Source organism: Acidobacteriota bacterium, assembly GCA_028874215.1.
Taxonomy (GTDB): Bacteria; Acidobacteriota; UBA6911; order RPQK01; family JAJDTT01; genus JAJDTT01.
The window spans coordinates 1-115,343 of sequence record JAPPLF010000100.1 but is presented as its reverse complement, the minus strand read 5'-3'; the positions used below and the strand labels follow the sequence as shown (position 1 = coordinate 115,343).

96 protein-coding genes, 1 tRNA gene and 2 pseudogenes (1 of these 99 running past the window's edge) are annotated in these 115,343 nt (G+C 63.6%); 50 read left to right on the top strand and 49 right to left on the bottom strand.

Annotated elements, in window-relative coordinates; all coding sequences use genetic code 11:
- From OXT71_20460 to OXT71_20430, 7 genes are all read right to left on the bottom strand, one after another.
- Positions 1 to 1,144 carry the 5' portion of a M28 family peptidase gene (locus OXT71_20460; protein MDE2928763.1) on the bottom strand. The gene continues 632 nt to the left of window position 1, outside the view, so the window shows 1,144 of its 1,776 coding nt (coding positions 1–1,144); the start codon lies at positions 1,142 to 1,144; its stop codon lies off the left edge, out of view.
- A complete protein-coding gene (locus OXT71_20455) occupies positions 1,141 to 2,202 on the bottom strand; it encodes a hypothetical protein (GenBank protein MDE2928762.1) in 1,062 nt (353 codons plus the stop codon). Before OXT71_20455 ends, OXT71_20460 begins: the two co-directional genes overlap by 4 nt.
- A complete protein-coding gene (locus tag OXT71_20450; protein MDE2928761.1) occupies positions 2,199 to 4,280 on the bottom strand; it encodes a M1 family metallopeptidase in 2,082 nt (693 codons plus the stop codon). The genes OXT71_20455 and OXT71_20450 overlap by 4 nt, the downstream gene beginning before the upstream one ends.
- A 46-nt stretch (positions 4,281 to 4,326) precedes the next feature.
- Complete coding sequence (locus tag OXT71_20445; protein ID MDE2928760.1) at positions 4,327 to 4,968, bottom strand: LON peptidase substrate-binding domain-containing protein; 642 nt, start codon at positions 4,966 to 4,968, stop codon at positions 4,327 to 4,329.
- A 64-nt stretch (positions 4,969 to 5,032) separates the two neighbouring features.
- Complete coding sequence (gene acnA, locus OXT71_20440) at positions 5,033 to 7,738, bottom strand: aconitate hydratase AcnA (GenBank protein ID MDE2928759.1); 2,706 nt, start codon at positions 7,736 to 7,738, stop codon at positions 5,033 to 5,035.
- A gap of 102 nt (positions 7,739 to 7,840) precedes the next feature.
- Positions 7,841 to 9,274, bottom strand: a complete 1,434-nt coding sequence (gene lpdA / locus OXT71_20435; protein MDE2928758.1) for a dihydrolipoyl dehydrogenase — start codon at positions 9,272 to 9,274, stop codon at positions 7,841 to 7,843.
- Entirely contained in the window at positions 9,265 to 9,720 is a 456-nt protein-coding gene (locus OXT71_20430; GenBank protein ID MDE2928757.1) for a pyridoxamine 5'-phosphate oxidase family protein, read from the bottom strand. The genes lpdA and OXT71_20430 overlap by 10 nt, the downstream gene beginning before the upstream one ends.
- Before the next feature lie 93 nt (positions 9,721 to 9,813).
- Between OXT71_20430 and OXT71_20425 the strand changes: the two genes are divergently transcribed.
- From OXT71_20425 to OXT71_20410, 4 genes are all read left to right on the top strand, one after another.
- Positions 9,814 to 9,890: transfer RNA gene (locus tag OXT71_20425), tRNA-Ile, on the top strand.
- Positions 9,891 to 10,025: 135 nt separating this feature from the next.
- The gene (locus tag OXT71_20420) at positions 10,026 to 11,921 is read left to right on the top strand and encodes a metallophosphoesterase (protein MDE2928756.1); all 1,896 of its coding nucleotides are present in this window, start codon (positions 10,026 to 10,028) and stop codon (positions 11,919 to 11,921) included.
- Between the two features lie 23 nt (positions 11,922 to 11,944).
- Complete coding sequence (locus OXT71_20415) at positions 11,945 to 13,309, top strand: membrane dipeptidase (GenBank protein ID MDE2928755.1); 1,365 nt, start codon at positions 11,945 to 11,947, stop codon at positions 13,307 to 13,309.
- 97 nt (positions 13,310 to 13,406) lie between these two features.
- Positions 13,407 to 13,667 carry a hypothetical protein gene (locus OXT71_20410; GenBank protein ID MDE2928754.1) on the top strand — a complete coding sequence of 87 codons (261 nt, stop codon included), beginning with the start codon at positions 13,407 to 13,409 and terminating at the stop codon, positions 13,665 to 13,667.
- Between the two features lie 64 nt (positions 13,668 to 13,731).
- Here OXT71_20410 and OXT71_20405 read toward each other — a convergent pair whose 3' ends face one another.
- Genes OXT71_20405 through OXT71_20395 form a run of 3 tightly spaced genes read right to left on the bottom strand, consistent with a single transcriptional unit; the run spans position 13,732 to position 15,793 of the window.
- Positions 13,732 to 14,220 (bottom strand): GNAT family N-acetyltransferase, encoded by a 489-nt coding sequence (locus OXT71_20405; protein ID MDE2928753.1) that lies wholly within the window; start codon positions 14,218 to 14,220, stop codon positions 13,732 to 13,734.
- Positions 14,221 to 14,255: 35 nt separating this feature from the next.
- Positions 14,256 to 15,008 (bottom strand): MBL fold metallo-hydrolase, encoded by a 753-nt coding sequence (locus OXT71_20400; protein MDE2928752.1) that lies wholly within the window; start codon positions 15,006 to 15,008, stop codon positions 14,256 to 14,258.
- Positions 15,008 to 15,793 carry an aldolase/citrate lyase family protein gene (locus OXT71_20395; GenBank protein MDE2928751.1) on the bottom strand — a complete coding sequence of 262 codons (786 nt, stop codon included), beginning with the start codon at positions 15,791 to 15,793 and terminating at the stop codon, positions 15,008 to 15,010. The genes OXT71_20400 and OXT71_20395 overlap by 1 nt, the downstream gene beginning before the upstream one ends.
- A gap of 221 nt (positions 15,794 to 16,014) precedes the next feature.
- Between OXT71_20395 and OXT71_20390 the strand changes: the two genes are divergently transcribed.
- From OXT71_20390 to OXT71_20370, 5 genes are all read left to right on the top strand, one after another.
- Positions 16,015 to 16,467, top strand: coding sequence for an SRPBCC family protein (locus tag OXT71_20390; GenBank protein ID MDE2928750.1), 453 nt, complete (start codon positions 16,015 to 16,017; stop codon positions 16,465 to 16,467).
- 243 nt (positions 16,468 to 16,710) lie between these two features.
- Entirely contained in the window at positions 16,711 to 18,456 is a 1,746-nt protein-coding gene (locus OXT71_20385; GenBank protein MDE2928749.1) for a putative DNA binding domain-containing protein, read from the top strand.
- A gap of 130 nt (positions 18,457 to 18,586) precedes the next feature.
- Positions 18,587 to 19,780, top strand: coding sequence for a sialidase family protein (locus OXT71_20380; GenBank protein MDE2928748.1), 1,194 nt, complete (start codon positions 18,587 to 18,589; stop codon positions 19,778 to 19,780).
- A 163-nt stretch (positions 19,781 to 19,943) separates the two neighbouring features.
- A complete protein-coding gene (locus tag OXT71_20375) occupies positions 19,944 to 20,444 on the top strand; it encodes a GNAT family N-acetyltransferase (GenBank protein MDE2928747.1) in 501 nt (166 codons plus the stop codon).
- The gene (locus tag OXT71_20370) at positions 20,441 to 20,656 is read left to right on the top strand and encodes a hypothetical protein (GenBank protein ID MDE2928746.1); all 216 of its coding nucleotides are present in this window, start codon (positions 20,441 to 20,443) and stop codon (positions 20,654 to 20,656) included. Before OXT71_20375 ends, OXT71_20370 begins: the two co-directional genes overlap by 4 nt.
- A gap of 180 nt (positions 20,657 to 20,836) precedes the next feature.
- Here the strand turns inward: OXT71_20370 and OXT71_20365 are convergent, their stop codons facing one another.
- The 7 genes from OXT71_20365 to OXT71_20335 form a co-directional block, all read right to left on the bottom strand.
- On the bottom strand, positions 20,837 to 21,808 hold the full coding sequence (locus tag OXT71_20365; protein ID MDE2928745.1) for a hypothetical protein: 972 nt from the start codon (positions 21,806 to 21,808) through the stop codon (positions 20,837 to 20,839).
- Between the two features lie 361 nt (positions 21,809 to 22,169).
- Positions 22,170 to 22,583, bottom strand: a complete 414-nt coding sequence (locus OXT71_20360) for a hypothetical protein (GenBank protein ID MDE2928744.1) — start codon at positions 22,581 to 22,583, stop codon at positions 22,170 to 22,172.
- A gap of 101 nt (positions 22,584 to 22,684) precedes the next feature.
- Positions 22,685 to 23,287 (bottom strand): nitroreductase family protein, encoded by a 603-nt coding sequence (locus OXT71_20355; protein MDE2928743.1) that lies wholly within the window; start codon positions 23,285 to 23,287, stop codon positions 22,685 to 22,687.
- 101 nt (positions 23,288 to 23,388) lie between these two features.
- Positions 23,389 to 24,381, bottom strand: coding sequence for a hypothetical protein (locus OXT71_20350; GenBank protein MDE2928742.1), 993 nt, complete (start codon positions 24,379 to 24,381; stop codon positions 23,389 to 23,391).
- 137 nt (positions 24,382 to 24,518) lie between these two features.
- Positions 24,519 to 26,948, bottom strand: coding sequence for a hypothetical protein (locus OXT71_20345; GenBank protein MDE2928741.1), 2,430 nt, complete (start codon positions 26,946 to 26,948; stop codon positions 24,519 to 24,521).
- A 51-nt stretch (positions 26,949 to 26,999) separates the two neighbouring features.
- Entirely contained in the window at positions 27,000 to 28,010 is a 1,011-nt protein-coding gene (locus OXT71_20340) for a hypothetical protein (GenBank protein ID MDE2928740.1), read from the bottom strand.
- Between the two features lie 69 nt (positions 28,011 to 28,079).
- On the bottom strand, positions 28,080 to 28,838 hold the full coding sequence (locus OXT71_20335; protein MDE2928739.1) for an SDR family oxidoreductase: 759 nt from the start codon (positions 28,836 to 28,838) through the stop codon (positions 28,080 to 28,082).
- 194 nt (positions 28,839 to 29,032) lie between these two features.
- Between OXT71_20335 and OXT71_20330 the strand changes: the two genes are divergently transcribed.
- The 8 genes from OXT71_20330 to OXT71_20295 all read left to right on the top strand — a co-directional run bounded on the left by OXT71_20330 (position 29,033) and on the right by OXT71_20295 (position 36,728).
- Positions 29,033 to 30,619 (top strand): alkaline phosphatase D family protein, encoded by a 1,587-nt coding sequence (locus OXT71_20330; protein MDE2928738.1) that lies wholly within the window; start codon positions 29,033 to 29,035, stop codon positions 30,617 to 30,619.
- On the top strand, positions 30,620 to 32,209 hold the full coding sequence (locus tag OXT71_20325; protein MDE2928737.1) for an alkaline phosphatase D family protein: 1,590 nt from the start codon (positions 30,620 to 30,622) through the stop codon (positions 32,207 to 32,209).
- Between the two features lie 159 nt (positions 32,210 to 32,368).
- Positions 32,369 to 33,409, top strand: coding sequence for a D-cysteine desulfhydrase family protein (locus OXT71_20320; protein ID MDE2928736.1), 1,041 nt, complete (start codon positions 32,369 to 32,371; stop codon positions 33,407 to 33,409).
- Positions 33,410 to 33,411: 2 nt separating this feature from the next.
- On the top strand, positions 33,412 to 33,810 hold the full coding sequence (gene hisI, locus OXT71_20315; GenBank protein MDE2928735.1) for a phosphoribosyl-AMP cyclohydrolase: 399 nt from the start codon (positions 33,412 to 33,414) through the stop codon (positions 33,808 to 33,810).
- The gene (gene hisG, locus OXT71_20310) at positions 33,807 to 34,685 is read left to right on the top strand and encodes an ATP phosphoribosyltransferase (GenBank protein MDE2928734.1); all 879 of its coding nucleotides are present in this window, start codon (positions 33,807 to 33,809) and stop codon (positions 34,683 to 34,685) included. The genes hisI and hisG overlap by 4 nt, the downstream gene beginning before the upstream one ends.
- Positions 34,685 to 35,461 (top strand): SDR family NAD(P)-dependent oxidoreductase, encoded by a 777-nt coding sequence (locus tag OXT71_20305; protein MDE2928733.1) that lies wholly within the window; start codon positions 34,685 to 34,687, stop codon positions 35,459 to 35,461. Before hisG ends, OXT71_20305 begins: the two co-directional genes overlap by 1 nt.
- A gap of 10 nt (positions 35,462 to 35,471) precedes the next feature.
- Positions 35,472 to 35,864, top strand: a complete 393-nt coding sequence (locus OXT71_20300; GenBank protein MDE2928732.1) for a carboxymuconolactone decarboxylase family protein — start codon at positions 35,472 to 35,474, stop codon at positions 35,862 to 35,864.
- 186 nt (positions 35,865 to 36,050) lie between these two features.
- Positions 36,051 to 36,728 (top strand): hypothetical protein, encoded by a 678-nt coding sequence (locus OXT71_20295; protein MDE2928731.1) that lies wholly within the window; start codon positions 36,051 to 36,053, stop codon positions 36,726 to 36,728.
- A gap of 23 nt (positions 36,729 to 36,751) precedes the next feature.
- Here OXT71_20295 and OXT71_20290 read toward each other — a convergent pair whose 3' ends face one another.
- Positions 36,752 to 38,362, bottom strand: a complete 1,611-nt coding sequence (locus tag OXT71_20290; GenBank protein ID MDE2928730.1) for a hypothetical protein — start codon at positions 38,360 to 38,362, stop codon at positions 36,752 to 36,754.
- Positions 38,363 to 39,211 (bottom strand): class I SAM-dependent methyltransferase, encoded by an 849-nt coding sequence (locus OXT71_20285; GenBank protein MDE2928729.1) that lies wholly within the window; start codon positions 39,209 to 39,211, stop codon positions 38,363 to 38,365.
- A 283-nt stretch (positions 39,212 to 39,494) separates the two neighbouring features.
- Here OXT71_20285 and OXT71_20280 point away from each other — a divergent pair, with 283 nt between their 5' ends.
- Positions 39,495 to 42,050: a sulfatase-like hydrolase/transferase gene (locus OXT71_20280; protein MDE2928728.1), complete on the top strand. Its 2,556-nt coding sequence runs from the start codon at positions 39,495 to 39,497 to the stop codon at positions 42,048 to 42,050.
- Between the two features lie 81 nt (positions 42,051 to 42,131).
- On the opposite strand, the gene OXT71_20275 is transcribed toward OXT71_20280, so the two are convergent.
- Positions 42,132 to 42,887 (bottom strand): LytTR family DNA-binding domain-containing protein, encoded by a 756-nt coding sequence (locus OXT71_20275; GenBank protein ID MDE2928727.1) that lies wholly within the window; start codon positions 42,885 to 42,887, stop codon positions 42,132 to 42,134.
- A gap of 136 nt (positions 42,888 to 43,023) precedes the next feature.
- On the opposite strand from OXT71_20275, the gene OXT71_20270 reads away from it, so the two are divergent.
- Positions 43,024 to 44,910, top strand: a complete 1,887-nt coding sequence (locus OXT71_20270) for a histidine kinase (GenBank protein MDE2928726.1) — start codon at positions 43,024 to 43,026, stop codon at positions 44,908 to 44,910.
- Positions 44,911 to 44,929: 19 nt separating this feature from the next.
- On the opposite strand, the gene OXT71_20265 is transcribed toward OXT71_20270, so the two are convergent.
- Positions 44,930 to 46,615 (bottom strand): GMC family oxidoreductase, encoded by a 1,686-nt coding sequence (locus OXT71_20265; GenBank protein MDE2928725.1) that lies wholly within the window; start codon positions 46,613 to 46,615, stop codon positions 44,930 to 44,932.
- A 16-nt stretch (positions 46,616 to 46,631) separates the two neighbouring features.
- Positions 46,632 to 47,234, bottom strand: coding sequence for a gluconate 2-dehydrogenase subunit 3 family protein (locus OXT71_20260; protein ID MDE2928724.1), 603 nt, complete (start codon positions 47,232 to 47,234; stop codon positions 46,632 to 46,634).
- A gap of 173 nt (positions 47,235 to 47,407) precedes the next feature.
- Between OXT71_20260 and OXT71_20255 the strand changes: the two genes are divergently transcribed.
- From OXT71_20255 to OXT71_20245, 3 genes are all read left to right on the top strand, one after another.
- Positions 47,408 to 48,433: a zinc-binding dehydrogenase gene (locus tag OXT71_20255; GenBank protein MDE2928723.1), complete on the top strand. Its 1,026-nt coding sequence runs from the start codon at positions 47,408 to 47,410 to the stop codon at positions 48,431 to 48,433.
- A gap of 125 nt (positions 48,434 to 48,558) precedes the next feature.
- Positions 48,559 to 49,341: a glucose 1-dehydrogenase gene (locus tag OXT71_20250; protein ID MDE2928722.1), complete on the top strand. Its 783-nt coding sequence runs from the start codon at positions 48,559 to 48,561 to the stop codon at positions 49,339 to 49,341.
- A gap of 70 nt (positions 49,342 to 49,411) precedes the next feature.
- The gene (locus OXT71_20245) at positions 49,412 to 50,908 is read left to right on the top strand and encodes a hypothetical protein (protein MDE2928721.1); all 1,497 of its coding nucleotides are present in this window, start codon (positions 49,412 to 49,414) and stop codon (positions 50,906 to 50,908) included.
- Between the two features lie 2 nt (positions 50,909 to 50,910).
- Here OXT71_20245 and OXT71_20240 read toward each other — a convergent pair whose 3' ends face one another.
- On the bottom strand, positions 50,911 to 51,897 hold the full coding sequence (locus tag OXT71_20240) for a cache domain-containing protein (protein MDE2928720.1): 987 nt from the start codon (positions 51,895 to 51,897) through the stop codon (positions 50,911 to 50,913).
- 43 nt (positions 51,898 to 51,940) lie between these two features.
- Entirely contained in the window at positions 51,941 to 52,918 is a 978-nt protein-coding gene (locus tag OXT71_20235) for a cache domain-containing protein (GenBank protein MDE2928719.1), read from the bottom strand.
- A gap of 350 nt (positions 52,919 to 53,268) precedes the next feature.
- Between OXT71_20235 and OXT71_20230 the strand changes: the two genes are divergently transcribed.
- Entirely contained in the window at positions 53,269 to 54,060 is a 792-nt protein-coding gene (locus OXT71_20230; protein MDE2928718.1) for a DUF2848 family protein, read from the top strand.
- 2 nt (positions 54,061 to 54,062) lie between these two features.
- Positions 54,063 to 54,425 carry a 2Fe-2S iron-sulfur cluster-binding protein gene (locus OXT71_20225; protein ID MDE2928717.1) on the top strand — a complete coding sequence of 121 codons (363 nt, stop codon included), beginning with the start codon at positions 54,063 to 54,065 and terminating at the stop codon, positions 54,423 to 54,425.
- Positions 54,426 to 54,467: 42 nt separating this feature from the next.
- On the opposite strand, the gene OXT71_20220 is transcribed toward OXT71_20225, so the two are convergent.
- The 12 genes and pseudogenes from OXT71_20220 to msrA all read right to left on the bottom strand — a co-directional run bounded on the left by OXT71_20220 (position 54,468) and on the right by msrA (position 69,924).
- Positions 54,468 to 55,484: a C-terminal binding protein gene (locus OXT71_20220; protein MDE2928716.1), complete on the bottom strand. Its 1,017-nt coding sequence runs from the start codon at positions 55,482 to 55,484 to the stop codon at positions 54,468 to 54,470.
- 25 nt (positions 55,485 to 55,509) lie between these two features.
- Complete coding sequence (locus OXT71_20215) at positions 55,510 to 57,396, bottom strand: SMP-30/gluconolactonase/LRE family protein (GenBank protein ID MDE2928715.1); 1,887 nt, start codon at positions 57,394 to 57,396, stop codon at positions 55,510 to 55,512.
- A 39-nt stretch (positions 57,397 to 57,435) separates the two neighbouring features.
- On the bottom strand, positions 57,436 to 58,599 hold the full coding sequence (locus OXT71_20210; protein MDE2928714.1) for a sialidase family protein: 1,164 nt from the start codon (positions 58,597 to 58,599) through the stop codon (positions 57,436 to 57,438).
- Positions 58,600 to 58,707: 108 nt separating this feature from the next.
- Positions 58,708 to 59,451, bottom strand: coding sequence for a SprT family zinc-dependent metalloprotease (locus tag OXT71_20205; GenBank protein MDE2928713.1), 744 nt, complete (start codon positions 59,449 to 59,451; stop codon positions 58,708 to 58,710).
- Entirely contained in the window at positions 59,441 to 62,593 is a 3,153-nt protein-coding gene (locus OXT71_20200; protein ID MDE2928712.1) for a type I restriction endonuclease subunit R, read from the bottom strand. Before OXT71_20200 ends, OXT71_20205 begins: the two co-directional genes overlap by 11 nt.
- A complete protein-coding gene (locus OXT71_20195; GenBank protein ID MDE2928711.1) occupies positions 62,590 to 62,898 on the bottom strand; it encodes a hypothetical protein in 309 nt (102 codons plus the stop codon). The genes OXT71_20200 and OXT71_20195 overlap by 4 nt, the downstream gene beginning before the upstream one ends.
- Positions 62,888 to 64,156 (bottom strand): restriction endonuclease subunit S, encoded by a 1,269-nt coding sequence (locus OXT71_20190; GenBank protein ID MDE2928710.1) that lies wholly within the window; start codon positions 64,154 to 64,156, stop codon positions 62,888 to 62,890. Before OXT71_20190 ends, OXT71_20195 begins: the two co-directional genes overlap by 11 nt.
- A gap of 6 nt (positions 64,157 to 64,162) precedes the next feature.
- Positions 64,163 to 65,344 carry a PDDEXK nuclease domain-containing protein gene (locus OXT71_20185; GenBank protein ID MDE2928709.1) on the bottom strand — a complete coding sequence of 394 codons (1,182 nt, stop codon included), beginning with the start codon at positions 65,342 to 65,344 and terminating at the stop codon, positions 64,163 to 64,165.
- Positions 65,341 to 67,791 (bottom strand): annotated as a pseudogene (locus tag OXT71_20180) (N-6 DNA methylase). Before OXT71_20180 ends, OXT71_20185 begins: the two are co-directional and overlap by 4 nt.
- Before the next feature lie 7 nt (positions 67,792 to 67,798).
- A complete protein-coding gene (locus OXT71_20175; protein MDE2928708.1) occupies positions 67,799 to 67,963 on the bottom strand; it encodes a hypothetical protein in 165 nt (54 codons plus the stop codon).
- Positions 67,964 to 68,139: 176 nt separating this feature from the next.
- Entirely contained in the window at positions 68,140 to 69,321 is a 1,182-nt protein-coding gene (locus tag OXT71_20170) for an RtcB family protein (protein ID MDE2928707.1), read from the bottom strand.
- 57 nt (positions 69,322 to 69,378) lie between these two features.
- Positions 69,379 to 69,924, bottom strand: a pseudogene (msrA, locus tag OXT71_20165) (peptide-methionine (S)-S-oxide reductase MsrA).
- Between the two features lie 283 nt (positions 69,925 to 70,207).
- Between msrA and OXT71_20160 the strand changes: the two are divergent.
- Positions 70,208 to 71,197, top strand: a complete 990-nt coding sequence (locus OXT71_20160) for a pyridoxal-phosphate dependent enzyme (GenBank protein MDE2928706.1) — start codon at positions 70,208 to 70,210, stop codon at positions 71,195 to 71,197.
- Positions 71,198 to 71,199: 2 nt separating this feature from the next.
- On the opposite strand, the gene OXT71_20155 is transcribed toward OXT71_20160, so the two are convergent.
- Positions 71,200 to 72,177 carry a fumarylacetoacetate hydrolase family protein gene (locus OXT71_20155; protein ID MDE2928705.1) on the bottom strand — a complete coding sequence of 326 codons (978 nt, stop codon included), beginning with the start codon at positions 72,175 to 72,177 and terminating at the stop codon, positions 71,200 to 71,202.
- A gap of 591 nt (positions 72,178 to 72,768) precedes the next feature.
- Between OXT71_20155 and OXT71_20150 the strand changes: the two genes are divergently transcribed.
- From OXT71_20150 to OXT71_20140, 3 genes are all read left to right on the top strand, one after another.
- Positions 72,769 to 74,529 carry a hypothetical protein gene (locus tag OXT71_20150; GenBank protein ID MDE2928704.1) on the top strand — a complete coding sequence of 587 codons (1,761 nt, stop codon included), beginning with the start codon at positions 72,769 to 72,771 and terminating at the stop codon, positions 74,527 to 74,529.
- Positions 74,516 to 75,952: an SLC13 family permease gene (locus OXT71_20145; protein ID MDE2928703.1), complete on the top strand. Its 1,437-nt coding sequence runs from the start codon at positions 74,516 to 74,518 to the stop codon at positions 75,950 to 75,952. Before OXT71_20150 ends, OXT71_20145 begins: the two co-directional genes overlap by 14 nt.
- 201 nt (positions 75,953 to 76,153) lie before the next feature.
- The gene (locus tag OXT71_20140) at positions 76,154 to 76,783 is read left to right on the top strand and encodes a hypothetical protein (protein ID MDE2928702.1); all 630 of its coding nucleotides are present in this window, start codon (positions 76,154 to 76,156) and stop codon (positions 76,781 to 76,783) included.
- A 150-nt stretch (positions 76,784 to 76,933) separates the two neighbouring features.
- On the opposite strand, the gene OXT71_20135 is transcribed toward OXT71_20140, so the two are convergent.
- Positions 76,934 to 77,248 (bottom strand): zf-HC2 domain-containing protein, encoded by a 315-nt coding sequence (locus tag OXT71_20135; protein ID MDE2928701.1) that lies wholly within the window; start codon positions 77,246 to 77,248, stop codon positions 76,934 to 76,936.
- The gene (locus OXT71_20130; GenBank protein ID MDE2928700.1) at positions 77,245 to 77,841 is read right to left on the bottom strand and encodes an RNA polymerase sigma factor; all 597 of its coding nucleotides are present in this window, start codon (positions 77,839 to 77,841) and stop codon (positions 77,245 to 77,247) included. The genes OXT71_20135 and OXT71_20130 overlap by 4 nt, the downstream gene beginning before the upstream one ends.
- A gap of 74 nt (positions 77,842 to 77,915) precedes the next feature.
- On the opposite strand from OXT71_20130, the gene OXT71_20125 reads away from it, so the two are divergent.
- The 7 genes from OXT71_20125 (at position 77,916) to OXT71_20095 (ending at position 85,814) form a co-directional block, all read left to right on the top strand.
- Entirely contained in the window at positions 77,916 to 80,621 is a 2,706-nt protein-coding gene (locus tag OXT71_20125; GenBank protein MDE2928699.1) for an insulinase family protein, read from the top strand.
- Positions 80,622 to 80,656: 35 nt separating this feature from the next.
- Positions 80,657 to 81,736, top strand: coding sequence for a bifunctional phosphoglucose/phosphomannose isomerase (locus OXT71_20120; GenBank protein MDE2928698.1), 1,080 nt, complete (start codon positions 80,657 to 80,659; stop codon positions 81,734 to 81,736).
- Positions 81,737 to 81,753: 17 nt separating this feature from the next.
- Positions 81,754 to 83,118: a phosphomannomutase/phosphoglucomutase gene (locus tag OXT71_20115; protein ID MDE2928697.1), complete on the top strand. Its 1,365-nt coding sequence runs from the start codon at positions 81,754 to 81,756 to the stop codon at positions 83,116 to 83,118.
- Complete coding sequence (gene dapF / locus OXT71_20110) at positions 83,099 to 83,995, top strand: diaminopimelate epimerase (protein ID MDE2928696.1); 897 nt, start codon at positions 83,099 to 83,101, stop codon at positions 83,993 to 83,995. The genes OXT71_20115 and dapF overlap by 20 nt, the downstream gene beginning before the upstream one ends.
- On the top strand, positions 83,982 to 85,118 hold the full coding sequence (locus tag OXT71_20105; GenBank protein MDE2928695.1) for a M20 family metallopeptidase: 1,137 nt from the start codon (positions 83,982 to 83,984) through the stop codon (positions 85,116 to 85,118). Before dapF ends, OXT71_20105 begins: the two co-directional genes overlap by 14 nt.
- A gap of 232 nt (positions 85,119 to 85,350) precedes the next feature.
- Positions 85,351 to 85,602 (top strand): hypothetical protein, encoded by a 252-nt coding sequence (locus tag OXT71_20100; protein ID MDE2928694.1) that lies wholly within the window; start codon positions 85,351 to 85,353, stop codon positions 85,600 to 85,602.
- Positions 85,599 to 85,814: a DUF2283 domain-containing protein gene (locus OXT71_20095; GenBank protein MDE2928693.1), complete on the top strand. Its 216-nt coding sequence runs from the start codon at positions 85,599 to 85,601 to the stop codon at positions 85,812 to 85,814. Before OXT71_20100 ends, OXT71_20095 begins: the two co-directional genes overlap by 4 nt.
- A gap of 229 nt (positions 85,815 to 86,043) precedes the next feature.
- On the opposite strand, the gene OXT71_20090 is transcribed toward OXT71_20095, so the two are convergent.
- Positions 86,044 to 87,225: an ATP-binding protein gene (locus OXT71_20090; GenBank protein ID MDE2928692.1), complete on the bottom strand. Its 1,182-nt coding sequence runs from the start codon at positions 87,223 to 87,225 to the stop codon at positions 86,044 to 86,046.
- Positions 87,226 to 87,455: 230 nt separating this feature from the next.
- Between OXT71_20090 and OXT71_20085 the strand changes: the two genes are divergently transcribed.
- Both OXT71_20085 and OXT71_20080 read left to right on the top strand, forming a co-directional pair.
- Positions 87,456 to 88,562 (top strand): amidohydrolase family protein, encoded by a 1,107-nt coding sequence (locus OXT71_20085; protein ID MDE2928691.1) that lies wholly within the window; start codon positions 87,456 to 87,458, stop codon positions 88,560 to 88,562.
- A 36-nt stretch (positions 88,563 to 88,598) separates the two neighbouring features.
- Positions 88,599 to 89,324 (top strand): TIGR02206 family membrane protein, encoded by a 726-nt coding sequence (locus OXT71_20080; GenBank protein MDE2928690.1) that lies wholly within the window; start codon positions 88,599 to 88,601, stop codon positions 89,322 to 89,324.
- A gap of 72 nt (positions 89,325 to 89,396) precedes the next feature.
- Here the strand turns inward: OXT71_20080 and OXT71_20075 are convergent, their stop codons facing one another.
- The 3 genes from OXT71_20075 to OXT71_20065 form a co-directional block, all read right to left on the bottom strand.
- Positions 89,397 to 90,821, bottom strand: coding sequence for an aldehyde dehydrogenase family protein (locus OXT71_20075; protein ID MDE2928689.1), 1,425 nt, complete (start codon positions 90,819 to 90,821; stop codon positions 89,397 to 89,399).
- Between the two features lie 79 nt (positions 90,822 to 90,900).
- A complete protein-coding gene (locus OXT71_20070) occupies positions 90,901 to 91,998 on the bottom strand; it encodes a hypothetical protein (protein MDE2928688.1) in 1,098 nt (365 codons plus the stop codon).
- Positions 91,999 to 92,063: 65 nt separating this feature from the next.
- The gene (locus OXT71_20065; GenBank protein MDE2928687.1) at positions 92,064 to 93,653 is read right to left on the bottom strand and encodes a thiamine pyrophosphate-binding protein; all 1,590 of its coding nucleotides are present in this window, start codon (positions 93,651 to 93,653) and stop codon (positions 92,064 to 92,066) included.
- Positions 93,654 to 93,718: 65 nt separating this feature from the next.
- Here OXT71_20065 and OXT71_20060 point away from each other — a divergent pair, with 65 nt between their 5' ends.
- From OXT71_20060 to OXT71_20035, 6 genes are read left to right on the top strand one after another with little or no spacing between them, the layout of a single operon-like run.
- Complete coding sequence (locus OXT71_20060; protein MDE2928686.1) at positions 93,719 to 94,141, top strand: cupin domain-containing protein; 423 nt, start codon at positions 93,719 to 93,721, stop codon at positions 94,139 to 94,141.
- 41 nt (positions 94,142 to 94,182) lie between these two features.
- Positions 94,183 to 95,421 (top strand): PQQ-like beta-propeller repeat protein, encoded by a 1,239-nt coding sequence (locus OXT71_20055; GenBank protein MDE2928685.1) that lies wholly within the window; start codon positions 94,183 to 94,185, stop codon positions 95,419 to 95,421.
- Position 95,422: 1 nt separating this feature from the next.
- Positions 95,423 to 96,904, top strand: a complete 1,482-nt coding sequence (locus OXT71_20050; protein MDE2928684.1) for an Nramp family divalent metal transporter — start codon at positions 95,423 to 95,425, stop codon at positions 96,902 to 96,904.
- Positions 96,905 to 97,981 (top strand): mandelate racemase/muconate lactonizing enzyme family protein, encoded by a 1,077-nt coding sequence (locus OXT71_20045; GenBank protein MDE2928683.1) that lies wholly within the window; start codon positions 96,905 to 96,907, stop codon positions 97,979 to 97,981.
- Positions 97,982 to 98,019: 38 nt separating this feature from the next.
- Positions 98,020 to 99,084 carry an Ldh family oxidoreductase gene (locus OXT71_20040; GenBank protein ID MDE2928682.1) on the top strand — a complete coding sequence of 355 codons (1,065 nt, stop codon included), beginning with the start codon at positions 98,020 to 98,022 and terminating at the stop codon, positions 99,082 to 99,084.
- Entirely contained in the window at positions 99,081 to 99,893 is an 813-nt protein-coding gene (locus OXT71_20035) for a phytanoyl-CoA dioxygenase family protein (protein MDE2928681.1), read from the top strand. Before OXT71_20040 ends, OXT71_20035 begins: the two co-directional genes overlap by 4 nt.
- Before the next feature lie 218 nt (positions 99,894 to 100,111).
- Here OXT71_20035 and OXT71_20030 read toward each other — a convergent pair whose 3' ends face one another.
- From OXT71_20030 to OXT71_20020, 3 genes are read right to left on the bottom strand one after another with little or no spacing between them, the layout of a single operon-like run.
- Positions 100,112 to 100,405 carry a HigA family addiction module antitoxin gene (locus tag OXT71_20030; GenBank protein MDE2928680.1) on the bottom strand — a complete coding sequence of 98 codons (294 nt, stop codon included), beginning with the start codon at positions 100,403 to 100,405 and terminating at the stop codon, positions 100,112 to 100,114.
- Positions 100,406 to 100,439: 34 nt separating this feature from the next.
- Entirely contained in the window at positions 100,440 to 101,852 is a 1,413-nt protein-coding gene (locus tag OXT71_20025) for an amino acid permease (protein ID MDE2928679.1), read from the bottom strand.
- A 4-nt stretch (positions 101,853 to 101,856) separates the two neighbouring features.
- Positions 101,857 to 102,906: a carbon-nitrogen hydrolase family protein gene (locus tag OXT71_20020; GenBank protein MDE2928678.1), complete on the bottom strand. Its 1,050-nt coding sequence runs from the start codon at positions 102,904 to 102,906 to the stop codon at positions 101,857 to 101,859.
- A 122-nt stretch (positions 102,907 to 103,028) separates the two neighbouring features.
- Here OXT71_20020 and OXT71_20015 point away from each other — a divergent pair, with 122 nt between their 5' ends.
- From OXT71_20015 to OXT71_20005, 3 genes are all read left to right on the top strand, one after another.
- Positions 103,029 to 103,856, top strand: coding sequence for a creatininase family protein (locus tag OXT71_20015; GenBank protein ID MDE2928677.1), 828 nt, complete (start codon positions 103,029 to 103,031; stop codon positions 103,854 to 103,856).
- 70 nt (positions 103,857 to 103,926) lie between these two features.
- Positions 103,927 to 104,559: a hypothetical protein gene (locus OXT71_20010; protein MDE2928676.1), complete on the top strand. Its 633-nt coding sequence runs from the start codon at positions 103,927 to 103,929 to the stop codon at positions 104,557 to 104,559.
- Positions 104,514 to 105,380 (top strand): hypothetical protein, encoded by an 867-nt coding sequence (locus OXT71_20005; GenBank protein ID MDE2928675.1) that lies wholly within the window; start codon positions 104,514 to 104,516, stop codon positions 105,378 to 105,380. Before OXT71_20010 ends, OXT71_20005 begins: the two co-directional genes overlap by 46 nt.
- A gap of 5 nt (positions 105,381 to 105,385) precedes the next feature.
- On the opposite strand, the gene lon is transcribed toward OXT71_20005, so the two are convergent.
- The gene (gene lon, locus OXT71_20000; GenBank protein MDE2928674.1) at positions 105,386 to 107,815 is read right to left on the bottom strand and encodes an endopeptidase La; all 2,430 of its coding nucleotides are present in this window, start codon (positions 107,813 to 107,815) and stop codon (positions 105,386 to 105,388) included.
- 214 nt (positions 107,816 to 108,029) lie between these two features.
- Between lon and OXT71_19995 the strand changes: the two genes are divergently transcribed.
- The 4 genes from OXT71_19995 (at position 108,030) to OXT71_19980 (ending at position 113,520) form a co-directional block, all read left to right on the top strand.
- Positions 108,030 to 108,722, top strand: coding sequence for a zinc metallopeptidase (locus tag OXT71_19995; GenBank protein ID MDE2928673.1), 693 nt, complete (start codon positions 108,030 to 108,032; stop codon positions 108,720 to 108,722).
- Between the two features lie 28 nt (positions 108,723 to 108,750).
- Positions 108,751 to 109,308 carry an isochorismatase family protein gene (locus OXT71_19990; GenBank protein ID MDE2928672.1) on the top strand — a complete coding sequence of 186 codons (558 nt, stop codon included), beginning with the start codon at positions 108,751 to 108,753 and terminating at the stop codon, positions 109,306 to 109,308.
- 64 nt (positions 109,309 to 109,372) lie between these two features.
- Positions 109,373 to 112,075, top strand: coding sequence for a UxaA family hydrolase (locus tag OXT71_19985; GenBank protein ID MDE2928671.1), 2,703 nt, complete (start codon positions 109,373 to 109,375; stop codon positions 112,073 to 112,075).
- 125 nt (positions 112,076 to 112,200) lie between these two features.
- The gene (locus OXT71_19980) at positions 112,201 to 113,520 is read left to right on the top strand and encodes an ArgE/DapE family deacylase (protein MDE2928670.1); all 1,320 of its coding nucleotides are present in this window, start codon (positions 112,201 to 112,203) and stop codon (positions 113,518 to 113,520) included.
- Between the two features lie 108 nt (positions 113,521 to 113,628).
- Here OXT71_19980 and OXT71_19975 read toward each other — a convergent pair whose 3' ends face one another.
- Positions 113,629 to 114,774: a transposase gene (locus OXT71_19975; protein ID MDE2928669.1), complete on the bottom strand. Its 1,146-nt coding sequence runs from the start codon at positions 114,772 to 114,774 to the stop codon at positions 113,629 to 113,631.
- 242 nt (positions 114,775 to 115,016) lie between these two features.
- A partial coding sequence (locus OXT71_19970; protein MDE2928668.1) for a transposase occupies positions 115,017 to 115,343 on the bottom strand: 327 nt, incomplete at its 5' end.

Sequence of the window (115,343 nt, the reverse complement as noted above, 5' to 3'; positions counted from 1 at the left end):
TCACCATGGCCACGGTTCGTTCCAGCGGCAAAGGCGGATGCTGCACGTAGTGGCGGGAGCCCAGGAGTCCCAGTTCCTCGGCTGCAAATGCGGCGAAAACGATGGTGCGGCCGGGCCGGGCCGCCGACAGGTCGCGGGCGAGCACCAGTAGCGCGGCCACCCCGGAAGCATTGTCGTCCGCCCCATTGTGGATCTGACCCAGGTGCTGTTCCGCCAGGGAGGATTCGTCCCCGAAACCCAGGTGGTCGTAGTGAGCGCCGATCACCACCGCTTCCTCCGATTCGCCGGGTACGACGCCAACGACGTTCTTTACCCGGTGACGGACCGGCACCACGTCCACATCCAGGCGGATGGAAATCCCGTCCATGGGGAACGAATAGGGGGTGAGGTGATGGTGGATCCAGCGGTCGATTTCCGACGGGTCCCGTCCAGCCTCCCGGAGCAGGCGCTCGCCCACACGTCCGGTCAGGCGAACGGTGGGGATGCCCATGTTGGCCACCTTCTCGAGTTGCGTGGCCTGCCGGGAGCGTTGCTTCGGATGATTGAATCGATCGGGAATCAGGATCAGCCCCGCGGCGCCGCGGCTTCTGGCGTTGAGCGCCTTGTGGGTCACCGTCGAATAAGACGTCAGGTTCTTGCCGTGAAACGGGCTGGAGGCCAATCGTTCCTGGGGTTCGTGCTCGAACGCCACGATCACTTTGCCTCGAACGTCCCAGTCGCCGTAGTCGTCGTACTCGGGTTCGTCCGCCGTGATTCCGAAACCGGCGAAGAAGAGCTCTCCGGAGACGGTTGGATACGGACCGTAGGTCAGCAGTTGGTACTCAGGGCCGATTGAGAGCTCTCGAGCGTTCTCGGGCCCCCGGATCTCCAGTCGGTTGTTTGGACCCAGGTCCTGACCCGTGGTGATGGTAAAGGGCTGAAAGTACGTGCCGTCGGACCCGGCCGGCTCCACGCCGATCCGCCGGAGTTCCATCGCCACGTAGCGCGCCGCCAGCTCCATGCCGGGCGACCCGTTGCCCCGGCCCTCCAACTCGTCGGAGGCAAGATAGCGCAGGTGCTCCAGGAGCCGTCCTTCGTCCCGGGCGCCGGCGGTGCCGGTGAGCAAGACGAGAACGAGGAGAGACCATCGGAGCCGCCTGGTCATGCCGATTCCTCCGGTTTTGCTGATGGGGGTGCGGGGGACGGGGACGTCGCCTGCTCCGTGGGGGACAGGAAAGTTCCCCCTCCTGGTCCACCTCCCAGAGGGTCCCGGTCGCGGAACCAGGGGTCCCGGCTCATGACGAACTGGATCTGGGCGCCGAAGCCCAGGAGCTTGAGGGCCATTCTGCCCAGCATGTAGATCTGCTGCACCACGAACGCCACCAGGATTCCTCCCCAGGAATGGCCGTCAACCAACGTGTCGACGCCCAGGTAGAGCCCGGCCCAGACCAGGGTGAAACAGACCAGGAGCAGATAGAGTCCGGTGGCGCCCAGGAAATGACTCGCGCAGAATCGGGCGGCGGCCAACACGGCCAGCAGGATGCTGGTGCGGTCTTCCAGGACGACCTTGATTCGAGCGTAGTCGAGAACCAGGTCCAGTAACAGAATCAGGACGAGGACCAGGAGATAGCGGGCCAGGCTGAGGTAGAAACCTGTGACCTCGGTCGCAGCGGCGTCGGAATACGAGTCGACCCACCCGTCCACCGGGATCAGCAACTGCCTCAGGCACCAGTAGAGAAGAAGCGCCAGCACGCTCAGCCTGAGGAACCGGCCGAAGAAATCGGCTCCGTTGCGGAGGAAAGCCCGCGTGCTGCCTCCGCCGGGGTGCAGGCGAAGTGAGCTGACTGCCGCCGAGAGCACGAAGGTGTGCAACAGAAGATAGACGGCAACGGCGCCGAGTACCGCCGGCGGCAACTTGCCGAAACCGTCTTCCAACAGGACCTCCAGGGTGTGGAGGAACGGTCCTGCTCCCAGGACCCAGGGACCGAAGCTCTCGGCCGCTCCCCGGGTCCGGTCCCGGAAGAGCTGGTACCAGTCGTAGTCCAGGGTCGTCACCAGCCGTTCCCGATAGACGCCGGCGCCCAGGGAGGACTCGAAGCTCTCCATGAAGGGAAGGAGGAGGATGGACGCCGATCCCAGGATCACCAGGTAGAGATAGAGAATCGACTTCTTGTGGGCCGACAGATTCCGCCAACCCTGAGCCACGCAGCCGGTGAGTGTCATGAGATCAGAGCGAAGACTTCCATCAGGTTCTGCAGCCAGAAGAGCCACTTTGCGGTCCACTTCCGGGTGGCCAGGGAGTGTCGGCCGCTTGCCGGCGGCTTCACCAGTCGACTGTTGTTGGTGGGATTGATGTCCAGAAGCAGCTTCCGGTCCGGATCGACCACGGCGGACTTGAGCCGCGACGGACGCTTGAACTCGTATCGGACCCACCGGTACTGCCCGTCCCAGAGGCGCCGGAACCGTTTCCCGTCGTCGAACTCCATGACCACCTCGACCGGGAACCGTCCTCCCTGCAATCGCGTCACCACCACGCGGCTCCAGTAGATCTTCTTCGACTCGCCTTCCCCTCCGGCCGAAACAGCTTCGGCGTCTTCCGGATCCCGATCGGCGGCCGGGCCCTCCGGCTCGGAACTCTCACCGCCCTCCGCGACGGTCACCTCCTCAACGATTTCGGCTTCGCCCGGAGGCACCCCCTTCAGGTCCGGAATAGCCCTGGAACGGGCTTCGGTCACGGCGTAGTCCACCGTCTCGGCGCTGTGGATCGTCTCCCGGAAGAACCAATCCAGGTCCTCGCCGGCCACCTCGCTGACCGTTCGGACAAAGTCCTCCGCGGTGGGATGCCGGTACCGGTAACGCTCGAACCAGGTCCGGATCGCCCGCAGCATGACCTCGGCGCCCAGGTGCCGTTCCAGGGTCCACAAGACCATATCGGGCTTGGCGTAGGCGTTGACGAAATAGCTGCGCCGGTTCCGGAAACTCCAGGAATTGCGGGTCATGACGTCCAGGCGTCCGCCGCGGCGCACCCAGGCCAGGTTCCGGGTCTCGAACGGGCGGGTCACCGAGGGGAACGAAAGCGGGACCTCCCCCAGGAGCCATTCCACGTGGACCCGGGGCTCATAGGCTTCGCGTGCGGCCCGGTCCGTAGCCCAAGAGGTGATCCCTTCGTCCAGCCAGGCCTCTTCGGCTTCGTTGGTGGCCACCAGGCCGTACCACCATTGATGGGCCACTTCATGAATGGTGACCCCTTCGGGCGAGAGCGTCTCCGGGGGCGACCAGAAATCGGTCCTCCCGGTCACGAGAGTGGGGTATTCCATTCCCCCGGTGCGGCTGTTGTAGGGAGGATCGACCAAGGTCAGGACCGAGTAGGGATAGGGTCCGAACCAGCTCCCGAAGAGGCGCAGGGAATGCTCCATGGCCCGGAAGTACCGTTCCTCCAGGTGCTCATGCTCCTCCAGCAGAAGCAGCCGCATGTCGACGGGGGGAAGGCCGGGATGATCGAACCTCCGGGTCCGGGGCATCAGCCGGGAGCTGGCCACCCAGGTGAAATCATGCACGTTTTCCTGTTGAAAACGGTGCGTGTGGGTACCGTCCCCATTGTCGGTCTCGCCAACCAGGCGTCCGGTGGCCCCCACCACCATGCCCGACGGGACCGTAAGGCTCACCTCATAGTCCCCGAAATCGGCGAAGAACTCGGAGTGGCGATGATATTGGTGGCAATACCAGGCGCCGTCGGCGAAGACGCCCAGCTTGGGAAACCACTGGGCCACGAAGTAGTAGTCCTCCACCCAGCCGGTCCTGCGGGCGCCTCGGGGCAGCTTGGAGGTGAACGCGATTCGAAAACGCACCTGCTCGCCGGGGGCAAGAGGCCGGTCCAGCTCGACCTGCAGCACCGTCCGGTCCTCGGCGTTGTCGTCGTCCGGATGGATGAAACGGCGGCGCACCACGCGGGTGGGGCCCTCGGGTCCGTCCGCCTCGACCTGGATGGATTGGACGTCGATGAAACCCCAGTAGTCCTGGGGAATCGGGTCCTTGTCCCTCCAGAAGGGGGCGAAATCCAGCTCCCACATCATGGTGGAGCGGTTGTTCCGGAAGGCGTTCAGGTAGAGGTGAAAGTGGAACTCCCGGACGGGCGTGTCCGAGGAGTTTCGCCAGTTCAGAACCTGTTGAGCCTCGACCGTCCTGGAAACCGGATCCAGACTGGCCTGGATGTCATAACTGAGATTCCGTTCCGGACCGGACGTGGCCGCCGGAAGGACCGTGGTCGTCAGACAAAGCGCCAGCAGCCGAATCACTCTCATCGAAAATCCAGTCCCGCCGGCTGTGGCCGGTCGCCGCGTCGTAAACTCAATTCCGCTCCGGATGCTCGGGCCGGAGCGTCTGAAAGCCCGAGACCAGTTTCTTGGCCTTCAGCTTCCGGTCCAGCACCCCCAGGACTCCGCGAGCCCGCACCGACAGATCGCCCGTCTCCAGCAGCCGCTGCTTGTCGTAGACGGAGAGGTCCAGGCAACAACAGATCAGGTTGATCATGGTCAGGAAATCGATCCGTCCGGCCAATTTGGGCTCCAGAGGCGGAAACTTGATCTCGGGCGCCAACTGGTCCAGGCGCTTGGCCATCTTCCAGCGAAGGGCCTGAGCGTCGCGTTCGTCCGGGGCCACGTCCTCCAGAAGCCGGACCCGGGCCAGCCGGAAGGGCGTTTCCTGCAGGATTTCCAAGATCTGATAACGCTGAAGCCCCCGGAGCAGGAGGTTGTACTTGCCGTCCTCAAGCTCTTCCGGCTGAGTGATCAGACCCATGGTGCCGGTTCCGAAGACCGGCGGGGAAGCGTGGTATTGAGGGCGCCACCCCTCCCGGAGGAGGACCATGCCGATGTGTCCGTTCCCGTCCAGGGCGCTGGCCACCATGGCCTTGTAGCGCGGTTCGAAGATGTGCAGGGGGAGGACCACCCGGGGGAAGAACACGACTCCGGGGAGGGGGAAAATGGGCAACTCGATAGTTCGGGCTCGAACGGTCAACGATTCAGCCTCAACCGGTCCCCTCCCTCATCCCGGGTCAACTCGCCAGGGACCTCAGAACATAGTGCAGGATGCCCCGGTGTTGGAAATAAGACATCTCATTGGGGGTGTCGATTCGAACCAGGACCGGGAACTCGATGTCGTCGGCTCCGGGAGAAGAGACGCGCATCCGGAGGGTAGCCCCCGGCTCCAACCCTTTCGAGAGGCCGGTCAGCCCGTAAGTCTCGAAACCGTTCAGTTCCAGCGATTCCCGATTCTGCCCGTCCACAAACTGGAGGGGTAAAACGCCCATGCCGATGAGATTGCTCCGGTGGATGCGCTCGTAGGTCTCGGCCAGAACGGCCTCGACTCCCAGCAGCCGCGTCCCCTTGGCCGCCCAGTCCCGGGAGGAGCCCGAACCGTATTCCTTGCCGGCCAGAATGATCAGCGGTGTCCCTTGGCGCTGGTACTCCATGCTGGCGTCGTAGATGGAAACCACATCGCCTCCGGGCGAGCATCGGGTGTATCCGCCTTCGACGCCCGGGACCAGCAGATTCCGGAGCCGGATGTTTCCGAAGGTCCCCCTCACCATGACCTCGTGGTTGCCGCGGCGCGAGCCGAAGGAGTTGAAGTCGGACGGTTCGACCCCTTGCTCCATGAGATAGCGGCCGGCGGGTCCGTCCACCGGAATCGCCCCGGCCGGCGAGATGTGGTCCGTGGTCACCGAGTCTCCCAGCAACGCCAAGGCCCTCATTCCATCCAGGTCCCGAAGCGGTTCCGGGTTTCGAGGCATCCCGTCAAAGAAGGTCGGCCTCCGCACGTAGGTGGAATCCGCCTCCCAGGAAAAGCCCCGGCCCTCGGGCGCGGGCAGCTCCCGCCACCGCTCGTTCCCACTGAAGACGTCGCCGTACTTCTCCCGGAACATCTCCGGCAGCACCGCTTCCGCGATCACCGCCTGAATCTCCTGGTGGGTCGGCCAGATGTCCCGCAGATAAACCTCCCGTCCCTGGGAATCCTGCCCCAGAGGCTCTTGGTACAGGTCGTGATCCATGCGGCCGGCGATGGCGTAGGCGACGACCAGGGGCGGCGAGGCCAGGTAGTTGGCTCGAACGTCCGGGCTGATCCGGCCCTCGAAGTTTCGGTTGCCCGACAGGACGGCGCAAACCACCAGGTCGCGCTCGTGGACCGCCTTGGAGATCGGCGGGGCCAGGGGACCGCTGTTGCCGATGCAGGTGGTGCAGCCGTAGCCCACCAGATCGAACCCCAGAGCGGCCAGGTCTGCCATCAGGCCGGCCTTCTCCAGGTACTCGGTCACCACCTTCGATCCCGGCGCCAGACTGGTCTTGACCCAGGGTTTCCTCACCAGACCGCGCTGGACCGCCTTGCGAGCCAGGAGTCCGGCCCCCACCATGACCGACGGATTCGAGGTGTTGGTGCAGCTCGTGATGGCGGCGATGACCACGGAGCCGTGGTCCAGGTCGAGGGCGCCGGAGCCGTCCCCGTCTGCTTGCGCGACAGGCAGCATATCCGCGGCGGCGGGTTTTCCGTTCCCGGCCGATTGGGACACGAATTCCAGAAACGCCGGCTTCGACTGCGTCAAGGGGATGCGGTCCTGAGGACGCTTCGGTCCCGCAATGGCGGGTTCGACCGAGGCCAGATCCAGGCTCAGAGTGTCGCTGTATTCCGCCTCCGGGCTGTCGGGACCGTGGAACATGCCCTGCGCCTTGGCGTAGCTCTCCACCAGGGCCACCTGCTCCGCCGGCCGCGCGGTGAGCCGGAGATAGCTCAGGGTCTCGTCGTCGATGGGAAAGATGGCGCAGGTGGCTCCGTACTCGGGGGACATGTTGCCCAGAGTCGCCCGGTCGGCCAGGGAGAGGCCGGCGATCCCGGAACCGTAGAACTCCACGAACTTTCCGACCACGCCCTTTTCCCGGAGCATCTGGGTGATCCGCAGCACCAGGTCGGTGGCCGTGGCTCCCTCGGGCAGGACCCCGTGCAACCCGAATCCCACGACCTGCGGCAACAGCATGCTGATGGGTTGTCCCAGCATGGCGGCTTCCGCCTCGATACCGCCCACGCCCCAACCCAGAACCCCCAATCCGTTGACCATGGTGGTGTGGCTGTCGGTTCCGACGAGGGTGTCGGGGTAGCAAAGGCGGTCCCCGTTCTCTCCCGGCTGGAACACGACACGGGCCAGGTACTCCAGGTTGACCTGATGGACGATTCCGGTGGCCGGGGGAACGACGCGGAAGTTGTCGAACGCGGTCTGGCCCCAGCGCAGAAAGGCGTAGCGTTCCAGGTTGCGCTGAAATTCCTTCTCCACGTTGAACCGGAAGGACCGGCGGGTCCCGAAGGAATCGACCTGGACCGAGTGGTCGATGACCAGCTCGGCCGGGACCAGGGGGTTGATCCGGTCCGGGTCCCCTCCCATCCCGATCATGGCGTCCCGCATGGCGGCCAGATCCACGACCGCGGGAACTCCAGTGAAATCCTGCAGCAGAACCCGGGCCGGGCGGAAGGCGATCTCGGGCTGGGCATCGGAGGACGGTTGCCAGTCGGCCAAACTGGCCACGTCCTCGGCGGTCACCGTGATCCCGTCCTCATGCCGGAGGAGATTTTCCAGCAGGATCTTCATGCAGAACGGGAGCCGGGAGACATGGCCCACCCCGCGCCGCTCCAGCAACGTGAGATCGAAAAAACCGGCTTCGAGGTTTCCAGTCGTCAGTGTGGATCGACAGCCAAAATTGTCACGGTTCTCTCCCATGTTGGATCGATCCTTTCTCGGCAGCGGCCCCAAAATACCCCTGATCGCCAACGCAAGGCAAACGATAGCGGCGGCATCCCGGCCGCCGACCAGGAGCGGCGCCTAAAAGACGCCCCTCCTCTTTCTTGGCGGGCGGTAAAGGTGGGTGGGCTGGCCCATGAAGGACTCCGCCGCCTCGCCCAGGGTCTCGGAAAGGGTGGGATGGGCGTGAATACAGAGCGCCAGATCCTCGGCCAGGGCCGCCATCTCGATGGCCGCCACCCCTTCCGCGATGAGCTCGCCGGCGTGGGCGCCCACGATGCCGACTCCCAGGACCTGTCCCGAGTCCGGATCAAGAATCATCTTCGTCAGCCCCTCGGGCCTTCCCATGGTCAGGGCCCGGCCCGACGCCGCCCAGGGGAACCGCACCACCTGAATGTCCTGACCCTCGTCCCTGGCTTCCCCTTCGGTCAGGCCGCACCAGGCCACCTCCGGATCAGTGAAGACGACGGCCGGAACCGCTTCCGGCTCATAACCGGACTCCTCGCCGGCGATGACCTCGGCGGCCACCTTGGCTTCCCTCGTCGCCTTGTGAGCCAGCATGGGTTGGCCTGCCACGTCGCCGATGGCGAAGATGGCCGGATCATCGGTCCGGCATTGGGAATCCGTCCGGATGAAGCCCTGGGCGTCGACCCTCACCCCCGTGTTCTCCAGACCCAGGCCCTCCGAGTTGGGACGGCGGCCCACCGCCACCAGCACCTGATCGAAGACGACGGAAACCGCCTGGTCCGGCAACTCCAGCTCGACCTCCAGTCCCCGGCCCGTTTCCCGAACGCGGCCGACCCGGCTCCGCAGATGGATGGCTTCGAAGAGATTCTGAAGGCGTTTCGCCAGAGGCCGGACCAGATCGCGGTCGACGCCGGGAAGCAACCCGTCCAACATCTCCACCACGGTGACCCGGCTTCCCAGAGCCGCGTAGACCGTCCCCAGCTCCAGGCCAATGTAGCCACCGCCGATCACCAACAGGGTTTCGGGAACCGTCTCCAGGTCGAGGGCCCGGGTGGAGTCCAGGAGGCGGGAGCTGTCACGCGGCATTCCCGGCAGAGCCACGGGGCGCGACCCCGTGGCCAGGACGGCGTGATCGAAGGCGATTTCCGCAGCTTCTTCGCCCTCCACGGCAAGCCGGCCCGAGGACAGGAATCGAGCTCTTCCCCACATCGATTGCACGCCGCGCCGCCGGGCCAGATCCGCAACTCCGGACGCGAGCCGGTCGATGACCGAGGTCTTCCAGGCCCGGAGCCGTTTCAGATTCACCCTCGGCTCTCCCACCTCGATCCCCAGCCGATCCGCCTCGCGGATCTGTCCCAGCAGGCCGGCCACATGGAGCAACGTCTTCGAGGGAATGCAGCCGTCGTGAAGACAGACGCCTCCGGGCCGTCCCCGGGCGTCCACCAGGATCACCTTGAGCCCCAGATCGGCCGCCCGGAACGCGGCCGCGTAGCCTCCGGGACCGGCGCCGACCACAACGGCGTCGGCCCGGTGATTCGTCAGTTCCATACCATCCTCCGTCTCAACCGGACTCGACTCTCAAGCCATTCTTCACCGGCTCCGAACCGGATTCCGCTTTGCAGGAACACGTCCCCTTCCTCGGGCAGCGGAGAGTCTTCCAACACCGCCTCCACCCGGAGCCGGAAAACGGAGCAGGACTCCCGGTCCCCCTGCCAACGAGCCCGTCCCTTGACGTAGACCACGTAGTCGCGGTTCACGAACAGGAGAGTACAGCGTCGGCCGGATTTGAGGAAGCGTCCCGTACGGCTCCCGACGTGGACGAAAAAGCAGAGGGACCCGTCCTGGAGGAACAGTTCGAGATAGGACAGGAGAGCGACATGAGGATACCCTTCCGGGTCTACGCTGACGAGCGGAACGGCTTCGGAAACCGGAGGATCCTTGCGGATCTCGGCGATGATCCGTTCAGGTATTTCGACCCCCACGTTCCTGGCCACAGGCTCCATTCTACCTTAGCGGGAGGCGCCTCCACGGGGCCGGGGCCGGTTGCCAGGTTCTTCCGGGCTGGGCTATAATTTTCGTTTCTGCAAGGGCCTATAGCTCAGTTGGTTAGAGCGCACGCCTGATAAGCGTGAGGTCAGTGGTTCAAATCCACTTAGGCCCACCATTTTCCTGTCCGGCGACGTGTTGCCATCGAAAGAACCCGGAGCGGCGGCATTCCAATCGCCGAATTCCCGAAATTCGTCTATTTCTCACATTTCGTTCGTGACGAAGTCCCAGGAAGGCGCATAGAATTGAGCCCATGAAGACAGGAAACACCACCATCCGCCGTTTGTTCATCCTGGGCGTGCTCTCGGGACTGGGACTGGTTGCCGCATGGACCCCGCCGAGCCGGGACTCGGGGAAGCACCCGACCCGTTTCCCCGAGATCGAGGGACCCACGCCGTGGACCGCCAAGGGTTTGCTGAACAGGCCCGAGGACTTCCAATTCATCATCGTCTCCGACCGCACCGGCGGACACCGCGAGGGCATCTTTCGCAGCGCGATGGGCAAGATCAACCATCTGCGGCCGGAGTTCGTCGTCAGCGTGGGAGACCTCATCGAGGGGGCGACGGACGACCTGGATCAGGTCGAGCGGGAGTGGTCCGATTTCCGGGACGCCGTCGACATCCTCCGGATGCGGTTCTTCTACGTGCCCGGCAACCACGACATCTGGGACGACACGGCCTGGCGGGAGTGGACGAAGCGGTTCGGACCCACCTACTACCACTTCCTCTACAAGGGGGTCCTCTTCCTCTGCCTGAATACCGAAGACGGGGCTCCCAGCCGGATCGGACCCGAACAGGCGGCGTTCGTGCGCCAGACGTTGGAAGCCAATACCCAGGTCCGCTGGACCCTGGTCTTCCTCCACAAGCCCCTTTGGGCCTACCAGGCAGATTCGGGGTGGGAAGCGGTGGAAAAGGCCCTGGCCGGCCGGCCCCACACGGTCTTCGCCGGCCATCGGCACCGCTATGTCCGCTACGAGCGCGCCCAGTACAAGTACTACCAACTGGCCACCACCGGCGGCGGCAGCCCCCTCTCCGGCGTGGCCCACGGCCGCTTCGATCACGTCAGTTGGGTCACCATGACCGACGACGGACCCGTGATGGCAAACCTGAAGCTGGACGGGATCCTGGGAGAGGACGTGCGGACCGAGGCCATGGCGCGCCTCACGAATCGGCTCCAAGGGGAACAGGCGGTTCGACTCGCACCCATCACAACCGATTCCCCGGGGCGGGGACGGACCTCGCTTGCGATGGAAAACCGGGCGGAAATCCCGCTGGAGGTTCTTGTCCGCTGGGAAGCGCACCCGCACCTGACGCCGTCTCCTTACGCCGTCGTCAAGACGCTGGAGCCCGGTACAACGGAGAAACTGGAGGTCAAGCTGAGTTGGCCCGAATCCTGGCAACCCACCGCCGAGGACGCCCTGGCGGCGGAAGTACGCACCACGTACCGGCCCGATCAGCTCCCGCGCCCCGTGTCCTGGACTCGGACGATCTACGCCGCTGCGGAGCACCGGCCGTTGATCGCCGGCCTGGCCGGCGGCCCGCCGGCCCTTGACGGACGACTCGACGATTGGCCGTCCCTTCCCGTCTCCCTGGCTCGACCCCGGCAGAAGACCGGAGACTCCGCTCATTGGACCGGCCCCCAAGACCTCAGCGCCCGCTTCGGTCTGGTGCAGGACGGGGCGTACCTGTACCTGGGCGTGGACGTGGAGGACGATCGCCGGATCCACCTGGCCGGCAGGCGGTCTTCGCTCCGGGACAGCGTCGTCCTGTACCTGGATCCCCGTCCCGCCGAAGTGGGTGGAGGTCCGGACCAGTCCGATGAGGCCGGGACGAAGGGGACCGACCGCACGGTTCGTCTCGCCCCGGATTCCCAACCGGGAGCCGCCATCGTCTTCCGGGGACGGGACCCCATCGACGGCCTGCGGGCCTGGAGCGCACCCAACCCGGCCGGGTATTCCCTGGAGGTGGCCATTCCCCATGCGTCGCTGGATGGGATCGCCGGGGGCACCTGGCGGACCTTGCGCGTGAACCTGATGGTTCGGGACGTGGACACTCCCACCGGATCGCGGGCGGACCTCTGGTGGCGGTCCGGTTGGGGGACAATGGAATCCAATCCCGAATCGGGATGGTTTCGCCGATTCGAGAGGTAACAGTCCAACCGAAGAAACGGACCATGAAGCAATTTCCGTTCTCCAGGCGTTCGCTCCTGCAAGGGACGCTCGCCGGCGGCCTCGGCGCGGCGCCGTACGTCTACTCGCGGGGGGCCGTCCCCACGCCCGAGGCTCTGACCGGCAAATCGCTGAGGGAACCGATCCGGTCACGCGTGATGGCTGGAAGAGCCACCATCCTGGACGAATTGAAGCCGACTCCGAAACAGTTGGAACACGGCCTGCAACTCCACCATGACGCCTACGTCGCCGATCTCATGGGCGCGGTCTACGTCGCCGCCGCCATCGGCCAGCCGGGGCCGCGACTCCAGCACAAGCTCGCGTGGGACCGGCGGGAACTGGAATCCGGGGGCGTCGACCCGCGGGAGGCCTCCCGCCGGGTGCGCCGAACCTGGTGGGAGCACAAACCGCTGGAGTCGGCCTTCGAAAACGGCTGGCAGGAGGACTGGAGGGCACTCTACCAGCTCACGGGGTTGGACCTCGCGGTGGAGGACAACGCGGGACACTACACTTTCGATCAGTGCCTGCGCTGGATGGCCACTTCCAATCTGGCGTACGCCCGCTTGCCGGACGTGGTGCGGATTGCCGGCGCCAAGGACCTGAGCAGGGCCCGCAGCCAGGGGAAGTTGGGCGTTCTCTCCCAGCTCCAGGGCGTCCACGCGCTCTGGGTCCCCGGAAAGTCGGTGGAGCACCTGGACCTGTTCTACGGGCTGGGCGTGCGCATGGCTCAACTCACCCATACCCACTCCAACGCCGTGGGCTGGGACGCCTACCAGCTCTGGCACCGCGACCGTGGTCTCTCGCAGGAAGGCCGCCAGGTCGTGCGCCGGATGAATGAACTCGGCGTCGCCGTCGATCTCTCCCACGCCGCCCGCCGGACCGCACTGGATGCGGCCGAGATCTCACAAGAGCCGGTGATCAACAGTCACACCGCCTGTTCCGCCGTCTACCGGGACATCGATCAGCGCAACGTGGACGACGACTACCTCCGGGTGGTGGCGGGAAGAGGCGGCCTCATCGGGATCTACATCATCGACCATCGCCTCTGGGAGCAGGGGGACCCTTCGAACCGTTCCAAGTGGAACAGCGATCCGCCCCGTCCGGCGACGTTCCAACAGTTCGCCCGCCACCTGGAACACGCCGTCAAGGTGGCCGGCATCGACCATGTCGGCATCGGCACCGACCTGACCTATATTCCCAACTATTCGGCCCGGCCCATGGAGTGGAGCAACTGGCCCTACTGGACCGTCGGCCTGGTGGCCCGCGGCTTCAGCGACGAGGAGATCCGGAAGATTCTGGGCGGGAATGCGCTGTGGTTTCTGGAGCGGGTCCTGGACAAGAAACCCTGGGGAACCTATGGATCCGGATAACCGGCCGGCGAGGGCAACATAGATAATTGTTGGATTATTTGATTGTCCTGATTGCCCGAGGTGAAAACATAAATTACTAGAGAATCGAAGACGAAAGATGCAAAAGAATCCTTTCTGCTACGCTCTGATGCGCCGGGGAAAAGCCAATCAGGACTTGCTGTTCAAGCGCCGCTACGGCACTGCTACAGGCAAGTGTGGTTTCAACCTGTGGGCGATGCACTTGGATATTGATGGTTCCGATCCGGCGTCAGTACTCATCTTCGTTCGGGGAGACGTGCCCGACGATAAGATCATGAGTGAGATCAACAAGGCGCAGACCTATTTTCGGGAACAAACCGAACAAAGGTTTGAGGCGTGACCGGTTGTGTCTATCGTCCCCGTTACCTTGCTGGGACGATCCTGGTTTTCGTCCCGAGAGCCCGCTAACAAGTCTCCGTTCGGAAGACCTTCATGCCTCTTGCCCTGTAATTGGGCAAGGCGCTCGGATGATCGAGAGTGCAGGTGTGGACCCACACCCGTGTCGTTCCCTTCCACGCCCAGGCCGACTCGATGGCGTGCGACAGGAGGTAGCCTCCGAAGCCTCGGCCGATGAATCCCGGCGCCAGGCCGAAGTAGGCGATCTCCACATCGCCGCCTTCCTGCCGCAGTTCGTAGTATCCGGCCGGGGATCCTCTGTAGTGAGCCAGCCAAGTGCGAAGAGCGTCGCTCACCGCGTAAGTCTTCCACTGTTCATCCGACCAGGAGAGCTTGTCCGTCCACTCCCAAGACTCGCCGACATATTGATATAAAAACCGGTTCAGCTGATACGCCTTTATCTCACATTCATATACTTGTAACCCTCCCGGGTCCTTCCTGGACCTGAGCCATGAAGGCGATCTCATCTCCAAATAATATGTCGTGACTTCAGGCACGTTACTATATGGAGGTAATATTGCTTCCGCCGGAGTCAATAGGGCGCCACACAAAACTCGGGAAGTCCGGCCGTCGCCTGGTAGCCCGACGGTTCCATGACCACGATAGTGGGCCGTCCGTTGCGGTCGCGCTGCGCCGGGAATGTGATGGTGTGGTGCCGGGCGAGGATGACCGGGTCACGCGGCCGCCGATTCAGAAAGACGTCCACCGGACTCATGTTGCCACCGGGAACCCCCCGGAAGCCGAAGGGTGGCAGAGCGTAGTGCATGGGAACGATCCAGGTGGGCTGCAGGATTTCGATCATCCGGTCCAGGGCGTCCAGCGGGACGGTGAACCCCTCGCCCACCAGCGCCAGCAGCACGTCGCACCGGCCGGCCCACGGCTCCAACTCCTCCCGTCCCAGTTCGTATCCCACGTCTCCCATGTGCGCGAACCAGAGGCCCCCGGCCTGGAAGGCGTAGAGGGCGTTGTCTTCGGGGCCGTCGGGATGATCCGGCGTCTCCGCCGCCGGAATGGCCGCCACCGGTTGGCCGTTGATGGTCTCCTCCGCCCGGCCATTGGCCACGTCCAGGGCGTTGATGACGTGCGGCTCTCCCCCGACCAGGGACACGTTGTCATGCAATTCATCGGTCAGCGAGCTGACGATCACGACATCCCCGTCCAGACTCATGCCGTCGTTACCGAGACCCGTAATGGTCAGGGTGAACGGGTCCGTGACCAGCGTCGGCCTTCCCTCTTCCAAGACACGAAAGCAGGCATGCCCTACAAACTCGAGTCGAACCGCCATCACACCTCCCCGCCCTGAAATTGGCGCAACGTCTTCACCAGCGCCATGCGCTTCATGGCCACGTCGACGCCCACGATGAAAATCCGGACGCCCAGATCGGAATAGTAACGCGCTTCGCCGGGCCCCGACGCGGACATGACCGAAATCTTGCCCGCGTCCCGGGTCACCCGCAGGATGTGCTCGATCCTGGGGGCCAGATACTCTTTGGCTTCCCGGCCGCTGAGACCCAGGCCGGTGGCCCAGTCCCCGGGGCCCACGGAGACCATGTCGATTCCGTCGAGGCCGACGATCTCTTCCAGGTTCCCGTACCCCTCATCGCTCTCGAACATGACCATCATCCGCACCGTCCGGTCGGCTTGGCGCAGGATTTCCAGGGAATCGGGACCGAGTTGAAAACCGGTTCCGGCGCCGGTGGAGGAGACGCCCCGCTGTCCCAGGGGCGGAAACTTCCCCAGTTGAACCAGGAGCGCGGCCTGTTCCACGGTCCGGACGTCCGGCAAGGTCACGATGCGGACACCCCCGTCCAGCAACGGCTGGACGTTGGTTCGCAGCAGCTCGGGGATCCGCACCAGGGGCACCATCCCCAGGTGCTCGATGCTCCGCGTGAGCCGGATCAGCTCGGAAATGGACTGGGGACAGTGCTCCAGATCCAGCCAGACCAGGTGGTAGCCGGCCTGCGCCATCAACTCGATGTCGGTCAGGGTCGCGTCCCGGCAGAGGACGCCGTAGAGATGTTCGTGTTCCTGGAGCAGTTCGCCGAGTCGATCCGAAACGAGGTGGGCCATCGATGCCTCCGATCCGGCGCCAAGTTTACCCAGGAGGGAGCATCGGCGGCCAGCCCCGCGCCGTCCCTTTGCTTTCGGGATTCGTTGAGACGGTACCCGGGCCCGGGAAACCCGAACTGGATAGACTGATTGGTGGATCGGGGACGTGTACGGTTCCGGCAGTGCCCGTCAGCATCACTTCGGCCGACCGGTGGGGTCGTCGAGCCACGGACAGGACCCGTATGAGAATTTTCGAACTGAACAGCGAGGTCGAGGTCGCCCGCCGGACCGTAGACGTTTTTCCCTTCTTCTCGGACGCCTTCAACCTGGAGAGGCTGACCCCTCCCTGGCTCCGATTCCAGGTGGTCACGCCCGGACCGATCCGCATGCAGGCGGGAACCCGGATCGAGTACCGCTTGCGCCTCCGGGGCGTGCCGGTCCGCTGGATCAGCGAGATCACGGCCTGGGAACCACCCCATCGATTCGTCGACCGGCAGGTCAAGGGCCCCTACCGCCTCTGGATCCACGAGCACCGATTTCGCGACTCGGGAAATGGCGCGATCTGCGAGGACACGGTCCGCTACGCCGTCTGGGGCGGCGCCCTGGTGAACTGGCTGGCAGTCGGGAGAGACGTGAAGCGGATCTTCGACTACCGGCGGGAGAAGTTGCTCGAAATCTTCGGCTCGGGCGCGTAGATTTGCGGCCACTCCCCTTGGGGTTTCGACCGCAGGACGCAGGGCCTCTTCGGAGGCCCTTGCTTTTTTGGACCCAGAGGAGAGATTGTGATGAAGGACATGGCCGACGGTACGCCGACGGCAATGAATCTGCAAAAAGATATACAGCGAATAGCAGTTTAAGCCGCGCAACAAATACCGGTAGTTCGTTCAACTGGCCCGCAAGGGCAGGCATCTAAATGAGGCCACCGAAGGGTAGATGCGATGTCGGTCGATGCTCCTCGTTTTTGGGAACAGGTTCGACTCGGTGAAGACAGCGGTCTCGAACTGAAGGAAGCTCAGTTTCGGGGCCGCCGGGTCTCCGCTCCTCGACGCGCCGACCTCGCCGACGAACTCGCGGCCTTCGCCAACTCCCGCGGTGGCCGTCTCGTCCTAGGCGTATCGGATGACCGGAAACCCCAGGCGCCTGACCCAACGCAATTGGACGTGTTGGCGAAGTTCGTGACGGAAATCTGTGAGGACCTCATCAAGCCCCGGCTGGATTTCAGCATCTACCGAGTTCCGGCACTTGCGGGCGGTGGTGTGCTATTCGTGGAAATCCCCGTCGAAGTGACCGTTTATCGCTCCCCTGGGGGCCATTTTCAGCGCCGGGGGGACCGCAAACGGCGGATGCACACTGCGGAAATCCGCCGATTGATGCAGTCACGGGGACAATCCGACGCCGTGGCCACTGACACGCAGGTAGTCCGTGATAGCGGAATCAACAGCTTGAGCCCGGAACTATGGCGACGGTATGCGAGTTCGCGTGTCAACGAGCCCGACGAGGTCAGCCTATCGAAGCTGAAGTTTCTCAAAGATGATCTTCATGGAACGCCCCGAGCCACGGTCGGCGGAGTGCTGCTGGCCTCCAAAGATCCCCGGGGTGCTCTGCCAAACGCCTACATCCAAGCCGTCTGCTACGACGGCAACCAGATGGACGGCAATCGGCAACTGGACGCCCAAGACATCAGCGGGCCTCTCGACCGACAAATACGTGGCGCAATGCGTTTCGTCGTCCGCAACCGGCGCATCGCGGCCCGCAAACGGCCGGCCCGCCAGGATGTGCCTCAATACAGCGAACGCGCGGTCTTCGAGGCCGTGGTGAATGCCGTAGTGCACCGAGACTACGCCGTGCGAGGATCGAAGATACGTTTGTTCATGTTTGACGACAGACTGGAACTCTACTCTCCGGGTGGTCTCTGCAACTCCATGACCCCTGAAGACCTTCGCACCAGTCAGTTCACGCGCAACGAACTCCTGGCCTCCCGGCTGGGGCAATGTCCGGTCGGGGACGTGCCCGGGGCTGGCGGGCGGCGATACTTCATCGAACGGCGTGGCGAGGGCATCGGCGTAATCGAGGACGAGACGTTCTCGCTCGCGGGAGAGAAACCAGTCTTCGAAGTGATCGGCGACCGGGAATTGAAGCTCGTCCTGCCGGCGGCGAGTCCACCGCCTCCGGACGGGGTCGCGGCGCGCATCACGATCCGTCACGACGGGACCGGCGAACCGATGCCCGGCGTACACGTGCTACTTCTTTATCCCAACAAGACGTACAGGGAAGAGCGTACCGATGCGTTCGGTCGAGCCGATTTCGATCTCTACGCGCGGCTCCCCATGATCGTGTTCTCCGCCGCGCCGGGTTTCGCGGCCGGAGTGACACGGGGCTACTTGCCGGACCAACCCCTCGAAATTCACATGAGGCCTCTCGTCGATGGAGGCTCGCTAATCATCGCTGAACGTACCGGGCGCCTCCCGGGTATCCAAGGACGGCTGAATCCCATATTGGACAACTTGGACCGAACCTATCTCTACGCCAACAATGTAGCCATCAACGACGGTCTTCAACAGCCGGTTCACTTCAGTCTCAACGAACCGGTCCGTCTGACTGATTCGCTGGGCTCAAGTGCGACGTTATGGTTCCGAGAAATGGTCGGTTCATCGTGCGTTTTCGATTACCGATTCAGTCTTTGACCGAGTTTCCGGTCGCGCCGGGACTTGGGCGAGTGACAGTAGAATCCGGGCGTTTCGCGCCGGGACCCGATTCGCTCGGCTTTACTCAAAAGAGGAAACGACAGTGACAATGGCAGCACGGCCTGGAACCTTGTCAATCGCGTACTTGCTTGCACTCCTGATCCAGCCGGTCCCGGCGGTCGGCGCGACCGGGTCGGCACACGAGACACTGGAAATCCGCGTCGGCCCCCAGACGGTGGTCATGGAAGACGCCATCTTCCCCTACATGACCACCACCCGGGAAGGGACCATCATCGTGGTCGGGACCGTCCTCCGGCCCGATCCCGAGTCGTACACCGGACCCAACTACCCGCGGGACATTCCCAGGACCGTGCGCTCCACCGACGGCGGCAATACCTGGGAACTCTGGTTCCCCACGGAGGAACAGGGAGACGGTCCCATCATCTCCGGATGCACCCTCCAGTTGCGGTCCGGCCGGATCCTGATCTATGACTACTACAGTCGGCACATCGGGGACGGCCGCTTCCAGGGTCAGGTCTGGCACTCCGACGACCAGTGGCAGACGGTGACGCCCTCGCCCTACATCGCCCACGTTCCCCGGGCCAAACCGAATCTCGGCGACGACCGGGGAGATACCGTCCCCACCGGGATTCTGTGGCACCGCACCATTCTGGAGATGCCCGACGGAGACCTTCTGGCCGGCATCTACGGCGTCTTCCAGGAGGACAACACCCCCAGCCAGTACCGGCCCAGCATGAAGCAATTCCGCGCGTTGCTGCTTCGCTCCACGGACGTGGGCAAGAACTGGTCCTATGTCTCCACCATCGCCGCGGGGCCCATGGGTCAGGAGGGATTCAACGAGCCGGTGATCGTCCGCCTCAGCCGGGGGAGGCACAAGGGACGGCTCGTCTGCCTGATGCGGACCGGAAGGGAAAACCCCCTCTACCAGGCCCACTCGGACGATGAAGGGACCACTTGGAGCCAAGCCCTGCCCATGCGCTGGCAGTACAGCCGCTGGGGCAGGTGGCGGGACATCGTGGGTGTCGATCCCGACCTGATCGAGATGCAGGACGGCACCCTGGTGGCCAGCTTCGGGCACAAGCCCGACTTCAAGGACGACGGGATCTTCGTGGTCTTCAGTCTGGACCAGGGCCATTCCTGGACCCAGGTAACGCGGCTCGCCATGGACATCACCGGCGCCTACACCACGGTTCGCGAGATCAGTCCCGGCAAGCTGTTCGTCGTCTACGACAAGCGGGACGACTTCTACACCTCCCCCTCCCGCCGGATCTATGGCCGGATGATCGAGGTGAAACGGCGTTGAATCTGCCCCGGAGCTGCATCGAGGGACCTGTTGGACCCCGCGGCTCCCTTCATTCGACAACGACGTGAAATGCCGGGAACTCGGCCGTCTGCCGACCAGGCCGGAGAAAGCCGCATAGCACGGCCGTGAGGGTAGATCGCCAATCTCCCCGTGGTCTATCCTCGTGACTGTGAAGATCCGTCCCGCAGCACTATCCGATCTCGAAACCATCGTTGAATTCAATGCGCGTCTGGCGAAGGAAACCGAAGATGTGGACTTGGACATGGACCGGCTGAGAGCGGGGGTCGCCGCGATGTTGCGTGACGAGGCTCTGGGCCTTTACTTCATCGCGGCGTCGGGGTCCGGTCCGGCCGGCCAACTGGGGCTGACATACGAATGGAGCGACTGGAGGAACGGCATGTTCTGGTGGCTTCAAAGTGTCTACGTGCGTCCTGAATTCCGGCGCCAAGGGGTTCTGCGCGCTCTTTACGGACACGTTCTGGAAATGGCCAAGGACCGTGGCGTGTGTGGGATTCGGCTCTATGTCGAGAACGAAAACCGCACGGCTCAGGAGGCGTACCGGCAACTGGGAATGGTCCGGGCAGTGTTTCACATGTACGAAGTTGATTTCGTAATTGCCCGGGAGCACCAGGTTCCGGCTCGGCGATTGGAGACTGAAAAATGACCAAAGGAAGATTCCTTCCGGACAAGCGCGACATGGTGAGAGTTCTGCTTGCGATGCTGATCGGCATGCTGGCGGGCGGCGCGTTCAATGCTTCGCTCGGCGAGCAGGGCGCGGACACGCCGGCGTTCGTACTGATCGGCGGAGTACTGGGGCTCGGCGGCGTACTCGTAGCGCAGGCCCGGCGGCGAGCGCGCGATTCACAGGGTGACTGACGAAGCATCCGCCGGCGTTGGAATCGGGAAGGATTGGCAGGGAACCAGGACCTACGGCAGGTCGATCGAACCTGGAGTTCGTTTCGGGCGAAGGTCCGATGACGCCTCCCCGGCGGATTCCACTGGACAGGGCCCCCTTCCTTCGGGGGTTGCCGGGTTGACGCTTCTGATCCGGCCCTCTTATCGGGGAGTACGGCCTAATGTCCACTGGCCTTCCCCGTCCGTAAAGTACGCCATGTCAACCACGAGCCCCTTCTTGCGCATCACCCACCAACCCTGGCGTAGCGATTCCTCATAGGGGCCTTCCTGGACATAACCGTCCGCGTCGCGCTCGACCCACCGGCCGTGGCGTTTCCCCGCCTCGTACGGACCTTCCTGCACGCCCCCGTCCGGCAAACGCAAAACCCAATGGCCCTGCTCCTTCCCCGCCTCGTAAGGGCCCTCCAGGACGTTCCCGTCCGGGTAGCGCTCCACCCAATGACCGTGGCGCTTCCCCGATTCATACGGGCCTTCCTGAACACCCCCGTCCCCGTAGCGTTCCACCCAATGACCGTGACGCTTCCCCGCCGCGAACGCGCCCTCCATCACGGTCCCGGAAGTGAAGCGCAACACCCACCGGCCCTGGCGGTTCCCTTCCTTGTACGGTCCTTCCTGGACGGTCCCGGAAACGAATTTCTCGACCCAATTTCCATGCCGTTTACCCGCATCATAGGAACCTTCCGAGACGTTCCCGGACGCGAAGCGCAACACCCACCGGCCCTGCTGCTTTCCCGCCGCGAAAGGGCCTTCCATGACAGTCCCGGAATCGAATCGCAAGACCCAATCGCCATGACGCTCGCCCGACTCATAGGGGCCTTCCTGGACCGTGCCGTTCTCCAGGCGCTCCACCCAGTGACCGTGCTTATTCCCATTCTCGTAGTCGCCTTCGGAGAGGTTCCCGTCCTTGTCGCGGTAAACCCACCGGCCCTGTGCCTTGCCTCCCACGAGGGACCCCGTTTTTTCCTGGGATTTCTTGCCCGCGTCCCAGACCTCCCTGAGCGTGCCGGCGCCCTGAGCCAACCCCTCGGAACACTCGGCCGTCCAGGTCACGTTCTCGTCCGGCTCGAAGTAGTTGTTCCAGACGTAACATCCCGGCTGGTTGGCCAACTCCATCCAGCAGGACGCGCCCTCGGGTTGGTCTTTGCACCGGAACCCCACGGGGGGAGGTCCTGGGACCGCCCCGGAACCGCCCGGTTCCACGAGGGCTTCCGGTGGAACCTGGCACTCTTGACCGGCGAACCCGGGAGCGATCAACAGGAGGAAAACAACGAGAGTGCGGATCGGACCTGGCAAGGGCACTCCCAACTGTCCTTGGCGCGCTCGGAGAAGGATCGATTGCTCTTGATCTTACCGAAGCCGCGTACCGCCGGGAAGCGCATCGGGCGGGCTGTCCCGGTGTGGGAACGGATCAGAATTCGTCAGAACGTCTGCTCGTTTTCGACCACTCTGTCCAACGGCTGTTCGACAGTTGCCGTTACCCAAGAACAGCTATCGCGACAATGGCCACTATGGAGGCCCAAAAGATGGTCCATAAGGCGATGGCTCTCTTCAGGTCGCATCCGCACTGTTGTTCCGAATCTCCCGCCCGAAACTGCTCGTTCATCCGTGCGCTCTCATCGGCCAGGTGGGCCAGGGTGTCGTCGTCGAGCGCCGGGATTGCAGCTTCGATCTTCTCCAGGTCGAAATGGCGGCCGAGTTTCTGAACCTCCGGACGCTGGAGCAGAGTCAGAACTTCGCCGATGTTGCCGGCGCGTTCGGCATTTCCAGCCGAGATCTCGCCTTTCAGATCCTCAATGAATACGAGGTGAACCGCGTCCGGGCCGGGGCCGGCATGAAGGCTGGACGACAGCACAAGGATGACGGAAAGGGCCAGCGAAAGGAGCTTCATCGAAGTTCTCCTGACTCTCGACAGGTGGCGGAGGGTTTCCGACACGATATATGCAAGGGGTCCGATGGGCAATCGATCGTCGAGAACCGCCGCCCACCTCTCTACGTGGATCCAAGACCCGGCTTTCCCCACGCGGCGCCGAACACGAACTCGCTCTGGGGCCGACGGGTGCGCGAACCTTCGTCTCGTGCCCGCAATTTCGAGGCTCCAGCGCCGGGACCGGCCCGATAGCCGAGCGCCAGCGCCGTTACTGCCTCGAACCCGTCCGGGATGGAAAATACCTCCCGCGCCTTGTCGGGCCGAATTCCGGCCATTTGATGCACGTAGATTCCCCGGCTCGTCGCCTCGAACGTGAGGCTCGCGGAAGCCAGTCCCAGATCGTGCTCTGCGACGCGGTTGAACCGGCCGTTATGGGTGAAGCTTGTCCTGATACACCCGAGCGCGAGCGTCGGAACTTCGCGGGCCCAGGCCTGGTTGCCCTCGAGCAGGCAGCTCAAGACCTTCTCGAATTCCTCCTTCCGGTCGCGACTCGCGACGAGATAGCGCCAGGGCTGCTCGTTGAACGAGGATGCCGCCCAGCGCGCCGCCTCGAAGATGGACAGCAGATCTTCGCGAGGGATCAGCCGCCGCGAGAAGGCGTATGGACTCCAGCGCGCCGAGATGAATTTGTGAACGGGATGATCCGGGGAGGCCTCCTTGGACATGGCTCGAAGTATATGAAATTACGCTGGAGGTGAAGAATGGAAAACGGCCGAGCGAAAGGAGTGTCCTCCGGGTTCATCGATCTCCCGTCGGGGAGAACGGCCTAGCTTTGGCCCCACGCCCCCTCCCCCTTCACAAAGTACGCTTCCTCAACCACGACCCCTTTCCTCCGCTTGAACCACCATCCGTGGCGCTTCCCAGCCTCATACGGGCCTTCCTGGATGGTCCCGTCCGCCAAACGCTCAACCCAATGCCCCTGCTCCTTGCCCGCCTCATACGAGCCTTCCAGGACGGCCCCATCCGCGTAGCGCTCGACCCAATGACCCTGACGCTTCCCGGCCACGAACGGGCCTTCCATCACAGTCCCGGAAGCGAAACGCAACACCCACTTGCCCTGCCGTCTCCCTCTCACGTACGGGCCTTCCTGGACGGTCCCATTCGCCAGGCGCTCGACCCAGTTGCCGTGACGCCTGTTCACCTTGTACGGGCCTTCATGGACGTTCCCGTTAGCGAAACGCAACACCCACTTGCCCTCTTGGTACCCCTTCGCAAACGAGCCCTCCATGACGGTCCCGGTAGCGAAGCGCAGAGACCACTTGCCCTGCCGTTTCCCCGCCTCATACGGCCCTTCCTGGACGGTCCCTCCCGCCAGGCGCTCGACCCAGTCTCCGTGACGCATGCCCTCCTTAAACGGGCCCTCCGAGACGTTCCCATCCTGGTCGCGGTAGACCCATTTCCCGAGTGCCTTTCCTTTCACAATGCGCCCGGTTTTTTCCTCCTTTTTTCTGCCCCCGTCCCAGGCCTCCGTCAACGTGCCTTTGCCGTGAGCCAACCCCTCGGCGCACCCTGCGGTCCAAGTCAGGGCCTCGTCCTCCTGGAAGTAGCTGTTCCAGACGTAACATCCCGGCTGGTTGGCCAACTCCATCCAGCAGGACGTGCCTTGGGGCTGGCCTTTGCAGTGGACCCCCTCGGGCGTGGATCCGGCACCCGAACCGGGACGGCCCGGAGCCGCCGCGGTCTCCGCGGGAAGCCGGCCGGCGAAACCGGGGGCACTCAACACGAGCGAAAAAATAATCGTAACTATCGAACCGGTCATGGGAAGTCTCTCCTGTCCTCCGCTTGTGCGGGCAAGATTCGTTCGTTGCGCATCATACCGCAGGGGCGCGCTACGAGTTGGATCGATGGACCTTTTCGGTGGCGGCCGAAGGCCTCCAAACCGGACGGGTGGAGCCGTCAACGGTAACGAATCGGCACCGGGTTTTCGTCGCGGCCCGATAAGATTCTCCGCAGGACACGGACGGCGACGTCGGCGTCGAACGGCCGGAATCGGAAGCTGATCTCGTGGTGTCCCGGAGGCAAAAACACGCCCCGGAAAGCATAGTTGGCGTAGTGGATCGGCACTTCCCGACCGTCCAGCCAGGCCTTCCATCCCTCGGTGAGGACATCCGCCAGGACCAGGAGGCGCGGATGCCCGCTGTCGGCCACCACCTCCACCCGGTCGTTTTCGTAATTCACGATCCGGACCTGATCCGGGCCGCCCGGTTCGGTTGAAATCTCGAAACTCGAGCCGTCGGCGCACGGAGGGGTTGCACTGGCGCCGAAGACTCGTTGCAACTCGGGGACCGGCTCATCCCGCAGTTCGACCACGGCATTGCCATGGTGGGAGAAGGAAGGGCTGGACAGCAGTTCCGCCGCCTGCTCTCTACTGCAGGCGACCTGGAACCGGTTCAGCAGGCGCACGCGGGGAAGCGCATCCGGATTCTCGTAGACCGAGATGTTGGCGAAGCGCTCCACCAGCGGCAGATCGGCGGCATCGTAAGTCGAATCGTACTCTTCCAGGTCCAGGGCGGTGATCACGTATTTCACGTCGAGACTGTCCAGTGCTTCCGATGCATAGCCGGGCATCATGGGTGAAAACAGCGGCGGTCCCGAGTAGACGTTTCGTTTGCCCGCAAACATCTGGTAGCGGCCGGAGACGAACGGATTGGCGCCCGAAATGGAATGAATCGGATAGAGATTGGGCAGGTTCGACATCTCTGCGCCGGCGTAAATCAGGTCGACGCGGCGAGGGGGAGCGCCGCTCTCTCCGGCAGCCGTATTTTCGCCGATGAACTCCACGATTTGCCGGTGGGCCTTGGGCAACCCGCCGGGATGGCTGATTTTTCCGGTCGGCACCACATTGATCCTGCGGTTCAGGTTCACCCATCCCAGGTTGGCCACCAGAAGGGCCGTGAGGGTCAGAGACAACGGCCATCGCAGTTGTTGGTAACGCAGCAACAGAAACAGAGCCAGTGCGGATGCGAATATCCAGACCGAAGCGGCCGCGAGGGCCTCGAGGACCGGCCGCCAATCCTGGTGCAGAGTCACGCCCTTGAATACGGCAACCGAGAAGGCCGTCGCCAGAAGCACAAGGCACACCCTTCCTGCCAATTGCGTCCGCCGGGACGGAAGCCTCTCCCGGTCCCTTCGCAATACCTCGTCCAACACCAGGGCGATCAGGCCCGCCAAGGCGATATTGAGCAGAAACCCGCCGTCCAGGGGCCGCTGAAAGAGCGCGACGCCGGGGATGACTTCGTAAAAAAAACGGTACGCCGGCGTCAGATCGCCAAGCATGTACAGGAGCGAAAACGCCAGCATGGCCAGGAAGAACAGGTTGCGGCGCCTCCAGAGGACTCCGCGCCACAAGCCCCAGAACCCCAGCACCCACACACCGAGGCCTCCCACGTACAACAAAGACTCGGTCCGATCATCCGCCCCGACATAGTTGTCGCCGAGAGCGCCGAAGAGGTCCGGCGCCAGCAGCGTTGCCGGAATATAGGGCCACATGGACTGCCGGGCCGCGAACGCGTACTCGTAATGGGGACGGTTGCTGTCATCCAGGAACAGGAAGATGCCGTAGAGCTGGGGCAGCAGAACCAGGAATGCAAGGATCCCGGCCGCGGCCAGCCAGGGCAGTCTCCGCACCAGAAATGCCACCTTGTCCGGCGCCCTGAAGAACGCCGCCGCCGCGACGGCGGCCAGAACCAGCGACAGCAGGTAAGCCAACTGGTTGCCGTGCGCCGCCATGCCCCCGGCGGCGACACCGAAACCTGCCGCAACGCCAACCCGGGGAGTGCTCAACAAACGGCGCAAGAGCACCAGCGCCCACGGGAAGTAGGCGTAGCTCAAGATCATGGTCGTGTGTTGCAGCCGGGTCAGGGCGTACCCGCCGAACATGAAGACGGCGGCGCCCAGCACCGCCGGCAACAACGCCACGTCCTCACGCCGGAGCAGAACGTAAAAGCCGATCCCGCCCAAAAGCACGTGGAGCGCCACGACCAGGGTGAACCAGTGGATGTCGTGAGGGTCCCCCAGCACCATCAAGGGCATGAACAGGGGAGAGAACAGGAACATCTGGGGATCGGACAACGCGGGATGCCCGGCGAAGAGGTTCGGATTCCAAAGAGGTGAATCTCCTTGCTGAATCGCTCTCGCGGAAAACGCGGCGGCGGGGAAATTCTGAGCCAGGGCGTCGTAGGTGACGACCCTCAAGCCGCTCAAGAGGGGCGAGTAGCAGGCCGCCCATGCCAGGACCACGAGCCAGAACCCGGCGTACCGGAGGACTTGGCGCCGAATGAAATCGGTCCACCGGGTTTGATTCTGTCCGTCGCTCGTCAGGCGCATCGGCCACCGGGAATGATTGAGAGGATGGAAACGGGAAAGGCGGTCCTTCGGCTACTCGCCGGAGGGTTCCCCGGACTCTTCTGCGGACTCCTCCTCGGAAAGCTCCTCCGGAAAACGGCCGACGAGAAGCCCGGGGAAGCGGGACCGGCCCTTGTCTTCGCCGGAGATTCCGTAGAAGGCTCCGTCCAAGTGCAGGAACTCGGTATCCGCCAGGCCCGGCTCGAAGCTGGAAACCAGGGTGTAGGTGTCTCCGGAAGGATCGTATTCGTAGACGGTTCCCAGAAACGTCCGGGCGTACCCGCCGGACAGGTAGATCAGTTCGCCCACCGGTTCCGCCCACCAGGCCCGGGCCGCCACCGGAGCCGGACCCAACAGGCTCCATTGTCCCGTCCCGGTGTCGAACCGGTAGGCGTCGTCCAGGTTTCGCAACTGCTGCCCCAGTTCCTTGGTGGAGCCTCCGAAGATGTACACCGAGCTCCCGAGTACGGCGGCCGCGTGAATCATCCGGGGCGGTCCCGGAATCGGCGCCAACCTCTGCCAGTCGCCGGTCGCAACGTCCAGGGACCAGACCTCATCGGTGCAACGGTCCAGATCGGTCATGCTGTGGCTTCCCGCCACCTGGTAGATGGTGGATCCGACGGCCACCACCGATGCCAAATAGCGCGGCGCCGGATTCTGTCCCGCCACGGACCAGCCTTCTTCGGTCAGCTTGAAGACCTGGCGTTGCGGCTGCGGACCGTTGCCTCCGCCCAACAGGTAGATCTCCTCCCCGATCCGGACCATTCCACCGTAACCCAGAGGTTCCGGCAGAGACGGCCGCTGGGACCACCTTTCGGCTTCCGGATCGTAGAAGTCGACTCGATCCGTCCAGAGTTTCTCGCCTTCCCGCCAGTAGGCTCCCCCGGCGACGAGAATTCCCTCCTGGTAGGCGACGGCGCTGTAGCCGCCCCTGGGAAGGTCCAGATCGGGGCCCCTGGACCAGGTGAGCGAGGTCTCCCCGGCGACGGCTCCGGCCACGAGAATCAGTGAAAAAAACGATGCGCCGATCGACCGCAACATCATTGCCTAGACTGCAATTACGGTCTTGAACTTGCAAGTTTCGGCTGCGGACCGACCGCGCGGACAGAGCAATCAGTCCACTCCCGGACCCGCCAGATGGCGGCCGGCGTCGATCCGGATGGTTTCGCCCGTAATGGTCTCGCTCTTCAGGAGGGTCACGATCATCTCGGCGATCTCGCCGGCAGCGGACTCGCGCCGGAGGGGTGTCCGGGCGATCACGCTGCGGTCCCAGTCCTCACGGCTGATTTCCGGCGGGCGCATGGTGGGGCCCGGAGCGATGGCGTTGACCAGAATGCCGTGGGGAGCCAGTTCGGCGGCGAAGGCGCGGGTCATGAAGTCGATGGCCGCCTTGGAGGTGAGATAGGGGAGGTAGTTCCGGTAGGGAGTCCCTCCGGCGGCCCAGTCGCTGAAGAAGACCAGGTGTCCCCGGGTCGGACCCGGGTTCCGCCGCATGCTCCGGGCGGCGTGGACCGCCAGGAGATAGTTGGCCCGGGCCGCCGGCTCCGCGGCTTCCCAGGCGGCCGCGTCCAACGAATCCAGGGGAGCCCGGGGAAATCCCGACGCCAGGTTGACGAGAAAGGAGAGGTCCCCGAGTTCCTCCCGGACCGTCCCCATCAGGCGATCCACGTCCTCGGGCCGGCTCACATCAGCCTGGACCAGACAGGTTCGGGTCAGAGGCGCCAACTCCGCCTGAAGCCCCTCGGCGGCGCGCTTGGATCCCCGGTAGCTGAGCGCCAGGCGAACGCCCGCCTGAGCCAGGCGCCGCGCCACCACGCCGCCCATCCGCTTCGTCCCCACCATCAGGGCGGTCCTGCCTTCCAGGTTCAACATGGGTTTGCCCGTATCGATCGGCGAGTATAGCAAGTCTGGAGCGGCGACTGGAGCGGCGACATTCCTGTCGCCGGGGGCGGCGGTTTCCTAATCGCCGAACTCCGGAGGAACGATTTGGTGCCGAAGACCGGGCGATTTGGAGATCGCCTCCTGCCGCCTCAAATCGGTTATGATTCCGGGACTTGGAGGACGCCATGACCACCGATTTCACCCGCCGATCCTGCCAGATTCGGCTCCCCGCTCTTGTCCTCTTCCTGGCCATGGGACATCCGGGTTTTTCCCAGTCCGGGGACCCCTTTCCCGTGCAACTGGCCCAAGGCCTGATGGCGGGCGCCGTGGACGACGCTTCGGCGATTCTCCAGTCCCGCCTCACCTCGACCGAGAGCCTCGTCGACCCCCGCTGGTCGGGCGTCCTGGGGATCAGGGGAATCTCCCGTTTCGAGGTGGCGGCCGGGGCCGACTTCAAGAACCCGATTCGGACCGCGTGGCTCGCCGCCCTCCCGGAGAACGACTTCATAGTGAAGGTCAAGGTGGAAGGGCTTCGGCCGGAGACCCGCTACCACTATCGCCTGGTCTACGGACCGGACAAGTCGCGGCTCAAGAAATCGCCTCCCGCGATTTTCACCACTATGGGCGGACCCGACGGGCAGGTCTCCTACAGCTTCGCCCTGGCCGCCTGCATGAACTACACCTATTTCCACTACACGGGCCACGGTTCCAAACCACCCTACAGCGGACCGGACAAGGAGCTGGGCTATCCCGCTCTGGCTGCCATCCTGGCCTTGGAGCCCGACTTCTTCGTGGGCCTGGGCGACAACGTCTACTACGACGTCCCCGGCGCCGACCAGGACATGAGAGGACGGGCGGAGACGCAACACCAGTTGCGGATGAAGTACCACGAGCAGTTCTCGCAGCAGAGGTTCCCGGACTTGTTCGCCCGAGTGGCCACCTACTGGTTGAAGGACGACCACGACTACCGGTTCAACGACTCCGATCCGGTCAATCCGGTCCGTATCCATATCTATGACGAGTCAAATTCGGGAACCTATCCCAAGGAAAACCTCTTCCCGAAGCACTCCGGTTCCGGCCACGACCCGACCCATGAACTCGGCGCGCGGATGTTCCGGGAGCAGCTTCCCGTGGTCGATCCACGGGCGTCCGACGCGGTGACCTACTCCACTCGGCGAGTGAACCGGGACCTGCAGATCTGGATCGTGGAGGGACGCGAATACCGCAGTCCCAACGACTCCCCCGACGGTCCCCAGAAGACGATCTGGGGGAAAGAACAGAAGGAATGGCTGCAACGGACCCTGCTGGAGAGCGACGCCACCTTCAAGGTTCTCCTCTCGGCGACCCCCATGGTGGGACCCGACTACGCCGCAAAGCGCGACAACCACGTCAACCCGGGAGGATTTCAAACCGAGGGCGACGAGTTCTTCCGCTGGCTGACGGACAAGGGTTTCTCTCCGGACCGCTTCATGATCGTCTGCGGTGACCGGCACTGGCAGTATCACGCCGTCCACCCCTCCGGCTTTCAGGAATTCTCCGTCGGCGCGATGGACGACTCCAATGCGATTCTGGGATTCTTTCCCAGCGACCCCAAATCGTCGGACCCCGAGGGAAAGATCAAGCATCCCTATCATTTCGAGGAACCCACCGGCGGTTTCCTGATCATGAAGATCGGCCAGACCGGCGGGGGACGGGCCCGCATGGATTTCACCTTCCATGACGAAAAGGGCAATGTGCTCTACACCCACGCCAAGGAGGCCGGACCAGACTAAATGATCATTTTCCAGGAACTTACAGAAAGAATCGGCCGCCTGGCCCGGAGCTGCACGCTGGTTTTGTTCCTGGTCCCGGGCACCCTGGGTTTCTCCCGGTCCGGCGACCCCTTTCCCATGGAACTGGGCCACGGGCTGATGGCGGGAGCCGTGGATGACACGTCGGCCATCCTCCAGTCGCGCCTGACCTCGACGAACCGTGTCGTTGACCGCCGCTGGTCGGGAGTTCTGGGCATCGAGGGAGTCGCCCGCTTCGAGGTGGCGACGGGAGCCGATTTCAAGGACCCGATTCGGACCGAATGGCTCACCGCCCTCCCGGAAAACGACTTCATCGTGAAGGTGAAGGTGGATGGGCTGCGGCCGGAAACCCGCTACCACTACCGTCTGGCCTACGGACCGGACAAGTCACGTCTCGAGAAATCGGCGGCGGCGGCGTTCACCACGCTGGGCGGGGAAACCGGACAGGGCTCCTACAGCTTCGCCCTCTCCACCTGCATGCACTACAGCAAATTCCACTACACCGGCAGTGGTTCACAACCGCCGTACAGCGGACCGGACAAGGCGCTGGGCTATCCGGCGTTGGCGACGATCCTGGCCTTGGAGCCCGATTTCTTCGTGGGACTGGGAGACAACGTCTATTACGACGGCCCCGGAAGCGGCCACCAGATGAGAGGACGGGCGGAGACGCAGCACCAGTTGCGGATGAAGCACCAGGAGCAGTACTCGCAGCAGAGATTCCTGGACCTGTTCGCGCGGGTGGCCACCTACTGGATGAAAGACGACCACGACTACCGGTTCAACGACTCCGATCCGGTGAACCCGGCGCGCGTCTACGCCCAGGACAGGATCGGGGCCTATCCCAAGGAGAACCTCTACCCGACGCACTCCGGTTCCGGCCACGCTCCTTCCCACGAGCTGGGGGTCCGGATGTTCAGGGAACAGTATCCCGTCGTCGATCCGCAGGCGTCCGATTCGGTGACCTACTTCACCAGAAGAGTGAACCGGGACCTGCAGATCTGGATGGTGGAGGGACGGGACTACCGCAGCCCCAACGACTTTCCCGACGGTCCCCAGAAGACGATCTGGGGAAAGGAGCAGAAGGAGTGGCTCAAGCGGACCCTGCTGGCAAGCGACGCCACCTTCAAGGTCCTTCTCTCCGCGACCCCCATGGTGGGACCCGGCTACGAGTATAAGCGGGACAACCACGTCAATCCCGGGGGATTCCGCCATGAAGGCAACGAGTTCTTCCGCTGGTTGACGGAAAACCGGTTCTCTCCCGAACGATTCGTCATCATCTGCGGGGACCGGCACTGGCAGTACCACGCCATCCACCCCTCCGGCTTCCAGGAATTCTCCGTCGGCGCGATGATCGACGCCAACGCCATCATCGGGTACTTTCCGGGCGACCCCAAATCTTCGGATCCCGAGGGAAAAGTGAAACAGCCGTACCACTACGAGGAGCCCACCGGCGGTTTCCTGCTCCTGAAGATCGGCCGGACCGGCGAGGGGCGGGCCCGCATGGATTTCACCTTCTACGACGAAAAGGGCAAGTTGCTGTACACCCACGCCAGGGAGGCCGCGCCCCAATAGCGGCGCGCGACCCGATTTTCCGCCGAAATACGACCGACTCTTGGGGTAGTTTCACCACGGGCTGTTAAACTAGTGGACGTCAGCCGTCGGCGGGCGCCTCGGCCGGCAACACGGAAAGATTCGTCGCAGTTTCTAAACTCCAAACCATCGACTCCCAAAATGATCAGTCCCCAGGAACTTCGAGACAGGATTGACCGTCTTCCCCGGGTTTCCCTGGCCCATCTGCCCACACCTCTGGAAGAGCTTCCGCGGCTGAGCGCCGCGCTGGGCGGTCCCCGGATCTTCATCAAACGGGACGACTGCACCGGTCTGGCCTTCGGCGGCAACAAGGCCCGGCACAACGAGTTCATCCTGGGGCGGGCCCTGGAGGAAGGCGCCGACACGTTGGTCTGGGGAGCCGGAATCCAGTCCAACAACTGCCGTCAGACCGCCGCCGCCGCTGCCAAGCTCGGCCTGGAATGCCACTTGGTCCTGACCACGGATCACGCCGAGATGGAGTTCCAGGGAAACTTCCTCCTGGATCATCTGGTCGGGGCCCGGATCGAGCTCAACTCGGAACCCATGGGTCCCCCGCTCTGGAACAAGATCAAGGAAAAGTCCGACAGCCTGAGGGACGAGGGGAAAAGGGTCTTCACCATCGCCGACCCGCCGTCGCGGTTCGCGGCCTCCGTGAGTTACACCGGGGCTTTGGTGGAGCTCCGGGACCAGTTGGACGAGCAGAACGTCCGGGCCGACGCCGTCTATTTCTCCTCCAGCGGCTCCACCGGAGCGGGGATGTTCCTGGGCCGGAAACTGCTTCAATGGGAGGCGGTTCTGGAGGCGATCATGCCCATCGAATGGCCTTTCGATACGGCTGAGTACATGGCCAAACTGGCCAACGGCGCGGCCGAGCTGATGGGACTCGAACCGGCCGTGACGCTGGAGGACATTCAGGCGAGCCCCGATTACATCGGCGCCGGATACGGCATCCCGACCCCCGAAGGACTGGAAGCCATCTCGCTGTTGGCCCGGCAGGAGGGGATCCTGCTGGATCCCATCTATACGGGCAAGGCCATGGGGGCTCTCGTGGCGGACGTTCGGCGGGGCCGGTGGCGGAAGGGCCAGAATCTCGTCTTCGTGCACACCGGCGGAACACCGGCGCTCTTCTATCACCACCGGGACTTGGCACCCATGTTCGACACTGCGGGAAAGGAAGGTTGAACGTGTCGCTTCAGGACCAGATCGACTTCGACAAGCAGGGAGGGCTCGTCCCCGTCATCGCCCAGGATGATGAGACAGGCGACGTCCTCATGATGGCGTACATGAACCCGGAGGCGCTGGAAGAGTCGCTCCGCACCGGCCGGGTCTGCTATTACTCGCGCAGCCGAGACCGCCTCTGGCGCAAGGGTGAGGAGAGCGGACACGTGCAGCGGATCCATTCGGTTCACGTGGACTGCGACTCCGACACAATTCTGGTCCGGGTCACTCAACTGGGAGGCGCCGCCTGCCACAAAGGCTACAGGAGTTGTTTTTTTCGAAAGGTGGAGGACGGCGAGCTGTCCGTCGTTGCGGAGCCGGTATTCGATCCAGCCGAGGTCTACGGGAGCGGGAAATCCAAATGAGCGAACGAATCCTGACGTTGGGAATTCCCGCGGGCAGCCTCCAGGAAGCGACGGCCCAGCTCTTCGCCAAGGCCGGATACCAGATCCGGTTCCGCTCCCGGTCCTACTATCCGTCCATCGACGACTCGGAGATCGAGTGCATCCTGATCCGGGCCCAGGAAATGGCCCGCTACGTGCAGGTTGGAGTCATGGACGCCGGTCTGACCGGGCATGACTGGATCGTGGAGAACAGAGCCCAAGTGGTCGAAGTCGCCGAGTTGGTCTTCTCCAAGGTGAGCCGGAAGCCGGTGCGTTGGGTCCTGGCCGTTCCCGAGGACTCTCCCATACGCGAACCGGCGGATCTGGCCGGCAAGCATATCGCCACCGAGGGGGTCAACCTGACCCGGGCCTATCTGAAACGCCACGGCGTGGAAGCGCACGTGGAGTTCTCCTGGGGCGCCACCGAGGTGAAGCCTCCCCGCCTGGCCGACGCCATCGTGGAGGTGACCGAGACCGGTTCCTCCCTGCGCGCCAACAACCTCAGGGTCATCGATACGATCCTGGTGAGCACGCCCCGGCTCATCGCCAACCGGGACGCGTGGGAAGACCCCTGGAAGCGGCAGAAGATCGAGAATATCTCGCTCATGCTACGGGGAGCCATGGCGGCCGAGGGCAAGGTGGGAATGATGATGAACGTTCCCAGGGATTCCGTCGAAGCGGTCCTGGAAATCCTGCCCGCTCTCCAGAAGCCCACCATCTCGTCACTGTCGTCCGAGGGCTGGACCGCCGTCAACACCATCATCGACGAGGCGGTGGTGCGGGACATCGTGCCCCGGGTTCGGGCGGCCGGCGCGGTGGGAATCGTGGAGTATCCTCTCAACAAGATCATCGACTGATGGGAAACACGGACACTCGGCGTACGGCCATGGTCACCGGCGGCGGAGTGGGCCTGGGCCGGAAGATCAGCCTCGCCCTGTCGGAGCATGGCTACCGGGTGGCGGTCACCGACATCGAGGGCGTCGAGGAAACCACACGGGACATCGAAGACCAAGGAGGGGAGGCACTGGCCATCGACCTGGATCTGACCAGGCCTCAGCAAATCGAGCGGGCGGTGGCTGCGATCCTGGATAAGTGGGGTTGTATCGACGTCCTGGTGAACAATGCGGGGATCGCCGGTCCCACGGCGCCCGTTTCCGAAGTCGCCTTGGAGGACTGGGAGCAGGTGATCGCAGTCAACCTGACCGGCTCCTTCCTCTGCGCCAAGGCCGTCTATCGCCACATGATGGCCCGGCGGTCCGGATCCATCGTGAACATCTCGTCCATGGCGGGCCGCATCGGCTTGCCGCTGAGGGCGCCCTATGTCGCCTCCAAGTGGGCCGTCGTGGGGTTGAGCCGGACACTGGCGGTCGAGTTGGGACCCTACAACGTCCGATCAAACGCCATCTGCCCCGGTCCCGTGGAAGGGGATCGAATCGAACGGGTCCTCCGGGACCGGTGTCTGGCCACGGGTCTATCCGACACCGAGGTGAGGGCGGAGTTCACGGACCACATCGCTCTCCGGCGCATGATCCCTCCCGAGGACATCACCGACATGGTCCTGTTCCTGGCGTCGGACGCCTCCCGGAGCGTCACCGGCCAGGCCATTCACGTCTGCGCCGGTCTGAATCTGTGAAGGAGAGCCGATGAACAGGGAACGGGGAGTCCAAATTCTCAAGGAGATGCTGGGAGAGGATCAGGCCGCCCAGGTCCAGCGGGCCTGGCAGGAGATCTCCCCCGATTTCGAAGCCTACGTCGTCGGCTTCCTGTCGGGAGAAGTCTGGGCCCGGCCCGGTCTCGACCGGCGCACCAAGAGCCTGTGCACCATCGCCGCCCTGGCGGCGCTGGGGCGGCAGCGAGGCCTGGAGCTGAACATCCGCATGGCGCAGCGCAACGGAGCCTCCCGGCGGGAGATCGTGGAGACCCTGCTTCACATTGCGCCCTACGCCGGATTTCCGGCGGCCTGGGAGGGAATCGCGGCCGTCCACGAGATCCTCGGTTCCGGCGGGGCGGATGAAGACGAGTCGTCCAGTTCGTGACTCTGTCCGGATCCCCTGCCACCGCACCGTATGGCGGGCGTCCGGACGCCCCGTGAACCCCTTTGCATCCCTTACAATCTAAATAGTCGAGGGGTAGGTCGCAGACTCGCCCCACCCATTCGGCTTGGGTCCGGGAAACACTTCACGCCATCCCGACCCGCCCAAGCCGGCGGAGGAGAGACTGGTATGATCAAACGCCTTCTCGCAACCGGACTCCTGAGCGCGATTCCGCTCAGCGGCCAGAGCATCGATGACACCATCATTCCCGGAAAGTCCGCTGTCTTCATCAGCCTGCAGCAGACCCTGAACACCAAGTCGGCCCGCTCCGGAGATAAATTTTCCAGCCAGGTCCAGGTCCCTGTCACTGCCCACGACCGGATCGTGATACCCGTGGGCAGCTACATCATCGGCTACGTGGACAGGAGCAAGCGCGCGGGGCGGCTCAAGGGCAAGGCGGAACTGACGCTGAAGTTCGACACCGTGATCCTCCCCGATGGGACGACACGCTACATGAGAGCCGGGGTGCAGACCTCGGAAGGGTACGCCACGGATCTGGACGGGGAAGAGGGTACGATCCAGGGCCAGGGAGGCGCGGCAGGCGAGGTCCTGGCGGGCGCCGCCGGGGGAGCGGTGACCGGGACCATTGTGGGAGTCACTGCCGGCGCCATGCGGGGCCGCATGGGCCGCGGCGCCGCAGCGGGCGCCGCCATCGGCGCCGCCGTGGGCGGAATTATGGCGCTCTTAAAGCGGGGAGAGGACGTAGTCCTGCCCCGGGGCTCCACTTTGACCATTCAGCTCCAGGAAGACGTTCACTTCGAAATGCCCGTGCCCCGTCTCCCCAGGCGGCCTCTCGGCGGAGGGTGATTCAGCGTCCTGGGGGCCGGCCCCTACTCGAGTTGCGCGGACACCAGACGGAACGACTTCATCCTCGGGTTGCCGATGCCGGCAAAGTAGGACGAGGCCACGAGGACGATCTCCCGGGCCGGCTCCCGCCGGTCCAACGCGGGAAGCTCCCCCTCCAACCGGTAATGATCTGAAGGACCGGGATCCTCCAGGACCAGGGAGGCGATCTCCGTGCCTTCCGCCGAGACCTTCAGACTGAAAGGAAAGATCTCGGGGAGGGCTGGAATCCAGATCTCCAGCAACAGTCGGCGCTCGCGGCCCCCCTCCAGCCGGCTCATGAGAAAACCGCTTCGGATGGAGGCCCAAGGGTAGCCCTGAAGCGCGTTCTCTCCCCCCTGGTCCGGAAAGATGCCCCCCAGAAATGCCCGGGTCTCCCCGCGGGTCAACCGGCCGAAGTCCAGGCTGGACCGCAGATGAGTGGAGACGAATTCCTCCCGATCCCGCTTCAGACGGTCCGGATCGGGTTCAGGATTGAGGTCCAGGTCGAGCCCTTCCGGCAGGTGAGGCAGATCCGAGTCGGGAACCGGAATCCATCCGAGCCGATTCAGGGCGTGAACATAGTGGGCGGCCAGGTAACTGTTTCCCAGGCGGTTGGGGTGCGCGTCATGCGTCAGTTGCGTCTCGAATGAAGGCAGAAACGAGGTCGCCAGAAAGGGGGCCTGGAGCTGTGACTGGCGAAAATGCCACGTGTACAGCTCGCTGAAGAACTGGCCGGAGAAGGGGTAGTCCAGGACCGAGAGCAGGATCTTGCCTTCCCTTCCCTGTTGCAGGTCCACCAGGCGGCCCAAGGCCGAGAAGGCGCGGTCCCACTCCTTCCGGCTCTGGGGCGAGAGGCTCCACGCCAGGGCGCTGAAGTTCCGCTCGCCGAAATACCGCGCGGCCTGGTTTGAAAACAGTCCGGAGCCCCATTGCCTCGCCTCGGGGCTGAATTCGTAGGTGGCCATGCCGAGGCCGTTGACGCCGGCCAGGGGGGTGATGTCGTTGGAGACGCTCAGTTGCAGGATGACGTCCGGATCGTAGGCGGAGATCCGGCTGGAGAGATAGGACGCTTCCTGGGACAGGGTCCAACTGTCGAGCCCCAGGGCATAGGTCTCGATGGACTTGCCGCCGGCCCGGATTTCGCGGCTTCGGTAAAAGTCTCCGATCTGATCGCAGAACCGGTCCGCCTCCGGTCCGCCGGTCCCGAACACGTAGGAGTCTCCCAGGCAGACGATCCGAAAGACCCCTTTCGGCTTGGCCCGGTAGTCGATGGAGCTCCGCATGCCCGCGTTGTTGATCCGGACCTCGGCGCCCCGGTATCGAGTCACGACGCCCCTCTTTCCCAAGCGGCCCACCGCGGGTTCGGGCACGGCGTCGTAGAACTGCCCGGCCCGGGCGGCCAGGGACTCGTAGAGCTCCGACCGCCGGGCGTCCGAAAGGTTGTCGAGCAGGAAATGAAGCAGCGCCGGCCGCAGGAACTTCATCGCCAGGGGAGCGGACAGCACCAGGCAGAGGGCCGTCACCGCCAGCGCCAGAAGAATCCGGACGGAGTAGTGCCGGAACTTCTTTCCGAACCGGGAACCGGTTTCACCTGAAAGATCGGGAGACGGGCCCATTCAAACCGGTCCTGAAGAATCCCTCAGGGGAGACATGAGGTTGCGAGTCCCACAATTGGGACATTGGAAAAAGGTCAGGAAAAGGATGCGAACCGGCTTCAGCGTCGCCTCCACATGGCCGTCCCCACAGGCAAAACAGACATTGGTGTCGCCGGATTCGACTCCAAGTCCGGACGGATCGGTCGCCGGTCCCGAGTCGTCGTCTTCCCGCCGGGCCACGAGCGCCCAGCCATACTGGCTCAAACGGGTCCGAAAAATACGATCCAGCACCCGAACCCCATAATTCATCCAGCGAAGCAGAGTCCTCAACACTCGGGACGGGATCCGCGCCAGAAACTGTGCCCGCGGGGGATAATATTGGACTTTTTCGGGATCGGGAGGATTCAGATAGACGAACCCGGTGAAGAGCTTCTTGCAGGAACGGGCCCGAAGACGGGTGCCGGTCTCGATCGCCTCCACCAAGCTGGCGAGAGAAAAGCGGTTGACATGACCTCCTCCGAGAAAGAGATAGCGATACAGCCGGTCGTCCAGACAACCGCCGTCGGGCACCGCAACCCAGAGGGAGCCCCCCGGCCGGAGCACCCGATCGATTTCCCTTATGGCCTGACGGCAGTCCGGAAAGTGCTCCAGCGTATGGTTGCAGACCACCACGTCCACGGTCTCCTGGCCGAGGGGAATCGCACCCGAGTCTCCCAGCACCCGGGCCCAAGGTTCTTGCGCGGCGCCGGGAAAATCCAGGTCCAGAGCCAAGACTCGCGCCTCGGTCCCGGCATAGGAAAAACTCCCCGGTCCCGCACCCAGATCCAGTACGACGGAGGCCGGTGACAGCGGACGAACGAGATGTTCCATGGGACTCGCCGGGCCGGCCCGATCCACTCGGCTCCCCGCCCTGGGCCGGACCGAAGAAAACATAACACGGCAGGGGAAGAGTGCGGAACGGCGGTTTCCTAACCGCCGGACTCCCACGTAACAGAAAGGTAGAGGGAAGAATGGGCGATTAGGAAATCGCCCCTCCCGGCGAAAAGAAAGGCGCCTCCAGTCACCCCTCTCTTCTTGCGCTCGTTCAGGTCCTTCTGCTGGAATGTCGGCGCCGTGGGGAACACCCATGGACGCCCGACGGGGACCGCCTCTGATGAGTAACCCGAGCCGAGGAAATCCAGCCGCCGGGATTCAAATCCGGATCATCCACCTCCTGGTTCTGTCGGCGTTCACCACGGCGCAGCCCATCTACGACCTCCTGACCCGGCACCCCGAGTTCCTGCCGGCCCACCAGAGCGAACGGGTGGACATCCTCCTGCTGACCCTGATGTTGTCGCTCCTGTTGCCGGGAGCGGCGGCGATCGTGGTCCGGAGTTTGGCCAGAGTCCACCCGCAGTTGGGCCTCGGGACCTACCAGGCTCTTCTGGGCCTCCTGACCGCGGGACTCGTCCTTCAGGCGCTCAAGAGATTTCCGGTACCCGAAGGGGCGTCGCTGGTCCTTTCCCTGCTCTCCGGAATGGCCTTCGTGCTGGCGTACCGCCGATTTGCGGTGATCAGGACCTATCTGTCCTATCTGATCCCCGCAGCCGTGCTGTTTCCCGTCCTGTTCCTCCTGGATTCGGAGATCCGGAAGCTGATCCTTCCCGAACCGGATTCCCAGGTGGAGGCCGGGACCGGCGCCAAAGCGCCCATGGTGATGGTGATCTTCGACGAGTTCCCCCTCATTTCCCTGCTCAACGAGCGCCGGGAGATCGACTCGAACCTCTTCCCCAACCTGGCCGAGTTGGCGGAACACTCCTACTGGTTCCGGAATGCGACCACCAACAACGAGAGCACTCTGTTGTCGATTCCGGTAATCTTGTCGGGAACCCTGCCCAAGCAGCGTCCCTTCCCACTGCCTCTGTTTCGCGAATACCCCAGGAACCTCTTCTCGCTCCTTTCCGGCTCCCACGAACTTGAAATCAGGGAAAACGTCACCGGGTTGAACCCCCGGAGAACACCCGCGCCCTTCGTTCCCCGCTTCCGGTTGCTGGTGGAGGACCTGTCGGTCGCCTATCTCCATCTCCTGCTGCCGGCGTCATGGGCCTCGCGATGGCTTCCTCCGGTGACCCAGACCTGGAACCAGTTCCTGAACCCGGTCGCTCCCGGCCCGATCCGGCAAACCTGGAAGGATTTCCATGTCGACTGGTCGAGACGGGCGGACCGTTTTCGGAACTTCGTCGAATCCATTCGGGAGGACGGACCGCCGGCTCTCTATTTCCTGCACTCCATGCTTCCCCACGCCAGTTGGATCTACCTTCCTTCGGGCAAGTTGTACACGCTCTCGGAGCGGCCGGGCGTGGCCGGGGTGGTGGGACCCAACAACCGGGGTCTCGACGTGAATCAGTGGCTGGACGATCGGTGGCTGGTGATCCAGTCCTACCAGCGCCACCTCCTGCAGGTCATGTTTCTGGATCGCCTGGTCGGAGAACTGGTCCAGCGGCTTCGTGAGCGGAACCTCTTCGACTCCACGCTTCTGGTCATCACCGCCGACCACGGAGCCAGCTTCCGCCCCGGCGACTCCCGCCGCCTGGTGACCGCCACCAACTACATGGACATCATTTCCGTCCCGTTGATCGTCAAGGCGCCGGGGCAACGGCGGGGAGTCGTAAGCGACCGCAACGTGGAGAGCATGGACATCCTGCCGACCCTGGTGGAGCTTCTGGGCAGCGAAACGGACTGGCCACTGGAGGGCCAGTCGGCCCTTTCCGCCGAGGCTCCGGAACGGCCCGGCAAGATCGTCTACACCGACGACGGCGAGATATTCTCGTTCGACCCCCGCCTGGAGGCGCGCTGGGAGAGCCTCGAACGGAAGCTGGCGCTCTTCGGCGCCGCGAACGGTGAACTCTCGAAGCAGGATCTCTACCGGATCGGACCTCATGCCGAACTGGTGGGCCAGCGGACGGACGCGTTGATCCAAGGGCAATCGGACCTGACGGTAGAGGTCGACGGAGCCCACCTGCACCGGCAGGTCGACCTCGACTCCACCTTCCTGCTGTCAAGAATCTCGGGAAGGGTTCTCGGAGGCCAGGCCGCCCAGACCGGCCGGACCCTCGCCATCGGCGTCAACGGCGCGGTCCGCGCAGTGACCCGGACCTCGCAACTGGGCGGAGCAACCGTCTTCTCGGCCATCGTCCCGGAATCGGCCTTCCGGGACGGCAGCAACCAGATTCGAATCTACGAGACGCGCCGGACCGAATCCAGCCTCGCACTCCTGTCCGTGAAAGTCCCCGCCCCGGCTTCCTACCGGCTGGATGCGTCCGGGGCGGAAACCCTCCTGGTGACACCGGAAGGGACGGAAATTCCCATCGGCGACCCGGGCGTCACCGGGTGGGTCGTCTCGCGCCCGAGCCCGGACCGAAGCCGGATTTTCATCGGCGGTTGGGGGGCCGACGTGGGAAAACGCGTCCTGCCTCGATCCATCGTCCTGTTTCGGGACGGAGAATTCCTGTACGCGGGACGGACCGGCCGATACCGGAAGGACGTCGTCAGGACCTACGGCAGTTCGGAGATCGACAACAGCGGCTACCTGTACGAATTCTCGCTCCTCGACTTCCCCGATCCGGCAACGACGGAGATCCGCGTCTTCATCCATTCCCGGGACGGGAAGGCGTCCGAATCCAACTATCCCCCACCGGGCAACACCACCAACTGGCACTTCCGGCGATGAGAAGCCGCGGCATCCCTGTCCATGGAGCGGAAACATCCCTGTCGGCGAGTAGGAGCAGCCCCCCCTCTACACCCCTCGCAGCTACAAAAGCAGATCCCGCACCAGCGGCGCCCGGCGCTTGCTGACGATGAACTTCAGACCATTGGTCAGGATCAGCAGCCAACGGCGGCTGCTCAGAGCACTCATCTTTCGTATCCGGTTCGTGTTCACCAGCACGCTTCGGTGAACCCTTTGAAACTGGGTCCCTCGAAGTCGTTCCTCAAGACTCCCCAGACTGTGCACGGCCCGGAATTTCCTGCGTGAGGTGAGAATCCAAACGATCTCTCCTTCCGCCTGCAGTGCGTACACGTCGTCCAGGTCCAAAAGGTAGTAGTCCAACCCGCGGCGAGCCACCAGCTTGGCGACAGTCCGGGTTTCGCGCCTTTCCAGAGCGGCCAGGGTTCGCTCCACTCTGAGGGCGCTCTCCCGGGGCCTGCGCCGGGCCCGGCGGGCCCGGCCGACAGCCATTCCGAGGCGATCCTCGCTGACCGGCTTGAGCAGGTAATCCACGGCGCCGACCTCGAAGGCATCGAGCGCATACTCGGAGTATGCGGTCACGAACACGATGGCCGGCAGGGGACCCTTGAGCCGCCGAATCACCTGGAAACCGTCCATGACCGGCATCTGGACGTCGAGGAGAACCAGGTCCGGCTGGAGACGGCCAATCTGCTGCAAAGCCGTCTCACCGTTGTCCGCCTCGCCCACAACCTGGATGTTTTCCACAAGGTCCAGCCCATCCAGAAGCACGCGGCGGGCCAGCGGCTCGTCGTCCACGACCAGTACGCGCAATCTCTTCACGGGCACGTATCAAACCTCCTCAATCGCCATTCGGACGCCATCGATCCCCGATTCTACCAATTGGTCCGTCGAACGCCGGTTACCGGAGAGCACATGAAGATTGCTTCCTGGGGCTCATAGTAGACTGTTCCAACCGATGCAAGGGAACCTCCCATTCATCATCAATGCGCTGGGACACGCTGCGGGCGTCATCATCTTCGGCGCATTCCTATGCCTGCTGTGGCTGGGCCGGCGACGGGATCCGGGAGGAGATTTCGTGGTGCCGGCCATGGCGGCCACCTTGGCCCTTCTCTGGAATGCTCTGTCTCTGACGGTCCTGACCACCGCCGAACTCGGAGGCGGTTACACGTCAATCGCCGTGGCCTTGAGTTTCGCTGTTCTGAGTCTGCTTCCGGGTGTCCTGCTCCATCTCTCGTTGGGATCCGGCACACGCTGGATTCTCGTTTGCGGTTACCTGCTGTCCTTCACGGCGGTGGCCACCCACCTGGCGGAATTGTTCGGAGGGGGTGAGTCCTCGCACCGATTCGGACTGCTCCTGATCACATTCGGATTCGGTGCGTTGGCGCTCCTCGCGGCCTCGGCCCTGGCCCGGGAGAAGCGCCGGCTCAAAGGCGCCAGCCTGCGTGCCATCGCGGCCATGGCGCTCTTTTTCTTCGCAGTCTCCTTTATTCACTTCGGTTCGAGCCACGGGTCCGATGCCTGGGCTCATCAAATTGTCTTGCACCACGCCGGAATCCCGCTGGCTCTCGTCATTCTCCTGCAAACCCACCGACTGCTGTTGCTGGACGTGTTCGTGCGGTTTCTCGGCAATGCCCTGATGGCGGCCGCAGCGGCGATTGTGCTGCTGGGACTCGCCGGATTTCTGGGTCTGCTGGAGCCCACTTCGAACGCTCCCTTCGCTCGGTCCATCCTGATCGTCGCGGGAGGGTTGGCCCTGGTGGCCTTTCCGGCGATGCGAAAGCGCGTGCAGAATCGCCTGGAAACCACCGTTTTCCGGCGAGGAGACCCCGAACGGGCACTCGGGGAGATCCGTGCGTGTCTCGAGGACAACGAAGGCGGCGAGGAATCTCTGGGCCGCGCAGGCGAGGTGATGGCCCGTTTCGCCAAAGCGGAGCGCTGGCAGGTCGTGGAAGATGGCATCAAAACCGGGAAAAAGTTGATTCGGACCCGGATTCGGCCGGACCGGGAAACTGACGGCAAGTCTCAACGCCATCGCTGGGCGGAAGTCGAAGTTCCCATCCGAACAAGCGGCGAGGAGACCTGCCGTCTGCTGCTGGGTCGCCGGCGGGGCGGACACCGATATCTGAGCCGGGACCTGGAGGATCTGGACCGGCTCTCCGCCGAACTCTCCGATCAACTGGAGCGCAGGCGCCGGACCGAACTCAATCGGCTGGTGGCCGAAGCGGAGCTGGACGCCCTCCGGGCCCAGATCAACCCCCACTTCCTGTTCAACTCCCTGAACGCGCTGTACGCCACCATTCCTCGATCCGCCGTGGACGCCCGGGAAACGCTGGTCAATCTGGCTGAGATCTTCCGCTACTCGCTGCAGGGCAATCGCCAGTTCGTGTCTCTGGACCAGGAGATGCGAATCGTCCAAGCCTACCTCCAGATCGAGCGGCTGCGCCTCGGAGAGCGCCTGCGGACCGGGATTGACATTGCCGAAGACACCTTGCAGGTCTCCGTCCCCGTCCTCTCCATCCAACCCTTGGTCGAGAACGCCGTAAAACACGGCGTGAGCACCGGAATCGACGAGGGAACGGTTCGGATCGAGTCCCGAATCGTCGGCGAAACGTTGCAGGTGATCGTCTCGGACGACGGTCCCGGGTTTCCTGCAAAACGTCCGCCAACCGGCGCCCAAGGCCTGGCGAACGTGCGGCGGCGCCTCCGCCTTTGCTATGGCGACCGGGCGAAACTGAAGATCGCTTCACCCGCCACGGGAGCGGAAGTCGAATTGAGAGTGCCGGCCACGCCGGGTCAGCCGCAGGATCAGGCTCCGGACGACCGTCACAGGATGTTGATGTAGCGAACCGTGGCAGCGTGACTCAGAGATCGCCCGTCCGGAACTGCTCCGCCAGATAGTCGCTGGACCGCCAGGCGATGGCCAGAATGGTTTCGGTAGGATTCTGGCAGGCGGAACTGGGCCAGCAACCGCCGTCCATGACGAACAGATTCGAAATCTCGTGGGCCTGGCAGAACTGGTTCAGGACGCTGGTCCGAGGATCGTCGCCCATCCGGGTGGTCCCCATCTCGTGGATGATCCGCCCGGGAGCGCTCAGCGACTTGTCCTCGCTGAGGATCTCGGCTCCCGCCTCATGCATGAGCTCCTCCAGATTCTGAAAGGCGTCGTCCAGCATGTGGTAGTCGTTGTCGGTCCGCTTGTAGTGGAACTTCAGGACCGGGATTCCCCACGCGTCCACCACCTCTTTGTCGATCTCCACGTAGCTGTCGAAGATCTGTAGCGGCTCTCCCCGAGCGTAGATCCGGACCACCGCCGGGTGCAGATCCTTGATCCTTTTCTTGTAGCCGGCTCCGAAACCACCGATCAGGTCGGCGTGTCCCGGGAAGACATTGCTGCCCCCCTTGACCATGATCGCGTAGCCGCGAAGGAAATTGGGATGGCGGGTTCCCAGATTGCTGTACCGGGGAATGTAGGATCCGTTGGCCTTGCCGTCGTCATTGCGGATTTTCGATCCCACCAGCTCGGGCAGGACCCCGATCACCTGACCGGCCGTGAAGTGATCGGTCAGGTAATGGCCCAGGACACCGCTGGCGTTGGCCATGCCTTGGGGGTGGAAACGGGACACCGAATTGAGCAGGATCCGGGTCGACTCCAGCGTGCCGGCGGCCAACACCACCACCTTGGCGCGTACCTTCCGCTCCACTTTGCTCTTCCGGTCGACATAGGAGACGCCCCGGACCCGGCCTTCCTTGTCCACCGCCACCTCCCGGACCACCGCGTCGGTCAGCAGGGTCAGCTTTCCCGTCTTGGCGGCGTCGGGAAGGGTGACGGCGATGCTGGAGAAGAAGGCCCCGATGTCGCATCCGAAGCCGCAGCTTCCGCAGTAGTGGCAGGGCGGCCGTCCCCGGTGGTACCGGCTCAACTGGGCGGTCCTGAGGGCCGTCATGCGCCAGCCTTTCCGGGCCGCCGCCTTCCGGATCAGATGCTCGAAGCAGTTGTAGGCGAAGGGGGGCAGAAACCGTCCGTCCGGAATCTGGGGCAGGCCCTCCTGGAACCCCTGGATTCCCACGTAGTCCTCCACCTTGTCGTAGTAGGGCGCCAGGTCCGCGTAGGTGAAGGGCCAGTCCACCCCGAAACCGTCGATGCTCGCCGCCTTGAAGTCGAACTCGGCCAGGCGGAACGACTGGCGGCCCCAGTGCAGGGTCCGCCCCCCCAGAATCCGGGATCGTCCCGTCCACTTGTAGGGCTTTTGCGCGCCCGTAGTGGGAGCATTGGTGTAGGGATGCTCGCTTTCCTTGGCGTAGTAGCCGGAAAACGGCGTCTGCTCCCTCGCCGCCAGCAAGCCGTCCTTCCGGATGACTTGGGGGTTGCCCCGTCCCCGAAAAGGGAAATCGTAGGGCATGGCATGGGTCAGGAAGTCGGTGTTCTTGATGGAGGGTCCGGCCTCCAGCACGACCACCTCCAGTCCATGCTCGGTCAGGACCTTGGCCGCCATGCCACCAGCGGCGCCGCTGCCGACGACCAGGACATCGTATTCACGCTGGGCCATTGCCGAACCTCGAAGGCTAGTCACCGTCCCCGTGATGGCCGGGATGGGGGCAACCCTCCCATTGGGCCAGGACCTGCTTTCCCTGGTACCCCAGTTCCTGGTGGATCCCCTCGCGGGAGGTGTAGTAGGCGAACACCGTTCTCCGGCGCAGGTCCCGGAAGAAGCGGTGTCCCGCCCCTTCCTCAGGTTGATCCGGTTCCGGATCCGCAAGCCGGCTCAGCAGCGCCTCCCGGTCCTCGGGGGAAAGCCGGACAAACTCCTTCTCGTACCGGACGAGGCTGAGGCGGTCGACCTCCTCCAGTCCCTCGAGGAATGCCTTCCGGACCTCATCGGTCTCGTGACTCAAGACCAGATCGATGTGCTCGTGGACCCGGGCGGCTCTGGCCCCGGGGGTGTCCGTTTCCGGGATGATGAGGTCGGCGAGCGTCGCCACCAGCTCGCCCTGATCCGGCGTCAGAAAACCGGGCGTCCAAGCCCCGCCCGCGCCTTGAGCCGCTGCCGCGGCCGCTCCCGGGGCGGATCCCGCCACCGGCGCCGACACGGCCAACCGGACCAGACCGGAAGAGCCCACCGCCATCGTCTTGAGGGCGTCTCTACGCCGAATCCGCTTCGCCGTCATAGGCCGATCTCCTGTCTCCAGGATAGTGCCGATTCTCTTTCCGCGATAGTCATGCGATGAATTCTGCGCCCATTTGCGCTCCTCCCGGACCGTGGCAAAAGTCGATACGGGCTGGTAACGTTGGCACTCCCGAATTTCGCCAAGACTGACAAACCGACCAGGAGCACGTCCAGATGAAGATCGCCATCCTGCACGGTCCCCGGGACCTCCGCATTGAAGACCAGGAGCTCGACACCTCGAATCTGGCGCCGGATCAGGTCTGGGTGCGGACCATCGTGACCGGATTCAAGATCGGGACCGACCGCGGCAACTACGAAGGGGCCGAGGACGTCCCCGGAGCCCCCGTCTATCCCCGGTGGGTAGGTGACAGCAATTTGGGCGAAGTCCGGGGCGTCGGCTCCAACGTCACAGGCTTCAAAGTTGGAGACCGGGTCCTGTCCCAGATGCACCACCAGTCGGAGTACATCTGTACTCCCGCCGAGGGGGCCCTGGTCACGGTTCCCGACGGCGTTGAACCGGAAGATGCGGTGTTCGCGAATCTCTATTCCCTGAGCGCCCACTGTTATCACAAGGGACTCTTCCGGCCGGGCGAAACCGTGGCCGTGGTCGGGCTCGGGACTCTGGGCTTGGGAGCCGTCGCCGTCGGCCCCCTCTATGGGGCGCGCACTGCCGCCATCGGCAACAGCGACCTGCGGCTGGAGATGGCCAAGAACATGGGGGCCCACGGCCTCTTCCGCAGCGATGATCCAGACTTGGCCAAGAAGTTGGACGAGTTCAGCTCCGGACGCGGCATCGACCTGGTCATACTGACGGCCAACCCTTGGCCCGCCTACCGAACCGCCGTGGAGATCGTCCGGGACGGTGGCCGCGTCTCCATCGTCAGCCTTTTGGGCCGCGGTGAGGAAGGTCTGGAGTTCAACCCCCTCTCCATGCAGCTCTTCTACATCAAAGGGATCTCACTCATCGCCGTCAGCGGCGAGGATCCCAACCTCTTTCCCGGAGCCGGCGGCGACGTCCAGCAGACACGGCACCGGTCGCACCTCTTCACGCTGATGGCCGACGGGTTGCTGGAACCCAAGCGCCTCGTGACCCACCGGCTCCACTACACTCGGATGGTGGAGGCCTACGAGATGGCCTACCACCGGGACAAGACCATCATGAACGTGGTGTTCGACTGGCGGGACGCGCACGGGGATTAGGAAAGAGGGGAGCGGCGGTTTCCAAACGCCGAACTCCGGGAGCGGCATGGGGAGACGAGCGGAATGGGAAACGGGGGAACGGGCGGCTGGAAGCCGCCCCTCCAGTTCCCAAAGAAAAATAAATCATGAGCGTATTTGACCGGTTTCGACTGACAGGAAAGAAGATGTTCATCACCGGCGGCAGCCGGGGGCTGGGACGCGAGATGGCCCTGGCCATCGCCGAGGCCGGCGCCGACGTGATCCTGGTGGGACGGGATGGCGCCTCCCTGGAGCGGACGGCCGCGGATCTGGTGAGCCGGGGCCGGAAGGCCTTTCCCATCCAGGCCGACGTCGGCGACATGGAGGACTGCGAGCGGGCCTGCGAGACGGCCCTCCGGGATCATGGGCCCATCGACATCCTGATCAACAACGTGGGGGGACGCCGCGAGAACATTCCCACCACGGAGATGACCCTGGAACAATGGCGCCGCCTCACGGATCTGAACCTGACCAGCACGTTCCTCTGCACCAAGATCATCGGCGGAGCCATGGTGAGCCGGGGCCAGGGAGGACGAATCATCAACAATGCTTCCATCAACGGACTGATCGTGGCTCGGGACATCGGCGGCCGGCACTACGAGACGTCCAAGGCGGCGGTGATCCACTTCACCCGGGCCGTGGCCGCCGACTGGGCGCCCCACGGCATCACGGTCAACGCCATCTGTCCCGGAGGCTTCATGACCAAGCCCAACCTCCGCTGGTCCAAGGACCACCCCCAGGTGATCAAGACCTTCATAGCCAACATCCCCATGGGTGGCTTCGGGCAACCCGAAGACCTGGGACCGCTGGCCGTCTACCTGGCCAGCGACGCCTCCCGCTATGTGACCGGCGCCAGCATCGTCATCGATGGAGGCTACACCCTCTGGTAGGAGCTGCGGCCCCAGCCGGGCGATGCGCCTATCCGTGCCGGCGCGGAATGACATGGCTATAAAAAAAGTTATGAGAAGAAGCACCGGCCGGCGTCACTTTCTGGTGGGTCTGGGAGCTTCCCTGCTGCCGTTTCCGCGGCGTGCGTGGGGGAAACCGGCGGCCGATCATGTGATGGTGGGCCGCGGTGAGCTGGAGATCTCCTCACTCCGCTTCGATTGCACCCCGCCCACAGGCGTCCCGTCTCCGACCCTGGGCGTCAATCCGGTGGTCCGGAAGATCGAGGGTCCCTTGGAGACCCGTCTCCTGGCCCTGCGGCAGGGGAAGCTGACTCTGGGCTGGGCCAACAGCGACTACAACATCTGGTCCGAGGGACGGCGCCATCTGGCCCGGGGACTGGGCATTCCCCAGGAGCAGACCATCACCTCCGCGACCCACAACCACTCCGTCGTCACCCTGGGCGGCCTGAGGAACAACGCACGAGGGTTCGGGAAGCGGTTCTTCAGGAATCTCCGGGAGGCCGCCCGTTCCCTGGAGGCCGGTTTCGAGCCGGCCAGACTCTCCTGGGCGACAACGGAGGAGTCCTCCATCACCTACAACCGCAAGGGGGTCTGGGCCGACGGTTCCACCTACTTCATGCGGGAGGAGGACCGGGTTCTGTTGGGGGATTTCGAGGGCGCCAACGATCCCCTGGTTTCGCTGCTTCGCTTCGATCGCCCCGACGGTTCGCCTCTGGCCGTCATGGGACATTTCACGGGCCACCCGGTAGCCTCCTACAACCTGGAGGAACCGGTGATCAATCCCGACTTCTCGGGGTGGGCCATCCTGGACCTGCTGGAATCGTTTCGCCCCCAACGGCCGGTGGGGTTCTTCCTCCAGGGCTGCGCCGGAGACATCAACGTCAAAGGCATGTTCGACGGCGCCGCAAGGGCCCGGGCCGCCGGACGGCGATTGGGAGACGCCTTCATCCGGGCGGCGTCCGAAACCCGGCCCAATTCCAGGTCCGCCCTGGCCCTGGCCTGGGGTACGGCCCAGGTTCCCTATGGTCCCCTGCCCTCACCTGAGGAACTCCGGCAACAGCGGCAGGAACTGATGGATTTTCAACGGCGAACCGAGGCCGGCGACCCCGACACGCTCCGGGTCCTGGGCTACAACTTTTCCGCGACCATGAAGATGAAATACCGGAGGAACCTGGCCCGGCCGCTGCTGAGATGGACCGACTGGGCTTTGAAGGTTCACAAGGAAGGCACCGCCCTGCCCGACTCCCTTCCGGTTCCCCTGCAAGCCGTCGTCCTGGGCGACGTCGCGGTGGTGACCATCCCGTGCGAGGCGTTTTCCGGAATCGGGAAACAGATTCGGCGGCAGAGTCCCTTCGCCATGACCATACCCGCCGCCTACAGCAACGGATATCTGGGCTACATCGGCACCAGCCGCGACGTGGGGGACGGCGAGTACATGTCGGCCGCCTACCGGTATTACCTGCGGCCTCCGTTCGCTCGTCCCGCGGGAGACGCCATCGCCGCGAAGGCGGTGGAGCTTCTGAAGGCGGCCAAAGACGCCATGGGCTGATCCTATTCCCCGTCTTCCAGATAGTAGCCGGAGCCGATCAGGATCGGCAGGCCGTAAGTCACCACCCGCTTGACGAAGACCATCTTCCGCTGCTGCATTCCGGTGGAGGGGTTGCGCGCCATGTAATAGAGGAAAGTTTCACCGAAGGCGTCGGCCACGCTCAGGTCGTCCCGATCGGTGAGCGAGGTCAGCTCGGTCTGCGCTCCGCCCAGCGTCCAGCCGCCCCAGCGGTAGGGATCCCCGCTGAACAGCGTGTTGCCATTCCCGTCCACGCCGAACACGTAGATCGAGTCCTGTCTCCAACGGGGGTCCAATGACAGGCTGATAGAGGCGAAATACCCCATCGACTCCAACTCCATGGCGGCACAGCGGACGAATTCCTGAAGCTTTCGGCTGGAGGGATCCGCGGCGAGTCCGGCGGCGTTGACCTCTTCCCGATTGCAGGAGCCCGGAATGTCCCGCAGGTAGATTCCCGCGCCGATGCCGGCCGGGGTTCCGTTCCAGTCGATGCTCTTGATGTAGGTCGCCTTCGGCTCGTCCCTGCCGGTCGCGAAATTCGTGAACGAATAGTACAACCAACCTTCCCCGAAGCCGCTGGTGATGCGGTGCTGCTCCTTGTAGTAGTCGTTGCCGAAGACGTCGATGAGGAGTCCGCGCGAAGTTCCCTCCCGCTCGGGTTCGGGCGGGAAAACAAAGTGATGGGCCTGGTCGCTTTCCGGCGTCGATTCGGAAATGAAGACGTAGATGGATCCGCTATTCCAACGCTCGTCCTCGTTGAACGCCCTGCGAGCTTCCTCCGGCCCCATCTCAATGGCGTATTCGTAGGCGCACTGAACGAATGCGCGAACGTCTTCGCGAGTTTGCACGGCGCTGGCGACGACGGAATTCTCCGCACACGACGGACCGTCATCGCTGCCGAATGCCTGGGGCGGCGCCACCAGCAGGGATAAGAGAAAAAGGCAACCGGACAGTCTGCGATTCATTGTCATGATGGTCCTCCAGATTCGCAATCGGGCTTGAGCCCGCAGTTTTTCATTCATCCAGATAATAACCCGAGCCGATGAGGATCGGCAGGCCGTAGGTGACCACCCGCTTGACGAAGACGACTTTCCGCTGCTCCATCCCGGTGGCGGGGTTTCGGCTCATGTAGTAGAGAAAGGTTTCACCGAAGGCCTGGGCCACGCTCAGGTCGTCCCGGTCGGCCAGGGAGGTCAGCTCAGTATCGGGGCCGCCCAAGGTCCAACCGCCCCAGCGGTAGGGATCCCCGCTGAACAGCGTGTTTCCGTTTCCGTCGACGCCGAACAAATAGATCGAGTCGTGCCTCCAACGGGGATCCGCGGACAGGCTGATGGAGGCGAAGTACCCCATCGCTTCCACTTCCATGGCGGCGCAACGGACGAACTCCTGCAGCCTCTCGTTGGACGGGTCTATGCCGAGCACCGTGGCGTTGACCTCTTCTCGCCGGCAGGTCCCCGGGAGGTCGCGCCGGTAGATGCCGGAGCCGATGGCGGCCGGGGTCCCGTCCCAGTCGATGCTCTTGACGTAGGAGGCCTTGGGCTCTTCCATGCCGGTCGCCGGGTTCGTGAACGCGTAATGGATCCAGCCCTCACCGACGAGGCTCAGGATACGATGCCGATCCCTGTAGTAGTTGTTGCCGAAGGCGTCGTCCAGCAGCCGCGTTATCGTCCGTCCTTCCCTGGACGGGTCGGGCGGAAATACCAAGCTCCGAGTCTCTTCACTCACGGGCGTATCCTCGGAGACAAAAATATAGTTGGGTCCCTTTCTCCACCGTTCGTCTTCGTGGAAGGCCCTTCGCGCCTCCTCGAATCCCACTTCCTGGACAAACTCGTAGGCGCATTTGACGAACGCCTCCACGTCCTCGTATGTCCGCACGGCCCCGGCGGAAATCGAGTGATCGGCGCAAGCCGAGGTTTGCGCCGGAGCGAATCCCTGTCCGGCGACCGCCAGAATCGGAGTGATCAACAGATAGGGCCATCGGAATCCGGCCATGGTGGAGGTCCTCCGCCGCCGCCACGGCATCGATGAGCCGTGCGGCAGTGCATGGTTCCTGTGTGGTTTGAAAAATTTCGCTCGGGAAAGGGTCTCGAACACTGCGCTATCTACTCTGGGGGCATCCTCCGACTTGGCAGCCCCGACCGGCGCGCGGAGATGAAAGTCTTGTTCGCGACGAAAATTTTTTCCAGAAATAGCACGAATGAATGGGCGACGTCTAGAGAATCGAACCGGGAGACCCGGCCGTTTCCGGCGGTTTCCTGAAACCGTAGCCAGCCCGCGTCCGATCCCGCATCAGCCGGTTCGATGCTGTCGCACGCAAGGAAGAATCCGAGTATTCTACGCCGATGCAGATCACCTATGTCGAGATGACGGTCCAGGGGCGGTCAGGTACGGAGCAGCGCTCTCTCCCGGTGGGGTCGGTGTCCGGAGCCCGTTTCTGCTCCCGGGACGTGAAGGGGATGCGGAAGGAGATGGATGAACAGCTCGAGCGGGACGGACGCTTCACCATGGCGACGCTTACGAATCCGTCCATCTTCCACCTCGGCCGTTATCTGCTCACCCAGAGTCCCGACTTCGAGGTCCAGGGTTCGATGACGGGTGGGGAAGCCGAAGTCGTCGCCATCCGCGACGGGCAGGAGATCCTCATTTCCGTGGGCAGCGACCAGTGCGACCGGGAACTCGACCCCCTCTTTCCGGACAAGCCAAAACAGATGTGTCCCCACCCGTTGGCGCGGACGGCGTGGCCATACCGGGAGGTACGTCCCCACTGGGATGAGTTGCGCATTTTCAGCCACGTTGTGGTGGGAGAGCACACCGTCCCGTTGCAGGACAGCAGGATTTCGGAATTGGTGGATTTGGACTATCTGCTGAATATGAACGAAGTTCAATCGCTGGCCGACCCCATGGTCCTGTACTGCGGCTGCGGTTCCTTCCTGGATTCGGTGGACGAGACCGTTCAGCGGCTTGAACTTCCCCCGGCAACGGCGCTGGGCGTGGGGGACAGCTTCCTGGTGGGTCTTAACGACCCGGTGCTGGACCGAACCATCCGGCACGAGTTCCGGGCGGTTCCGCTGGGGGACGACCTGCAATACCGGCAAGACTTCGATCGAAAGTTGGAAACCAGAAAAGAGGAGTAGGCATGCCCAAGCTGACTGTGGAGGGTGTAGGCGATTTCGACGTGGATTCCGGCAAGCGGCTGGTCCTGGCTCTCACCGACGAGGCCGGAATCGATCAGCTTCACGCCTGCGGCGGGAACGCCCGCTGCACCACTTGCAGGGTGGAGTTCGTCGACGGCGAGCCCGCTCGGATGACGGCCGCCGAGCAGAAGGTCCTGGAGATGCGCCGGGTGACCGGCGTCCGCTTGAGCTGCCAGATCTGTTGCGACCACGAGATGACCGTTCGGATCATCAGCCGGCTGGCAGGGAGCGGACGGCGCGACGCGGGCCGAAGGCCGGCCGACGAGATCCACCCCCAGCCGGTGGAGTACGTGGACGGCGCCTGAACAGCAGCCTCTCGCCGCCAACGGCAATCCAGTCCGTTTCGATCAAGAGTTGGTGGCCGGTCTCCGGGGAGGAACCCGGTCCCGCACCTGAGGGTTGGCCAGGGACATGGGCCACTCTCCCCTGAAGATTCGGGCCGCTTCCTGTCCCATGATGGTGGCGCCACGATTCCAGATCGCTTCCGATAGCCCGGCCGAATGCGGTGTCAGGACCACGTTCTCCATCTCCATGAGCGGACTGTCCGAAGAAAGCGGTTCCACCTCGAAAACGTCCAGTCCGGCGCCGGCGATCTCCCCCTCTTGAAGCGCCGAAATCATGGCCGCCTCGTCGACGGTGCGGCCCCGGCCCGTGTTGACGAAATAAGCACTCGGCTTCATGGCCCGGAAGAAGTCTTCGCCAAGCATGCCCCGGGTGGCGGCGGCGTTGGGCACGTGCATGGAAACGAAGTCGGAGCGGCGGGCCAGCTCGTTCAGGTCCGGGACCAGCTCGATCCGGTACTCCTGCGCGATCCAGGGGGGGATGTACGGGTCGTAGCCGATGATCTTCAATCCCAGAGCCCGGGCCTTGCGGGCAAACAGCCGGGCGATGCCGCCGAAGCTCACCAGACCCAGCACCTGTCCGACGAGGGGAGGAATGGGGTCTATCCGGCCCCACAGGTCCGGCGTCCACTCCCCGTTCCTGACCCGGCGGTCCAGACTGACGATCTGGCGGGTACAGGCCAACAGCAGCGCCAGAGCGTGATTGGAGACCTCTTCGGTGCAGAAGCCGGGCGTATTGACCACCATGATTCCGTGCCGGGTGGCATCGTCGATGTCGATGTGATCGACGCCGTGCCCCTGGCTCAGAATCGCCTGAAGCCTCTGGGCCTGATCCAGCACCTCGGTCCGAAGCGGCACGCCGACCGTGACTACCGCGTCGCCGCCGCGGACCGCCTGAACCGTCTGCTCCGGGTCCGGCAGGAGAACGACTTCCAGCTCATAGTCCAAGCCCGAGAGTTGAGCCTCCAGCGGTGAAGGGTCCTGGTCGACGATGGTCAGCCAGACGAGACGATGTTTCGGCATGTTTTCTCTCCTCTCCAGTGTAGTTTCAAGATCCGTTCCAGATCCTTTCCGAGTAGCTCGGCAACCCCTCCACGCCCAGATTCAGACTCCAAATGGCTCCCGTGCCTCCTTCGCACACCAATAGATTGCCGTCCCGGAAGACCGCGTTGGTGGGGTACAGGCCGGGAAGCCGGATTCGATCCATCACCTCGGCGTCCGGAGAGACCACGGCGATCTGGCCGCGCCCGAATAGTGTGACGTAGAGATCGCCATCGGCGGCGAATCGGATCCCGTCGGGACCGACCCTCCCCGTAAAACGCACGAATTCCTCGAACGGTCCGGCCAAATTTCCCGTCTCGTTCAGAGGCGCGCGCAAGACCTTGCCGCTGGTGGTCTCCACGACATGGATCGCCTTCCCGCCGGGATGAAAATCCAAACCATTGGTGAACTCCAAGCCGTCCGCCAGGACCTCGGCGGTTCCCCGCTCCGTCACCCGCGAGACGGCTCCGGTGGGCCGGCCCCGCCAAGCCGTCCCCGGATCGGTGAAATAGACCTGACCCTCGGGACCGTGAAGGATCTCGTTGGGTCCACGCAGGCGCCGGCCGTCGCCATAGTGGGTGCAGAAGTCCTCCAGCGAACCATCGGGTCCGGCCCGGAGGATCTTGCGCAACTTGTGGTCCGATACCAGGAGGCTCCCGTCCGGATTCACCACCACGCCCTGGGGCTTGCCGCCCGTGGTCAGGAAGCGGGACACCCGGCCTTCGGGTGAGATTTTGGACACGTGGTCGGCGCGGCAGTTGGCCACGAAGAGGTTTCCGCCGGCGTCGAAGGCGGGGCCCTCGGGCATGGAGAGTCCGCGGGCGACCAGGGCCGGCTCCTCCAGATCCCGGGTTCGGGAGAGGGAGCCCCGAATGACTGCGGGAGCGTTCCGCCGCGGCAGCGGCAACTCGACCTGCCGTCCGGTCCGAGCCGAGAGATAGGCGGCTTCCATGATCTCCACGCAGCGAAGCCCGTCCCAACCGGTGAACACCGGCTCCCGGTCCTTCAGAATCCAATCGGCGAAGCTGGTCAACTCTTCGAGATAGGCGCTCCGGAAGCCGGCCTCGTTGTCGAACCCGTGCCGCTCCTCCCATCCGTCGCGGCTCCGAATGGTGACGCTGCAATCGCCGGGATCGTAGAGGATTCCTCCCTGCTCCAGCACGATGTGCACGCCGAAGGCTTGGCGAAAGGTCCGAATCGGAGAGAAGGGGCTGACCTGAAGCGTGGCCACCGCGCCCGACTCGAAGTGGATCAGCATCGAGATCTGGTCTTCGAAATCGCTTCGATGATCGGTCTTCACGGGACTCCTGGCGAACACGTTCCCCGCCTCGCCGCAGATGTGCCGCAGAAAATCGATGTCGTGAACGCCGGAGGCGTGGAGCAAGCCTCCGCCCCGGTCTCGCCGCAGCCACCAGCTCCACCAGTCCCGGTGGTAGAAGCCGTTGATGTTGACCGCCATGACGCGCCCCAGACGGCCGCTCCGAACCACCTGGGACATCTTGGCGTACTGGGGCCGCAGCCGCCGCTTGTGGCCGACCATGAGCTTCACCCCGGCCGCCGTCGCCGCCTCCATCATCCGGTGGCACTCCTCGACGTCGAGCGCCATGGGCTTCTCGCAGAAGATGTGCTTGCCCGCCCGGGCGGCAGCCACGGTTTGGGGACAGTGCAGGTGGTTGGGCGTCGCCAGGAAGACGGCGTCGACCTTGGGATCGCGGAGACATTCGGAGAACGAGTCGTAGGCGTATGTCTGCAGGCTGGCGGCCAGTGCGTCGGCGCCGGCCCGGTCAGAATCATGGCATCCGGCGATCCGGTAGGGCTCCAGCACCTGGATCAGGCGGGCCATGTGCGAGCCGAAATTCCCACAGCCCACAACCGCGATCGCGACTTGCTCCATGCCTCCCCTATGTCGCCCGAGCCGCGTCTCCGAACGTTTTCACGGAAGGTGCTCCAAACGCCAGAAAACACCACTGACCATGGCGATGTTCCGGCTCAGGTTTCCGTGAAAATAGACGCTCAGAAAGCGATTTTCGGAGATCTGCACGCTGGGTGCCGTGAAGGAATGCCCGGGGGGCATGGGGACCAGCACGAATTTTCGGGATTGGTTCATGGCCGTCGTCCCGGTTGCCGTGCCGTCGAGCCAGCGCCGACCGCCGTCGAGACTGATTCTGGCCAGGAGGGTTCCGTCCGGGGCTCCACCCGGGTGCGCCCCCTGATGGGTCACCACCACCCGGTTGTCCGCCGTCCAGAGGATGGTCCCGCGAATCTCGTAGAATCCGGTGAGCCCTCCCGGAACCTCGGCGAATGTGCGGCCGCCGTCGCGCGATTCCAGCAGCAGGCCGTTCTTGTAGATGGAGGGATAGTTGGACTTGGTGCTGGCCGGGGCGCCCGTCTTCTTCAGCGTCTCCGACCTGTCCTCGCCCGCCAGTAGAGGCCTCTGGATCCGGGTCATGGCCAGGATGCGGTCCGAGTCCGCGGGATCGACGGCATAGCCCACTTCGGAGGCAAACCCATGCACCAGGCTCGGTTCGCCCCAACTTTTGCCGCCATCGCGGCTCCGGAACAGGAAAAGGCCGCCCACGTCGGCATCGGGCGAGACCAGTCCATCCTCCATCAGGGACGGATCCTCGTAATACCAGGGGATCCGCCGCAGACCGGCCGAGAACATGAGGGTCCCGTCGGGCCGCTCGATGAATGTGTTGTAGTCGTCGCCGGTCCAGTTGTAAGGCTGCCGGCTCGATTCCGGGGAGAGATCGGAGACGTCGAGCACCGTCGTGGTCCAGGTCTCGCCCGAGTCGGAGGAGTGGCGCACCACCAACTGGGAGGAGTCCTTGACGTGGTCCGCCAACCAGAGCCGTCCGTCGCGGGTGACACCCAGGGCAAAGGCTCTCTCTGTCGGGAGCAGGCTCCAGGTCTTCCCTTGGTCCCGGCTTCGGGCCAGACCCCCGGTCTGGGTGTTCACGAAGATGGACCCGTCGGGATGCCGTACGATTCCCAGCATTCCGCGGACCAGCCGCGTGCCTTGGGGAACGATCTTGACCGTCTCGCCGACCGTGACCTGGACACGCTCCCAGCCGGCCGCGTGGATCGGTACCAGCAACCATGCCAGACTCACAGCACACAGCAGCAACCGTCTTATCGCACACCCCCTTCCCGGGTCCCGGCCCAGTTTACTACCGCCCCGGCTGCAAGAACACAAGGAAGAGAGTTACCTGGTGGGCAGCAATTCCCCCCAGACTTCATCGGCAGGATGGGTGCGATTCAACTCTTCGGCGCGCAGGCACCAACTCGGCATGACGCGGTCCATTATTTCCCGGAAGCGCTCGTTGTGGCTCGGCTCGGCAAGGTGGGCCATCTCGTGGACGACGACGTATTCCAGGCAGGACAGGGGCTTCTTGGCCAGCTCGGAGTTGAGCCAGATACGGCATGCCCCGGCATTGCAGCTTCCCCAGCGGGTCTTCATGCGACGGATGCGCCAGTCGGCCACATGCACACCGAGCCGGGATTCCCACTTGGCGATCACCTCAGGGATATGCTGTCGCAACTGAGCCCGATACCAACGGTAGAACAGGGCCTCGCGGGCGTCGCGGCCGGTCTCGGGGCGCACGCGCATCTCCATCCAGGCATTGTTGCGCAGGCGAATACCGACTGGGCCTCGCGATTCAACCACATCCAGGCGATAGCGTCGTCCCTCGAAGTAGTGACTCTCACCGGATACGAAGTCGCGCTGGGTTTGGCGGTCCTGCTGCTCAAACTCGGCACGCTTGCGCCGAATCCATCCGAGGCGCGAAACAACCGCCAGCCGTATCGCGTCGTCGTCGAGACGCAGTGGAGCCGAGACGCGCACTTGCCCTTCGGGGGGATAGACGCTCAGGTGGAGGTTCTTGATGTCCTTGCGGATGACCGCCACGGGAACGCCGCGGACATCCATGTAGTATCTGTCAGTACTCACTGCGGGCCTTCGCAATTTCGAAGATCGTTCGAGTGTAAGCCTTGAAGGGACCGAGTGCGTCTCGGATCGCCCTGCCGATCCGCTTCTCCTTAATGGGGTGGCCGCGCCAATCGGCCATTCGGACCTTACGGATTGCGCGATCGACAGCCAGCGCCGCCACTTCGCGGAGATTGGTCTCGGTATCCGTCTCCCATCTCACACCCGGCTCGGCCACGCGATCCGCCGGTAATTCGGCCGGCAGGTTGTCGTAGATTGCCCGCAGCGACCGCGTCTTGATCGTCGCGGGATATGATCCCCCATCCACCCCGCGCTTCACCTGCTCGGCGAGCTCGATAATCTTTTTGAGGTAGGCCTCGTACTCGATCGCTTCTTCTCTGCGCTGCTTGATTAGCGCATCGAGCACCGCGGACATCTTCTCGTAGTACTTCGGGTTGACCGCCATCTCATCGACGATCAGGCGGCGGACGTTGTTCTCGATGGTCTCGGCAACGGCACCCTGACTGCTCCGGATACCCTCGGGAAGCCCGTCGATGGCACCCGCACCGTCTCTGACGAGCAGGTCCACGAGCGTCAGATCGTCGAACGCGGAAATGACCTCGCTGTCGTCGGCCCGGATGTAGTTGTCGAGGAGATGCCGCATGGCGGGCTCGAACACCTTCAGATCGACGTAGTCGCCGCTGGCCAGCTTGACTTCCTGGCGGACCTTCTCGTAATGGCCGACCTCGTCCTTGATGGTCTGCCGTTCGGCCTCCGTGTAACCGGCCTCGGTCATCTCGTTGGCCAGATTGGCGTAGGCGCGCAGGAACGCCGCCACCATTCTGTACAGGGTGAGCCGCTTCCGTTCGCTGCCGCCAGGCTGGGTGCCAGCGTCGCCCTCTCCGCCGTGGCAGAAATAGCGCAGGTAAGCGTCCGTGTCGTACGGCGGCTCGACGGGTTCGCACAGCGCCTTGACCGCTTCGCGAGTCTCCTCCAGGCGCTTCCGCCCCTGCTCCAGCCGGTCCTTCAACAGGCCCTCCACGTCTTCGCGGTCGTAGCCCTCGAACGCTTCGCCCGTGTAGTCCTTGATCGCGCCCTCCAACGACCGGAAAAGGTCCTTGTAGTCGATGACGTAGCCGTATTCCTTGTCGTCGCCGTCCAGCCGGTTGACGCGGCAGATCGCCTGGAAAAGACCGTGGTCCTGCATCTTCTTGTCGATGTAGAGATAGGTCGCCGGCGGCGCGTCAAAGCCGGTGAGCAGTTTGTCCACAACGATCAGGAGTTTCATCTGGCCGGGATCGTTCACGAACCGCCGCTTGACCTGCTGCTCGAACTGCTCGGCCTTGTGCAAGGCCTTGTCCGCGGGCTCATCGAAGTAGTCCGCGAGCATCTTCCGATAGACATCGTACTTGAGGAGCCGCTCAGTGAGACCCTCGCCCGTTTCTTCTCCCGTGATGTCACCTGGCGCCGGGGTGTAGGAGGTTACGATGGCGCACCTGTCCTTCAGGTCGGTCTCACTGAATGCCTGGAAGAAGCGGCAGGCGGCGTAGACGCTGTCCGACACAAGCATGGCGTTGCCGCGGCCGCTCTGCAGGCGGTCCTTAATCTCCATGTCCATCAGGATGTCGTCCACGATTTTTCGGATGCGATCGAGCGAACTCGTGACCTTGCGCATGGTGCCCCACCTCTGCCTGAGCTGCGCTCGGGCCAGGTCGCTGAGCCCCTTGGTCTTGAGGTCGAACCATTGGTCGATCTTCGCCTCCGAGGTGATGTTCTGGTCGATGTCCCGCGCCTCGTACCGCAGGTCCAGCACCACTTCGTCGTCCACCGCCTCGTCGTACTTGTAGGTGTGGATGTACGGACCGAAGATCTCGATGCTGCGCTGCTTGTCGGACCTGAGCAGCGGCGTTCCGGTAAAGCCGAACAGGGTGGCCCCGGGGAGGATCGCCTTCATGGCCCTGTGCAGCTTGCCGGACTGGGTCCGGTGACATTCGTCCACGAAGACGAAGATCTCGCCGGGAGGGCGCAAACCACCTGAAATGTGGCTCCGGAGGTCATCCAGGTACTGGTCGACGTTGCCTTCGCCGGAACTGCCGAACTTGTGGACGAGCGAACAGATCAGCGACTTGGCGGGGTCCCGAAGCACCTCCGCGAGGTCGGTGCCGCTCCTCGTACGGTAGATGTCCTCGTCCACTCCGCTGAAGACCTTCTCGATCTGCTCGTCGAGTTCGGTGCGGTCGGTAACGATGAGCACGCGGCCGTCCACGCCCTTGAGCTCACGGATCCACTTTGCCAGCCACACCATCGTGAGGCTCTTTCCGCTGCCCTGCGTGTGCCAGATGATCCCGCCTTCCCGGCGGTTGGCGTACTTCCGGGCCGCCTTCACGCCGAAATACTGGTTATGACGGCAGATTTTCTTCACGCCGGCGTCGAAGACCACGAAGTCGTGGAGGAGTTCGAGCAGGCGCCCAGGGGTGCATAGATGAGTGAGTTCGCAGAGGAGGGGAGAGGTGGTAGTGTCGTCTGGGTCACCGTGTTCCTTCCAGCGGAGCCAGTACTTCTCCGGCGTCTCAATGACGCCGTAGCGGAGCCCCTCGGTCTCGTTGCCCGCCATGACGAGCTGCATCGTGGCGAAGAACGGGCGGATGAAGTCCTTCTTCTGGTTGTCCAGATTCTGGCGGATACCTTCGGACACCGAGACGGTCGAGCGCTTGAGTTCGAGCACCCCGACGGCGATCCCGTTGACGTAGAGCACGATGTCGGGCCGCTTGGTGTGGGTCGCTTCGACCGTGACCTCTTCGGCGATGGCGAAGTCGTTGGCGGCCGGGTTGTCCCAGTCGATCAGGTCGACGGTGACCGTGTGTTCGCCGAGCCCTGGGCTGACCTTGGCTCCGTAGCGGAGGAGACCGTAGACCTCGCGGTTGGCGTCGTAGAGGGTCTTGCCTCCGCCGAGGGCGGCGGCCTTGCCGAGCTTGTCCAGTGCTTTGCTGATGATGGCCGCGTCATGGCCCTGGCGAGTGAGGAACTGCGTGAGGAGGACGGCTTCGATGTTCCGGTTGTTCGGGCGTTCCTGCCAGTCGCCCAGATACTCGTAGCCGAGCTGGTGCCGGAAGTGGTCGACGACCCGGCGCTGGGTGCGGGTTTCGAGCTCGCCGACGGCGCTCATCGGGGGCTCTGAGGGTTGGGGTCGGCGACAGGATCGGGTTTGGCAGAGTAACCGGCCAACACCTTCCAGTAGCCGTCTTTTTCGGGCCAGATCCCCGCCACCTTCCCGGTCGCGCGCAGCTTGTCCAGCTGGTATCGGACGGTGGATCCGTGACGGAGAACATCGGTCACCCCGACGTCCTCGCCGTGATTGTCCCGCCCGATCTCGAGGATGCCGCCCCAGCCATTCGCGAGTCCGCAGATGCAATCCAGGTGCTCGTCGCGCCAGGACGATCTCGGCTCTACGTTGGGCGGTTCAGGCGTCATGGGCGACGTCCTCCGTGTCGGCATCGGGGATGGGCAGGCGGATTGAACCGGTGAGGAGCTGCTGCATCATACCCTGCTTGATTGCGCGGGTCTTGCCGAGGTGTTGCTCCAGGGCGGTGATCTCGGAGTCCATGTCGGAGAGAACGGTGGCGATGGCGCGTTGTTCAGGGAGGGGAGGGAGAACAAAGTCGATGTTGCCTAGGTCGCGCTTGCTAATCTCCAGGAACGTGGAGCCGGTGGCCAAGTCGATCATGCGCTCCTTGAGCGTCACCAGACGGTAGTAGAGGAAGTCGTTGTCGACCGAGTCAGCGCACACCATGGACTTGAATCCTTGGTTTGTAGCGACAGGCATCGAAGCGATCTTGATCTCGCCAATTGTTGCGCGGCTGCAAAGGAGAAGACTGCCGGGAGGCAGCAGACTCGCGCCGCAACTGGCCAATCCTTCCGACGTGATATTCCGGGTCGTGGTGACGAGGTATTTCCCTCGGGATGCTGTGATGTCGGTCGGGACGCACCATGGAATCCGGCCGCCCCAATAGGCGGGGACTCCCGTGCGCGGTGTTCCTCCGTTTCGGATGTTCGCTGCGTCCGCGAAGGTAACCGTCTCCCACTCCCCCCCGAACCCCGGCAGCCGCTTCCTCCCGGTCAGCAGTTCCTGCATCGCGGCCTGCTTGATGGCCCGCTTCTTGGCGATCAGCGCTTCCAGCGATCCGATCAGCTCGTCCACATCGGACAGCACGGCGGCGATGGTGCGCTGTTCGGGGAGGGGAGGGAGGTGGAGCCGGATTTCGGAAAGCGCAGTACCACTGAGGGCTGGCAGGGCGGTCGTGTTCGCGAAAGCACTGAAGCGAATAGTCAGGAGTAAAAAGTAGACGAACGAGATGTCCACGCGTTCGTCGGTCAGCACGAATGCCGCCATGTTGTTGTCGAGACAGCTCGGCTGAGCCAGAATCCTCTTGCGGTCAAGGAACACTGCGGCTCCGACCTTTGCGAATACGATTGACTTTGGTGGAAATGCGGCTGCGCCCAGAAGCTGGCGGGTGTGCTCTGTGATGTGATTGCCACTCTCGGTCAGGAACACGTCGTTTCCATCGCGATTCATGTCTGAGACCTTGAAGAACGGGTAATCACCCTGCGCTCGACCCTGATACCTGACCGGAAAACCGCTGCCGCTGCCGAATCGACCGATATCTCCAACTCGGACCCACTTCCACGCTCCACCGGCCCCCGCAACCTTTAACGGCTGATCCTCACCCATCCCCCCTCATCTCCCAATCCCCCCAATCTCCCGCCTCACCATAGCCACCTCGTCCGCAAGCTCCTCCCGCGACGGCAGGTACAACTGGTACTTCGACGCGTAGATGGTGGCGTCTTCGGGCAGCGTCAACTCGACCACTGCCTCGTTCTTCCGGTCGCAGAGCAGGATTCCGACGGTCGGCAGTTCGTCATCGGTTTTCACGTAGCGGTCGAAGTAGTTCACGTACATCTGCATCTGGCCGAGGTCCTGATGCGTCAACTCCCCGCGTTTCAGGTCGATCAGCACGTAGCAGCGCAGCAGGCGGTTATAGAAGACGAGATCGACGAAGAAGTGACGGTCGTCGAAGCTGAAGCGCTTCTGCCGCGCCTCGAACAGAAAGCCTTTGCCGAGTTCCAGCAAGAACTGCTGGAGCCGGTCGATGATCGCGGTCTCCAGTTCGCTCTCGGAGTAGGCTGGTTTCTCCTCCAGACCGAGGAACTCCAGCACTACCGGATCCTTGATCAGATCCGACGCCTTCTCGACCACGTGACCCTCGCGGGCGAGGCGGCGGACCTCGTGCTTGTCGCGGCTGAGCGCGAGCCGCTCGTACAGCGAGCTGTCCAGTTGCCGCTTGAGTTCACGAACGCTCCAGCCGTTGTCCGCAGCCTCGATCTCGTAGAAACGGCGGGCTTCAGGGTCGGTTACAGACAGCAGGGTCACGTAGTGGGACCAGCCGAGGGGGAACAGTTCGGCGAGTCGTGCGAAGCTTGGAGCCGTTTCTGGCGAGAAACCGGATGAAATCCGAGACACCGTCTCGGAAATCGATTGGTCACGAGAAATCCGAGACATGGTCTCGGGAATCGACTGGTCACCGGAAACCCGAGACGGTAGCGCGAAATCGTCGGTGGCCGAGACATCGGCGACGACATGTTCGTAGCTTCGGTAGAACCGCCGCATCTGCTCTAGAATGTCAACGGAAAAGCCCCGTCCGATCCGCTCCTTCAGGGCCTTCGACAGTTTCTTCAAGGTCTGTCTGCCATACTCCGCCCGGTCCGCGCCGCTCTGCTCGTATTCCACGATGTACCATCCGAACAGCCAATTCCGCACGACCAGCGAGTGGTCCACGGCGCGGGCGGCGGAGCGCCGAGTCTCTTCATGGGTATGCCGACAGAGCTCGACGAGGCGCTCGAAATCAAACGACTGGCTCACGCCGGCAGCCCCATCCGCTTCAGGTGGGACTCGACTCTGGCGCTGTAGTCCTCAACCTGACGCTCCAGCTCCGGCAACGCGTCCGCATACCGCCCTGTCAGCACCCTGACCCGGTCCACCAGACCACCCGCCAGTCGCTCCACCTGCTGCCCGATCCCGGCCTCGACGCTTGCCACCCACTTGTCGTCCACCACGATCTCGGCGATTTCCGCCATGGTCAGCGTCGCGTACCGAACGAGCACTTTCGAGTTCAGCTCCGTCTGTACCGCCTTCGTCGCCCTCTTCGCCGCCGCGAGCGACTACATGTGATCGAGGCAGACTTCCAGCGCGTCGCGCTCGTCACTTCCCCCGGGGTCGTTGCGCACCACCTTCAGTCGCGCCCTGACTGCAGCCTGCGTGACCTTCCCTGCATCTGTCGTCGCGTCCTCAAGCAGACCGTCTTCCCCGGAAAACTCCTCGATGAACTCTTCCAGCTCCCGGGCGACTGCCTCCTCCTTGGCATGCAGGCGGTCGACCTCTGCCTGCTCGGTCGCGAAGTACCTCGCGACGACAAGACCGGGAGGGAGCAGGTCCATCTTGTATTTCTTGCGCTTCACGGTCAGATCGGGGGCCTCGGCTTTCCCCTTGCCCCGCACCGGAACCAGCACGCGCGGCCGCGCCGCCTTGGCCCACCCTTCCGTCACCACCAGGTACACATCGTCCTGCATGACCTCGTCCCAGTAGTCCATCAGACACTGGTAGACGCCGTAGCGATCGAGTAGCGGAAGACCGGCGAAACGCCGCAGCAGGTCCTCTGCAAGATCCCGGATCAGCGCCTTGGACAGGTCGCCCACCTTGAGTGCCCGAAGGCTTGGCGCGTACTCCCGCCGCCAGTCCCCCAACACCCGGGCGATCCGGTCCCGGTACCCATTGAACTCCTCATTCTCAAGCACCACCGACCTCACCTCGTCCGCTTCAACCCGCACATCACTGTATCCGTCTCGCCCATTCGGCAAGAACAGCCGCGACCGCAACCCCGGAAATACATCCCAGTAGTCGCTGAGCGCGTCGATGTCCCGGTCCGGGATGCCACCCCGCAGATGCGCGACCAAGTCATGCCGGTCCTCCGCCTCACTCGAGTCGATGTATCGCGGGATGTTGAGGTTGTAGTCGTTCGTCTCGCTGGCGATCTCGGCCACCGGCACCATACGCGCGTATCCGGTGGTCTCCTTCTGCTCGTTGAACACGTCCACGATCCGGTGGATGTCGCGTTCCCGCAGCCGGTTCTTGGCGCCGTCCTTCCGGAAGCCCTTGCTGGCGTCGACCATGAAGACGCCGTCACGGCGGAGTGCATTCTCCTTGTCGATCACCACGATGCAGGCCGGGATCCCGGTGCCGTAGAAGAGGTTGGCCGGGAGCCCGATGACTCCCCTGATCCAACCGCGCTTGACGAGGTTGCGGCGGATGCCGGCCTCGCGGTTGCTACGGAAGAGGACGCCGTGCGGCATGATGATCGCACCCTTGCCGGTGCTGCCGACGGACGCGACGAGGTGCAGCAGGTAGGCGTAGTCCCCGTTCTTGGCCGGAGGCTCGCCGTACTCGAAGCGGCGGTATTCGTCGTTGGCCGGGTTGAGGCCGTTGGTCCAGGCCTTGTCGGAGAACGGGGGATTGGCGACGGCGAAGTCGAACCGTTTGAGGAGCCCCGGCCCGTCCGTGAACAGCGGGTTCGTGAGCGTGTTGTCCCGCTCGATCTCGGCTGCCTCGCGACCATGAAGGATCAGGTTCATGCGCGCCATCGTCCAGGTCGCAACGTCCTTCTCCTGACCGTAGATGGTCAGCCCGTTCGGCGCCTCGTCGGCGGCCTTGATGAGGAGCGACCCGGAACCGCACGTGGGATCGTACACGGTCTGGTCCCGCCTGGTGTCCGGCCCGATCCCGATCACCTGCGCCATGATGCGGGAGACCTCGGCCGGGGTGTAGAACTGTCCTTTGCTCTTGCCGGACTGGGTCGCGAAGTGGCGCATCAGGTATTCGTACGCGTCGCCCAGCAGGTCGTCGCCATGGGCGCGGTTGGCGCGAAAATCGAGCCCCTCGAAGATCCCGACGAGCTTCGTGAGACGGTCCTGCATCTCCTTGCCCTTGCCGAGCTTGGTCTCGTCGTTGAAGTCGGCCTGGTCGATCACGCCCTTGAGCAGGTATTCGTTGGCGCCGGCGAGCCTGCTGATGACCTTGTTGATCCCGTCGCCGATCTCCTTGGTTCCCTTGAGGGCGACCATGTCGGCGAAGCTGCCTCCCGGCGGCACCGTGATGTCGGCGAAGTCGTCGTCGCCTGCGTACTTGTCCGAGACGTACTTCATGAAGAGCAGCGTAAGGATGTAGTCCTTGTATTGGGACGCATCCATTCCGCCGCGCAGCTCGTCGCAGCTCTGCCAGAGCGAGGAATAGAGGTGGGATTTGCGGAGGGGCATGGCTGGATCAGTACGTGGGCTTGGAGATCAGGGGCGGAACGGCCAACACCTTCGGCTTGGTGCGAGCCAGCACACATTCGGACCGACCGAGCACAACCGTGAGCGCCAGAATGATGTCCAGGTACTTGCCGTGCTTGAAGGTGTCCCGCACCAGATCGGCCATCCGCCACATGACGCTCGTAAACTCGCTGTGGTTAAGGCCTCAATGTAACACGTCGTCCGACGCCGGTCTCGAAACTCGCCAGGTCGGGCTGGCGGGTAGTCGATGGCGGCCCGGACTGAAGAATGCAAAGCGGGAGAGATCCACCGGAACGTCCCGAAATCGGTGTCCCTGATGAAGCCGATGATTCAATCCCGGTAGGGGTTGAACTCGCCGGCGGCGGCCATGGCCACGCCGATGGGGTCGAGGGTGTGCAGGATCCGGATAGTGCCGTGGTGGGCTTCGAGGACCTCGGGCAGGCGTTTGTAGCAGTGGGGCGATTCGTCGGTGCCGGCCCCGCGGAGCTCGACTCCCATGCCACGGACCCAGGCCAGCATCATGTCACGGCTGATTTCTCCCGCCGAGATGCGGATCCGCTTTCCCTTCCTGAATCGGGTCTTGCCGGCGGCCCGGGTCCGGGACATGACCCGACCGGCGCCATGGACGGTTGAGTAGAGGGCCTGCTCGCTCTCTTTTGCGTCGACTCCTTCCAGGATCACGGACCGGTCCCCCATGGAACCCCCGACGAACCCTTTTTGTCCGGGAAAGGCGGGAGTGGCTCCTTTTCGAACCACCCACAGCCGCCGTCCCCCGTGCTCTTCTTCCCAGGCGAAGTTGTGGTGATTGTGAACTTCTTCCAGGATCTCCGCTCCCAGAATGGAAGCGACCTTCTCGCAAACCCAGTCCCGGCCCGCGTAAGCATAGCGGCCGGCCAGCTTCATGCACGCCACGTATTCGGCTCCCAGTTCGGTCTCCACGTCCAGCAGCACCGGGTCCACGTGCATCCCGTTCTTGCCGCCCCCGGCCTTGATGAAGTGAGTGGCCAGCTTGTGGCCCAGACCGCGTGAACCGAAGTGCACCCCGGCCCATATCCGCTCTCGCTCGTCGGAGAAGAGGTCGACGTAGTGGTTGCCGCCGCCGATGGTGCCCAACTGCTTTCGGGCCACCGGTTTCAGCCGCTGGGCCGCCGGTATTTTCCAGGCCGGATCGTCGTCGAAGAGGTCGTGGTCGACCGGCTCCCGGTTGACCCGGCCCACACCGAAGGAGAGGGACTTCCAGATCTCATCCATGACGGACGGGATGCGCTTCCGGATGTCCCCGTAGTCGCAGTCGAGCCGGACCGCCTTGTTGCCGCAGGCGATGTCGAAACCGACGCCCGAAGGGCTCACGCGGCCCGCGTAGGCGATGACTCCGCCGATGGGGACAGCATAACCCAGATGATGGTCCGCCATCAGGGCGCAGTTCTCCGCCTCCCCGGCGCAGTTCTGCATCTGAAGAACCGCGTTCTCCTGGGGATCGCCCCACACCGGAATGTCGCCGATGAACCGCATCTCGACGGAGCGGTGAAACAGGCTGCGTTAGTCCGCCAGTTTGACCTGTCGTCCCTTCCAGACCTTTTCCAGGAACTGATCCCGCCCCGAGTTCCAACGGTAGTAGCGGTAACGAAAGGCGTTCCTCTTGTAGTAGTCCTGGTGGTAGTCCTCGGCCTTGTAGAACCGGTTGAGCTCCCGGATCTCGGTCACGATGGGCCGATCGAACACGCCGGATTCCTCCAGGCGCTTCTTCGATTCCTCGGCCAGCTTCCGTTGCATCTGGTTCTCGTAGAAGATGACCGTCCGGTAGTGGGGTCCACGATCCACGAACTGGCCGCCCGCGTCTGTCGGATCGACGTGCTTCCAGAACACTTCCAGCAACTGGCTGAACGTCACCCGGGACGGATCGTAGATTGCCTGCACCGCCTCGACGTGGCTGGTCCTTCCGGCAGAGACCTGCTTGTAGGTCGGGTTCACCTCGGTTCCACCGGCGTAGCCGGAGATCACCTCTTGGACACCGTCGACCTTTTCAAGGTCCGCCTCGACGCACCAGAAGCATCCTCCCGCCAGCGTTGCCGTCGCCGAGTCCGCGCCGCCGTCGACCGAGTCGTCTCCGGCCAGTTGCGCCCAGGCGGCAGGACCGAACAGGAGCGCCGACACAAAAATCCCGATCACTCCGATCCCGAATAGATGTTTCATCGTCCGACTCCTTCATTGCTGGAACACTGTATCGATGCCTCACTACCATTTTGACTACCGGATTCGAAGGTTGTCCAATTCCAGGGGCGGGAACGACGGCGCCGCGTGTGGTTTTCTCCAAAATCGCGCATCATGATGGCCTCGATCTTGTCGCGACCGGAGAGAGTACTGGTTTGGAGACGACCAATGCAGGAGTGGAATTGAGATGGCTACGCTTCGACCGTCCCCTGAGCGTTCGTTGGCCGCATTGGAGGAGGTCCGCCGGTGGGTGCCGCCGACTCCGTTGACCCGGGAGGATCAACTGTCTCGCCTCCTGGGGACCGAAGTCTACGTCAAGCATGAGTACGAGAGTCCGGTCCGATCCTTCAAGATCCGCGGAGCCGTGAACCTGGTGGCCGACCTGGTGGCCGATCCCGGCATCACCCGCCTCTACACGGTTTCGACCGGGAACCACGGCGCGGCCATGGCCTACGCCTGCCGGCAGTACGGGATGGCGTTGACGGTGGTGGCGCCGGTGGGGGCGGATGAGAGCAAGTTGGCGCTGATCCGGGAGTTCGGAGCCGACCTGGAGCTGCTGGGACGCGATCTGGACGAGGGCAAGGAGATGTTGCTGGCGCGCGGTTTCGAACCGGGCCATCTCTTCATCGAGGACGGGAAGTCGGCCCGGATCGTCGAAGGGACTTCGACGATCGGGCTGGAGCTGGCTGCCCAGCAGCCCGATTTGGAGGCGGTCTTCGTGCCGGTTGGAAACGGCGCCCTGATCGGAGGGCTCGCCAGCAGCTTGAAGGCGGCGAACCCGGCGGTTCAGATCATCGGAATCCAGTCGGAAGAGGCGCCCTGCATGGCATTGTCATTCGCCAACGGCAGGCCGACGGACACTGCCACGGCCGAGACCTTCGCCGGCGGCATGGCGGTGCGGATCGCCATCCCCGAGGCCGTGGAGCTGATGCTGGAGGTGGTGGACCGGATGGTCCTGGTCTCGGAAATCGAATTGAAGCGAGCCATGCTCCTCTTTCAACGGGTCACCGGCACCTTGCCCGAGGGCGCCGGCGCCGGCGCTCTGGCCGCAGCCCTGAAGCTCCGTCAGCAGTCGAAGGAGGACGAACCCTGGTCCTGGGAAAGCGTCTGCCTTATTGCCACCGGCGCCAACGTCGATTCGAAGCTGGTTCGAGAGGTGGAGAGCCTTTCCCTCTGATCTCACCCGGATTCCGCAACCACGGGGTTTTCCAACACTCCGATGGCATCAATTTCGATGCGGACGGTTTCGCCCGGCTGCAGCCAGCGAGGCGGCGTGCGGGTGAAACCGACGCCCGCGGGAGTGCCGGTGGCGATGGTGTCGCCCGGTTCGAGTGTGGCGATGGAGGATAGACAGGCGACGATCGCCGGAATGCGGTGGATCATCGATCCGGTGGTGTCGTCCTGCAAAACCTCGTCGCCGATACGCAGCCGGATGCCGAGCGCGTGGGGATCGGGGATTTCATCGCGCGTCACGAGACACGGCCCCATTGGCGCGAACGTATCGAACGATTTCTGGATGTCGTACGGCCCCGGCGATCCAAACAGAGCACGCAGCGAATAATCCCGTGCGCTCACGTCGTTCAGGATCGTATAGCCGGCGATGTGTTCGTAGGCATTTTCCGCCGGGATGTTTTTCCCTCCGGCGCCGATCACCAGCGCCAGCTCGGCCTCGTAGTCCACCTTTCGACTGTTATGCGGCAGGACAATTGGCTGGCCGGGGCCGATGACGGCGGTCGACCACTTGGTGAAGAACAGCGGCACGTTCCGGGGCGCCTTTACGGTGGCCTCCCTGCCATGTTCCTCGTAGTTGACCCAAGCCGCAATCAGCTTGGGAGGGCGTGGAACCGGCGCAAGAAGCTGCGTGGTTGCGAGGGGTAGCAGCATGCGCCGCCGGAGATACTCTTCCTTCGCGCCCGGCAGTTGTTCTTCGACGTAGGCGAGCGCTTTCCTCGCCGTCTGCAATGCTTCGTCACCACGTTCGAGGAACTCGACCATCAGCGTCGGCAGAGGCCGTGAGACGTGCCGCCCCCGAATCAGGTCCCGGCTGCCCCGCATCAGTTCCCCATGGGCGCGGCTCAGATCAATGATCAGATCGCCCGATTGGCTGAGCGCGCCGAGCCGGGTCTCTTCTGAATGAAGGTAGCTGACGAGTTTCATGAGCGGGGGGATGATTTGTGGTTGGAATTATAGCCTGGGCCATTTATTTGATCCATATGCCTGTCCCGGGACTGTCTGGCGGCAGTGGAGATCTGGTGGCGTCAGGTGTACTATTCGCCAAAAAAAGCCCCCGTCAGCGTCCTCTTTGTGGTGGTGTAGTCCTACGGATATTCCGGCGAAAGGAGATCACAACATGCATTTCGTAATTTTCGCGACTCACAAAGTAGAAATGGGACAGTAACGAATCCGTTTGGAGGATGCATTCGTCGGCGACAGTCCGTATGCCCGGTCGGGAACCTTCGCCGAGTCGCACGTCCGCCCATGGAACTGGTTGACGGGACGCCCCGGCTAAACGCATTGCAGCGTGGCCCGGTCCGCCGGGTCCTCGGGGACTCCCCGAAGGATGGTTGCTGGCGGACGAGGCCGAACTCAAGCTGACACACAGCGAGCTCGCCTGCTTCGCTTGGTGTCGGAAACCAGCAGGTATTCACCCGTGGCCGTGCGCGAGAAGCAGGCAGATCTTCCGCCGGCGCGAATCACTCCACCGGCGATTCGGGACATCTCCGGACGTGAGCTAACCGAGGGGACCTCGTGAGCGACGGTCACAAGCAACGAGCTCCAGACGTTCGCTACGAACCCAACGAGGACCCTCCTGCGATTTTATCTTTCGGTTGCGGCCTGCAGCTGGTGGTTCTGGGCATAACCAGCATCATCTTTATCCCCACTATCGTTATCCGGGCCGGCGGCGGAACTGAAGCGTACCTGTCCTGGGCCGTGTTCGGCGCGGTCGCCGTCAGTGGCATCTGTACGGCGCTGCAGGCGGTGCGGTTGGGCCGGGTCGGAGCAGGATACCTCCTCTTTATGGGCCCTGCCGGAGCCTTTATCGGCGTCTGCGTCAGTGCCCTCACCGAGGGCGGTCCAGCGCTCCTCGCCACCCTGGTGGTCGCGTCGTCGCTGATACCGATCGTGATTTCGATGCGGCTCGCTCTGTTCAGGCGGCTTCTGACACCGACCATCGTCGGCACGGTGAACATGCTGGTACCGGCAACCGTGCTGCCGGTCGTCTTTGGCCGCTTGGGCGACGCGCCGCACGACACGGCGCTGGCCCCGCTTTTCACCGCACTCGCGACGATTCTGGTCATCAGCGGCATCTCCCTGACGGCGGGGGCATCGTTGCGTCTATGGGCTCCGGCGATCGGGGTCGTTGCGGGTTCGGTCGTTGGCGGGTCGTTGGGTCTCTACGACTTTGAACGGGTTGCACGCGCGCCGTGGATCGGTCTGCCGCTAGGAGACTGGCCGGGTATCGGAATCGACCTTGGTCCGGCGTTCGTGGAGCTGCTTCCCGCCTTCGTGTTCGTGTCTCTCATTGGCGCCATCCAGACGATCACCGGAACGGTTGCCGTCCAGCGCGTTTCATGGCGCCGGCCGCGGGCCGTGGACTACCGGGCGGTGGAAGGCGCGGTGACCGCGGACGGCATCGGCAAGCTGCTGTCCGGCCTCACGGCGATCGTGCCGACGCAGACCATCGCGGTCAGCGCCCCGACCATTGAGCTGACCGGGGTCGCGGCGCGCCGCGTGGGAATCGCCGCCGGTGGCGTGCTCATGGTATTGGCGTTCCTGCCCAAGGTCCTCGCCATGATTCTGGCGATACCCAGCCCGGTCATCGTCGCCTACCTGACCGTGGTGCTGGCGATGACCTTCGTGCGCGGCATGACGGAAGTCGTAAAGGGCGGAATCGACTATCGCAAGGGAATGATCTCCGGTGTCGCTTTCTGGGTTGGAGTCGGCTGCCAGAACGATCTGCTGTTCCCAGGGCTTCTTTCGGAGCTGGGGGGAGGTCTGCTGGGAAACGGAATAACCGCCGGGGGAATCGTGGCGATCCTCATGACCCTGTTTCTGGAAGTGACGGCACCGCGCCGCAGCCGGATTGAAGGGGAGTTGAATATTTCCGTGCTGCCGAAGCTCAGGGAGTTCATCGACAGGTTCGCGTCCCGCAACGGCTGGGGGGCGAACATGGCACATCGCCTCGACGCCGCCACCGAGGAGACGATATTGACGCTGATCGGGGAGGATGAAAACCACAGGAAGCGCGAGCGGCGGCGCCTTCTGCTGCAGGCGCACAAGGAAGCTGCTGGCGCTGTCCTGGAGTTTGTCGCTGCGCCTGGTGAAGGGAACCTTCAGAACCGGATCGGACTGCTTACGGAGACACCCGACGACGTCGTTGTGGAACGGGAGATTTCGCTACGGCTGTTGCGGCACATTGCGTCCTCCGTTCGCCACCAGCAGTTCCACGACACGGATATCGTAACCGTCCATGTAGCCGTCCCGGACAAGGGCCGTGGAAATCGCTAAGCATTTGAGCGGTCGGCGGGCATTTGTGTTGCGCGTACTGGCCGGACCAGCCGCGTTCGCCGTCGTCCTCGCCGCGCCACTGACCGGTCTTGCGCCGGAGGCGCACGTCGCCCTCGGTGGATACGCCTGGGTCGTGGCCTGGTGGGTGACCACGCCGGTTCCTTGGGGGGTCACCAGTTTCCTGCCGTTCGTGCTCCTACCGATCGGTGCGCAGATGGGCCTATCCGAAGTGGCCGCCACTTACGGGCATGTCATCCTGCCCTACCTGATAGGCGTCATGCTTTTCGGCCATGCGTTTCAAAAGCACGGTCTGGCGCGGAGAATCGCCCTCGCCGCCCTATGCGTTCCAGGCGTGGCGCGTTCCGGCACCGGCTTGATCTTGGCAATCCTGGTCGTATCCGCGGTGATGTCCTCAGTGTTCAGTGACCTGGCGGTCATCGTGATGATGACGCCGATCGTGTTGTCGCTCACCCGGTCCGTGGCGCCCGGCGCGAAGCGTATGTCGGCAGCGGCGAGCCTGGCCGTTCTGTACGGTGCCGCGGCCGGGGCGCTGGCAACTCCGACAGGCATCGTATTCAATGCGCTGACCCTTTCGCTGCTGGAGCAGTTGACCGGCTACAGCGTCAGCTTCGCACAGTGGATGTCGACCGGCGTCATCCTGACGGTGGCCCACTTCCCGGTCTGCTATCTGATCCTGAAGGTCATGTTGCCTCTCGAGGTGCAGGCCATCCCCAATGCCCACTCCCGCTTTCTCAAGGAACGTGAACAACTGGGCCCTATGAGCCGAAGCGAAAAAAACGTTCTTTTCGTGCTGATTCTGATGCTGGCGCTATGGACCCTGCCCACCGTCGCCGATATCGGGTTTCTCGAGATCTGGTACGTGCCCCCGGTGGCCATGGTGCTTCTCTTCGTGCTGCCGGTGGACGCGAAGCGTGGTGAAATGACGCTGGAAACCAGCGACTTTCAGCAAGGCGTCGGATGGAACGTATTGTTCCTGGTGCTCGGAGGGATGGCACTGGCGGACGTATTGACCACTCTGGGCGCCATCGATTGGCTCGCCGGCAGTCTGACGGGCAACGTCACCGCGGGGGCATTGCCCTGGATTGCAGGCCTGGCGACGCCACTGTTGACCCAGTTGGCCAGCGGAGCGGCAACTTCGATCATGGTTTCCACGATTCTTTTTCCGATTGCGGACGCTCTCGGCTACAACCCCACGATTCTGGCCCGGATTATCGCGGGCACGGCCCAGGCGGTGGCATTTCCCTGGTCCAGCCCGGCCGCGGCCGCGACCTTCGCGTTCGGCGCCGTTGGATTCGGGACGATGTTCCGAGTCGGCCTCGTCGCCACCGTCCTGACGTCGATCGTCGTGATCGTGCTGAGCATGATCCTGGTACCGGCGATGCAAGCATTTGCGGTGGGTTAACAAACTGCGGCAGGTTGGGGCGCCGCACGCGGGCCGGGCTGACCTGAAGCTGGTGGCGCCGCATCCGTTTCAACAGGTGCCTGGAATTACTGCGCAGTCTGGACAAGAGCCGGGAGAGAATGGCTTGAGATGCGAGGGATGCCACTCGGAGAAGCCGACGAAGAGAAAGACGCCGACCCTCGGGAGGAGGCGACCAGGCCGTTGAATCAGCTGGATCATGAGGCAGAGTTTGAGCGGGCGTGGAACGACCCACTCAACACAAGAATCGAGCTGACCCCGGTTGACATCAACCTGGTGCTCGCCCGGAACTACCGCATGAACGAACCGCTCAGGTTCACCCGAACCATGCTGTGGGACATGGAGGTGAAAAAGGCGTTCCGACCCGATCTCTATATTCCTTCCGTTGTATCGGAGGGCAGCTCACACCATTGGCGGCGGCAGGCGGCGGCCGATGGAACCGAATCCTTCGTGCGCTGCTCGCGGCAACGCCTCTGGCTCAAGCCATCAGAGCGCGGGTTGGTCCTGGAACAGGTCCTCCTCAACCCGGCACGGCAAAGGGCCACCTTCATAGGGGCGGCCGAACTCCTCGATAGCGACGGGAACTTGCTTCGTGCCGGCGAAGGACAGCCTGTCTTTCACGTTGAGCACTCGGTTGATGGTGGTGAATTCCGACCTCTTAACCGGTGGCGAATCGTTTACCTCACGGACAGACCCGAACAAGAACTGATGGAACGGTTCACGGCTGCGAAAGACGTGTGGTTGCGTGAGTTTGTCGAAATCTACATTCGACGCGACTTGAGGATCGAGTTGACCCGGAAAAACCTGTTCTGACTCGAGGTCGTGGACCCCAATGCAACCTGGTTGACAAAGGCGGCAAGGCAGGGGCTACGCCATTCCGTAGAGAAATGGAGATCCATGGCCGCAAGCTCACGCCATGGATGCGGTCGAATGCCGCGACGACTTTCGCCGCGGGCTGTCAGATCACACTCTTTTGGACCACTTCGCCCGGCGGCGGCGTGGCTCGGGCCATGGGAGCTTCACCTGCTCCCTCAGAAACGACTTGAGCCGATCCTGGAGTTCCGCCGGGACCTGAGCCTCTTGATCTCGCAGTTGTTGAACCATTTCCGTACAGGAAGTATAGCTGCGGAGATAGTGCTGGCAGGGCGGACAGGCGGACAGATGTTCGTCCAGCTTGCGCCGGACTGCGGGGGCCATTGAGCCGTCGGCGTAGTCCAAGAGCAGGTGAATGCACTCCTTGCAGGTGAGCAGGTCAGTGCGCCGATTTCTGAAGTTCATGTCCTCCCGTCATGGTAGCGAGCCAACTTCTCCCGCAAGAAGAGGCGGGCTCGATGAATCCTGGTCTTGGTGGTGGCCTCCTTGAGGCCCAACAGGGACGCGATCTGCCGAATTGGGTAGCCGTCGATATCGCGGAGCACCAGCGGCGCCCGATATTGGAAGGGCAAGGACTGAATGGCCTCGTAAAGTTGCGCCGACAGCTCCCGATTCAGAAACACCTCTTCCGGGTCCCCGGACCAGCCGAAGATCGGGTAGGCCAACTCGCCATCCTCCCGGAAACGGGGCATCCATTCGTCCCACTGGATCTCCTGGTAGCGCCGGTGCTTGCGCAACCACATGATGCTGTTGTTTACGGCGATCCTCTTCATCCAGGGCCAGATATCGCTCTGCTGCCGAAAAGTGTCGATCTTGCGGATGACCCTGAGCAGCGTGTCCTGGAGGATCTCCTCGGCGTCGGACGGGTTCTTGGTGTAATTGAGGATGACGCCGAAGAGAGGGCGGGAAAACTGATCCACGAAGGTGTCGATGACCTTGGTGTCCCGGCTCTTGAGACCCTCTATGAGATCCCCTTGTTCCAGCGGTTTCCCCTTCATGACAATTCTAATTTACCGGGTTCCCGGCCCAATTCCAAATTGAGTTCGGCCCCCCCGATTGCTACGATTTCAACATGAGAGCGGCGGTTTTCGGACTCTCGTTTCTGGTCCTGAGCCTGCCCGTTTCCGGGGCCGAACGCCAGTCGGGCCGCCGGGATCTCGCCCGGCCCGAATATGAGCGGAGCCTGGCTCACCGGGAAGACCGCCAGAACCTGATTCGGGTTGTTTTCAGGAACGGACTGACCCTGCTCATCGAAGAACATCCCGCAGCTCCCCTGGCGTCAGTGGTCACCTATCTGCGTGGGTCTGACGGGACTCCACGCGACCGGCGCCGGGAGAGGTTGCTCTCCCGGCTCTTGTTGGCCAACGAAGAGCTCAAGACCCTGAGTTTCGAGGCGGCCTCGCAACTGAGGCCTGAACCTGAAGAGGGCCTCAGGGGACCGTCGTTTGTCTCCACGGCGCCCGCCGACCATCTGGAAGACGCGCTGAAGGCTCATGCCCACCTGCTGGATCCGCCGGCTCCGTCGGAACTCGAGTTGGAGCGGGCCATGGCAGCGGTGGAGGAGCAGGACCGCATGCTCCAGCACTCTCCCCGGGAGTTTACCCGGGCCAGGTTGCTGGAAAGCCTGCTGCCCGGCGCGGCGCCGGCGAACCAATCTGAGGAACTCCGCGAGTCGTTGGTCCGGCTGCACCAGGAGCGCTACCACCCCTCCCGGCTGATTCTGTCCGTCTCCGGCGCGGTGCTGCGGAGCCAGGTGTTGGAGCACGTGGCCCGCATTTATGGGAACCGTCCCGCGGGGAAGAAGCGGATCCGGCGGCGGGCGAAGAAACCTGAACAGAAGCCTTGGCGCCCCTCGGTAACGCGTCTGACCTACCGCCACCTGACCGGAAAGCTGCAGCAGGCTCACGTAATGCTGGGCTACAGCATTCCGGGTCTCGCACATCCCGATCACGAAGCCCTCCTGCTGCTGGCGTACCTCCTGGGTCAGGGGAAAAGCTCCTTGCTCCACCAGAAGCTGGTGCAACCGGGAACGGCGATCTGGTCGCAGGCCCGCATTGAGGCCGATTCCGGGTCGGGCCTCTTCCGGATCTCACTGGCCGGTTCCCCCGACCGGATCGACCGGGTCGAAGTCGAAACTCTGGCCGTCGTGGAGGACATCAAACGGCAGGGGATCACCCCGGGCCTCCTCAACCGGGCCAAGGCTCTCTTCGTAAAGGACTTCTACCGGGACCAGAACAGTCTTCTGCAGCGGGCAGTCCGGCAGGCCAGGATGGAGGCGGCCGGCCGCTTCTGGCAGGGACCGGAAACCATCGACCGGGTCCAGGCCATGACTCCGGCCCGGGTGCGGGAAGCGGTTTCCAAGTACTTGAAGACCGACCGGTTGGCGGTCTTGGAGTATTACCCCGCGACCGCGGAGAAACGCACATTCTCGGCGTCTTCGTTCCAGGAGATGCTGGACCTGCTGGTGCCGCCGGCGACCCTCCGGCAGCAGGATTCCCCCCTGAGGTCGGCGCGGGGCGACGATTTCGCACCGGTGCGGTTCCAGCCCCGGTTCTCGCGGCTCGAGTTCAAGTCCACGTCGATCCTGAGAGGACCTTCGGTCTACTTCCAGGAAGAGCATACGGCGCCTCTGGTTCACTTGGGGGTGTTCTTTCCCGGAGGCCGGATTCACGAGTCGGCCGGCAACGCCGGGATCACTGAGCTCATGGTCCGGAGCACACTCCGGCAGGCGGTGGAAGAAAAGGGAGAGCTCCGCTGGTACGACCTGGAGCTCATGGGCACCGACATCCAGGTGGTCAACGAACCGGACTTCTTCGGCCTCCGCTGCACCGCGCTGTCCCGCCATCTTCCCGAGCTTCTGGAATTCCTGATCGATTGGTACCGGGAGTCGGGGTTGGACAAACAGTCCCTGATCCTGGAGCGTCAACAACTGCTTGCCGAGATCCGGACCTGGCAGGATGACCACCGATCCCGGCCCCTTCGCAGAACCCGCACGCTCCTGTACGGGTCTCATCCGTATGGCCTGGACCGGCTGGGGTCGTGGGAATCGGTCTCACGGCTGGAACTGCAAAACGTGGACGAATGGCTCCGGATTCGGATGCAGGGCGTCCACCCCTGGATCTTCATCCTGGGAGATATCGAGGGGACCTCCTTCCTGGACGATTTCATTTCCCGACTGGCCAACAGCCGGTATCAGCGCCGCTGGGCGGTCCGCAAAGACGAGGAAGAGGAGCTCGAGGAGGAACCGGACCAACCCGACTTTGAACCGGCCGTCGTGGAGCATGAGGGCGAGGTGATGGTGGGATTGCCCGGACCCGCCTACGGGACCCGCGACTCCTACGTCGCCGACGTCTGGAAACATCTTCTCCTGAGTCCTCAAATCCGGGACCTGGTGCCTGCCGGAAGCCCTACGCTGTCCGACCCGGATCTCCAACTGCAGTCGACATTGAGCCGGGGCGCCCTTTTCGCCTCGGTGTCATCCGTCGAGGGTCAGGAGAAGGAGGCTCGACGCGAGTTGTTGACGTTGCTCTCCAGCCTCGCCAGGGTCCAGTTCTCCAGGAACGACATCCTGAGCGCCATCGTGGGCGCCATCACTCACCATCACGCCCTCCGCCAGGATCGGCAGAACCGGCTCCTTCAATTGGCCTTGAGAGCCTTTTCCAAGACCGACTCCCGGCCGCCACGGGGTTACGTTTCGTTGATCCGAAACGTGACGCCCAGCCACATCCGATCCTTTGCCAACCGGTACTTTCCCGAAACGGTTCAGAAAGGCGGTTGAGAAACGACGCCTCTTTGGCAAGGAGACCGGCCGGGATGAACCCGATCCTAGACGACTCGCGCCAGATCCGGCGCCGCGACACCCGGCACATGCTCGGCTACCTGGGACGGTTCGACCGTCAACTGGAGCAGGCGCTGAAGATCGGAGACCAAGTCGATTTACCGGCGTGTCCCGGCGGGGTTCGATCGGTTACGGTCAGCGGAATGGGTGGGTCGGCGGCGGCCGGCGACTTTCTGCAGGCTTATCTGGGCCGGGAACTGAAGGTCCCGTTGTGGGTGAACCGGAGCTACGGAGCTCCGGGATTTACCGGTCCCCGGACTCTTTCGTTGCTCTGCAGCTACTCGGGCAACACGGAGGAGACAGCGTCGGCCTTCCAGGCGGCCCATGCTGCTGGATCCTCCATCGTCTGCATCTCTTCGGGCGGCGCCCTGGCGCGCCTGGCCCGGGAGCATGGACACCCGTGGGCCCGGATTCCCGGCGGGCAGCCTCCCCGATCGGCTCTGGGGTACTTGTCGTTCCCCTGTCTGGCCATCCTGAGCCGCCTGTCGCTGATTCCGAGCCGCGACCGGGAACTGGAGCAATGCCTGCATTGGGTCCGGGACCGGGTCCGGGCGTACGGACCCGATCAGCCGTCCTCCGAGAACCCGGCCAAGCAGGCCGCTCAAGCCCTCCACGGGAGAGTCCCCTTCGTTTACGGCAGCCAGGACCGTTTGGAACTGGTGGCCCGCCGGTGGTGCGGGCAGTTCGCGGAAAACGGCAAGCAGCTCGCCTGCTGGAAGGCCCTTCCCGAAATGAATCACAACGAGGTCGTGGGATGGAGACACCCGGCAGGCCTGTTAGAGCGTATACTTCCTGTTTTCCTCAGGGACTCGGAGGACCACCCCCGGATCCGGCTCCGATTGGATTGGACCCGGAGGTTCCTCTCCCGGCGTTCCGGGACCACTCTGGAGGTCCGGACCGAAGGCGGCAGTTGGCTGGACCGTTTGCTGATGCTGATTCTGTTGGGCGACTACGCCAGCGTCTATCTGGGACTCCTCAACGGTGAGGATCCCAGTCCGGTGACGGCCATCGACGAGCTCAAGACCGAGCTGTCGGGAACCCCGGAAACAAGTTAGCGCATACCGGAGACTCGATGAACCCAGAGCTGTTTCGAGAATACGACATCCGGGGAATCGCCGACACCGATCTGGCGGACGATTCGGTGGAAACGCTGGGCCGCGGCCTGGGAACCTATTTTGTCCGGCACGGCGCCGCTCGAGTCACGTTGGGAAGAGACGTCCGCCTGAGCTCCACACGGCTTCGGGACGCCCTGGCCCGCGGTCTGACACGAACCGGCCTGACCGTGATCGACATCGGGGTCTGCCCGACTCCCCTGCTCTACTACTCCCTGCACCGTCTGAAGCCGGAGGCGGGCGTGATGATCACGGGGAGTCACAACCCACCCGAGTACAACGGATTCAAGGTCGCCCTGGGAACCGGCACCATCTACGGCGCCGAGATCCAGAAGGTCCGGAAGATCATCGAAGCGGCCGACTTCGCTTCCGGCGGCGGAGAATTGGAATCGGCCTCCCTGATGGAGGATTACCGCCGGCACATCGGGGAGCGGATCCCGCCCTTGGGGAAGAGATTGAAGGTCGTCGTCGACTCGGGCAACGGGACCGCGGGCCTGGTGGCGCCCGCCGTCTATTCCGACCTGGGGTGCGAGGTCCACGAGCTCTATTCGGAGCCGGACGGCCGATTCCCCAACCACCACCCCGATCCCACCCTCGTGGAGAACCTTGAAGACCTGATCCAGGCTGTCCGCTCGAGTGAGGCCGATCTGGGGATCTCCTTCGACGGCGACACGGACCGGATCGGCGTCGTGGATGACGCGGGCGGGATTCTCTGGGGAGACCAGTTGATGATGATCTATGCCCGCGAGATCCTGGAGCGGCGGCCCGGCACCACGTTCGTGGCCGAAGTGAAGTGCTCCAAGAGCTTGTACCAGGATATCGAGGCCCGCGGCGGACGGGCCGTCATGTGGAAGGCGGGCCACTCCCTCATCAAGGCCAAGATGAAGGAGGAAGGGGCCGTTCTGGGCGGTGAGATGAGCGGACACATGTTCTTCGCCGACCGCTACTTCGGCTACGACGACGCCATCTACGCAGGCGCCAGGCTCCTGGAGATCCTCGCCGACAGCGGGCGCCGGCTGTCGCAACTGCTGGAGGACGTCCCACCGACTTTCAGCACGCCCGAGATCCGGATGGACTGTCCCGAGGACCTCAAGTTCCGAATCGTCAGCCTCGCCCAGTCGTACTTCTCCAACAACTACGAGACGGTGGACGTTGACGGTGTGCGAATCGTCTTTCCGGACGGTTGGGGCCTGGTGCGGGCCTCCAATACCCAGCCCGTTCTGGTGCTTCGTTTCGAGGCGGACTCGCCCGAAAGACTGGAGGAGATCCAGAGTCTGGTCCGGGGAAAGCTGGAGGAACTCAGCGGTGGGATCCACGCGAGCTGAGACGGCGGGGGCCGTCATGATCGCGGCTTCCAAGTTCCAGTCCTACGGCAACGACTACCTGGTGATCCCGGAAAGCGATCTGACCCGCCGGAGAGCGGCCCCATTGACCCGGGCCATCTGCCGGCGCCACTTCGGGATCGGCGGCGACGGGTGCGTCTTCGTCGAGCCGGTGAAGGACGACCGCTTCCGGATCCGGATCTTCAACCCGGACGGCAGCGAGGCGGCCATGTCGGGAAACGGATGCCGCTGCGCCGGCGCCTACGTCCACCACCGGGGTTTGTCCCTGAAGGCGGACCTGGTTCTCGAAACCCTTTCCGGGCAAAAGATCCATCACCTGCTGGACCGCGGCGAGTCTTCCTGGCGCTACCGTTCCTCGCTGGGACGACCCTCCTTCGTTCCGGAGGAGATTCCGATTCGGCTGGAAGGGGAGTTGTCCCAGGTCGTGGACCACTCGCTGCCGGTGGAAAACGCAACCGTGACCGTAACGGCCCTGTCGGTGGGAAATCCCCAGTGCGTGGTCTTTGTCTCAAATCTGCCTGAGGATGCCGAATTCCGGCGCCTGGGGCCGGCACTCGAGGCGCATGCCGCCTTTCCCGAGCGGACCAACGTGAGCTTCGTACAGGTCACGGGTCCCCGGCGCCTCCAGGCGCGGATCTGGGAGAGGGGCGTCGGACCGACCCATTCCTCCGGAACGGGTTGCAGCGGAGCCGCCGTGGCCGCCATCCACACCGGAAGGGTCGGATCTCCCGCACGGGTCGGAACCGAGACCGGGGAGCAGGAGGTGGAGTGGCAACCGGGAGCAGAAGTGCACTTGACGGGAGGGGTCGAATTCGTCGGAGACGTCCGCTACCACTGGAGGGAACATGACGGGGAATGAGCTGTTGAAGGCCTTCGAAGAGGAGCGGGACTCCACGGTAGAGCTGCTCCGGAAGCTGGTGGAGATGGAGAGTCCCACCACCGACAAACCGCTGGTGGACGAGCTGGCGTTTTTTCTCGCCGACCATGCGCGGGGCTGCGGCCTGGAGCCGCGGATCGTTCCCAGAAAAGACGTGGGCGATATCGTCTGGACCGAATGGGGAGAGGGAGGCGAAGGCCGGATCCTGGTGCTCTGCCACCTGGACACGGTCTGGCCTCAAGGGAGCCTGGAGCGAATGCCCTTCCGGATCGAGGACGGACGCATTCATGGTCCCGGGATCTTCGACATGAAGGCCGGAGTAACGGCCACATTGAAGATCCAGGAATTCATTGCACGAGGATGGATCCGGCCCCGACGGAAGGTGCGGTTCCTCTACACCACCGACGAAGAGACGGGCAGCGACGCCAGCGTGGAACTGATCGAGGAGTTCAGCCGCGAGAGCGACCTGGCGCTGGTGACCGAGCCGCCCCTGCCCGGAGGCGTCCTGAAGACGTTTCGAAAGGGAGCCGGGATGGCGGCCATGAAGATCCATGGCCGCTCCGCCCACGCGGGCGTGGAGCCGGAGCGGGGGGTGAACGCCGTCCGGGAGTTGGGCCACCAGATCGAAGCGATTCACGGACTCGCCTCCAGCTCTTTGGAGACCTCGGTCCACGTGACCATGGCGGAAGGGGGCACCCGGGACAACGTGATACCCGAGTTCGCCAAAGCCACCATCGATTTTCGGTTCCGGACCGTGGAGGAGGGCCACCGGGTGGAGGACGGGCTGCATGCGCTGAAACCGAGGCATCCGGAAATCCGGCTGGAGGTCACGGGAGGGATCAACCGGCCGCCCATGATCAAGGGCGACGGCGGGCAGCAACTCTTCGACCGGGCGCGAGAGATCGGGGCCGAGTTGGGCCTGGATCTGGAAGAGGGTGAGACCGGAGGGGGAAGCGACGGCAGCTTCAGCGCCGCCCTGGGAGTCCCCACCCTGGACGGTCTGGGAGTGAACGGAGACGGAGCCCACGCCCTTCACGAGCACATCGAGCTGGACGCCCTGCCCGTCCGAGTGGCGCTGCTGGCCCGTCTCGTCGAGAAGCTGTAGCGGGGAACTTCGGAGACGCAATCTGTGTGGAAAGGCTGGCATTTCCATTCAAAGAGAAACAGCGACGTTAGAGTACATCGACGGCGTTTACGCAAACTGGCAAACGGAGGTTCACGGGCGTGCGCCTCGGCCGACAGGATGGTCGGTTCGGTCTCGACGTGTGCCGGACGTTGTCGGCGGAAGAGCCCGGTAAACCGATTACAGGATTCGTCGGCCGCGCTGGCTCACCAGAATGAAGACGACTCGTTACTTCCGGGAACAGGTGCTACGCAAGCGTCCTTACATCGATCCTCTATGGTGTGTCGGTATCGTCGCCGCACCAATTCGACGCCAGAGGCAACCAGACGGCCGTATCCGCTTCTGGGGAAAAGTCATCCGTCCAGACGGAGGGCCTTCGCGTATACTTCGAGTTGTCACCCTGGAAGACGGAGAGACGATTCACAACCCGTTTTTCGATCGCGGTTTTCGAGAGGAAGAGTCATGAAACTGCACTACTATCCCGAAACCGACAGCCTTTACGTAGAGTTCAAACCTGTACCGGGTACCGAGACCCGGGAAGTCGCCGGCGGACTCAACGTCGATCTCGATGCGAATGGCGATGTTGTCGGTTTCGACATTGACCATGCTTCCACGCGCCTTGACCTGTCGACGTTGGAGACGGAAGCTCTCCCTATCCGCGCTTACAAGGCCTGTTGACCCTTATTCACGATATTGAACCCAAACGGGTAGTCCTGGTGACAGTTCCACGGATGGAAGGAAACTCGAAAAACGTCGGGGCACTCCGTCCACTCGACCGATTACAGACCTCGCTGCGCGAGCGCAACGCCGTTTTCAGACGGTGGGAGTGAGATCTGAAGGCCGAGCGGCACTCGGCTGATCGACGATTCTCTTCGAAGCGCCGAGGCACCGGTGAACCGGACGCGGATCAGGGTCCCTCGCGACTGTCGTAACGCTCCAGCATCTTCGGCAGATCTGCCAGCGGCGCCACCTCGGCGTCTCGCCGGAACTGACCTTCAACGCCTCCATAGACCACCGCCTTGTTGGAAATCCGCGGCAGCACCTTGGCGACCCTCTTGAGCGCCCGGAAATAGTCGGATGCGATCGTGGCGCCGGCTTTGACCTCGATGGCGCCGATGCCTTCTCCAGTCTCGTAGAGGAGATCGCATTCCAGACCACTCTTGTCGCGGAAGAAGGACAGGTTGGAACGGCGACCCCGGTTGAAGCGATACTTGAGAGCTTCCGCTACCACGGCGTTCTCGAAGAGCGCTCCCCGCAGGGGGTGGGTGGCGACCTGCCCGGCGTGCTCGATGCCGATGAGATAGCTCGCCAGCCCCACGTCGTAGAAGTAGAGCTTGGGCGACTTGACCAGACGCTTGCGAATGTTTGCATGGAACGGCGGCAGCCGAAACACGATATAGCTGGCTTCCAGAAGCGCGAGCCAGTGTCGCGCCGTGGTATGAGAGACGCCTGTGTCGGCGCCCAGCGCGGCCAGATTGACGAGCTGCCCGACGCGCCCGGCGCACAGACGAACGAATCGCCGAAAACCCGGCAGGTTGCGGATCTCCCCGATCCGCCGCACGTCGCGCTCGACATAGGTTTCGAAGTAGTCGCCGAGCGCTTGCCGAGGTTCCAGTTTCCGGTCGTGAATCCTGGGATAGAAGCCGGAGTACAGAATCTCGTCGATCACATTGCTGGCGCCGGTTTCCTCCCGCTCGGCGAGGGAAAAAGGGAGCAGACGGAGCAGAGCCGTCCGTCCCGCCAGCGACTGGCTAATGGATTCGGAAATCCTGAGCTGTTCGCTTCCGGTCAGTACGAAGAGACTGTTCCGGCCCTCCTCATCGGCCAGCACCTGAAGATAAGACGGGAGATCGGGGACGCGTTGGATCTCATCCAGGATGGCTCCGGTCCCGAGCCGCGAGAGGAAACCTCGAGGATCGGATTCGGCAAAATCTCGCTGGTCCGGGGCTTCCAGATTCACATATTTCAACTCGGGAAACGCCATCCGGCAAAGTGTCGTCTTGCCGGATTGACGTGGCCCGGTCAGGGTGACAAAGGGATACTGCTGGAAGAGCCTGATCAGAACGGGCGTTATTTCGCGCCGGATCATGATGGCGAATGTATCAGAAATACGGACAACATGAAATTAGTAAATTTATTTTGTCTACTATTGAATGGCTCTCCCTAGTCTCATCTGCGCTTCGCGCGCGTGGACTTGCCCTTCCTCCGGCAGCCGGGTGAACGGAATGAAACGGGGTTCCCGCTCGTAAACCCAAGGGTTCTCAAAATCGTCCAAATCTGCTGAAATCGGTGCCGATGTCAGCCTCCGGCACCTTCCCGATGAAGAACTCGCTGTCGACAACATGGCTGGGCCTGCTTCTCCTGTCGGGAGGCCCTGGATTCGCCGGCGAACCTCCCAAGCCGACGTTGGAGATGTTCCAGTCTGAAGACGCAACCTGCTACGACCGTTCGGTACAACCCCAGACCTCGGTCGTGGATACCCACGTGCATTTCCGGCCCTTCGGCGGTCCGGCGATTCCTTTCCGGGAGGTGATCTCCTACCTTGAACGGACGGGAGTCCTTTTCGTCAACATGTACGGGATCGGCCAGAGGCTTCCGGTGGGTTCACCATGCACCTACTACCTGGATTGTCCGGGCACGCCGGTCCGGCCCAGTTTGACGAACGATTTTGACAATGCAGCCGACTTCGTCCGTCAGGCGCCCGACGGCGTCCACATCACGCTGTCCATGACCTTCCCGGACCTGTCCCGGCCCGAATCGATCCTTCCCGGCATGCAGCTCCTGGATCGGGAGCACCCCGGCGCCTTCAACTGGATGGGGGAAGTGAACCTGGTGAAACAGGCATTGTTCAACAACGGTCACCGACCGGTTCCGCCGGCCAAGATCCCGGAGTGGGCCGCCTTCATGGCGATTCTGCGGGAACGGGGCATCCCTCTGGCGATTCACGCGGATCTGGGGAACGACGAGGATCCCACTCGATACCTGGCGTTGATCCAGAGGATGCTGCGCCTCTACCCCGACAACAAGATCATCTGGTTGCACATGGGATTGTCCAAGGAACTCGTGAACATGGACTCGGGACAGCACATCCGGATCATGGAGACGCTGTTGGACCGCTACCCCAACTTGATTGTGGACCTCTCCTGGCGCGTGGTCGACGACCACTACTTCTCCAAACCTGAGAAGAGGGCCGCGTATGTCTCGTTCTTGAACCGGTATTCGGAGCGGATGCTGCCGGGAACCGACTTCCTGGCTTCAGCGGACAAGGATTTCGATGTCTACCGGACGGAGTTGGAGATCACCAGCCGGATATTCCGCTACTTGAGTGACGAGGCCTTTCGAAACATCGCCCTGGGTCAGAACTACTTCCGGCTGCTGGGCCTGGATTTCGTGGCCCCGCAGATTTGCGGACGTCAGCGCCCCTGACCTCGACGCCGTCCGCAGAGCCGATACTGGAGCCTGATGCCAACGCCGGAATTCCAGATCTTCGGGACGCCTCACCTCATCGTGATGGCGCTGACCCTGGCCGTGCCGATTCTGATGATCGCGGCGGTACGAAAGACGGCCTCGAAAACGGTGGCCGACGCCGGCGCCTGGCTCCTGGCCGGCACCCTGCTGGTCAACGAAACGATCCACTGGGGCTACCGGCTGAATGCCGTCGGCTGGAGCCGGTTCGTGCAGGATCACCTGCCGCTTCACGTCTGCGGATTAACAATTATCCTGACGGCCGCGGTTCTGATCTTCCGCCGCCAGAGAATTTACGAAATCGTCTATTTCTGGGGCCTGGCGGGATCCACAAACGCCGTCATCACCCCGGGGGACCTGGAAGCTGGGTTCCCCGACTATCGCTTCTTCCAGTACTTCATCGCCCACTCGGGCATCGTGGCGGGAGTCCTGTACGCCACTCTGGGCCTCAAGATGCGGCCGACGCTGGGCGGGCTGTTCCGAGCGTTCGTTGCACTCAACGTTCTCGCGGTCGTGCTCGGCGTCTTGAACTTCCTGTTGGGATCCAACTACATGTTTCTCTGCCGGCCCCCGGCCGGCACCGAGTCGCCCTTCTTCTTCGCCGGATGGCCCTGGTACATCCCCATCATCGACTTGGTCGCGCTGGTGATGTTCTTCGTCGTCTTTTCTCCCTTTGTGGTGGCCCGCTGGAGGGCATCGCGAACTTCAATCGGTCCGGAGTGAGAGTGTCACCATCCAAGCGTCAGTATCAGATACGTGTCCACAGACAAATTCGGTCAGGGAAGCGATGCGGGGTCAACCGGCCGCGGTCTGGAAGGCCCGGGCGCGGTAGAGGAAGTCCACCAGGTTCCCCTCGTGGGGTTGGAGCCAGTTGAGGCGGATGGTGGGGATGGGGCCCAGGTTGAGGCGGTCGATGTGGGGACAGTCCATGAGCTTCTGGCGAAAGGCGGGATCTTCCGTGATGCCGGTCACCACCAGGCTGTCTCCGATACGGTCCAGCATCTGGCTCTGGGGGCATTCCACCACGCTGGCGAAGGGGAACATGTACTCCGTATTGGCCAGCGTGGCTTCGGGAGACGGGGAATGGATCACCGTGGGCCGCAAGTAGGAGCATCGCTCACGGGAAATCAGGCGGTCGCCGTCGCGGTACCGGGCCGTCACATCCTCGATCCCGGGCTCTTGAAGTCCCTGTTCGATCCCCGAATCGATGGCTTCTCCCTGGCCCTTCACCGTGAAAGCAGCCAGTTGGGAATCGGGGTCCCTGGGATCCTTGGGCGCAATGGGTCCCAGACGCTGAGCCAGCGCGTCGGCGATTTCCCGCCCGTGGCGCGAGACCCAGATGCCGGAACAACTGATGCAACTGCGGCCGCTGTTGATCAGGACGCTGTCCACCATGAGGTCCAGATGGCGTTCCCAGTCGTCGACCTGGTCGTCTCCCAGCAGGATCTTGCTGAATCCGGGCCCGTGCACCTGGACCCGTGGATTGTTGCCGTATTGCTCGATGGTCGGGGTTCCGCCGAAGATGAGATTCCGCGTGCAGTGCTGGAGCACGGCCGCACCCACATCCCCCAACCCCGGATAGAGGGAGACGGCGTTTCGGGGGATGCCCGCCTGGAAGAAGGCCTCGCTCATCCGGTATGGGGTCCACGGCTCCTGGGGCCCCGGCTTGAGGACCAGTCCGATCTGGAGCGGAATGACGGGGAGCCAGAGACCGTGGACTCCGGGTGAGTTGGAAGGGAGCACCATGCCCAGCACCGGGGTCGTGGCCTGAAAGCTCCGGACGACACCGTTTTCCTCGCCGTAACCCGCGGTCAATATGGACAGATCGAGGCCCCGGGTCAGCGCGTCCAGAATCTGCTCCATCGAGGTCAGGACGTAGTGAAGCTTCTCCATGTTCTGGCGGCACATGTGCTCGGGCAATCCCGTGGTTGCCGACTGGTACCGCACGAACTCGCCGGGGGTCTGGCTTCCGTCGCCGGCCGGGAGCTCGGCGGACATGAACAGGTCCGCCGCCTCAGATACCCGGCGGATCAGTTCCCGGATCGGGATCTCCCGGAGCGCGTCCCGAGCCCGCTGCCCTCTTCGCATGTCCCGGGCGATCATCCCGCCGATGGCCTGGCTGACTTCCGCCAGCGGCTCACCGCTGATGAAATGCACCACCTGGTCCACGTCCAGGCTCTTATAGGGCTTGCCCCAGCGAAGAACGGGAAAATGAATCACCGAATCCCTCCCGGATTTTGATTTCCCAGTCTACTACGGTCCGATTTGATTTGGCGCCGATGATAGAGAGCGCAAATGCCTAGTAGACTCCCACCGTCGTGGTGGCGGCAAAGCGGTGAAACGGTCGAACGCCGCTCACGCCGTCCCAGGGGTATTGCGCACAGGGGGGCTCCCGCTCCCCTTCGTCCCGCTCCAGGAATTGGGGAATGAACAGCTCGGGGGTCAAGGTGGTCAACAGGACCCGGCCCGTCTCGCCGTAACCGACGACCTTCTCCGTGTCGTCGAAGTCCACGACCCGCAACACCGCCCTGGGCTGCGGCGCATAGTAGGTGATCTTGTAGTTCTCCGCCGGGTCGAAGGCCTTGGAGGCGGCCAGTCCCATGAGGGAGTTTCCGTACGTCGGCGTCATGTAGACGCCGTCCAGGAGCTCCTCCACGGCGAATCGGTACCACTGGGGCGTAAACTCCGTCCCGCCGGAGAAGATCCCGGTGATTCCGGTTTCGCGCAAACTGGTCCCCTGATCCTCCAGCCTGTCGCACAGCGCTTCCAGCAGCTTGGGAGTGGTGAACAGGCAGCGGATCTCGTGGCCGGCGGAAAGAAGGGTCATGGCCTGGTCGATCACATGCTCCTGGTAGGCCTTCAGGTGATCCGTCCACCCCTTCTTGATGAGCTTGATGACCCAGCGGGGGTCCAGGTCCACGCAAAAGCAGATTCCGCCGCGATGATGGGCCAGGTGCTCCACGGCCAGGCGCAGTCGGCGCGGGCCTGACGGGCCCAACATGAGCCAGTTGGAATTCAGGGGGAAATGCTCCGGCGGCAGCGTCTCCGAGAAAAGTTCGTAGTCCACCCGGAAGTCCCGCACGTTGACCCGGCTCTTGGGGGTCCCGGTGGTCCCTCCGGTTTCGAAGACGAAGACGGGATCCTGGGCATAGGCCCGGGGGACCCAGCGGCGTACCGGCCCGCCCCTCAGCCAATCGTCGTCGAACAGGCCGAAGCGGGAGAGGTCGTCCAGGCCCTTGACCTCCTGGCGAGGATCCCAGTCCGCCTTGCCGGCCCAGTCGAGCCAGAAGGGGCACCCCGTCTCGGGGTCGAAATGCCACTGGACCATGGCCCGGACGTGAGCGTCCAATTCGTCACGCCGGGACCTGGCCTGATCCTGCAGGGGCTCGGAACTCATGAGGGCGCAGTCTATCCCGGCCTCGAAGAGGGGGTCAAGAAACCCGCCGAGGCTCGATAAACGCCTTAGAACGCGGGGGCTTTCACGCCCTCGACGGCGACGTTCACACAAGCCGGGAGGCCGGAATCGAGAGCTCGTTCCAACGCCGGTTCCAACTGGTCCGGTTCCGGCACCCACTCCCCGTGGCCGCCCAGGGCTTCTACCGCCTGGTCGTATCGAGTCGGGAGAAGCTCGCAGGCCACGGTCCGCTCGGGCCCGTAGTGGTCCAGTTGCAACTGGTATTCCGCATTCCAGCGAGCATCGTTGCCGACGATGGCCACGACGGGGAGCCGGTAACGCAGGGCCGTATCGAATTCCAGGGCGTGATATCCGAAGGTCCCGTCTCCCAGGAAGGCGAAGACCGGTTGTCCGGGCCGGGCCAACCGGCCAGCGAGCGCCATGGGGATCGCGCTTCCGATGGCGCCCGACGGCCCGTTGATCAGGTTCACTCGGGAGTCCAGTCCGGCCTGTGCCCACTGACCGAACTCCCCTCCATCGCTCACCACCACGGCGGTGTCGGTCAGGAACGGACGGAGGCCTTCGCAGACGCGGAGAGGATGGATCGGACTCTGCGCGCCACCCCGCCAATCTTCCCACTCGGCAGGCGTTTCGGAACGGGCCGACTCGACGGCGCGGCGCCACGAATCGAAAGCGGAGCCGTTTCCGCGCCACCGGCGAGCCAGTTGCAGCGCTGCCGTGGCCGGATCGGCCCCCAGGCTCAGCACGGTTTTCGGGTGATCCGGAGCCGGGTGCCCCGGCGCGGCGATTTGGACGAACCTGCAATCGGCTGCGAAGGGAGACCCTCCGAAACGGAGGGCGAAATCCAGGTCCTTCCCCAGCAGCACCACCAGGTCGGCGCGGCCGAACAACCGGGACGCCCCGTAGAGTCGAGGGTCGTTGACGCCCCGGGGACTCTCCATCTTGAGGGCCGGGGCGCCGCAGGCGCGGGCGAGTTCCCTCACCGTTTGCCACCGAAGCGGCCGCGACATGGCAGCGCCGGCCAGCAGGAGAGGCCGCCGAGCTCCGGCCAGAAGGCGCAGGACCTGCTCAGCGTCTTCCTGCGCAATGGATTCCGGCGGGTTCCGCTTCCGGGGAGGCCTGTCAGCCGCTTCCGCTGTTGCGGCCAGGACGTCGCTGGGAATGCTGAGGTGAACCGGGCCCGGCCTCCCCGAGCTGGCCAGAGCCAAAGCCTCGTCCAGGGCGGCCGCCGCCCGTTCCGGGCCATCGACCCGCCAAGAGGCCTTGGTCACGGGAGCCGCGATTGCCACCTGGTCCATCTCCTGGAAGGCTCCCTTCCCCAATTGGCTTAAGGGCGAGTGTCCACTGATGAGGACCAGAGGCGACTCGGCCTGGAGCGCCACGTAGAGGGCGCCGATAGAGTTGCAGTGGCCTGGTCCCGCTGTCACCACAGCGACCCCAGCAGTTTCCTGCAACCGGCCCCAGGCATCGGCCATGTGCACGGCGGCTGCCTCGTGGCGGGTGTGGATCAGTTTCAGATCCCGGCCGATGGTGGCGTCGTAGAGGGAGAGGATCTGGTTCCCTGACAGGGTGAAGAGATGGCGCACCCCACGTTCCAACAGGCAGTCGACCAGGTTCCCGGCAGCGGTTTGAGACATGTCGTGGATTCTTTTCCAGCGGCGGGTCGGCTACAATCCCAGCATTCGAACAGGAGCCGAAACCCATGCCCATAGTAGAACACCGCAGCCTGCCCGAGAAGCCGTGGAGACCCAACTACCGGAGCTATGACATCACCCGCGACGGTGATGGAACCACCACCAGCAGCGTATCCTGGGCTCTGGTGGGAACAGGTGCGGGGGCGCCGCTGCACTTTCACGAGGCCGAGGAGTTCATTGTGGTTCAGGAGGGGACCCTGGAGTTTCGCCTGGGTTCGGAGACGCATCGCGTCGGTCCCGAACATACGGTGGTCGTACCCGCACGCACCCCCCACGGATTCATCAACCCCGGTCCCGGCACGGCCCGGATCCTCGCCTTCTTCCCGGTCAAGGACCCCTTCCTGGGGACCACCTATCTGGAAGGAGACCCGCCAGCGTCCCATCGAGGCCGATCCAGGGTCCGACATGATTCTCCCGGAGGTGGATCTTGAACGCTCGGCCGCGGTCGAGAGAAATGAATTGGAGAGAAGAAATGATGAGCAGGAGCAGAGTCCTTCTGGCACTGACGTTCTGGGCGCCGCTGGCCCTTCCCATGTCGGCGGCGGAACTGGCGGCCGCCGACTGGCCCCAATGGCGTGGTCCGGCCCGCGACGGAATCTCCCGGGAGCAGGGGATCATCACCGCGTGGTCCCAGCCCGGTCCTCCCCTGGTCTGGAAAGTGGAAGGGGGCGAGGGCTTTTCCTCCATCTCCGTCTCCCAGGGACGCCTCTACACCATGGTCGACCGGGACGACGAGGAGTGGGTCGTGTGCCTGGACACGGGCACCGGACTGGAACTCTGGAAGGCGCTCTCGGCGGCTTCGTACAAGGAATACCAAGGGGGCAACGGCGCCCGCTCGACACCCACCGTCGACGGCCCGCGAGTCTATGCCCTGGGGGCGACGGGAACCTTGCTCTGCCTGGACAAGCGCTCGGGAAGGGTGATCTGGAAACGGGAGATCCTGGAGGAGATGGGTGCGGAGAACCTGATCTGGGGCGTTTCCACCTCTCCCCTGGTGGAAGAGAACATGCTCCTGGTGAACGTGGGAGCTCCCGGAGCCTCCGTCGTTGCCTTCGACAAAGAGTCGGGGAAGGTGATCTGGAAGGCGCTGGACGAGGTGGCCAGCTATTCCTCCCCCATCGCCATCACGGTCGGCGGAATCCGGGAAGTCGTCTTCTTCGGAGGACGCGCCATCATGGGCCTGTCACCGGGAGACGGGAAGCTCCATTGGAAGCATGAGTGGCGGACCACGTCGGACATGAACATCGCCACGCCGATTTTCGCCAATCCGTACCTGTTCATCTCCTCCGGACGCGGAACCGGAAGCGGCCTCCTGCGTCTGACCCCGAAAGGCGACAGCGTGGAGTCCAAGTTCGTCTGGACCACGGAGATCATGCAGAACCACTACAACGGGTGCGTGCTGGTGGGAGAATACCTTTACGGGTTCGACAACTCGGTCCTCAAGTGCATGCGGCTGACGGACGGGGAGGTCCTCTGGGCCCATCGGAGCGTGGGCAAAGGTTCCCTGATCGCGGCGCAGGGCCACCTCATCGTCCTGGGGGAACAGGGCCACATCGCCATGGTTCAGGCCACACCGGAAGGGTACCGGCAGACGGGCATGAAAAAGATTCTCCAGCACCGCGCCTGGACTCCGCCGGCGTTGGCCGGGGGACGGCTCTACGCCCGCGACCATCACCACATCGCCTGCCTGGACCTGAGGAAGCGGCGCTGACGTGATTCGGCCCGAGTCGGACCCGCACGTCTATCCCTCCCCGCCGTCGCTGCTGCAGCGTCCGACCCTCTCCTCGCTCTGGGTCTTCGTGGGCCCCGGCGTCATCATCGCCTCGGTGACCATCGCCAGCGGCGAGCTGGTCTTCGCCTCCCGGAGCGGCGCCATCTTCGGCTATGGAATGCTCTGGTGCTTTCTCTACGCCGGCATCTTCAAGGGGATCCAGGTCTACACCGCCTCCCGGCACATCGTCCTGACCGGAGAGCATCCCATGACCACCTGGTGCTCCATGCCGGTGGTGGGAATGGCGTTTCCGCTGCTCATCGTCCTCCCCGCGGTCATGCTCATGCTGGTGGGGTTCTCGGCCCTTCCCGAGATCCTGGCGACCTTCATTCATCGGCTCATGGGAGGAGCCGTGGAGGGGGCAGGCATCGGCCCCTGGCAACACCTGGAATTCTGGCTCAATGTCTGGGCCACGGTGGTCCTGACCGCCTGCCTGATCCTGGCGCTGATCTCCACCTACGACATCGTGGAGCGCCTCTCCACCGTGATCCTGGGGATCATGGTGCTGTGCATCGCTTCGGCTGTGGTGATCCTGGGGCCCAACATTCCTGACCTGTTCCAAGGGCTCTTTCTCCCTCGGGTCAGCGACTACCAGCCCTGGGTCCTGGAGAAATATTCCCAGACATTCTCCGGACGCAGTCCCTGGCTGGAGGTCTTGCTCTACATCGGTGCGGTGGGAGGAGGCAGCCAGGACTACGTGGGGTACATCGGCTTCCTTCGGGAGAAGAAATGGGGACTGGCGGGGATTCGTGTCGCCGGCAGCCGGGAACTGGCCGAGGCGGCTCGGAACTCCGCCTCGGAGGTGGTCGAGCGGGCCCGTATCTGGACCCGGGCTCCTCTGCTGGACACCACCCTCTCCTTCACCTTCGTCATCCTGGTGACCTTGCTCTTCGCCATCCTGGGATCCATGGTGCTGAACCCGAACCGGGCGATTCCCGACGGGAGCGAGTTCCTGACCGTGCAGGAGTCCTTCCTGACCACCCTGCATCCCCAACTCAAGTGGCTCTACCGGGTGGGCGTCTTCCTGGCCTTCATCGGGACCCTCTACGGGGCTTTCGAGGTCTACTCCCGCGTCATCTCCGAAGGAGTGCGCAGCATCTTTCCCCGTTTCGTGGAGCGCCCCTTTTTCAAGTCCCTGAGAACGGTGACCATCATCTACTGCTTTCTGGGCGGATTGCTGCTGGTCTGGCTCCCCAAGGAGATCGCCGGCGACGTGCTCGGGCGCGTCACCTTCACGGGAGTGATCAGCGGCGGAATTGCCGCCTGCGGACTCTGGTGCTTCGCCATGATCTGGGCCGACCGCTACCGGCTGCCGCCCCCGCTGCGCATGAGCTGGAAGCTCCGGCTGGCCACCGCCGTTGCCGGCGCCGTCATGTTCTCCCTGGGAGTCCGTGTCATCGTCTCCTACTTTCAAGGAAATTGAATGAAGCTGAAACAGTACGAAATCCACAGAGTCCATCTCCCGCTGCCCCACCCCATCGGCGATTCCCAGGTCCGCTTCGTGGATCACCGGGGAACGATTCTGGAGTTGGAGACCGACACCGGCCTGCGGGGAGTCGGTTTTCAGGTCCAGCAGGGGATGCCTACGGCCGCCCTGAAGGAACTGAAGGAACAATTCGAGTTCCAGACCTGGCCTGGCCTCCTGGGAGCGAACCCCTTCACCCTTGCCAATCGCATCGAGCGGCCCCGGGGCGGAAACGTCGGCGCCTCTCCCTTCGCCCTCGTTGTGGAGACGGCGCTCTGGGACCTGATGGCCAAGCACCTGGATCTCCCCCTGTACCGGCTGCTGGGAGGGACCCGGACCCGGGTTCGGGCCTACGGGAGCACCCTGGACTTCCATCTGACGGACGACGAGTTCCGGGCCAAGCTGATCCGGTTCCGGGAGCAGGGATTCAAGGCCATGAAGATCAAGGTGGGCCACCCCGACGTGGAGTGGGACCTGGCCCGGATGGCCATCGCCCGCCAGGTGATGGGGCCCGAACCGGACCTCATGATCGATTCCAACGAGGCCTGGTCACCCAAGGAGGCCCTGTTGCGGCTTCACCGCTACCGCGACGAGGGGTTCGAGATCTACTGGATGGAGGACCCCATCGACCGCAACGATCTGGACGGCTACCGGATGCTCTGTGCCGAGATTCCCTTCACCCGGATCAACACCGGGGAATACCTGGGCTTCTCCGGGAAGCGGCGCCTGCTGGAGGCCGCCGCCGTGGACGTGCTGAACGTGCATACGTCCATCTCCGAATCGCGGACGGCCGCCCGGCTGGCGGGCGACTACGGGATTCCCGTCGCCCTGGGAAACACTCCGCTGGAGACCGGGGTCCACGCGGCCGTTAGTTTTCCCGAGTGCCTCTACATGGAGTTCTCCGATCTGATGTGGAACGTCCTGGCCCAGGAGCCGATCCGCTTCGAAGACGGCCATGCCATCGCGCCCGATCGGCCGGGCCACGGCCTGGAGCTCGACCGGGATGCTCTGGCCCACTACTCGGTCCCGGGCTAGATTCCGGCCCGCCGGGGGACCCTGCCAGAGGGGGACAGGTGCCTCGATTTCAACCTGAAGCTCTGAGCCGAATCCTGCAACGCATCCTGGTAGCGGCGGGGGCGACTCCGGCGGAGGCCGAAACCGTTGCCTCGCTGGGGATCGACGCCCATCTGTCGGGCCACGATTCTCACGGCACACTTTCTCTATTGGGCTACGTGAACAAGGTCTCCAATGGAGAGATCGTCCCCGGGGCGCAGGTGGAGGTGATTCGGGAGACCGCCTCGACACTGGTCCTGGACGGGAACTGGGGCTTCGGACACGTGGTGGTCCGGGAGGCCACGCTCCGAGGCATCCGGAAGGCTCGGAAAGCCGGCACCTGCGTGGTCAGCGTGCGCCACTGCAACCATCTGGGCCGCCTCAGCGACTACCTGAGAATGGTCACCGGCGAGGGCATGGCGGCAATCATGATGGCCAACGCCCACGGTCAGCGCGGGTTGGCCGCAGCCTTCGGCGGGATCGATCCCCGCCTCTCCACCAATCCCATGGGGGTCGGCGTGCCCACGGGCGGGACACCGCTGATCCTGGACATGACCACCACCGTCGCCGCCGGCGGAAAGGTAGCTCTGGCGCATAATCTGGGGGAACCGGTTCCCGACGGCTGGCTCATCGACAGCCGCGGGCGCGCCACCAACGATCCGGGCGTGATCCTGGAAGACCCTCCCGGTTCCCTGCTTCCCCTGGGGGGGCCGGCGGGATACAAGGGATTCGGCCTCGGGCTCGCGGTAGAGGCTCTGGCCGGAGCCCTGAGCGGCGCCGGCTGCACCGACTGGGACCGGATCCGGGGAGGGAACGCCGTCTTTCTCAACGTCATCAACGTGGCCAGCTTCGCCCGCCCGGAGAAATTTCACGCCCAAATGCAGGGGTTCCTGGAACGAATCAAGGCGTCCCCCAGGGCTCCCGGATTCGACGAGATTCGGATTCCGGGGGAGCGGGAAGCCAGGGAGCGGCAAAGGCGGAGACGGGAAGGCATCGTCCTTCCAGAGGCCACCTGGCGCGAAGTTCTGGCAGTGGCCGATGATCTGGGCCTGGACCTGGAAAACCATGAGGATGAATCGCCATGACACAAGAGACGGAACAAATCGTCCGGCAAGCGCTCATGCACCTGGATCTGCAGGGCTTTTACGTCTTGGAGGACGTCATTCCCGCGGACCGGGTCGGAGGGATCTGCCGACACGTGGAGGAGACGGTAGCCCGGCACGGAACCGGAGAGAACATCCAGGGACTGGGCAGCCGAAAGGGACTCCTTGCCTTCGACCAGTCGTTCGCGCCCTACCTGGCCGACCCGCGCCTCCTGGGGGTGGCCGAGTCCCTCTTCGGACCCCACTACCGGATCTCCTTCACCACCGCCCACATCAGCTATCCGGGAAACCAAAGGGGGAAGCTCCACGCCGACTGGCCCTTCAATCAACTCAACGCGGGTCACATCCCCGCCCCCTACGCCGACGCGGTGCAGCACCTGACCACGCTCTGGATGCTCTCCCCCTTCACCGAGGAGACGGGAGCCACCATCATCGTGCCGGGCAGCCACCGCCACCCCAACAACCCCACCGGCGACATCGGGGTCGACCCCATGGCAACTTTTCCTAGCGAGATCCGGGCCACCGGCGACGCGGGCAGCGTCCTGCTTTTCGACAGCCGGCTTTGGCACGCCATCTCCCACAACGTGAGCGACAAGGCGCGCGTGGGCATGGCCGTGCGGTTCGCGCCCTGGTGGTTGAATCTCGACGTCCTGATGCCGGGTTCCGTGGAGCGAACCCGGATGGTGGACGAGACCGGAATCATGGACAACGTCGTCGTTCCCGTGCCCCAGCACGTCTACGACGGATTGCCGGAGAACGTGAAGCCGCTCTTTCGCCACTGGGTTGCATGAGGAGAAGTACCGATGGCGACTCAGCACACCCGAGTGGGACGCGAGGTGGAAGAGGCCTTGGAAGAGGTACTTACCCACGTGCGTGGTGAAACACCGCTTCCTTGTCGAATCGTCGAAGATCCGGCTGCGGAGCATGTCAGGCGCAAGGGACAGGCGCAAGGGACAGTCACGTTCCCGTCCCCCAAACGGTCCGCTCGCTGATCACCGTAGTCCTGATCTCAGACGGGATGCGGCTCGTAGCGCTCAACCTTGATCCGGTCCTGGGTACGGCGTGCTTGGGCGAGAGTGCAGGTGGCCTGCAACCTCATCCAGTGGTCCGCCGTGGACCATCCGAGCTGCTCAAGACGGATGGCCATTTCGGCAGAAATACCCGCCTTCTCATTGACCAGATTGCTCGGAGTCTGACGCCTCACACGGAGAAGTTCGGCTGCCCGGGTCACGGTCAGTTCCAGGGGATCGATACAATCCTGCCGGACAATGCGGCCCGGATGGGGTGGATTCTTCATTGGCAGGGCTGTCTCCTACTTGGCTTCAGTGGTAGTCAAGTCAGCGGCGACTCCGGCGCAAGATCCAGTAGACAGGAATTCCCGTGCTGATGAGGACGACGCCCGCGCTGGCCTCGAAGGGTTTTCCCAGGTACACCTGGGTCAGGAACCAGAAGTAGAAGCAAAGATAGAGCACCGGAACGACGGGATACCCCCAGGTTCGGTAAGGCCGGTTCCAGTTGGGCCGCTTTCGGCGCAGGACGAAGAGTGCGGCCGCGGCCAGGACGTAGAAGATGCTGTTGGCGAAGATGATGAAGTCGGTGAGGATCTGGAAGATGGTCTTCTCTCCCGACCAGCCCAGGAATTCGATGAGCAGGCCGGAGACGATCACCAGGAGCGACGCCATACCAGCCTGCACGATGATGGCGACGAAGGGAGTCCGGTAGGCGGCGTGGACCGTTCCCAAGACGGGCGCCAGGAGGCGGTCCCGGCCCAGGGCGAACGGGACCCGCGTGGACAGAAGCAGATTGCTATTGATCCCTCCGAAGGTGCTGCACATGACGACGGCCGCCATGGCCGCGGCGCCGAACGGCCCCAGCAGGGCCGCCACCATGGTCTCGGCCGCGTGGGGTCCCGCCGCGGCCATCTCGTCCATCGAGAGCACCCCGTGATAGGCGATATTGGCCGAGACGTAGAGCACGATCAGCACACCGACGCCGCCGATCATGGCCCTGGGAATGTTGCGTTCCGGGTCCCGGACCTCCTCGGCCACCGGCGTGATCCCGTGCCAGCCGTTGTAGGCCCACATGACCGAGAGCAGCACCAGGCCGAAGCGGGTCCCACCCGCCATGTCGCCTGAGGGCTCCACTCTGGAGCTGTAGTTGGCCCAGTCGATCCCGGTCTCGGTGATCGGGGCCATGAGAAACGGCAGCAGCGCCACCAGGCCCAGGAACGAGGCCTTGACCAGAGTCGTGCCCCCCTGCACCCATCCACCCCAGAGGACGCCCCGGATGTTGACCCAGGTCAAAAGCAGGATGAGGCCCAGGGCAAGGAGGATGGTCTCCAGTTGAGTCAGGGTCCTGCCCATGGTGAGACCGAGAGCGCCCGCGAAGGCCACCGACAGGGCGCCGATGCTGGCGGGGCGGTTGAAGAGAAACTCGTTCCAACTGAAGAGGAAGCCGGCGGGTTTTCCGTAGGCCTCCTTGAGAAAGGCGTACAGGCCCCCGGTGCGGGGCAGCATGGCGGCCAGCTCCGAAAAGCAGAGGGCGCCCAGGACACAGACGGCCCCGCCCACAAGCCAGGCCGACAGGATCAGGCGGAAGTCGCCGGCTTCGGCGGCGATGCTTCCCGGTTTCAGGAAGATTCCCGAACCGATGACGTTTCCCACCACGATGGCCAGAGCCATGCCCGGTCCCAGGGCCCGGCGCAGGCTCGGCGCGGAGGGTTCGTGATCTTTCGCGGACGGGGTCGGCACCGGCTTACTTGGAGGTGCTGATGTCCTGGCGGTGCTTGGCCCTCTGCGACTCGGCCCAAGCCGTGGGATAGCCCTCGTCGTCATACCAGCGCACCGGTTCGTACGACTTCAGGAGGGGTCCGTACAGATCGGGCCGGCGTTTGATCATGGAGCCCCGGTCCAGTCCCCGGGGGACCTCCCATGGGGTCACCCGGCCGATGCTCACCATCTCGTTCTCGTACTTCTCCAGGCGCACGTCGCCGCGGGGACTGATGATGGCCGCGCTCCAGGTGTTGGCGATGATGATCCAGCAACCGTTCTCACGGGCGTACCGGGCCATTCTCTTGGTGTTTTCGGGTCCTCCCCCTCCGTCCATGGGGAGAAAGACCGTTTCCACTCCCTGGACTCCCAGGGTCCGGATGTTCTCGGGAACCGTGCGGTCCATGCAGATGAGGAAGCCGATTCGTCCCAGCGGCGTATCGAACGGCTTCAACTCACGTCCCGGCGTGATGTAGGACTCGCCCCCCACGTGGATCTTGCTGTATTTGGCCAGGATTTCCCCTTGGGGATCGGTCATGACCAGGCTGTTGAACATCTCCTGCCCCGACCGTTCCAGGAACCCGAAGACCAGGTAGATTCCCAGCTCCCGGGAGAGCCGCCGCGCCCGCACGATGTACGGCCCGTCGGGCACGCTCTGGGCCACCTCCATCATCCGCTCCCGCGTCACGTCGGGAGCGGCGTAGCAGACGTAACCGTCCAGGACCGCCTCGGGCGCCACCACCACTTCCGCTCCCCTGCGGGCGGCCTCCCGGACGTACGACTCGAGGCGTCCGTAGTTGTATTCCAATTCCCAGGGCTTGGCGTCCATGGTGACGATGCCGATCTTGGTGTAGACGATGGGTCCGGACCGGGTCTTGTTGGGAAGAGGTTTCACATCCGCGGCCGCAGCCGGTGCGGGAGCGCTGGCCTGGACGATTCCAGGCTCGGTCCGGGGGGACTGCTCCTGTGAGGTGCATCCGAACATGGCCAGGGGAAACAAGGAGAAGAACGGAAGCCGGGCGCTCGAGTTGGTCATGGGGATCCTCCACTGTTCGTTCGCACCCAGTCTACTACGACGGTGAAGAAACGACTCTTGATACCGAGTCCTGTCCGGTGGTGGAATCCGGTATTGGGCATCTGAATCGGAAGGAGGACGAGATGAAATATCGATTTGCCGAGATGATCTGGTATGAGATCAAGGAAGCGGCCGACTGCGACCGGGTTGCGGTCCTGCCGGTGGCGACTTATGAGGACCATGGCCCCCACCTCCCGGTGGACGTTGACGTTCGACTCTGCACCGAGATCTGCGAGCGGGCCGTGGCCAGAATCCCCGATGAGGCGGTCCTGGCGCCCGCCGTCACCCACGGCTACAGCCCCCACCACATGGATTTTCACGGGACCCTGACCATCGATTGGGACGTCTTCATCCGCTACGTGAAGAACGTCTGCAGCAGCCTGGCCCACCACGGATTCCGGAGGATCCTCATCGTCAACGGCCACGGATCCAACACCTCCCCCCTGGACCTGGCGGCCCGGCTCACCATCCTGGAGCACGAAGGCCGCATCCTTTGCGCTTCGGTGAATCACTGGGGCCTGGGCAAGGTCAAGGAAGTGGGCCGGGAAATCAGGGAGTCGGACTTCGGCGGAACTTCCCACGCCTGTGAGTTCGAGACCTCTCTCTATCTGGCGCTCAAGCCCGAGCTGGTGCAGATGGAGAAAGCCGTCGACGAGCGCTCCCCCATGTCGTCCAGCTTTCGGTTCGACCTGCTGTCGGGCGGCATCGCCGGAAGCGCCTCCGCCAACCTGATGCCCTACTGGAGCGCTCTCACGCCCAGCGGCGTCATGGGTGACGCCACACTGGCGACGCTGGAGAAGGGAGAGAAGTTCCTGGAAGCGGCCGTGCAGGGCCTGGTCGACCTGACCCTGGAGCTGAAGTCCAATCCCATTCCCACTCGGCGGGACCAGCACTCTCCGAATCGCAGCTAACGGTCTTGCAACCGCGATTTACCGGAATCCGGCCCTTTGCTATGCTCCGGAAGATCCAAGGAGGTGCCACATGGTGCGAGTTTTCACTCTCTTGTCCCTGATCGGCCTGATCGTCGGCAACGCAACAGCGCCGCTGGAGGCGGAGGGCCACGAACCATTGCAGTTGGGGTCCCGGCTGGAACTGTTCGTCGACGACTTCCTGATCGAACGGACCAAGGGGTTGACGAAGCGCCTTCATGCTCCCGTTTCGGCGGGCAAGTTTCTGGAGCTCAACAAGCCCTGGGAGGGCAACACCTGCTTTTACACCACCGTGTTCCGGGACGGCGACCGCTATCTCATGTACTACCGGGGCAGCAGCGACCCCACGGCGACGCCTCCCTCCATGCTGGAAGCGGGTGAGGAAGTGATCCCGAAACATCCCGAGTTCGGGTGTGTCCTGGTGAGTTCCGACGGAATTCGCTGGGAACGCCCCTCCGTCGGCATCCACGAGTTCAACGGCTCCCGGGACAACAACATCGTCTGGACCGGCAGGGCACTCACAACCTGGCGCCAATGCTCGACCCCAAACCGGGAGTCCCGGAAGCGGAACGCTTCAAGGCCCTGTGCGGAGGCCCCCTGCTGGCTCTCAAGTCAGCGGACGGATTCCGTTGGGAGAAGATGCAGGAAGAGCCGGTCATCAGCGACGGAGCCTTCGATTCCCTGAACATCCCGGTCTGGGATCACGCGCGGGGCCGTTATCTGGCCATCTACCGCGACTTTACCGAAGGCGTCCGCACCATCAAGATCGCCGAGTCCGACGACTTCCTGAACTGGACCCCCGGAGAATGGGGCGATTTCGGGGACGCGCCGCTGGAGCACCTCTACACCAACGGCACGGCCCCGTACATCCGGGCTCCCCATATCTTCCTGGGCTTCCCCAAGCGTTTTCATCCCTGGCGCAACCACTACCCCGACTCTCCCCGGCCAGGTATTTCGGATGTGGTGCTCATGTCCAGCCGTGACGGCTATCACTGGCACCGCTTCCTGGAAGCTTTCGTCCGGCCCGGCCGGGACCCCAGAAACTGGCTCAACCGGAACAATCTCCTGGCTGCGGGGACGGTGGCCACCGCTCCCGACGAACTCTCCCTCTACATGCTTCGCAACTACAAGGCCCCCAGCATCTACCTGGAGCGGATGGTGCTGCGCACCGACGGTTTCGTCTCCATGCACGCGGGTCATGGGGGCGGCGAGTTCGTGACCAGGCCCCTGGTCTTCGAAGGCTCCAACCTAGTGCTGAACTTCGCCACTTCGGCTGCCGGAAGCATTCACGTGGAGATCCAGGACGCCCAGGGACAGGCCCTTGCCAGTTTCGGCTTGGAGGAGTCTCCCTTGATCTGGGGAGACGAGATCGAGTATTTCGTCCGCTGGGAACGCGACCTGGCCGCCACGACTTCCGACAATCCCCTGAGGCGGATCGCCGGAAAGCCCGTGAAACTGCGGTTCGTGATGAAGGACGCGGACCTCTACTCCATCCGGTTCCGCTAACCTGCTCAGCCCTGAAACGCGACCCGGAACACCTCTTCGTATTCCCGGGCGAAGTGCACCTCCAGGCCCTCCTTCAGATAGTCGGGAAGGTCCCGGAAGCCCTTCTCGTTCTCCTCGGGAAAGACGAGCGTCCTGCATCCCGCCCGCCGCGCGGCGATGACCTTCTCCTTGACTCCGCCGATGGGCAGCACCCGGCCGGTCAGGGTCAACTCTCCCGTCATGGCCAGTCCCTTGCGGACCGTCCGGCCGGTGGCCATGGAGATCAGTGCCGTGGCCATGGTGATTCCGGCCGAGGGACCGTCCTTGGGCGTGGCGCCCGCGGGGACGTGGAGATGGATGAAGTGGCGGTCGAAGTAACCGGCCTCGCCCCCGAACGCCGCCGCGTGGGCCCTCACGTAGGAGTAGGCCAATTCCGAGCTCTCCACCATCACGTCGCCCAGTTGACCCGTCTGCTTGAACCCCTTGTTCTTGGCGGCGACGGCGCTGGCCTCCACCTGTAGCGTTGCTCCGCCCCGGCTCGTCCATGCCAGTCCGGTCACGACGCCGGGCGCCGAGTCGAAGATCTCGTCTCCCTCGTAGAGGGGATGCCCCAGGTAGGCCTCCACGTGCCTTTTCAGGACCACGACGGGTCCGTCGCCATTCTCGGAGAGAGTCACGGCCGCCCGGCGCATGATCTTCTTGATCTGGTTCTCGAGGCCGCGCACTCCGGCTTCCCGGGCATAGTGGTCGATGATGCGGGCCAGAGCCAGCTTATGGATCCTGAGCTGCCCCTTCTTGAGACCGTGGTGCTCCAGGTTCTTGGGAATCAGAAAACGCCGCGCGATCTCCAGTTTCTCCTCCAGGATATAGCCTGAAAGGCGGATCACCTCCATTCGATCCAGGAGAGGACCGGGAATGGTGTCGATCTGGTTGGCGGTGGTCACGAAAAGGACGTGGGAGAGATCGAAGGGCACGTCCAGGTAGTGGTCCCGGAAGGACTCGTTCTGCTCCGGGTCCAGGACCTCCAGCAGCGCGGACGCCGGGTCGCCGTGGAAGGAGGCGCCCACCTTGTCGATCTCGTCCAGCATGATGACCGGATTCGAGGTTCCCGCCGTCTTCATGGCCTGGATGAACTTCCCCGGAAGGGCCCCGATGTAGGTCCGGCGGTGCCCCTTGATCTCCGCCTCGTCCCGCATCCCCCCCAGGGAGAAACGGTAGAACTTCCGGTTCAGCGCCGCGGCAATGCTCCGTCCGATGGAGGTCTTTCCCACCCCGGGCGGACCCACCAGGCAGATGATGGAGCCGGTGATGCCGCCCTTCATCCGGCCCACGGCCACGAACTCCAGGATCCTCTCCTTGACGTCCTCCAGGCCGTAGTGGTCCCGGTTCAGGACCCGCCTGGCCCGCTTCAGATTGAACGAGTCCTTGCTGAACCGGCCCCACGGGAGGATGGTGAGCCAGTCCAGATAGTTTCGGGTCAACGCGTACTCGGGAGAGGCGGCCTCCAGCAACTGAAATTTCCGGATCTCGTCCTCGATGGCATCTTCCGCCTCCTCGTTCAGCTGCAACCGGCGCAACCGGCGCTGGAACTTCTCGACCTCGGTGTCCTTCCCCTCCTTCTCCAGGCCCAGCTCCTTCTTGATGGCCTTCAATTCCTCCCGCAGGAAGAACTCCCTCTGCTGGCTGGAGATCTTCTTCTCGATCTGCTTGGTGATCTTGTTCTGGAGGCGGGTCAGGTCCAGTTCCTTCCGCAGCAGGACCAGGGTCCGGTCGATGCGCCGGCGGACGTCCAGAGTCTCCAGGATCTTCTGCAGTTCCTGGCCGCTGGCCGTGGTCAGACTGGCGGAGAAGTCGGCCAGCCGGCCCGGGTCGTCCAGGGTGGAGCGGCTCAGGAACATGCGGATCGCTTCCGACTGGAGGGGATTCAGCTTGATCAGTTCCTTGAGCGTGGCGACGATGGCCATGGAGTAGGCCTTGAGCTCCGGATTGACCGACAGCCCCGGCGCCGGATGGTATTCCACCCGGGCCACCATCCCGGCCGGGATCGACCGGACGTCCCGGATCTCGAACCGCTCGATGCAGTTCATCACCAGATGGGCCCCCTCGTGGTCCTCGGACTGACCCGCCTGGACGATCTTGGCCGCCACACCCATTCGATGGAGATTCTCGGGAGAGCTCTTGCCTTCGGGATCGCGAACCAGAACCAGCCCCAAGGTCTTGTTCGAGGCTTCGATGGCATGCTCCACCAGCCGCAACTGGTCGCCTCCCAACTCCATGGGGACCGGCAGGCCGGGGAAGAAGGGACGGACCGCCATGGGAAAGATGGGGATCTCTTCCGGCAGGAGCTCCGAGACCAGGACCAGTCCCTCGCCGTCCCCGTGCTCCGGGCCGGCCGCCTCTCCGGGCGGCTGCTGGAATTCTTCCGACTTGATCTCGGACTCGGGATGATCGTCCATAAGCCTCTCTGAGGAAACCGTTTCTCAACTACTTACGTATAATATCCTACCGGCCGGATTGCATACGCCGGATCGGCTTCCCGCAATCGAGCCGGGTTCACCGGACCCGGTTTCCACCCGCTACGGGCCGGGTGGACGGGGCGCGGGAAATACGGGATAGTAGCGGGAGCGGATGCCGGCGCGGTCGGTAATCCATCCCGATGGAGGTGAATCCATGTTCTTCGATCCGCTTTATCTGCTCATGATTCTGCCGGCCCTGGGCCTTTCCCTGTGGGCCAGCTTCAAGACCAAATCGGCTTTCAACAAATACTCAAAAGTCCTGTCCATGCGAGGACTCAGCGGGGCCCAGGCGGCTCGGCATCTACTCAACTACGCCGGCATCAGCGACGTAAAGATCGTGCAGACGTCGGGAATGTTGTCGGATCACTACAATCCCACGAACAAGACCCTGGCGCTGTCCGAGAGCGTCTACCGCTCCTCTTCGGTGGCCGCCATCGGCGTGGCCTGCCACGAAGCCGGCCATGCCATCCAGCACGCCGAAGGCTACGGACCTCTCTGGCTCCGGTCGATCCTGGTTCCGACGGCCAACATCGGGTCGTCGGTGGGGTATATCGTCATGCTGGTGGGCCTTTTCATGGCCAGCCAGAATATGGTCCTGGTGGGAGCGATCCTCTTTTCCGCCGTCCTGGCCTTCCAGATCGTGACCCTTCCCGTGGAGTTCGATGCGTCGGCCCGGGCCAAGAGGCTCGCCGTGGAACAGGGCATCGTCACCGCTCAGGAGCGGCGCGGCGTGGACCGCGTCCTCAACGCGGCCGCCCTGACCTATGTGGCCGCCGCCGTCTCCACCTTGATGACCCTGCTCTACTTCCTGCTTCGAGCCGGGCTGTTGGGAGGCCGTGACGACTGAGGCGCTCCGGCCGCGGCCCGAAATAGCCATGAAGCGCCACCCGCAGATTCTGAACCGGGCTCACACGGCCCTGCTGGTCGTGGACGTCCAGACCAGGCTGACCAAAGCGGTCCGAAACGGGCAGGCGATGGTCGCCGAAGTCGTCAAGCTGGTCCGCGGATTCCGGATCCTGGGCCTTCCCATCTTCGTTACCGAACAATACCCCAAGGGACTGGGACATACCGAGCCCGGTATCCTGGAGGCGCTCGGCGGAAACTCCGCCGTCGTGAAGGCCACCTTCAGTTGCTGCGGGGCCCCGGACCTGGTCTCCGGCATCCGGAGCCGGGGAATCCGGCAGATCCTGGTTTCGGGGACGGAGGCGCACGTTTGCGTTCAGCAAACGGCCCTGGATCTGCTTTCCCGGGATTTTCAGGTCCAGTTGGCCGTCGACGCCGTCGCATCCCGCAAGGAGTTGGACTACCGGACGGCGCTGGACCGCATGGCACGGTCGGGGGTGATCCTGACCAGTGTCGAGTCGGCTCTGTTCGAGCTCCTGGAAGTCTCGGGCACCGCCGAATTCAAGCAGGTGGCTTCCCTCATCAAGTAGGGAAGCGTTCCGGCGGCGCGTAACCGCCGCGAACGAAGCGCCTAAACGTCGTTTACTGGAGACGATGCCACACTACCGGTTCCAGGAGATCGGAAGACTCCCCGCCCCCGAGGACAACGTCGCCATCGCCATCCGCACCCTGCCTCCGGGGACCCGGATCGAATACCAGGGCGGCGATCTGGTTCTGGATCACACCGTCATGGAGGGGCATCGATTCGCCGTCTCTCCCATCGCCGAGGGGGAAGCGCTTCTGTCGTGGGGATTTCCCTTCGGATTCGCCTGCCGGAACATCGCTCCCGGAAATTACGTTTGCAATCGAAGGGCCGTGGAGGCTCTTTCGGGACGGAACCTGGATATCTCCCTGCCCGAGGCTCCCAATTTCACCGATCGCATCGACCCCTACCTTATGGACGAGGCAGGATTCGAGCCGGGCCTCCGGACACCCCGCGATCTTCCGGTCGGGACCTTCCCGGGCTACGAGAGGTCTCCGGACCGAGGCGTCGGGACCCGCAACTACGTGGTGATCCTGGGGACTTCCTCCCGCACCGGGAGCTTCGCCCGGGTCCTGGCCGAACGTCTCAAGGGGGAAGCCGAACCCTTGGAAAACGTGGACGGCATCGTTGCCGTGGCCCACACCGAGGGGGGACAGGATACGGAGCCCAACAACCTGGAACTGGTTCTTTCCACCCTCTCGGGATTCGTGGTCCATCCCAACGTGGGAGCCGTGCTCTGCGTGGACCGGGGCACCGAAGCCGTGACCAACGACCGCCTGAGACGGCACCTGCTGCGAAACGGCTTCCCCCTCGGAGACGTCCCGCATCATTTCCTGACCCTGAAAGACAGCTTCCGCGACGAATTGAGCCGGAGCGAGCGAATCGTGCGGGACTGGCTTCCCCGGGTCGACTCCTGCCGGCGGACGCCTCAGCCGATGACGAACCTCCGGTTGGCTCTCCAGTGCGGCGGTTCGGACGCCTTCTCCGGCATATCCGCCAACCCTCTCTCGGGCTGGGTCGCCAGGGAGCTTCTGCGTCAGGGCGGATCGGCCAATCTGGCCGAGACCGACGAGCTTATCGGAGCCGAAGCCTACGTCCTCCAAAACGTCCGCGACCTGGAGACGGCGCGGGCTTTCCTGTCCAAGGTGGCCGATTTCAAGGAAAGGGTCGCGTGGCACGGTGAGTCGGCTCAGGGCAACCCCTCCGGCGGCAACATCCTCCGAGGGCTCTACAACATCGTGATCAAGTCCCTGGGAGCCGCCACCAAGCGCCACGCGCACGTGCGGCTCGATTACGTCATCGACTACGCCCAGCGGATGACGGAACCCGGGTACTACTTCATGGACAGTCCCGGAAACGACCTGGAAAGCCTCGCCGGTCAAGTGTCCTCGGGAGCCAATCTCATCTTCTTCACCACCGGCAACGGATCGGTCACCAACTTCCCCTTCGTCCCCACCATCAAGATCGTCACCACGAGCGGACGATTCCGTCTCCTTTCCCGGGACATGGATTTCAATGCCGGCGCCTACTTGGAAGGGACGCCCCTCGAGGATCTGGGACGGGCACTGTTCGACCTGACTCTGCAGGTGGCCTCGGGTCGCCGGAGCGTCGGCGAGAAGGCGGGCCATTCCCAGGTCTCGCTCTGGCGAAACTGGCAGCAGACCGACGGCTCCAACCTGGTCCGTCTCCAGAATGCGCGGCGGCCCTGCGTCGACGTCCCGATTCGGCTCAAGCCCCCCGATTCCGGTTCTCGGCTCCGGTTCGACGGAATCCGGACTCCCGGAGGTTGGGTCACCCATCAGATCGGACTGATCCTTCCCACCAGTCTCTGCTCCAGCCAGATTGCCCGTCTCCTCGCCCAGCGGCTCACCCACCGACAGGCCGGAGGGGACAGCGCGGTTTCCCGGTTCGTGGCCCTCCCTCACACCGAAGGCTGCGGTTGCTCGGGAGGTCAGACGCGTCAACTCTACTCGCGCACCCTCCTGGGCCATCTGACCCATCCCACGGTCGCGGCCGGCCTTTTTCTGGAGCACGGTTGCGAGGCGACCCACAACGACTACATGACCGGCCAACTGACCCGAATGGGCGGCGACGTCGAGGACTACGGCAAGGCCAGCATCCAGTTGGACGGGGGGATCGAGAAGGTCGGACACCGGGTGGAATCCTGGTTTCAGCGTGCGCTCTCGGGCCGGTCCGCTCCCCGGCGGCAAGCCGTGGGGGTGGAATCGTTGAGGATGGCGGTCCTGACTTCGGGCCGCCCGGCCGAGGCTGCCTGCCGGACTCTGAGCAGTCTCGTGCAGCGCTTTGTCCACGCCGGGGCCACGATCGTGATCCCGGAGGGGGACATCCTGATGGAGAGCCCGGCATGGCGGGAGATCCTCGTGGAACCGGACCCGTTGGCGCCCACGCTCCTCTTCGGGGAGAAAACGCGCGCGTCGGGCCTGCAGATCATGGAAGCCGCTACCGATCACGGAGTCGAGCTACTGACCGGTCTTGGGGCCACAGGAGCGGAGATCCTCCTGGCATGGGTCGGCCGGGAACCCCTGCCGGGTCACGTCATGGTCCCGACGCTGCAGGTTTCCAATGCCGGCAGCATGGCCGGGAACCGGGGACAGGACCTGGATCTGATGCTCACCGGGCCCCCCGATTCGTGGGAGGACAGGTTGTCGGCGCTGGTTCTGGACCTGGCTTCGGGAAGATACAGCCCGGTTCTTCAGAGCCAGGGAAACGTGGACTTTCAGATCACGCGGGGGCCCCTCGGGGTTTCTCTGTAAGGCGCGATCACAGGTCCGGCGATCCGGTCCCCGAGGGCTTGACCGGGCTTCGGTGAGCCCATAGCATCCAGACCGCCAAATCAACTTCCAGTTTTCGGGCAGACAGGACCATCAAGGAGTCACTCATGACGGAACTCACGGCCAAGGTGTTCGAGACCATCGACGGCATGCGGGACGAGATCGTCGAGAAGATCAGCGAAGTCGTCCGGATTCCCAGCATCAATCCCAAGTATCCGGGAGTGGTCGCGGAAGAGGTCTTGGGAGGGGAGACCAATGCCAACCAGGTCGTGTCCGAGCTCTACCGGACCATCGGCTGCGAAGTGGACGTCTGGGAAGCGGAGGCCCGCCGGGCCAACGCCGTGGGAGTCCTCCAGGGAACCGGCGGGGGGAAGTCCCTCATCTTCAACGGCCACATCGATACCGTACCCACCGGACGGCCGGAAGACTGGAGATGGTCGGACCCCTTCAGCGGCAAGGTGGACGGCGGGAAAATCTACGGCCGCGGTTCCTGCGACATGAAGGGACCGGTGGTGAGCCAGGCCATGGCGGCCCTGGCCCTGCAAAGGCTCGGGATCCGGCTCAAGGGGGATCTGCTCCTGGAGAGCGTGGTGGGCGAAGAGGTGATGGACCACGAGGCGGGCGTCACGGCCACGGTTCGAAGAGGCTACCGGGCGGATGCGGCCGTGGTCTCCGAGGCCTCGGCTCCGGTGCGGCCCCTGGCCATCGTTCCCATCAGTCCGGGACTCCTCTGGATGGCGGTCACCTGCCGCGGCAAGTCGAGTCACGCCTCCACCCGGGCGGAGACCTTCCGGGCCGGCGGCTTCGGTGCCAGCGTGGCCGTCAACGCCATCGACAAGGGCATGTTCATCTTCGAATGCCTCCGCAAGCTGGAGGACGAGTGGGGTCTCACCAAGATCCACGACCTCTTCAAGCCGGGCCATTTCACTCTCCATCCCGGAGTGGTCATGGGCGCACCCCACGGCGTCGGAGTCCCCTTCTTCATTTCCGAGTACTGCACCATCGAATACGCCATCTGGTACCACCCGGAACAGTCGGAGGAAGAGGTGAAGCGGGAGGTGGAAAAACAGATCCATCACGCCGCCCAGTTGGACGAGTGGCTCCGCGAGAACCCCCCGGAAGTGGAGTGGAAGCTGCATTGGCCACCCTTCTCGGTGGACCGGGAGCATCCCATCTGCAAGGCCATGGCCGCGGCCCATGAAACCGCCGCCCGGGGCACGCCCTTCGAGGGGCCCGCCGCTATGCAGGGATTCTACGCCGTGTGCGACGCGGCGTTCCTGAGCGCCAAGGGCATTCCCAGCCTGGTCTACGGCCCCGGGAGCCTGCTCCAGGCCCACGCCGTGGACGAGTTCCTGGACATCTCGGAGTTGATGGTCGCCACCAAGGCCTATGCCCAAGTGGCCATGGACTGGTGCGGAGTCGCCTGAGGCGGCCGCGCAACGAGCGGTCAGAATCCCGCTGCCTGCTTTGACGGGCCGGCGCGGCACCGCAACCGCAAGGTCTTCAGGGCGACCATTCTTCTCAAGTTTTGGGGCTTATATACCTGACTTGACATCAGTACACAGTTCCGGCGCCACGCTCGACCCGGTGGCCCACGTTTCGGCGCCCAGGGCAAGAACCCCCGCCCTGAGGATGTTCAGGGCCGCATTGTGGTCCCTGTCCATTCTGAGATCACAGGCCGAGCAGCGATACGTCTCGCTCCTCCCAGGTCGATTCCTGGCGCCACACCGGTGACAGTCCTGCGACGTGTATTTCGGGTCCACTTCTACGAACTCCCGACCGGCCCATTCTGCCTTGTATTGGAGTTGATTCCGCAGCAGCCCCCATTGCTGTGAGAGCAGCTCTCGATTCAGACCCTTCCGTTTCAGGCCCTTCGTCGACATCTCCTTGATGTCCAACTTCTCTGCCGCAATCAGTCCGTTCTTGCGGACGATCTCGGTAGTCTGCCGGTGACAGTCATTCCGGTTGCGGACAACTTCCCGGTACCGCATTCCCGCCAACTGGCGGACTCTCTTCTTCCTCCGGTTCGAACCCCGCCGGCACCGGGCAATCCTTCTCTGTTGCCGCCGGATCTCCGCCCAGTCCCGAGTGTTGCGTTCGATTCGCTCACCGGTGGACAAAACCGCCCGCTTGCGGACCCCCAGGTCGATTCCGACCGCCGAGGTGCACTTCGGCAGCGGCTGCTTCTCGACTTCATAAGTCAGATCCACGTACAGGCGATTCGGCTTGCGGACGATCCGCAACGCCTTCAGTTCACCATCGGGCAAGGGCCGGGTCGGGAACAACCGAATCGTCGGAAAGCCCTTGGGACGGACTGCGTAGCCACGGGCGCGCTTCTTCACCATCGTCGTCTTAGCATCGACGATATCGATCGTCTCCATCCGGGAGATCGGTCGGAACCGGGGATATCCAGGATTCTCGCCCGCCTTGCAGCGCCGGAAAAAGGCCTGGAAGGCTCGCTCCAGGCGAAATAACATCCCTCTTTCGGCCTTGACGGCAATGGCCCCGAGCCCGTCCGGGTCGTTTCTCCGCTGCTGCGTCAAACCCCGCAACTGGTCATACAGAGTCACGGACTTCTCTTCCTTCTCCCAGGCGTACTTTCGCTCCTCCAGAGCGGAGTTGTAGAGGCGGTTCAAAACCGACCGGATCCAATCCAGCCGCCGAAGCCCAGCCTTGGACATCTTGGCTCGGCACTGAAGTGTTGTGTGAAACATTACAGATTGGATGGAAACACATCTGTATGACGTTCTGTCAAGTTAGGGAAGGTCTGAACAAGTCGATTCAGGTGACGTGAGAGCCGTTATTGTTTCGGTTTTTCGGTGTCCAAACCTTCATTTTGAGGATTACCACCCGGGCAAGGCTCTCGGCACCCCCATTCTCAGACAGATTCCCCAAATCTGGACGCACCTCTCCCGCGCCCGGATCAGGCGTTCACGCCAGAGCGCTCGGCAATCATCAGATTGGCGAGTCCCACCAGCAGATTGATTCGTTGGGTGTTTTTCGCCAGCCCCCGGTAGCGCACCTTGGCGTAGCCGAAATGCCGTTTCAGGTACCCGAACACATGTTCTGCCTTCGCCCGTACCGATGCCTTGCGCCGCTCGGCCAACGCCGCCTCACTCTCCGGCGGCAGCCGCCAACGCTTCCCGGGCTTCATCATCACCAGCCAATCTACCGGCCGATCTCGATTCTCTGTCTGCTTCTGCACTCCCTGGTATCCGGAATCCCCCCAAACTTGCGACTCCGAGCCGTG

Coding starts and splice junctions, on each gene's coding strand:
- OXT71_20455 (MDE2928762.1), bottom strand. CDS start 2,202: ATGACACTCACCGGCTGCGTGGCTCAGGGTTGGCGGAATCTGTCGGCC.
- OXT71_20450 (MDE2928761.1), bottom strand. CDS start 4,280: ATGAGAGTGATTCGGCTGCTGGCGCTTTGTCTGACGACCACGGTCCTT.
- acnA (MDE2928759.1), bottom strand. CDS start 7,738: ATGGGAGAGAACCGTGACAATTTTGGCTGTCGATCCACACTGACGACT.
- lpdA (MDE2928758.1), bottom strand. CDS start 9,274: ATGGAACTGACGAATCACCGGGCCGACGCCGTTGTGGTCGGCGCCGGT.
- OXT71_20420 (MDE2928756.1), top strand. CDS start 10,026: ATGAAGACAGGAAACACCACCATCCGCCGTTTGTTCATCCTGGGCGTG.
- OXT71_20415 (MDE2928755.1), top strand. CDS start 11,945: ATGAAGCAATTTCCGTTCTCCAGGCGTTCGCTCCTGCAAGGGACGCTC.
- OXT71_20410 (MDE2928754.1), top strand. CDS start 13,407: ATGCAAAAGAATCCTTTCTGCTACGCTCTGATGCGCCGGGGAAAAGCC.
- OXT71_20400 (MDE2928752.1), bottom strand. CDS start 15,008: ATGGCGGTTCGACTCGAGTTTGTAGGGCATGCCTGCTTTCGTGTCTTG.
- OXT71_20395 (MDE2928751.1), bottom strand. CDS start 15,793: ATGGCCCACCTCGTTTCGGATCGACTCGGCGAACTGCTCCAGGAACAC.
- OXT71_20390 (MDE2928750.1), top strand. CDS start 16,015: ATGAGAATTTTCGAACTGAACAGCGAGGTCGAGGTCGCCCGCCGGACC.
- OXT71_20385 (MDE2928749.1), top strand. CDS start 16,711: ATGTCGGTCGATGCTCCTCGTTTTTGGGAACAGGTTCGACTCGGTGAA.
- OXT71_20370 (MDE2928746.1), top strand. CDS start 20,441: ATGACCAAAGGAAGATTCCTTCCGGACAAGCGCGACATGGTGAGAGTT.
- OXT71_20365 (MDE2928745.1), bottom strand. CDS start 21,808: ATGGAGTTGGCCAACCAGCCGGGATGTTACGTCTGGAACAACTACTTC.
- OXT71_20360 (MDE2928744.1), bottom strand. CDS start 22,583: ATGAAGCTCCTTTCGCTGGCCCTTTCCGTCATCCTTGTGCTGTCGTCC.
- OXT71_20355 (MDE2928743.1), bottom strand. CDS start 23,287: ATGTCCAAGGAGGCCTCCCCGGATCATCCCGTTCACAAATTCATCTCG.
- OXT71_20350 (MDE2928742.1), bottom strand. CDS start 24,381: ATGACCGGTTCGATAGTTACGATTATTTTTTCGCTCGTGTTGAGTGCC.
- OXT71_20345 (MDE2928741.1), bottom strand. CDS start 26,948: ATGCGCCTGACGAGCGACGGACAGAATCAAACCCGGTGGACCGATTTC.
- OXT71_20340 (MDE2928740.1), bottom strand. CDS start 28,010: ATGATGTTGCGGTCGATCGGCGCATCGTTTTTTTCACTGATTCTCGTG.
- OXT71_20335 (MDE2928739.1), bottom strand. CDS start 28,838: ATGTTGAACCTGGAAGGCAGGACCGCCCTGATGGTGGGGACGAAGCGG.
- OXT71_20330 (MDE2928738.1), top strand. CDS start 29,033: ATGACCACCGATTTCACCCGCCGATCCTGCCAGATTCGGCTCCCCGCT.
- OXT71_20325 (MDE2928737.1), top strand. CDS start 30,620: ATGATCATTTTCCAGGAACTTACAGAAAGAATCGGCCGCCTGGCCCGG.
- OXT71_20320 (MDE2928736.1), top strand. CDS start 32,369: ATGATCAGTCCCCAGGAACTTCGAGACAGGATTGACCGTCTTCCCCGG.
- hisG (MDE2928734.1), top strand. CDS start 33,807: ATGAGCGAACGAATCCTGACGTTGGGAATTCCCGCGGGCAGCCTCCAG.
- OXT71_20305 (MDE2928733.1), top strand. CDS start 34,685: ATGGGAAACACGGACACTCGGCGTACGGCCATGGTCACCGGCGGCGGA.
- OXT71_20300 (MDE2928732.1), top strand. CDS start 35,472: ATGAACAGGGAACGGGGAGTCCAAATTCTCAAGGAGATGCTGGGAGAG.
- OXT71_20295 (MDE2928731.1), top strand. CDS start 36,051: ATGATCAAACGCCTTCTCGCAACCGGACTCCTGAGCGCGATTCCGCTC.
- OXT71_20290 (MDE2928730.1), bottom strand. CDS start 38,362: ATGGGCCCGTCTCCCGATCTTTCAGGTGAAACCGGTTCCCGGTTCGGA.
- OXT71_20285 (MDE2928729.1), bottom strand. CDS start 39,211: ATGGAACATCTCGTTCGTCCGCTGTCACCGGCCTCCGTCGTACTGGAT.
- OXT71_20280 (MDE2928728.1), top strand. CDS start 39,495: ATGAGTAACCCGAGCCGAGGAAATCCAGCCGCCGGGATTCAAATCCGG.
- OXT71_20270 (MDE2928726.1), top strand. CDS start 43,024: ATGCAAGGGAACCTCCCATTCATCATCAATGCGCTGGGACACGCTGCG.
- OXT71_20265 (MDE2928725.1), bottom strand. CDS start 46,615: ATGGCCCAGCGTGAATACGATGTCCTGGTCGTCGGCAGCGGCGCCGCT.
- OXT71_20260 (MDE2928724.1), bottom strand. CDS start 47,234: ATGACGGCGAAGCGGATTCGGCGTAGAGACGCCCTCAAGACGATGGCG.
- OXT71_20255 (MDE2928723.1), top strand. CDS start 47,408: ATGAAGATCGCCATCCTGCACGGTCCCCGGGACCTCCGCATTGAAGAC.
- OXT71_20250 (MDE2928722.1), top strand. CDS start 48,559: ATGAGCGTATTTGACCGGTTTCGACTGACAGGAAAGAAGATGTTCATC.
- OXT71_20245 (MDE2928721.1), top strand. CDS start 49,412: ATGAGAAGAAGCACCGGCCGGCGTCACTTTCTGGTGGGTCTGGGAGCT.
- OXT71_20240 (MDE2928720.1), bottom strand. CDS start 51,897: ATGACAATGAATCGCAGACTGTCCGGTTGCCTTTTTCTCTTATCCCTG.
- OXT71_20235 (MDE2928719.1), bottom strand. CDS start 52,918: ATGGCCGGATTCCGATGGCCCTATCTGTTGATCACTCCGATTCTGGCG.
- OXT71_20230 (MDE2928718.1), top strand. CDS start 53,269: ATGCAGATCACCTATGTCGAGATGACGGTCCAGGGGCGGTCAGGTACG.
- OXT71_20225 (MDE2928717.1), top strand. CDS start 54,063: ATGCCCAAGCTGACTGTGGAGGGTGTAGGCGATTTCGACGTGGATTCC.
- OXT71_20220 (MDE2928716.1), bottom strand. CDS start 55,484: ATGCCGAAACATCGTCTCGTCTGGCTGACCATCGTCGACCAGGACCCT.
- OXT71_20215 (MDE2928715.1), bottom strand. CDS start 57,396: ATGGAGCAAGTCGCGATCGCGGTTGTGGGCTGTGGGAATTTCGGCTCG.
- OXT71_20200 (MDE2928712.1), bottom strand. CDS start 62,593: ATGAGCGCCGTCGGCGAGCTCGAAACCCGCACCCAGCGCCGGGTCGTC.
- OXT71_20195 (MDE2928711.1), bottom strand. CDS start 62,898: ATGACGCCTGAACCGCCCAACGTAGAGCCGAGATCGTCCTGGCGCGAC.
- OXT71_20190 (MDE2928710.1), bottom strand. CDS start 64,156: ATGGGTGAGGATCAGCCGTTAAAGGTTGCGGGGGCCGGTGGAGCGTGG.
- OXT71_20175 (MDE2928708.1), bottom strand. CDS start 67,963: ATGTGGCGGATGGCCGATCTGGTGCGGGACACCTTCAAGCACGGCAAG.
- OXT71_20170 (MDE2928707.1), bottom strand. CDS start 69,321: ATGCGGTTCATCGGCGACATTCCGGTGTGGGGCGATCCCCAGGAGAAC.
- OXT71_20160 (MDE2928706.1), top strand. CDS start 70,208: ATGGCTACGCTTCGACCGTCCCCTGAGCGTTCGTTGGCCGCATTGGAG.
- OXT71_20155 (MDE2928705.1), bottom strand. CDS start 72,177: ATGAAACTCGTCAGCTACCTTCATTCAGAAGAGACCCGGCTCGGCGCG.
- OXT71_20135 (MDE2928701.1), bottom strand. CDS start 77,248: ATGAACTTCAGAAATCGGCGCACTGACCTGCTCACCTGCAAGGAGTGC.
- OXT71_20130 (MDE2928700.1), bottom strand. CDS start 77,841: ATGAAGGGGAAACCGCTGGAACAAGGGGATCTCATAGAGGGTCTCAAG.
- OXT71_20125 (MDE2928699.1), top strand. CDS start 77,916: ATGAGAGCGGCGGTTTTCGGACTCTCGTTTCTGGTCCTGAGCCTGCCC.
- OXT71_20120 (MDE2928698.1), top strand. CDS start 80,657: ATGAACCCGATCCTAGACGACTCGCGCCAGATCCGGCGCCGCGACACC.
- OXT71_20115 (MDE2928697.1), top strand. CDS start 81,754: ATGAACCCAGAGCTGTTTCGAGAATACGACATCCGGGGAATCGCCGAC.
- OXT71_20105 (MDE2928695.1), top strand. CDS start 83,982: ATGACGGGGAATGAGCTGTTGAAGGCCTTCGAAGAGGAGCGGGACTCC.
- OXT71_20100 (MDE2928694.1), top strand. CDS start 85,351: ATGAAGACGACTCGTTACTTCCGGGAACAGGTGCTACGCAAGCGTCCT.
- OXT71_20095 (MDE2928693.1), top strand. CDS start 85,599: ATGAAACTGCACTACTATCCCGAAACCGACAGCCTTTACGTAGAGTTC.
- OXT71_20090 (MDE2928692.1), bottom strand. CDS start 87,225: ATGATCCGGCGCGAAATAACGCCCGTTCTGATCAGGCTCTTCCAGCAG.
- OXT71_20085 (MDE2928691.1), top strand. CDS start 87,456: ATGAAGAACTCGCTGTCGACAACATGGCTGGGCCTGCTTCTCCTGTCG.
- OXT71_20080 (MDE2928690.1), top strand. CDS start 88,599: ATGCCAACGCCGGAATTCCAGATCTTCGGGACGCCTCACCTCATCGTG.
- OXT71_20070 (MDE2928688.1), bottom strand. CDS start 91,998: ATGAGTTCCGAGCCCCTGCAGGATCAGGCCAGGTCCCGGCGTGACGAA.
- OXT71_20065 (MDE2928687.1), bottom strand. CDS start 93,653: ATGTCTCAAACCGCTGCCGGGAACCTGGTCGACTGCCTGTTGGAACGT.
- OXT71_20060 (MDE2928686.1), top strand. CDS start 93,719: ATGCCCATAGTAGAACACCGCAGCCTGCCCGAGAAGCCGTGGAGACCC.
- OXT71_20055 (MDE2928685.1), top strand. CDS start 94,183: ATGATGAGCAGGAGCAGAGTCCTTCTGGCACTGACGTTCTGGGCGCCG.
- OXT71_20045 (MDE2928683.1), top strand. CDS start 96,905: ATGAAGCTGAAACAGTACGAAATCCACAGAGTCCATCTCCCGCTGCCC.
- OXT71_20035 (MDE2928681.1), top strand. CDS start 99,081: ATGACACAAGAGACGGAACAAATCGTCCGGCAAGCGCTCATGCACCTG.
- OXT71_20020 (MDE2928678.1), bottom strand. CDS start 102,906: ATGACCAACTCGAGCGCCCGGCTTCCGTTCTTCTCCTTGTTTCCCCTG.
- OXT71_20015 (MDE2928677.1), top strand. CDS start 103,029: ATGAAATATCGATTTGCCGAGATGATCTGGTATGAGATCAAGGAAGCG.
- OXT71_20010 (MDE2928676.1), top strand. CDS start 103,927: ATGGTGCGAGTTTTCACTCTCTTGTCCCTGATCGGCCTGATCGTCGGC.
- OXT71_20005 (MDE2928675.1), top strand. CDS start 104,514: ATGCAGGAAGAGCCGGTCATCAGCGACGGAGCCTTCGATTCCCTGAAC.
- lon (MDE2928674.1), bottom strand. CDS start 107,815: ATGGACGATCATCCCGAGTCCGAGATCAAGTCGGAAGAATTCCAGCAG.
- OXT71_19995 (MDE2928673.1), top strand. CDS start 108,030: ATGTTCTTCGATCCGCTTTATCTGCTCATGATTCTGCCGGCCCTGGGC.
- OXT71_19990 (MDE2928672.1), top strand. CDS start 108,751: ATGAAGCGCCACCCGCAGATTCTGAACCGGGCTCACACGGCCCTGCTG.
- OXT71_19985 (MDE2928671.1), top strand. CDS start 109,373: ATGCCACACTACCGGTTCCAGGAGATCGGAAGACTCCCCGCCCCCGAG.
- OXT71_19980 (MDE2928670.1), top strand. CDS start 112,201: ATGACGGAACTCACGGCCAAGGTGTTCGAGACCATCGACGGCATGCGG.
- OXT71_19975 (MDE2928669.1), bottom strand. CDS start 114,774: ATGTCCAAGGCTGGGCTTCGGCGGCTGGATTGGATCCGGTCGGTTTTG.